Annotated in this window: 98 protein-coding genes (2 of these 98 cut by a window edge); 45 read left to right on the top strand and 53 right to left on the bottom strand. The window is 58.6% G+C overall.

Annotated features, from left to right (window positions below; genetic code table 11):
• Positions 1-1,026, top strand: partial view of an MATE family efflux transporter gene (locus B2590_RS18055; RefSeq protein WP_286810095.1) — the 3' portion only. 357 nt of this gene lie to the left of the window's left edge; only the last 1,026 of its 1,383 coding nucleotides appear in the window; its start codon lies beyond the left edge, outside the window; its stop codon occupies positions 1,024-1,026.
• A gap of 39 nt (positions 1,027-1,065) precedes the next feature.
• On the opposite strand, the gene B2590_RS18050 is transcribed toward B2590_RS18055, so the two are convergent.
• The 3 genes from B2590_RS18050 to B2590_RS18040 all read right to left on the bottom strand — a co-directional run bounded on the left by B2590_RS18050 (position 1,066) and on the right by B2590_RS18040 (position 4,017).
• A complete protein-coding gene (locus tag B2590_RS18050; protein ID WP_075195513.1) occupies positions 1,066-1,602 on the bottom strand; it encodes a response regulator transcription factor in 537 nt (178 codons plus the stop codon).
• Positions 1,599-2,867 carry a sensor histidine kinase gene (locus B2590_RS18045; protein ID WP_136633427.1) on the bottom strand — a complete coding sequence of 423 codons (1,269 nt, stop codon included), beginning with the start codon at positions 2,865-2,867 and terminating at the stop codon, positions 1,599-1,601. Before B2590_RS18045 ends, B2590_RS18050 begins: the two co-directional genes overlap by 4 nt.
• 70 nt (positions 2,868-2,937) lie before the next feature.
• Positions 2,938-4,017 (bottom strand): GGDEF domain-containing protein, encoded by a 1,080-nt coding sequence (locus tag B2590_RS18040; RefSeq protein ID WP_286810093.1) that lies wholly within the window; start codon positions 4,015-4,017, stop codon positions 2,938-2,940.
• 241 nt (positions 4,018-4,258) lie between these two features.
• On the opposite strand from B2590_RS18040, the gene B2590_RS18035 reads away from it, so the two are divergent.
• The 3 genes from B2590_RS18035 to B2590_RS18025 are packed head-to-tail and all read left to right on the top strand — an operon-like array spanning position 4,259 to position 8,292.
• Positions 4,259-4,924 (top strand): ABC transporter ATP-binding protein, encoded by a 666-nt coding sequence (locus B2590_RS18035; RefSeq protein ID WP_286810092.1) that lies wholly within the window; start codon positions 4,259-4,261, stop codon positions 4,922-4,924.
• A gap of 3 nt (positions 4,925-4,927) precedes the next feature.
• Positions 4,928-7,195, top strand: coding sequence for an FtsX-like permease family protein (locus B2590_RS18030; protein WP_349677104.1), 2,268 nt, complete (start codon positions 4,928-4,930; stop codon positions 7,193-7,195).
• Positions 7,192-8,292, top strand: coding sequence for a lipocalin-like domain-containing protein (locus tag B2590_RS18025; protein ID WP_286848034.1), 1,101 nt, complete (start codon positions 7,192-7,194; stop codon positions 8,290-8,292). The genes B2590_RS18030 and B2590_RS18025 overlap by 4 nt, the downstream gene beginning before the upstream one ends.
• A gap of 1 nt (position 8,293) precedes the next feature.
• On the opposite strand, the gene B2590_RS18020 is transcribed toward B2590_RS18025, so the two are convergent.
• The 8 genes from B2590_RS18020 to B2590_RS17985 form a co-directional block, all read right to left on the bottom strand.
• Positions 8,294-9,019, bottom strand: coding sequence for a proteasome-type protease (locus tag B2590_RS18020; protein WP_036202227.1), 726 nt, complete (start codon positions 9,017-9,019; stop codon positions 8,294-8,296).
• Between the two features lie 92 nt (positions 9,020-9,111).
• Positions 9,112-9,897 carry a transglutaminase family protein gene (locus tag B2590_RS18015; RefSeq protein WP_036202229.1) on the bottom strand — a complete coding sequence of 262 codons (786 nt, stop codon included), beginning with the start codon at positions 9,895-9,897 and terminating at the stop codon, positions 9,112-9,114.
• Positions 9,894-10,832, bottom strand: coding sequence for an alpha-E domain-containing protein (locus tag B2590_RS18010; RefSeq protein WP_036202232.1), 939 nt, complete (start codon positions 10,830-10,832; stop codon positions 9,894-9,896). Before B2590_RS18010 ends, B2590_RS18015 begins: the two co-directional genes overlap by 4 nt.
• On the bottom strand, positions 10,826-12,259 hold the full coding sequence (locus tag B2590_RS18005; protein ID WP_091641618.1) for a circularly permuted type 2 ATP-grasp protein: 1,434 nt from the start codon (positions 12,257-12,259) through the stop codon (positions 10,826-10,828). The genes B2590_RS18010 and B2590_RS18005 overlap by 7 nt, the downstream gene beginning before the upstream one ends.
• A 214-nt stretch (positions 12,260-12,473) precedes the next feature.
• Entirely contained in the window at positions 12,474-13,682 is a 1,209-nt protein-coding gene (locus tag B2590_RS18000; RefSeq protein WP_075195508.1) for an ammonium transporter, read from the bottom strand.
• Between the two features lie 223 nt (positions 13,683-13,905).
• The gene (locus tag B2590_RS17995) at positions 13,906-14,823 is read right to left on the bottom strand and encodes a MotB family protein (RefSeq protein WP_041333542.1); all 918 of its coding nucleotides are present in this window, start codon (positions 14,821-14,823) and stop codon (positions 13,906-13,908) included.
• A gap of 2 nt (positions 14,824-14,825) precedes the next feature.
• Positions 14,826-15,602 (bottom strand): flagellar motor protein PomA, encoded by a 777-nt coding sequence (pomA, locus tag B2590_RS17990; RefSeq protein ID WP_075195506.1) that lies wholly within the window; start codon positions 15,600-15,602, stop codon positions 14,826-14,828.
• Between the two features lie 64 nt (positions 15,603-15,666).
• Complete coding sequence (locus B2590_RS17985; protein WP_075195505.1) at positions 15,667-16,086, bottom strand: YkvA family protein; 420 nt, start codon at positions 16,084-16,086, stop codon at positions 15,667-15,669.
• Positions 16,087-16,121: 35 nt separating this feature from the next.
• On the opposite strand from B2590_RS17985, the gene B2590_RS17980 reads away from it, so the two are divergent.
• Complete coding sequence (locus B2590_RS17980) at positions 16,122-16,949, top strand: fructosamine kinase family protein (RefSeq protein ID WP_127402341.1); 828 nt, start codon at positions 16,122-16,124, stop codon at positions 16,947-16,949.
• Between the two features lie 9 nt (positions 16,950-16,958).
• On the opposite strand, the gene B2590_RS17975 is transcribed toward B2590_RS17980, so the two are convergent.
• The 4 genes from B2590_RS17975 to B2590_RS17960 form a co-directional block, all read right to left on the bottom strand.
• Complete coding sequence (locus B2590_RS17975) at positions 16,959-17,438, bottom strand: DUF6231 family protein (protein WP_127402340.1); 480 nt, start codon at positions 17,436-17,438, stop codon at positions 16,959-16,961.
• A 98-nt stretch (positions 17,439-17,536) separates the two neighbouring features.
• On the bottom strand, positions 17,537-18,286 hold the full coding sequence (locus B2590_RS17970) for an SDR family oxidoreductase (RefSeq protein WP_041333548.1): 750 nt from the start codon (positions 18,284-18,286) through the stop codon (positions 17,537-17,539).
• Positions 18,287-18,318: 32 nt separating this feature from the next.
• Positions 18,319-19,440 (bottom strand): alkene reductase, encoded by a 1,122-nt coding sequence (locus B2590_RS17965; protein WP_091641572.1) that lies wholly within the window; start codon positions 19,438-19,440, stop codon positions 18,319-18,321.
• Positions 19,441-19,515: 75 nt separating this feature from the next.
• Entirely contained in the window at positions 19,516-20,103 is a 588-nt protein-coding gene (locus B2590_RS17960) for a TetR/AcrR family transcriptional regulator (protein ID WP_091641575.1), read from the bottom strand.
• Between the two features lie 89 nt (positions 20,104-20,192).
• Between B2590_RS17960 and B2590_RS17955 the strand changes: the two genes are divergently transcribed.
• Positions 20,193-21,305, top strand: a complete 1,113-nt coding sequence (locus tag B2590_RS17955; RefSeq protein WP_286810088.1) for an S-(hydroxymethyl)glutathione dehydrogenase/class III alcohol dehydrogenase — start codon at positions 20,193-20,195, stop codon at positions 21,303-21,305.
• 67 nt (positions 21,306-21,372) lie between these two features.
• Here the strand turns inward: B2590_RS17955 and B2590_RS17950 are convergent, their stop codons facing one another.
• The 6 genes from B2590_RS17950 to B2590_RS17925 all read right to left on the bottom strand — a co-directional run bounded on the left by B2590_RS17950 (position 21,373) and on the right by B2590_RS17925 (position 31,729).
• Complete coding sequence (locus B2590_RS17950; RefSeq protein ID WP_286848032.1) at positions 21,373-22,944, bottom strand: methyl-accepting chemotaxis protein; 1,572 nt, start codon at positions 22,942-22,944, stop codon at positions 21,373-21,375.
• A 64-nt stretch (positions 22,945-23,008) separates the two neighbouring features.
• On the bottom strand, positions 23,009-24,337 hold the full coding sequence (locus B2590_RS17945) for a DUF1329 domain-containing protein (protein WP_286810085.1): 1,329 nt from the start codon (positions 24,335-24,337) through the stop codon (positions 23,009-23,011).
• Between the two features lie 15 nt (positions 24,338-24,352).
• Positions 24,353-26,254: a DUF1302 family protein gene (locus tag B2590_RS17940; RefSeq protein ID WP_007152874.1), complete on the bottom strand. Its 1,902-nt coding sequence runs from the start codon at positions 26,252-26,254 to the stop codon at positions 24,353-24,355.
• A 43-nt stretch (positions 26,255-26,297) separates the two neighbouring features.
• Positions 26,298-28,763 carry an efflux RND transporter permease subunit gene (locus B2590_RS17935; RefSeq protein WP_286810084.1) on the bottom strand — a complete coding sequence of 822 codons (2,466 nt, stop codon included), beginning with the start codon at positions 28,761-28,763 and terminating at the stop codon, positions 26,298-26,300.
• Between the two features lie 11 nt (positions 28,764-28,774).
• Complete coding sequence (locus B2590_RS17930) at positions 28,775-29,764, bottom strand: WD40/YVTN/BNR-like repeat-containing protein (protein ID WP_286810083.1); 990 nt, start codon at positions 29,762-29,764, stop codon at positions 28,775-28,777.
• 258 nt (positions 29,765-30,022) lie between these two features.
• Positions 30,023-31,729 (bottom strand): sigma-54-dependent Fis family transcriptional regulator, encoded by a 1,707-nt coding sequence (locus B2590_RS17925; protein WP_228210236.1) that lies wholly within the window; start codon positions 31,727-31,729, stop codon positions 30,023-30,025.
• A 381-nt stretch (positions 31,730-32,110) separates the two neighbouring features.
• On the opposite strand from B2590_RS17925, the gene B2590_RS17920 reads away from it, so the two are divergent.
• The 20 genes from B2590_RS17920 (at position 32,111) to B2590_RS17825 (ending at position 48,278) form a co-directional block, all read left to right on the top strand.
• Positions 32,111-32,362 carry a phenol hydroxylase subunit gene (locus tag B2590_RS17920; RefSeq protein WP_041333555.1) on the top strand — a complete coding sequence of 84 codons (252 nt, stop codon included), beginning with the start codon at positions 32,111-32,113 and terminating at the stop codon, positions 32,360-32,362.
• Between the two features lie 48 nt (positions 32,363-32,410).
• Complete coding sequence (locus tag B2590_RS17915) at positions 32,411-33,412, top strand: aromatic/alkene monooxygenase hydroxylase subunit beta (protein ID WP_041333558.1); 1,002 nt, start codon at positions 32,411-32,413, stop codon at positions 33,410-33,412.
• Positions 33,409-33,678: an MmoB/DmpM family protein gene (locus tag B2590_RS17910; protein WP_041333559.1), complete on the top strand. Its 270-nt coding sequence runs from the start codon at positions 33,409-33,411 to the stop codon at positions 33,676-33,678. The genes B2590_RS17915 and B2590_RS17910 overlap by 4 nt, the downstream gene beginning before the upstream one ends.
• Before the next feature lie 14 nt (positions 33,679-33,692).
• Positions 33,693-35,240, top strand: coding sequence for an aromatic/alkene/methane monooxygenase hydroxylase/oxygenase subunit alpha (locus B2590_RS17905; RefSeq protein ID WP_286810082.1), 1,548 nt, complete (start codon positions 33,693-33,695; stop codon positions 35,238-35,240).
• A gap of 66 nt (positions 35,241-35,306) precedes the next feature.
• Positions 35,307-35,666 carry a phenol hydroxylase subunit P4 gene (locus B2590_RS17900; protein ID WP_041336570.1) on the top strand — a complete coding sequence of 120 codons (360 nt, stop codon included), beginning with the start codon at positions 35,307-35,309 and terminating at the stop codon, positions 35,664-35,666.
• A gap of 10 nt (positions 35,667-35,676) precedes the next feature.
• A complete protein-coding gene (locus B2590_RS17895) occupies positions 35,677-36,738 on the top strand; it encodes an NADH:ubiquinone reductase (Na(+)-transporting) subunit F (protein WP_286810081.1) in 1,062 nt (353 codons plus the stop codon).
• A 13-nt stretch (positions 36,739-36,751) separates the two neighbouring features.
• A complete protein-coding gene (locus tag B2590_RS17890; protein WP_286810080.1) occupies positions 36,752-37,087 on the top strand; it encodes a 2Fe-2S iron-sulfur cluster-binding protein in 336 nt (111 codons plus the stop codon).
• Positions 37,088-37,092: 5 nt separating this feature from the next.
• Positions 37,093-38,016, top strand: coding sequence for a catechol 2,3-dioxygenase (locus tag B2590_RS17885; protein WP_075195487.1), 924 nt, complete (start codon positions 37,093-37,095; stop codon positions 38,014-38,016).
• 44 nt (positions 38,017-38,060) lie between these two features.
• Positions 38,061-39,521 carry a 2-hydroxymuconic semialdehyde dehydrogenase gene (locus tag B2590_RS17880; protein ID WP_041333567.1) on the top strand — a complete coding sequence of 487 codons (1,461 nt, stop codon included), beginning with the start codon at positions 38,061-38,063 and terminating at the stop codon, positions 39,519-39,521.
• Between the two features lie 7 nt (positions 39,522-39,528).
• A complete protein-coding gene (locus B2590_RS17875) occupies positions 39,529-40,389 on the top strand; it encodes an alpha/beta fold hydrolase (RefSeq protein WP_041333570.1) in 861 nt (286 codons plus the stop codon).
• A complete protein-coding gene (gene dmpE, locus B2590_RS17870; protein WP_286810079.1) occupies positions 40,389-41,174 on the top strand; it encodes a 2-oxopent-4-enoate hydratase in 786 nt (261 codons plus the stop codon). Before B2590_RS17875 ends, dmpE begins: the two co-directional genes overlap by 1 nt.
• 23 nt (positions 41,175-41,197) lie before the next feature.
• Positions 41,198-42,133: an acetaldehyde dehydrogenase (acetylating) gene (locus B2590_RS17865; protein ID WP_286810078.1), complete on the top strand. Its 936-nt coding sequence runs from the start codon at positions 41,198-41,200 to the stop codon at positions 42,131-42,133.
• A gap of 13 nt (positions 42,134-42,146) precedes the next feature.
• Entirely contained in the window at positions 42,147-43,184 is a 1,038-nt protein-coding gene (dmpG, locus tag B2590_RS17860) for a 4-hydroxy-2-oxovalerate aldolase (RefSeq protein ID WP_286810077.1), read from the top strand.
• Positions 43,181-43,975, top strand: a complete 795-nt coding sequence (gene dmpH / locus B2590_RS17855) for a 2-oxo-3-hexenedioate decarboxylase (RefSeq protein ID WP_036202330.1) — start codon at positions 43,181-43,183, stop codon at positions 43,973-43,975. The genes dmpG and dmpH overlap by 4 nt, the downstream gene beginning before the upstream one ends.
• A gap of 33 nt (positions 43,976-44,008) precedes the next feature.
• Positions 44,009-44,602, top strand: coding sequence for a 2-hydroxychromene-2-carboxylate isomerase (locus tag B2590_RS17850; RefSeq protein WP_036202333.1), 594 nt, complete (start codon positions 44,009-44,011; stop codon positions 44,600-44,602).
• The gene (locus B2590_RS17845) at positions 44,599-45,234 is read left to right on the top strand and encodes a glutathione S-transferase family protein (RefSeq protein ID WP_286810076.1); all 636 of its coding nucleotides are present in this window, start codon (positions 44,599-44,601) and stop codon (positions 45,232-45,234) included. Before B2590_RS17850 ends, B2590_RS17845 begins: the two co-directional genes overlap by 4 nt.
• Before the next feature lie 9 nt (positions 45,235-45,243).
• A complete protein-coding gene (locus B2590_RS17840) occupies positions 45,244-45,435 on the top strand; it encodes a 2-hydroxymuconate tautomerase (protein ID WP_007152856.1) in 192 nt (63 codons plus the stop codon).
• A gap of 38 nt (positions 45,436-45,473) precedes the next feature.
• On the top strand, positions 45,474-46,172 hold the full coding sequence (locus B2590_RS17835; RefSeq protein ID WP_286810075.1) for a hypothetical protein: 699 nt from the start codon (positions 45,474-45,476) through the stop codon (positions 46,170-46,172).
• A 28-nt stretch (positions 46,173-46,200) separates the two neighbouring features.
• Positions 46,201-47,145 carry a ketopantoate reductase family protein gene (locus tag B2590_RS17830; protein WP_199447649.1) on the top strand — a complete coding sequence of 315 codons (945 nt, stop codon included), beginning with the start codon at positions 46,201-46,203 and terminating at the stop codon, positions 47,143-47,145.
• Positions 47,146-47,321: 176 nt separating this feature from the next.
• Positions 47,322-48,278, top strand: coding sequence for an AraC family transcriptional regulator (locus B2590_RS17825; protein ID WP_199447648.1), 957 nt, complete (start codon positions 47,322-47,324; stop codon positions 48,276-48,278).
• Here B2590_RS17825 and B2590_RS17820 read toward each other — a convergent pair.
• The 4 genes from B2590_RS17820 to B2590_RS17805 all read right to left on the bottom strand — a co-directional run bounded on the left by B2590_RS17820 (position 48,275) and on the right by B2590_RS17805 (position 52,340).
• Positions 48,275-49,084, bottom strand: coding sequence for an IclR family transcriptional regulator (locus B2590_RS17820; protein WP_199447647.1), 810 nt, complete (start codon positions 49,082-49,084; stop codon positions 48,275-48,277). The genes B2590_RS17825 and B2590_RS17820 overlap by 4 nt on opposite strands.
• 120 nt (positions 49,085-49,204) lie before the next feature.
• Positions 49,205-50,209 (bottom strand): porin, encoded by a 1,005-nt coding sequence (locus tag B2590_RS17815; protein ID WP_199447646.1) that lies wholly within the window; start codon positions 50,207-50,209, stop codon positions 49,205-49,207.
• A 120-nt stretch (positions 50,210-50,329) separates the two neighbouring features.
• Complete coding sequence (gene fghA, locus B2590_RS17810; RefSeq protein WP_227663890.1) at positions 50,330-51,169, bottom strand: S-formylglutathione hydrolase; 840 nt, start codon at positions 51,167-51,169, stop codon at positions 50,330-50,332.
• Between the two features lie 52 nt (positions 51,170-51,221).
• Complete coding sequence (locus B2590_RS17805; protein WP_227664798.1) at positions 51,222-52,340, bottom strand: S-(hydroxymethyl)glutathione dehydrogenase/class III alcohol dehydrogenase; 1,119 nt, start codon at positions 52,338-52,340, stop codon at positions 51,222-51,224.
• A gap of 165 nt (positions 52,341-52,505) precedes the next feature.
• Here B2590_RS17805 and B2590_RS17800 point away from each other — a divergent pair, with 165 nt between their 5' ends.
• Positions 52,506-53,387 (top strand): LysR substrate-binding domain-containing protein, encoded by an 882-nt coding sequence (locus B2590_RS17800; protein ID WP_286810074.1) that lies wholly within the window; start codon positions 52,506-52,508, stop codon positions 53,385-53,387.
• An 84-nt stretch (positions 53,388-53,471) separates the two neighbouring features.
• Entirely contained in the window at positions 53,472-53,939 is a 468-nt protein-coding gene (locus B2590_RS17795) for an acyl-CoA thioesterase (protein ID WP_041333586.1), read from the top strand.
• Here B2590_RS17795 and B2590_RS17790 read toward each other — a convergent pair whose 3' ends face one another.
• Positions 53,940-54,623, bottom strand: a complete 684-nt coding sequence (locus B2590_RS17790; protein ID WP_036202368.1) for a type 1 glutamine amidotransferase domain-containing protein — start codon at positions 54,621-54,623, stop codon at positions 53,940-53,942.
• Between the two features lie 25 nt (positions 54,624-54,648).
• Here B2590_RS17790 and B2590_RS17785 point away from each other — a divergent pair, with 25 nt between their 5' ends.
• Together B2590_RS17785 and B2590_RS17780 are read left to right on the top strand one after the other, a co-directional pair.
• A complete protein-coding gene (locus B2590_RS17785) occupies positions 54,649-55,569 on the top strand; it encodes a substrate-binding periplasmic protein (protein ID WP_052479444.1) in 921 nt (306 codons plus the stop codon).
• Positions 55,570-55,930: 361 nt separating this feature from the next.
• Entirely contained in the window at positions 55,931-56,359 is a 429-nt protein-coding gene (locus B2590_RS17780) for a hotdog fold thioesterase (protein WP_036202370.1), read from the top strand.
• On the opposite strand, the gene B2590_RS17775 is transcribed toward B2590_RS17780, so the two are convergent.
• The 8 genes from B2590_RS17775 to B2590_RS17740 all read right to left on the bottom strand — a co-directional run bounded on the left by B2590_RS17775 (position 56,324) and on the right by B2590_RS17740 (position 69,736).
• The gene (locus tag B2590_RS17775; RefSeq protein ID WP_286810073.1) at positions 56,324-57,661 is read right to left on the bottom strand and encodes an HD-GYP domain-containing protein; all 1,338 of its coding nucleotides are present in this window, start codon (positions 57,659-57,661) and stop codon (positions 56,324-56,326) included. The two genes, B2590_RS17780 and B2590_RS17775, sit on opposite strands and share 36 nt — an antisense overlap.
• A gap of 171 nt (positions 57,662-57,832) precedes the next feature.
• Positions 57,833-59,209, bottom strand: coding sequence for an exopolysaccharide Pel transporter PelG (pelG, locus tag B2590_RS17770; RefSeq protein WP_036202374.1), 1,377 nt, complete (start codon positions 59,207-59,209; stop codon positions 57,833-57,835).
• Entirely contained in the window at positions 59,209-60,729 is a 1,521-nt protein-coding gene (gene pelF / locus B2590_RS17765) for a GT4 family glycosyltransferase PelF (RefSeq protein WP_036205546.1), read from the bottom strand. The genes pelG and pelF overlap by 1 nt, the downstream gene beginning before the upstream one ends.
• Complete coding sequence (locus tag B2590_RS17760) at positions 60,726-61,712, bottom strand: HEAT repeat domain-containing protein (protein ID WP_036202376.1); 987 nt, start codon at positions 61,710-61,712, stop codon at positions 60,726-60,728. The genes pelF and B2590_RS17760 overlap by 4 nt, the downstream gene beginning before the upstream one ends.
• Positions 61,702-63,066: a PelD GGDEF domain-containing protein gene (locus B2590_RS17755; protein ID WP_127402323.1), complete on the bottom strand. Its 1,365-nt coding sequence runs from the start codon at positions 63,064-63,066 to the stop codon at positions 61,702-61,704. Before B2590_RS17755 ends, B2590_RS17760 begins: the two co-directional genes overlap by 11 nt.
• Before the next feature lie 25 nt (positions 63,067-63,091).
• Positions 63,092-63,616, bottom strand: coding sequence for a hypothetical protein (locus B2590_RS17750; RefSeq protein WP_036202378.1), 525 nt, complete (start codon positions 63,614-63,616; stop codon positions 63,092-63,094).
• A gap of 11 nt (positions 63,617-63,627) precedes the next feature.
• Positions 63,628-67,095, bottom strand: coding sequence for a tetratricopeptide repeat protein (locus tag B2590_RS17745; protein ID WP_127402322.1), 3,468 nt, complete (start codon positions 67,093-67,095; stop codon positions 63,628-63,630).
• 4 nt (positions 67,096-67,099) lie between these two features.
• Positions 67,100-69,736 (bottom strand): endo alpha-1,4 polygalactosaminidase, encoded by a 2,637-nt coding sequence (locus B2590_RS17740; RefSeq protein WP_286848031.1) that lies wholly within the window; start codon positions 69,734-69,736, stop codon positions 67,100-67,102.
• A gap of 273 nt (positions 69,737-70,009) precedes the next feature.
• Here B2590_RS17740 and B2590_RS17735 point away from each other — a divergent pair, with 273 nt between their 5' ends.
• Positions 70,010-70,687 (top strand): hypothetical protein, encoded by a 678-nt coding sequence (locus tag B2590_RS17735; protein ID WP_127402320.1) that lies wholly within the window; start codon positions 70,010-70,012, stop codon positions 70,685-70,687.
• An 11-nt stretch (positions 70,688-70,698) separates the two neighbouring features.
• On the opposite strand, the gene B2590_RS17730 is transcribed toward B2590_RS17735, so the two are convergent.
• The gene (locus B2590_RS17730) at positions 70,699-71,430 is read right to left on the bottom strand and encodes a sulfite exporter TauE/SafE family protein (protein ID WP_036202386.1); all 732 of its coding nucleotides are present in this window, start codon (positions 71,428-71,430) and stop codon (positions 70,699-70,701) included.
• A 140-nt stretch (positions 71,431-71,570) separates the two neighbouring features.
• On the opposite strand from B2590_RS17730, the gene B2590_RS17725 reads away from it, so the two are divergent.
• Both B2590_RS17725 and rarD read left to right on the top strand, forming a co-directional pair.
• Positions 71,571-72,029, top strand: coding sequence for a YchJ family protein (locus B2590_RS17725; protein WP_227662323.1), 459 nt, complete (start codon positions 71,571-71,573; stop codon positions 72,027-72,029).
• Positions 72,026-72,925, top strand: coding sequence for an EamA family transporter RarD (rarD, locus tag B2590_RS17720; protein WP_127402319.1), 900 nt, complete (start codon positions 72,026-72,028; stop codon positions 72,923-72,925). Before B2590_RS17725 ends, rarD begins: the two co-directional genes overlap by 4 nt.
• A gap of 19 nt (positions 72,926-72,944) precedes the next feature.
• On the opposite strand, the gene B2590_RS17715 is transcribed toward rarD, so the two are convergent.
• Positions 72,945-74,306 (bottom strand): CHAD domain-containing protein, encoded by a 1,362-nt coding sequence (locus B2590_RS17715; RefSeq protein WP_127402318.1) that lies wholly within the window; start codon positions 74,304-74,306, stop codon positions 72,945-72,947.
• Positions 74,307-74,573: 267 nt separating this feature from the next.
• Between B2590_RS17715 and B2590_RS17710 the strand changes: the two genes are divergently transcribed.
• The 6 genes from B2590_RS17710 (at position 74,574) to B2590_RS17685 (ending at position 81,211) form a co-directional block, all read left to right on the top strand.
• A complete protein-coding gene (locus tag B2590_RS17710) occupies positions 74,574-76,250 on the top strand; it encodes a methyl-accepting chemotaxis protein (RefSeq protein ID WP_127402317.1) in 1,677 nt (558 codons plus the stop codon).
• A 103-nt stretch (positions 76,251-76,353) separates the two neighbouring features.
• Complete coding sequence (locus B2590_RS17705) at positions 76,354-77,424, top strand: TRAP transporter substrate-binding protein (RefSeq protein ID WP_075195438.1); 1,071 nt, start codon at positions 76,354-76,356, stop codon at positions 77,422-77,424.
• Entirely contained in the window at positions 77,421-78,551 is a 1,131-nt protein-coding gene (gene potA / locus B2590_RS17700) for a spermidine/putrescine ABC transporter ATP-binding protein PotA (protein WP_041333602.1), read from the top strand. Before B2590_RS17705 ends, potA begins: the two co-directional genes overlap by 4 nt.
• Entirely contained in the window at positions 78,544-79,404 is an 861-nt protein-coding gene (gene potB / locus B2590_RS17695; protein ID WP_075195436.1) for a spermidine/putrescine ABC transporter permease PotB, read from the top strand. The genes potA and potB overlap by 8 nt, the downstream gene beginning before the upstream one ends.
• Positions 79,401-80,171 (top strand): spermidine/putrescine ABC transporter permease PotC, encoded by a 771-nt coding sequence (gene potC, locus B2590_RS17690; RefSeq protein WP_041333605.1) that lies wholly within the window; start codon positions 79,401-79,403, stop codon positions 80,169-80,171. Before potB ends, potC begins: the two co-directional genes overlap by 4 nt.
• Complete coding sequence (locus B2590_RS17685) at positions 80,168-81,211, top strand: extracellular solute-binding protein (RefSeq protein WP_127402316.1); 1,044 nt, start codon at positions 80,168-80,170, stop codon at positions 81,209-81,211. The genes potC and B2590_RS17685 overlap by 4 nt, the downstream gene beginning before the upstream one ends.
• Positions 81,212-81,241: 30 nt before the next feature.
• Here B2590_RS17685 and B2590_RS17680 read toward each other — a convergent pair whose 3' ends face one another.
• Entirely contained in the window at positions 81,242-82,198 is a 957-nt protein-coding gene (locus tag B2590_RS17680; RefSeq protein ID WP_127402315.1) for an HAD-IIA family hydrolase, read from the bottom strand.
• Positions 82,199-82,405: 207 nt separating this feature from the next.
• On the opposite strand from B2590_RS17680, the gene B2590_RS17675 reads away from it, so the two are divergent.
• A complete protein-coding gene (locus tag B2590_RS17675) occupies positions 82,406-84,679 on the top strand; it encodes a sensor domain-containing diguanylate cyclase (protein ID WP_127402314.1) in 2,274 nt (757 codons plus the stop codon).
• 15 nt (positions 84,680-84,694) lie between these two features.
• Here the strand turns inward: B2590_RS17675 and B2590_RS17670 are convergent, their stop codons facing one another.
• From B2590_RS17670 to dctP, 5 genes are all read right to left on the bottom strand, one after another.
• A complete protein-coding gene (locus B2590_RS17670) occupies positions 84,695-86,107 on the bottom strand; it encodes an alanine/glycine:cation symporter family protein (protein ID WP_075195428.1) in 1,413 nt (470 codons plus the stop codon).
• A gap of 23 nt (positions 86,108-86,130) precedes the next feature.
• On the bottom strand, positions 86,131-86,571 hold the full coding sequence (locus B2590_RS17665) for a universal stress protein (protein WP_041333611.1): 441 nt from the start codon (positions 86,569-86,571) through the stop codon (positions 86,131-86,133).
• Positions 86,572-86,604: 33 nt separating this feature from the next.
• Positions 86,605-87,888 (bottom strand): TRAP transporter large permease, encoded by a 1,284-nt coding sequence (locus tag B2590_RS17660; protein ID WP_075195427.1) that lies wholly within the window; start codon positions 87,886-87,888, stop codon positions 86,605-86,607.
• 33 nt (positions 87,889-87,921) lie between these two features.
• Positions 87,922-88,515 carry a TRAP transporter small permease gene (locus tag B2590_RS17655; RefSeq protein WP_036202413.1) on the bottom strand — a complete coding sequence of 198 codons (594 nt, stop codon included), beginning with the start codon at positions 88,513-88,515 and terminating at the stop codon, positions 87,922-87,924.
• 109 nt (positions 88,516-88,624) lie between these two features.
• A complete protein-coding gene (dctP, locus tag B2590_RS17650; protein WP_075195426.1) occupies positions 88,625-89,653 on the bottom strand; it encodes a TRAP transporter substrate-binding protein DctP in 1,029 nt (342 codons plus the stop codon).
• A gap of 182 nt (positions 89,654-89,835) precedes the next feature.
• On the opposite strand from dctP, the gene recC reads away from it, so the two are divergent.
• The 4 genes from recC to B2590_RS17630 are packed head-to-tail and all read left to right on the top strand — an operon-like array spanning position 89,836 to position 99,801.
• Complete coding sequence (gene recC / locus B2590_RS17645) at positions 89,836-93,435, top strand: exodeoxyribonuclease V subunit gamma (protein ID WP_127402313.1); 3,600 nt, start codon at positions 89,836-89,838, stop codon at positions 93,433-93,435.
• On the top strand, positions 93,432-97,139 hold the full coding sequence (gene recB, locus B2590_RS17640) for an exodeoxyribonuclease V subunit beta (protein WP_127402312.1): 3,708 nt from the start codon (positions 93,432-93,434) through the stop codon (positions 97,137-97,139). The genes recC and recB overlap by 4 nt, the downstream gene beginning before the upstream one ends.
• Positions 97,136-99,307: an exodeoxyribonuclease V subunit alpha gene (gene recD / locus B2590_RS17635; protein ID WP_127402311.1), complete on the top strand. Its 2,172-nt coding sequence runs from the start codon at positions 97,136-97,138 to the stop codon at positions 99,305-99,307. The genes recB and recD overlap by 4 nt, the downstream gene beginning before the upstream one ends.
• A gap of 35 nt (positions 99,308-99,342) precedes the next feature.
• The gene (locus B2590_RS17630; protein ID WP_075195423.1) at positions 99,343-99,801 is read left to right on the top strand and encodes an META domain-containing protein; all 459 of its coding nucleotides are present in this window, start codon (positions 99,343-99,345) and stop codon (positions 99,799-99,801) included.
• 11 nt (positions 99,802-99,812) lie between these two features.
• Here B2590_RS17630 and B2590_RS17625 read toward each other — a convergent pair whose 3' ends face one another.
• The 4 genes from B2590_RS17625 to B2590_RS17610 form a co-directional block, all read right to left on the bottom strand.
• Complete coding sequence (locus tag B2590_RS17625) at positions 99,813-100,343, bottom strand: alpha/beta fold hydrolase (RefSeq protein WP_127402310.1); 531 nt, start codon at positions 100,341-100,343, stop codon at positions 99,813-99,815.
• Positions 100,344-100,362: 19 nt separating this feature from the next.
• Positions 100,363-101,367 (bottom strand): LLM class flavin-dependent oxidoreductase, encoded by a 1,005-nt coding sequence (locus B2590_RS17620; protein WP_286810071.1) that lies wholly within the window; start codon positions 101,365-101,367, stop codon positions 100,363-100,365.
• A 78-nt stretch (positions 101,368-101,445) separates the two neighbouring features.
• Positions 101,446-103,281, bottom strand: coding sequence for an NAD nucleotidase (nadN, locus tag B2590_RS17615; RefSeq protein ID WP_127402308.1), 1,836 nt, complete (start codon positions 103,279-103,281; stop codon positions 101,446-101,448).
• Between the two features lie 127 nt (positions 103,282-103,408).
• On the bottom strand, positions 103,409-105,400 hold the full coding sequence (locus B2590_RS17610; protein ID WP_127402307.1) for an ExeM/NucH family extracellular endonuclease: 1,992 nt from the start codon (positions 105,398-105,400) through the stop codon (positions 103,409-103,411).
• Between the two features lie 189 nt (positions 105,401-105,589).
• Between B2590_RS17610 and B2590_RS17605 the strand changes: the two genes are divergently transcribed.
• Positions 105,590-106,786, top strand: a complete 1,197-nt coding sequence (locus B2590_RS17605) for an MFS transporter (RefSeq protein ID WP_127402306.1) — start codon at positions 105,590-105,592, stop codon at positions 106,784-106,786.
• On the opposite strand, the gene B2590_RS17600 is transcribed toward B2590_RS17605, so the two are convergent.
• The 7 genes from B2590_RS17600 to B2590_RS17570 all read right to left on the bottom strand — a co-directional run.
• Positions 106,783-109,035, bottom strand: coding sequence for an ATP-dependent DNA helicase (locus tag B2590_RS17600; protein WP_127402305.1), 2,253 nt, complete (start codon positions 109,033-109,035; stop codon positions 106,783-106,785). The two genes, B2590_RS17605 and B2590_RS17600, sit on opposite strands and share 4 nt — an antisense overlap.
• Positions 109,032-110,732 carry a VRR-NUC domain-containing protein gene (locus tag B2590_RS17595; RefSeq protein WP_041333623.1) on the bottom strand — a complete coding sequence of 567 codons (1,701 nt, stop codon included), beginning with the start codon at positions 110,730-110,732 and terminating at the stop codon, positions 109,032-109,034. The genes B2590_RS17600 and B2590_RS17595 overlap by 4 nt, the downstream gene beginning before the upstream one ends.
• A 9-nt stretch (positions 110,733-110,741) precedes the next feature.
• On the bottom strand, positions 110,742-111,362 hold the full coding sequence (locus B2590_RS17590) for a metallophosphatase domain-containing protein (RefSeq protein WP_041333624.1): 621 nt from the start codon (positions 111,360-111,362) through the stop codon (positions 110,742-110,744).
• Entirely contained in the window at positions 111,359-112,180 is an 822-nt protein-coding gene (locus tag B2590_RS17585) for a crotonase/enoyl-CoA hydratase family protein (RefSeq protein ID WP_286810070.1), read from the bottom strand. The genes B2590_RS17590 and B2590_RS17585 overlap by 4 nt, the downstream gene beginning before the upstream one ends.
• Positions 112,181-112,214: 34 nt before the next feature.
• Positions 112,215-113,408 carry a GGDEF domain-containing protein gene (locus B2590_RS17580; protein WP_075195415.1) on the bottom strand — a complete coding sequence of 398 codons (1,194 nt, stop codon included), beginning with the start codon at positions 113,406-113,408 and terminating at the stop codon, positions 112,215-112,217.
• 158 nt (positions 113,409-113,566) lie between these two features.
• Positions 113,567-114,622: an NAD(P)-dependent alcohol dehydrogenase gene (locus tag B2590_RS17575; protein WP_075195414.1), complete on the bottom strand. Its 1,056-nt coding sequence runs from the start codon at positions 114,620-114,622 to the stop codon at positions 113,567-113,569.
• A gap of 111 nt (positions 114,623-114,733) precedes the next feature.
• Positions 114,734-115,343, bottom strand: partial view of an AraC family transcriptional regulator gene (locus B2590_RS17570; protein ID WP_041333627.1) — the 3' portion only. 266 nt of this gene lie beyond the right edge of the window; 610 of the gene's 876 nt are visible here — the last part of the coding sequence; its start codon lies off the right edge, out of view; the stop codon is at positions 114,734-114,736.

Here is a 115,343-nt window from a genome sequence, read left to right as displayed (position 1 = left end):
ACGGACCTGTTCCGTGCTCCGGCGGAGCGCTCCGGGCTGCCGGGCATTGGCTATGGCTACCTGTGGATCATCGGGCTGGGGTTGCCTGCGCTGGTGATTGCCCATGTGGCCATGTATGTGCTCCAGTCCCTGGGCAACACCCGCACCCCCATGCGACTGGCCCTGTATGGCAATGTACTTAACGCCCTGGGTAACTACCTGTTGCTGTTTGGCGGTGCCATTCAGGGCGTAACCGAGCCCCTGTTTCCGCCTCTTGGGCTTCCCGGTGTTGCGATCGCCACTGTGCTGGCGTGGTTGTTTCAGGCGGTGTTCATGCTACGCGCCGTTCTCCGCCATCCGGCGGTCAATGCCCGGGTAAGGGATGTCTCCGGGCTGGCGTGGCAACGGCTCAGGCGAATCCTGTACCTGGGGTATCCGCTGTCCGTAGATGGTTTTCTGTGGCAGGGGTCGGCGTTCATTTACACCATGATGTTTAACCGGGTGGGTGCGGAAGCTTACGCGGCCTTTTTGGTGGCGTCGATTATTCGTGGGTTTTCGCTGGCTCCGGGTGTCGGGTTACAGCAGGCCGTTAGCATTGCCCTGGGGGAATCGCTGGGTGGCCGGCATCCTCAGCGGGCACGAGCGTACACCGCCATGGGTATCCGCATGGTGTTGCTGGTGCTGCCGTTGCTGACCTTGATTGTGGCATTGCTTACCCCCTTGTTCCTGCAGTTCTACGAAATCAGCGAGTTAACCCGGGAGCGGGTGATTTGGATGGTGGCTCTGAGCGTTCTTTACAGCGGTGCCACGGCGTTAACCATGATTATTCCGGGCATTCTGAGGGCCGGTGGCGATACCCGCGCACCGATGGTGATCACCCTGATTGGCTTTGCCGGTGTCGGGGTGCCCGTGGCCTGGTATTTTGGGCTCTATCTCGGGTTTGGCCTTTGGGGTGTGTTTGCCGGCTTTGTTGCGGATGAAGTGGTGAAAGCCGTTATGATGGTGATCTACCTGCGGCGTGAAACCTGGCTACGGCGCCTGGCCTGACGCCGTTTAACCCGCGCCCAACGCTGCGTGTTCATAGCATCACTGATTCCGCCAGCGGGAATGCTTCTGAAGCTTCCGTTGCAGGGTTCGCCGGTGCATGTTCAGCGCCCGGGCCGTTGAGGACACATTGCCGTCGTGCTCGTTCAGCACCCGTTGAATGTGTTCCCACTCCATTTCCTCCACCGTTGGGGGTTCTTCACGGGTTGCCGGTGGGCCGTCCAGTGGGCTGAAACCGGCCGTCAGTTGGCTCAGTGTGACCGGTTTGCACAGGTAGTTGACGGCACCCCGGCGCATGGCTTCCACGGCGGTGGCGATGCTGCCATACCCCGTCAGTACCAGCACCTCCAGTTCGGGTTGAAGGGCCAGCAGCTCCGGCAGTAATTGCAGGCCGCTTTCGCCGGCCAGGTTGAGATCCAGCACGCAGCGATGAAAGGTCTGTGATTCCAGTGCTGCTATGGCCTCCAGACGGTTGAGGGCACACGTGGCCTCGATGTTCTGGCGCTTCAGGGAACGCTGTAGCACCTGCACGAAGGCTTCGTCATCGTCGATCAGCAACCAGGTCGGCTGGCCGTTCATTCCGCCTCCTTGTCGCCCTGGGTATGGGCTTGCGCTTGTGGCAGGTCGATGATCATGGTGGTGCCCGTGCGGTCGGCCCTGGCTTTGAGGGTGCCGCCGTGGCGCTGGATGGTGGCGTTGGAGAGGAACAGCCCTACGCCCAGGCCATGTTCGGAGTCTACAACGCCATCGCCGGCGGTGTTCTGCAGTGAGAGTTCCAGACCCTTGCCATGATCCTCAACCACGATTGCGACCCGTCCCTCGTCGCTGTCCCCCGCGCTGACCGTGACCCACGATGGGCTGGCCGTCAGGGCGTTGGCCAGAAGGTTCAGTATGGCCTGGTCCAGGGTGGCATCCACGGCGACGGGCTGGTCGGGGAATGGCGCCTGCCAGTGGATGGGCGACGCCGGCCACAACAGCGTGGCTGACTCCCGCAGCCGCATCATCCAGAAGTGCAGCGGAAGGATTTCCTGCTGCGCGGCCTTGGCCTGCATGGCGGCAGTAGACAGTTGGTGCAGGTGGTTGCTGCAAAGGCCCAGTTGCTTCTCCATCAACCCAAGGTCGTCTGCAAGCGAAGGGTCGGTGTGCACGGATTTCATTTCGTCCACCAGCAGGGCCATGGTGTTCAGCGGCGTACCCAGCCGATGCGCCACCGCCGCGGCGGACAGGCCCAGGGCAATCACCTGTTCATCCCTGAGCCGGTTCTCCCGGAATTCGGCCAGTTGTCCCTGTTTCTGTCGCAACCGACGGGCCAGTGAGCCAACCACCAGCAACAGCATGGTGGCAGTGATGGCAAAGGTGGCCCACATGCCCATCAGGTGCAGTTGGGTCAGGTTGGCGTTGTGATGTTCGTGGGTAAGCGGCGTGTGCCACAGCACCATGGCGGTGTAGAAGCCAAAACCGATGACCGTCAGAGCAATGCTTTCGCGCAAGGGGACCAGGATGATGGCAACGGCAATGGGAAGCAGCAGCAGCGAGACAAGCGGATTGGTATAGCCTCCTGTGAGGAATAGCCAGGCGCTGATCAGGAAAAGATCCAGGGCGAGCCCGAGGCTGACCGTAACCGTCAAACGGGGAGGCCGGCGGGTAAACCAGAGCCAGCCAAGGGTTGCCAGTACGGTGTAGAGCAGGCAGATCAACAGGGCTTCTGGCCGATGGGCCAGGGTGACCATGGTGTCGGCGATGGCAACGGCGACCAACTGAATGACCACGATGGCCAGACGCATGGTGAGAAGGTAGCGCGCCGCCTGTTGAAAACCGGTTTGTGAGTGAGTCAGCCATTCCATGGCATGCATTCTAGCGGGTTTTCGACGGTGCTACTGCGGGAATGTCTTCAGTCGGATGCGGCATTCTGTCTCATGCGCGGTGGGTGTCTGACTCCAGCGGTTCCAGAAGGCTGGCGGTTGTCTCCGCCGGGATGATCAGATTGCGGCCCCGGTCCTTTGCTTCGTACAGACGTTTGTCGGCTTCTCTTACCAACTGGCGCAGGGTCTCGCCGTCTGGCCCGAACTCCGCGACGCCACCACTGAGAGTCAGACGGATAACGTCGTTGTTGACGGTCAATGGGGTAGAGGCGACCGCAATACGGATTTTTTCAGCCACCTCCAGGCCTTGCTGGCCATTGGTATTGGTCAGCAGTATGCCAAACTCTTCCCCTCCCAGGCGTGCCGCCAGATCGGTTGCACGCAGGCATTCCCGGAAAATACGGGCAACGTGTTGCAGGGCCAGATCGCCGGTGTCGTGGCCATAGCGGTCGTTGACCTCTTTGAAATGATCGAGGTCGAGCGCGAGCAGGGTCATCGGCGTGTTATAGCGTCGGGTGCGCTGTTGCTCCCGTTTGAAGATGTCACTGAGCCTGGCCCGGTTGGCAAGGCCGGTGAGGGTGTCGGTCTGGGCAATCTTGAGCAGTTGGCGCTGTGACTGTTCCCGGGTCACTTCGTAGACGTGGGAGAACACCAGGATGCACAGGGAGATGACGGCAATGTTGGCGATCGGCAGCGCTTGCATCATGGCCGGCTCATCGTGATATCTGAGCAGGAAAATAATGCCGGCGATACTCATGTAGAACACGGATATAGCCAGGCCGAGTCGACGCCCCATCAGCAGGTGAGAGACGATCGGAATCAGGAGCACCCAGGCGTGTACGGTGGCCGAGGCTCTGGGGATGGTCATGGCGAACATCATGGCGGTGAAAAACGGGATGGCGTAAGCAATGATCCAGCGCTCAAGATGCTGTGTGTTGCGTACCGCCCTGTAAACGAGAATGGCGTATGCACCCATTGCGAGTTCGACGATGGCTAACGGATAACTGCCTGTTAGCAGGTTGAGCATGGCAAACAGGGCGCCCCCGAGCATGGTGAGAACCAGCAACGCCTTTAATACCGCCTTGCGATAGGGGCGAGCCAGGGCTTTCAGGGGTTCTTTGTAGCTATCCATGAGGCGAGATCTTTGGTGGCCCGGTAACTCAATGTATCCAGGCGGTAAAAATATGTAGGTAATGTAAGCACAAGTAAAGAGGGGCGAATTAGATCAGATTTTCAACAAAAAAGTGAGGGGATGTAAGACTAAAGTCGTAGTATTTTTATCTCTAAATCCAAATTCACCAACGTCCCGGCCCGGATCCATAAGGGCATTCGGGCTGTATAGTACTTAAAGATACTGTCCAGCGGAGCGCATGATGGGAAGTCCGGTATTGGCCGTTGAAGGGTTAAGCAAAGGTTATATCAGCGGTCGCCAGCGGGTGTCCGTGCTGGCGGATCTGTCCCTGTCGGTTTGTTCGGGGGAGTCCCTGGCGGTTGTGGGACGATCAGGTTCCGGTAAGAGCACTCTGTTGAACCTGTTGTGTGGCCTGCAGACACTGGATGACGGACGCATCGCCGTCGCGGGTGAGTCCTTTGCAGCAGCTGGTGCAGGCGCCGAAGGGCGCTGGGCAGAACTCCGCCGGCGCACCATTGGCGTGGTGTTCCAGGACGTTAATCTGATGCCCGCGCTCTCGCTGCTGGACAACGTTCGCCTGCGCTCCCATCTGGCCGGCCACGATGCTGGCGGCGAGCGTGAGTGGCTGGAGCGCCTGGGTGTGGGGGCCGAAGCTGACCGTTACCCGGATCAGGTGTCGGGTGGCCAGGCCCAGCGAGCGGCACTGGCCATGGTATTCGCCATGGCTCCGGCGTTGATTCTGGCGGACGAGCCCACCGGCAGCCTTGATCGTCACACCGCTGATGAGGTGGCGGACTGCCTGTTCACTGTGCAACAGCAAACCGGTTGTGCACTGGTCCTTGCTACCCACGACAGGAATCTGGCGTCCCGCTGCGACCATTTGCTTGATCTCAGCACGACTGTTTGACCAATGATGCTAGCGCGCGCCTTCGTCAGCCACTACTGCCGCCACCCCATCCAGCTGTTGGCTCTGGCGTTGATGATTGTGCTGGCAACCATGCTTTGGACCGGGGTGACGGTACTGACAGACCAGGCCCGCAATAGCCTGTTGCAGAGCGAGAATGCGGTGGCGGCTCGGGCTCATGTGATTCGCTCGGATGGGCGACCGGTGGGTGTGGATGACTTTGCGGCCCTGCGTATGGCTGGCGTGTGTGTGGCGCCCTGGCTGGAGCTGCGGCGACCGCCGCCGGAAGGGCGGGTGATCGGCATCGACCCGCTGGCGATGGGGTGTTTCGGTGACACTGGCCTCGGCAGTGGTGCCGACACGTTGGATGGTGCGCCTTTCCTCGATATCAGCGAGGCCGCAGAACTTTCGAAAGAAGGGTACGGCAGCCGGCTTTACCTGCTGGCGCGGGATGAGAACCGTGATTTGCCAACCGGTTATATCCTGCGTGAGTTTTCCATGGGCCCACCCACCGGTGAACTGGCGGACAGTTTCCTGCTGAATCTGGATGCCCTGAGCCTCCTGGTGCTTCTGATTACGGGCCTTCTGGTGCGCAGCGTACATCGATTGGGGATTGCTCAACGGCACGGCAGCTTTGCCCTGCTGCACCGGATCGGAGTGCCTCGCCAACGGATAACGCAGTGGCTGACCTTGGAGCTGTTGGTGCTGACCGGTATTTGCGTTGTGCCGGGGTTATGGTTGGGGACAAGGCTTGCCGGGATGCTGGGTAGCGGTTTCGGCCAGGCCCTCGACAGTCTGTTTGATGTGGCCGTCTATGCCGGCGCTGAAGAAGCGCTGCCCTGGAGGGCCGCCGCCATCGTGGTCTTTCTGGTGCTGGCGGCCTGTCTGGTGGACTGGGTGGTCCCGGCGCATTGGCGGGCGATGGCTGGCCAGGGCCGGGGGCGAACGATTGCCTTCCTGATGTTTCTGGTCGGGTTGGTGGGGGTTGCCCTGGCCCCGGCCCTGGCCTGGGTCTTTGTCGCGACGGCGATGGTGTTCGCGGGCGCCGGTTGGCTGACACCTGGATGGTTGTCGCTGCTTGCCCAACGGCTTTCCAATCGCACTGGCTCACGAAGAGAAGACCCACTTGCCCGCTGGCGGCAACGGGAACTGGCGGTGATGTTCCGGCACCTGGCGTTGCCGGTGGTGGCGCTGCAATTTGCCATGGCCACGGTGCTGGCGGTGCAGGCGTTGGTGACGACCTTTGAGGGCACCTTCGAAACCTGGCTGGCCCAGCGCCTGGAAGCGGAGTTCTATGTGGAGGTGCCTGCGAATGCAGACGCCGACATGGCGGCTGCGCAATTGCAGAGCCTGGACGGCATCGGGCCGTGGCATCGGGTGATCCGTGGCCAGGCACACATTGCGAGGGCGGATTCCGGGAGCCAACGCGGCCTTGGCGATGAGCGCATTGCGGTGGACCTGTTTGCCCTGATGCCAATCAGTGATCTGGTGACAAAATGGTCTCTGTTGGAAAGTGTTGAGGCGCCCTGGCAAAAGCTTGAGACCGATGGCGTAATGATCAATGAGCAGTTGGCCCGGCGCTACCGGCTTGAGGTGGGCGACACCCTCGACATCAGATTAGCGGATACCAATCGCAATGCAGAAGTGGTGGCTATCTACGCCGACTACGGGCGGCCTGCGGGGGAAATTCTGATGGCCGGTTCTGCGCTGCCGGCGGCATTAAAGCCCCACTTCCAAAGCTTTTCGGTGACGCCCGGCAGCGTGGCGATGTCCGACATCCGCGGGCGCCTGTCGGACACCTGGCAGACGTCGGAACTCACCATCAGGGACAACGACAGCATCCGGGCCCTGGCGTCGAAGGTATTCAGTCAGACGTTCCTGCTTACCCGCGCCATCAGCCTGTTGACCTTGTTGCTGGCGGCGATGGCCCTGCTGATTATGGGATGGGTCTTTTTCACTACCCGGGTGAAATACTTTCAACTGCTGGGCGTTTGGGGACTGCCTGCATCGAAGGTCAGGCGTCAGCTCCGGCGCCTGTCGGTGGCGCTGACCCTCACGGTGACCATTGCTGCGCTACCGCTGGGCGTGTGGCTGACCTGGGTGCTGGTCAGTCGCATCAACCCGCTGGCTTTTGGGTGGTCATTGCCGATGGACCTGTACCCGTTGTTCTGGATTGAACTGGGTTTGGTGGCCGTGGCGACAGGGCTGATAATCGCCCATCTGATGCGCCGGCAGCTTGGCCACATGGACAGCATTAAACAGGTGGAGCCATGAATATCCAAACCGGCGTTGTTGCCGGCCTACTGGCGGTCGTCCTTGCGGGCTGTACGGATTCGGAGAACGACACCGGATTCGCCGGGCTTGCGCAGCAGACAGGCGAGGTGGAGCAATCGCAATTCCAGCAGCCGGAGCCAGGCGACACCCTGATCTTTCCCGAGGACTGGGGGCCCCATCCGCAACACCGTATTGAATGGTGGTACCTGACCGCTAACCTGGAAACCCAGGACGGCAGACCGCTGGGGCTGCAGTGGACACAGTTCCATCAGGCTTTGAAACCGCGACCCGCCAATGCAGAACCACCAGAGGCCAGTGCCTGGCCCCTGGACGCGGCGTGGATGGCACACGCCGCCGTGTCATTTGAGGGTGAACACTGGTTTGAAGAAAAGCTGGCCCGGGGTGATTTGGGGCATGCCGGGGCCAGGGCGGACCCGTTACAGGTATGGCTGGATGACTGGCGGCTGGTATCGCAACCGGATTCCGAACAGTGGCATCTGCAGGTTGAGGGCGGTAACTGGCGCTACGATCTGCGCCTGAGCAACACCGGCAAACCGGTGCCCCATGGAAAAAACGGGTTCAGTGCCAAATCCGCCAGTGGCGAGGGCTCAATGTATTTCAGCCTGGTGGATCTGCACATTGAGGGTAGGGTGACCCTTGGCGATGAAACCCTGGCCGTTTCCGGCAAGGGCTGGTTTGATCGCGAGTGGAGCAGCCAGTTTCTGAAAGCTGGCCAGCAGGGCTGGGACTGGTTCGCCCTGCATCTGGATGACGGCCATAAACTGATGGCGTTTCGCCTGCGGGAAGACCAAGGCGCCTTCGTGTCTGGCAGCTGGGTAAACGCCAATGGGGAGGTTGAAACGTTGAACGGAAACGACATCAGCCTGAGCCCGCTCAACTGGCAATCCTCGCCGCAGGGCAGGGTTCCTGTGGAGTGGCGCCTGCGGATGCCAACGCAAGACGTGGATATACAGGTTGCCGCGCCGCCCGGCGACTACTGGAATGCCGGGCTCTACCCGTATTGGGAAAGCCCGGTGACGGTGACAGGTTCCCACGATGGTGTGGGGTATATGGAACTGACCGGTTACCGCAACTGAGCTAGCGGATCGCCGGCGGCTGCAGACCGCTGATCAGTTCCTGGATGCCCCGGTGCCACTGTTGGCGGAGTTGGTGGAAGTAATCGTTGTGTTCGTCCACCCGGTCGACGAAGCAGGGCTTCAGTTCGTTGTTGCGGTAAATGGCCACATCCAGCGGCATCCCCACCGACAGGTTGCTTTTCATGGTGGAGTCGAAGGAAATCAGGGCGCACTGGTAGGCCCGGTCCAGCGAGGAATTGTAGTTCACGACGCGGTCGAGGATGGGCTTGCCGTATTTCGACTCGCCAATCTGGAAATAAGGCGTTTCTTCAGTGGCTTCAATGAAGTTGCCTTCGGGGTAGATGTTGAACAGGCGTACCTGTTCGCCCCGGATCTGGCCGCCCAGTATCAGTGAACAGCTGAAGTCCACATGGTTCACTTTGCCCTCGGGGTTGTCGCGGTGAATAACCTCGCGGATGGTTCTGCCGACAACCTCTGCCGTCTCGAACATGGAGGCGGTGGAGAACACATTGGGGTCTTCGGAGCCGGCGCGTTTTTCCAGCAGGCTGATCACGCTCTGGCTGGTGGCCAGGTTGCCCGCCGATAGAATCACCAGTTCCCGTTCCCCCGGCTGTTCGAAGACATGCATTTTGCGGAAGGTCGAAATCTGGTCAAAGCCCGCGTTGGTGCGGGAGTCGGATGCGAAAACCAGGCCGTCGGCCAGGCGCATCGCCACACAATAGGTCATGGGGCTACCCTCGGGTCGTACTGAATGCGCTCAGTTTACCCGTTTCTGCGCAGAAAGCATGGAGCGGCGTGTGGAATTTGCACAGCTTTTTGTTACTGGCTTTCCCCGGCCATGGTGACCCAGGCACGGGTCTGCAGGTGCTCCATACCGCCGCCGCTGCGAATGCCCCGCACGGGTGCTGCATCCCGGTAATCCAGCCCGGTTGCCAGCTTGATATGGCTTTCAGCAACATTGAGCAGGTTCACCACATCAAAGGTATGCCAGTTGTGGCCCAGCCAGGCCTCGGCCCAGGCGTGGGTGGCCAGGTGGTCATCGCTGAACGTGTGGATGTAACCGCTGACATACCGCACCGGCACCCCAATGTGGCGGCAGCAGGAGATGAATACATGGGTATGGTCCTGGCACACCCCCGCCTTCTGCTGGAAGGCTTCGGCGGCTGTGTGGGTCACCGTGGTGACGCCGGGCGTGAATTCGATGTGCTCGAGGATACGGTTCATCATTCGCACCAGGCTGCGCTTGTTGGCGGAGAACTGGCTTGCGAAGGCCTTGATGGCTTTGTCGGCGTCGGTTAACGGAGTGTGGCGCAGGAACACCTCGGGCGGAAACGGTGAGTCGTCCTTGGTTAATGGTTTGCCCGTGAGATCAACCACGCCCTCCGCCGTCAGGGTGATCTCCCTGGTCGCTTTGTCCATGGTCATGACGGTGACAATATTGCCGAAGCCGTCCGTCATCTGGCTGGTTTCGCCGGGGGCACTCAGGTGCCACTCCAGTATCTTCTGCTGGGGTGTGTTACGGGGTGTCAGGCGTAGATACTGGATGCCTTTGTGCATGGGTTCGTCGTAGCTATAGGTGGTGTCATGGCGGATATTCAGCTTCATTGTTTCCACCCCATGTAGTCTTTCTGGATCTGGCCGGCGATGCGTTGGATGCGTTGCAGGAAGTCGGTCAGATACTCATTCAGGCCGCGCTCGGCAATGTACTCGCGGTCGCCGTAGCGGATGTTGGCATACAGGCTTGTGGCCAGGCGCCGGGCCCGGCGGGCCTCGCCGCTTTCGATCTGCTCCAGCAGATCCGCGATTTCCTCCAGGCAGGCGTGGAGCGAACGGGGAACATCCGGTTTGAGAATCAGCAGTTCGGCCACATTCATCGGTTCGATATTGTGGCCGTAGGTGTTCTGGTAGGCCTCAAAGGCGGCCAACGAGTGCAGCAGCGCCGTCCATTCGAAGAACGACTGGGTGGGGTGCCCTTCCAGGGATTTGGTGGCCATGTGGTGGCGGATGTTCAGCACGCGGGCGGTGGCGTCTGCACGCTCGATAAACGTACCCAGGAGCAGGAAATGGAAGGCGTCATTGCGCAGCAGGGTGCCATAGGCTGCACCACGGAACACGTTTGAGCGTTCGCGGGTCCAGTCAAACACCCGGCTGGCGTTGGATTCGGTCACCCCTTTATGGCGTAGTTCCTTCAGCTCCATCCAGGCCAGGTTAATACTCTCCCAGACATCTGCGGAGAGATTGCCTCGCACGTGCAGGGCGTTATCCCGGGCGCTGCGGATTACACTGAACACACTGGCAGGGTGGCGGTCGTCCAGAAGCAGGAAATCAATCAGGTTCTGGGGGGTGATTTCCGGGTAGAGCTCGTGAAAGGTTTCGCGGCTACCGGTCACCAGCAATGGCACGGATAGCTGTTCCTCGCGGTCTTCGGGAACGTCGATCAACGCCATGGTGAGGCTGACGTCCAGCAGACGGGCCTGGGTTTCCGCCCGCTCAAGATAGCGGGCCATCCAGAACAGACTTGATGCAGCTCGGCTCAGCATTCCTCGCCCTCCAGTACCCAGGTGTCCTTGGTGCCACCGCCCTGGGACGAATTCACCACCAGCGACCCTTCTTTCAGGGCCACCCTGGTCAATCCACCAGGTACCATCTGCACTTTCTTACCCGAAAGCACAAAAGGCCGCAGGTCGAGGTGTCGGGGCGCTACGCCTTCGTTTACAAACGTCGGGCAGGTAGACAGGCTCAGTGTGGGCTGGGCAATGTAGTTGTCTGGCCTGGCCCGCAACAGCGAGCGGAAATGGCTCAGCTCTTTTTTGCTGGCCTTGGGGCCGATCAGCATGCCGTAGCCACCAGCGCCCTGGGTTTCCTTGACCACCAGGTCCGGCAGGTTGTCGAGGATGTACTTGAGGTCTTTTGGCTTGCGGCCCTGCCAGGTGGGGACATTTTTCAGGATCGGTTCTTCCCCCAGGTAGAAGCGGATCATCTCGGGTACGAAGGGGTAAATGGCCTTGTCGTCGGCGACGCCGGTACCCATGGCGTTGGCAAGCACCACATTGCCGGTGCGGTAGGCTGCATAGAGCCCGGGGACACCCAGCATGGAATCCGGGTTGCCAGCCAGCGGATCGAGGAAGTCGTCGTCGACCCGCCGGTAAATCACGTCCACCTGCTGGGGGCCGACGGTGGTCTTCATGTAGACCTTATTGCGACGTACAAACAGGTCCGCCCCTTCCACCAGTTCGATACCCATCTGCCGGGCCAGGAAGGCGTGTTCAAAATAGGCACTGTTGAAACGACCGGGGGTTAGCACCACCACGGTGGGGTTGGGATTTAGCGACGCTGCGCGCAGTGTTTCGCCCAACAGGGCCGGGTAATGTTCAACCGGTGCTACCGGGGCCTTGGCAAACAGTTCTGGAAACAGGCGCATCATCATGCGCCGGTTTTCCAGCATGTAGGAGACACCGCTGGGGCAGCGGAGATTGTCTTCCAGCACGTAGAAATCGCCGTCGTTGTGGCGGATCAAATCGATGCCGGCTATGTGGGAATACAGATTACGTGGCAGCTTGAGGTTTTGCATGCCGGGCTGGTACTGGGGGTTGGCGAATACCTGTTCAGCACTGATGACACCGGCGCGAATAATCTCGAACTCGTGATAGATATCGAACAGGAAGCGGTTCAACGCCTGCACCCGCTGGCGCAAACCAGCTTGCAGACGTTGCCAGTCGCTGGCGGAGATTACTCGTGGGATCAGATCAAACGGGATAAGCCGTTCGGCCCCCTGGTCTTCGCCATAGACGTTAAAGGTGATGCCCAGGCGTTGGAACAGCACGTCTGCCTCGCGGCGCTTCTCGGCCAACAGGGCTTCGTCGGATCGGATCAGCCAGTCCTCCAGCATCCTGCAGCTGGGTCGTACCCGATTATTCTGGTCGAACAGTTCGTCGTAGATACCCTCGGGTGGGGTTTGTATCAACATAACCATGACCCTCTCCTGAACACGCCGTCCACCGGATGTGGGCGGTCGGTATTCAGCCATTCCCATGATGTAAAGGAACAGCAAAAGGCAGGCCACTCTGGCGGCAAACCGTGGGTTTATCACCGGAACGGGTTATTTAAGCAAAGGCCAGACGGAGGGAAGTGTCAATAAAAAGCATTGCCAGCCGCCGGGAAAGGCGGCTGGCGGGCAAGGGTTATTCCAGGGACGTAGCGCCAATGCGGTGAATACTGACATCCGCACCGTTGAATTCCTCTTCTTCTGTGAGACGCAGGCCGGAGATGGCGTTAACAATGCCGTAGACGATCAGGCCGCCGACAAAAGCCACCACAACACCGGCAACCGCACCGATGATCTGCGACATCAGGCTGACCCCGCCCAGGCCCCCGAACGCTTCCTGGCCAAAGATGCCGGCGGCAATGGCACCCCATACACCGCACACACCGTGCAGGGGCCATACACCCAGTACATCGTCCAGGCGCTCAATCTTGTCCTGGGCCCACTCAAACATGTACACGAAGATGGCGCCGGCGATGCCACCGGTAATCAGCGCACCGACCGGGTGCATCAGGTCCGAACCGGCGCACACCGCCACCAGGCCGGCGAGCGGTCCGTTGTGGATGAAGCCCGGGTCCTTGCGGCCGACCAGCATGGCCACCAGAACGCCACCCACCATGGCCATGAGGCTGTTCACCGCCACCAGGCCGCTGATGCCATCCAGGGTCTGGGCGGACATCACGTTAAAGCCGAACCAGCCGACGGTGAGAATCCAGGCGCCCAGCGCCAGGAATGGAATGTTGGAGGGGGCAAACGCCACCACGCGGCCATTGCGGTAACGGCCTTTACGTGCGCCCAGCAGGAGCACGGCGGCCAGGGCGATCCAGCCGCCCACGGCGTGCACCACGACCGAGCCGGCAAAGTCGTGGAAGGCTGCACCAAACTGGTTCTCCAGCCAGGCCTGGAAGCCGTAGTTGCCGTTCCAGATCATGCCCTCGAAGAAGGGATATACAAATGCCACGATCAGCCCGGAGGCGATAAGCATGGGGTAGAACTTCGCACGCTCGGCGATACCGCCGGAGACGATGGCGGGAATGGCGGCGGCGAAGGTCATCAGGAAGAAGAACTTGACCAGGTCATAGCCATTTGCGGCCGTTAGCTCTGAAGCGCCGGCCATAAAGTGGCTGCCGTAGGCGATGTAGTAGCCAATGAAAAAATAGGCCACGGCGGAGATGCCGAAGTCGGTCATGATTTTTACCAGGGCATTCACCTGGTTTTTGTGGCGCACGGTGCCGACTTCCAGGAAGGCGAAGCCAGCATGCATGGCCAGTACCATGATGGCACCGATCAGAATGAACAGTGTGTTGGCGCTTTCGGTCAGGGTATGTACTGCACTCGTGATGTCCACGGGTTGGTTGCTCCTGATTTTTTGGTTTTATCCACCTGTCACGGGCGGGTTGTGCATTGATAGCGTGCACACCAAGCAAGGAGTGTTCCATTTTGAGGCAAATTCAGAGCGGGTAGTCGATTAGGTGATTTTCCGCTCTGAAATTGGGCGGGGTTGAGTTGAAGACGGGGTGTTTGCGCTCTTTAATGGTGCATTAATGGGCCGAGCGCACCAATATGGCCGTCTACCACAGTAATTCGTCCTGGTCGGAGTCGTCGGAACTGCGGGAATCCGGTGCAGCAGACACATCGGCTTCGGGGTTCATGAGTTCCCTTAACCGCATCTCCTGTTCCTCGATCGGTCCGGACAGATCGATAATGATTTCCACCCGGCGATTTTTGGCGCGGTTCTCCGAAGAGGTGTTTGGTACTCGTGGCTCGGTATAAGCGAGACCGGTGACCGCCAGCCGGGCAGGCTTCAGATTACCCTCGGCGAGGAGCGCATTGGCAACCGCTGCCGCCCGGGCGGCGGATAGATCCCAGTTGCTGTAGAACCGCTGCGTACGGATGGGAACATCGTCGGTATGGCCTTCGATGGTCAGCTTGCCGGGGATCTGCACCAGTATGTCGGCCATTTCCAGCAACAGACCTTCAAACTCCCAGGTCAGGTCCGCCGAACCGGAGGGGAACGCCCCCTTCTCCTCAACGCGAACAATGATTCTATGATTGTCCTGGATGAGGTTGACCCGGCCGTCTTCGATGGCTGTCTCAAGAACCGATCGAACCTGTTCCAGGGTCTTCTCGAGCTCTTCCTGGATGGCGGATTCCACAGCCACATCCGTAGGGCTTTTCAGGGTTTCCAGTTCGGGCTGCTCGTCGGTGGTTGTCTGTTTGACTTCGTTGACGACGGTGGGCTCGGGCGGTGCCGGAGAAAACTGATCGAAAATCGGGCTGGTGCCCATGGGTACCTCAAGGACGGGCACCTCGCGCTGCACACCAAACGCTTTCGACAGTTCACCAGCGATCTGTTTGAACTTCTGTGCGTCGATCTCGGAGAACGACAACAGCAGGACGAAAAAGCACATCAGCAGCGACATCAGGTCCGCGAATGTCACTACCCAGGCGGGAATGCCCGCTTTTTCCTCTTCTGGTAATTCGTCCATGGCTAAACGCCTGCGGTCTCGGCTTCTGAGTTTTTCTCACGTTCTTTCGGGGTCAGGTAACTCGACAGCATCTGTTCGATAATCCGCGGATTGGTGCCTTCCTTGATAGCAACCAGCGCATCAATATAGAGCGATTGCAGACGCGCTTCCTCAGTCATTCGCAGCGAGAGTTTGTCCGCGATGGGGGTGGCGATCATGGTGGCAATCATTGCGCCGTAGAGTGTGGTTAGCAGGGCAACCGCCATGGCAGGACCGATGGATTTCGGGTCTTCCATGTTGGACAGCATCTGCACCAGCCCGATCAGGGTTCCGATCATCCCCATGGCAGGGGCCACATCGGCCATTGCCGTAAAGACTTTTGCGCCAGACCGGTTGTGATCCAGCGTCAGTAGGCGCTCCTTGGACAGCAGGTGTTTGATGGTTTCAGCATCCTGGCCATCGACCAGCATCTGTATTCCCTGGCCGAGAAACGGCGAGCCAACTTCGCGCTCTTCCAGGCCGAGCATGCCTTGCTTGCGGGCAACATTGGCTACTTCAATCAGTTCATCAATGCTTTCACGGGTGTCCGGCAAGCGGAATTTGAACGCTCGAGCGGCCACTTTGAAGGCGCTGAAAAACTGGTTGAAGCTGAATTTCGCCAGCACAACCAGCATGGTGCCACCGACCACAATCAGTATGGAGGGGGGATTGATAAAAACATCCGGCGACACGCCAAGAATGACGGCTGAGGCTATAAGCAGGATGGCCCCAACAAGGCCGATCAGGGTGGCAAAATCCACATTAGCTCCAAAGGGTTTTGTGATTCAGAGGGCTTTCGAAGATTAACGGTAGTCCACTATTGAATCAATCGCTATCCGTAAGCGTTTGTGTTTCTATTTTAAGATCTTTCCACGCTGCGTAACGAAGCAGGTCGGATTCCACCAGGGCCAGGCATGCGGCCACCACACCGGCGTCGTCCAGCAGGCCGAATCCCAGCAGCAGGTCCGGAATCAAATCCAGGGGATTGAGTACGTAAACAAGGGCACCGGCGATCGCCGCAATGCTTTTCCAGGGTACTTCGCGATAGTTGCCCTGCCAGTAGTCCCTGAGCATGGAAAACATCAGCCGGATGTCAGTGCTGAACCGGCTCAGTTTGCCACTGTTCCTGACTTTGTCCTCGATGGCCTGCTGGCGGTCGAGCAGGGCGCCCACATCTCTGCGGTGAACCTTGTCCGCCTCTTGATTCAACTGTTCGTTTGCCGTGCGCTTGCTAAAACCTGTCATCGGGCTATTCCTGTGTGGGATGGCCTTGCAGCTCCATGATCCATGAAGCCTGTGACAAAGCCAAGGATGTTTGCGAGGCGATTTCCGATCATGGTTATACTGGTGGCATGACCGATTACGTGAAACAGAATCCTTCGTCCTTTCCCGATGCGCTGTTGTGCGAAGCCCGCGGCCTTGAGGTTTTGGCAGACACTCTCAAGGCGGCTGGTGTCAGCAGAGTGCATGTGCCGGAGGTGAAAGCCGTATCAGCCCGCGAGCTGGTGATTCCGAAGATCCATCCTGGCCCGGCGGGCGAGGAAGCCATGGCCGCACTTGGTGAGGGCCTGGCGCAAATGCATGCGGTACGTCAGCCCGAGTACGGGTTTGACGCCGATAACATGATTGGGATGTCACCACAGAAGAACCGCCTGACGGACGATTGGGGGGCGTTTTTCCTGAGAGATCGACTGGGTGTGCAGGTAGGCATGATCCGCAACGACCATGTCCGGAGAGAGTTTGAAACGGTGCTTGAGCGTCAGGGCGACAAGCTTGCCCGGTTTCTGAATGCGCATTGCGAACACCCAAGCCTGCTCCACGGCGACCTATGGTCCGGGAATGTCCTGTTCGACAGCACCGGGCCATGGCTCATTGATCCCGCGGTTTATTACGGTGACCGGGAGGCGGACATTGCCATGACAGAGCTGTTTGGTGGCTTCTCCTCGGCTTTTTATCGTGCCTATGACCGGGTCTACCCCAGAACGGATGTCTACGACACCAAGCGGGCCATCTACAATCTGTACCACACCCTCAATCACTACAACCTTTTCGGGGCATCCTATCTGAGCGCCTGTCGCCACAACCTTGACGTGGTGGCCTCGCTGTAAGCGTGGTCGCTACCACCAGGCCTTGTCCCACATTTCCGGATTGGCCCAGTTGTCGGGATTGTTCCAGGCGCGTTTGTGGTTGTAGCTGTCGATGTTGTAGGTGTAGAGCGTGAGAGGGCTCTCTTCGTCACCAAGCTCAGCCTGCCGGCGGAATCCCAGCCCGATGAAATCCGTAAACGACCAACCGGGGCAGTCTTTCACCACAACGGCAATCTGGTGGGTGCCGTAGTTGCGCAGTTGGCCCAGCAGTACTTGGCCCTCGTCGTGGTTCAGGTGTTCGAGCGTGTTGGTCACCAGGGCCAGGTCCTGGGTCTCGGGCAGAGGGAAGGCATCGTTGGGGGCGCTGGTATCCAGGGTGGTCATGGCCGACTCGCTGTGGTGCCGGCACCAGTGATCCCCAACCTCACCAGCGATCTCGCCGCAAACCACCAGTGTGGCCGGTTGGCAGGTATCGATAATGCGGGCCAGGGCCTGCTGCACAGTGGTCATGTTTGGTGTGTCCGTCTGGAATGGAACAACCAGTATCACACCCGCCTGTCGGCGGCATCAACCAGATGCACGCCGACAGCGTTCAGCAAGCAACAGCCTTAGAGCTCCTGAGCCGTTGGCCGCAGGATAATTTCGTTGATATCCACGTCCGCAGGCTGTTCGATGGCATAGACGATGGCCCGCGCCACCGCATCGGAATCAATCGCCACCTTGTAGAGTTCATCCGCTGCCTGTTTGGCGTTCGGGTCAGTGATGGTGCTGGTCAGCTCGGTGTCGATGGCGCCCGGTGAGATATTGGTGCTGCGGATCTCGTCGCCGGCTTCCATGCGCAAGCCTTCAGACAGCGCTTTCACCGCGTATTTCGTGGCGCAGTACACAGCGGCACCGGGGAACAGTTTGTGTCCGGCAACGGACGACAGGTTGATCACATGCCCGCTGTGTTGCTCCCGCATGGTCGGCAGCACAGCCGCGATGCCATACATCACGCCTTTAATGTTGACGTCCACCATCTGGTCCCACTCATCAACCTTCAAAGCGTCCAGCGGTGCCAGTGGCATCAGGCCGGCGTTGTTGATCAGTACGTCGATCCGGCCGAAGGTTTCTTTCGCGGTGGCAGCCAGTGACTCGACCTGGTTTCGGTCAGTCACATCGGTCACCTTCCAGGTGACTTCAGCACCCTCGGCTTTCAGGTCTTCTGCCAGTTTGGACAGGCGGTCTTCGCGACGGGCCGCAAGCACCAGCCGGGCTCCTCGCGCTGCCAGGCGGCGGGCAGTTGCCTCACCCAGGCCACTGCTGGCGCCGGTGATAATCACGACTTTGCTATTGATTGGGTCGTTGGTATTGCTCATGGTTTGACTCCTTACTCGTGTGAAAGTGATGTTCAGACGCTGGGTTCAAGTTCCTTCAGCGTCGGGTAATCGGTGTAGCCGCGCTCATCGCCGCCGTAGAAAGTGCTGTCATCCCATTTGTTCAGTTCCGCATGCTGGCGGAAACGCTCGGGCAAATCGGGATTGGCAATGAACGGACGGCCAAAGGTCACCAGATCACAACGGTCATTGCCGATCCGTTTGCGAGCTTCCTCAGCGGTGTAGGCGCCGTTGGCGATGTAAGTGCCGTGGAATCCAGCCTGGATGGCATCGATCACCGATTCCGGGCGGCCGTTCGCATGGTTGCCCTGGAACGAGTCTTCCACGACCTCGATGTAGCTGATGCCCAGGTCGTTCAGCCGCTTCGCGAATTCACCAAAGGTTTCGACCGGGTCCTCGTCGTACATGGCGTTGAAGCTGCCGGTCGGGCTGACCCGAACGCCGACATTGTCCTTGCCCCAGACGTCGATCACGGCCTCGATCACCATCAGTGGCAGGCGCATCCGGTTTTCAACGGAGCCGCCAAACTCATCACTGCGGTGGTTGCTGCCGCTCTTGAGAAACTGGTCCAGCAGGTATCCGTTGGCGGCGTGTACTTCAACGCCATCAAACCCGGCCGCTTTGGCGTTCAGCGCGCCCTGGCGATACTGCTCCACGATGTCCGCCATTTCGCCGGCTTCAAGAGCTCTGGGCTCGGGCACGTCCACCATGCCGGAGTCGGCGCTGATGAAGGTCTTGGCGCCCTCGGGTTTGATCGCCGATGGTGCTACAGGCTTGTTGCCATCCGGCTGCAGCGCCGTATGGGAAATTCGGCCAACGTGCCAGAGCTGCATGTGAATGCGTCCGCCCGCCATGTGCACCGCACTGGTGACCTTGCGCCAGCCCTCAATCTGCTCCTCCGAGTGGATGCCTGGCGTGAATGCATAGCCCTTACCCTGAGGTGACACCTGGGTTGCTTCGCTGATGATCAGTCCTGCACCGGCACGCTGCTGATAGTACTGCGCGTTCATGTCGTTCGGTACGTCTCCAGGTTGGCTGGAGCGCGAACGGGTCAGGGGAGACATCAGAACGCGGTTGGGCAGCGTCAGGGTGCCGAGATCGTGCGGTTGAAACAGTGCGTCGTTTACGTTGTTCATTGATCACTCTCCTTGAGGATTAACTGAGTGTAATTAGACCAGTCTACTAGTAATGACTGAAAAAAATGTGGGCGTTCAGTGAAGGCCAAGACATTGGCGGAAAAAGACCCGCACAAACCGCTCCATGGGCTCGGTAGACTTCAGAACCTTGGCTCTGAGAATGGCGCCTTCCCAGCCGGAAAGCAGAAAGCTGGCGACGTCGGCAGGGTCGATGGATGCATCGATATCGCCGGCCTGACGAGCCTCTTCAACACAACGCTCAAAGCGTTTTTCCCAACCCTGAAAGACGGTGTCGAGGCGTCTGCGGAAGGTTTCGTTTTGCCCGGCCAGCTCCTGGCCAAGATTGCCAATCAGGCAGCCCCGGGTGAATTCGCAGCTGGTCATGGTTTCCAGACCAGTGTCGAAGTAGGCCCTAAGGCGGTCCACCGCCGAGCGGGTGTGGTCGTTCAGAATCCGATCCAGCTTGGTGTCGTATTCCTGCGCAAAGGTGTCGATGACAGCCAACCCGAAATCGTTCTTGCTGCTAAAGTAATGGTAGAACGACCCTTTGGGTACACCGGCGGCGGTCAGCACGGCATTGATGCCCGTCGCGCCGAAGCCTTTTTGACCAATCAGGTCGGCGCCGGTGTGGATAATGTGATTGCGGGTGTCGTTCGATGTCATGGCTGGTATATTAGACCGGTCGTCTAGTAAGCGTCAAACCCGTAAAACCCGAGACATTTTATTCCGAACCACGTTCAAGGAGTCTGCCAGTGATCAAATCCCGTGCTGCGGTGGCGTTTGCCCCCAACAAACCGCTGGAAATTGTGGAAGTGGATGTTGCTCCGCCCCAGAAAGGGGAGGTGCTGGTGCGTATCGTTGCCACCGGCGTCTGCCACACGGACGCCTACACGCTGTCCGGCGCCGATTCCGAAGGGAATTTTCCGGCCATCCTCGGCCACGAAGGCGGCGGCATTGTTGAGGCGGTTGGAGAAGGTGTCACCTCCGTCGAAGTGGGTGATCACGTGATCCCTCTTTATACCGCCGAATGTGGAACATGTAAGTTCTGTACGTCCGGCAAAACCAACCTGTGTGGTTCCGTGCGCGAAACCCAGGGCAAGGGAGTGATGCCGGACGGTACCTCCCGTTTCTCCTACAAGGGTGAGCCTGTCTATCACTACATGGGGTGCTCCACCTTCTCTGAATACACGGTATTGCCGGAAGTTTCCCTGGCGAAGATACCCAAGGATGCACCACTGGACAAAGTCTGCCTTCTGGGCTGTGGCGTCACTACCGGTATCGGCGCGGTGCTGAACACAGCGAAGGTGGAAGAAGGCGCGACGGTCGCTATCTTCGGTCTCGGCGGAATCGGCCTGGCGGCGATTATTGGCGCCACCATGGCCAAGGCCAGCCGCATCATCGCCATCGACATCAACCCCGGCAAGTTCGATATCGCCAGACAGCTGGGTGCCACGGACGTAGTGAACCCCAAGGACTACGACAAGCCGATTCAGGAAGTCATCGTTGAAATGACAGACGGCGGTGTGGACTACTCCTTTGAGTGTATCGGCAACGTCAACGTGATGCGCTCAGCCCTGGAGTGCTGTCATAAAGGCTGGGGTGAATCCATCATCATCGGCGTGGCCGGTGCCGGTGAGGAAATCAGCACCCGGCCGTTCCAGCTGGTTACCGGCCGGGTCTGGAAAGGTTCTGCGTTTGGTGGCGTGAAGGGCCGGACGGAACTGCCCGGCTATGTCGAAAAGGCCGAGAAAGGAGACATTCCACTGGACGTGTTTATCACCCACAACATGCCTCTTGAGGACATCAACGAGGCGTTTGAGTTGATGCATGAAGGGAAGAGTATTCGGTCGGTGATTCATTTCTGATAGGGCACAAAACCATTCTTAAAGTCCGGGCAGGGACGCCCGCATTCCAGATTTCTAAGCATTTCGGTTAGCCCCTCCGCCCAGGTACCAGGTGTCGTACTAACAGCTGCTGGCGCCCCACATGGTAGCCAACCGCCTGGCCTGCTTCGACGGTATCCTGAAGCTGTTCGCTTGTCTTGATGGCCAGTTGATGGATGTCGTGAATTTCCTCGTTCAGTTGTGAAACGGTCTGGCTCTGTTGCTCACTGGCAGCCGCAATCTGCTGGTTCAGGCCGTCGCTTTCGGCAATGCCCGCCACAATATTACGGATTGCCTCTGCGGTGGCGGATACCTGCTCCACGCTCCTCTCGGACTGCTGTTTTCCCTGTGCGATGGATTCGACCACCCGGCGGGAGCCTTCCTGCAAGGCAGTGATCATTTGCTGGATTTCATTGGTGGATTCCTGGGTGCGCTTTGCCAGGGAACGAACTTCATCGGCAACCACCGCAAAACCGCGCCCACTTTCGCCGGCCCGGGCGGCCTCAATGGCGGCATTCAGGGCCAGCAAATTGGTCTGTTCAGCGATCGCGACGATCACATCCAGAATCCGGCCAATCGATTGGCTGTTCCGATCAAGTTCCTCCACGGTTTGGCTGGTTTCCTCGAGCTCACTCGCCAGGGCAAGAATACTGTCGCGCGCGGCGGCTGCAGAACGGGCGCTGTTTTCCCCGGAATCACGGTTTCGCGCACTGAGACCAGCAGCCTGCTGGGTATTCTCCGAAACTTCGCGAATGGTAGCGGTGAATTCCTCGATGGAGGTCGCCACGGAGGAGAGTGCTGATTGCTGCTGACCGCAGGCCTCGGAACCGCCTTGTAGCAGAGAGTTGGCCCGCAGGACATTGTCTTCGATCTGTCCGCCGCTGTCGCTGATACGTGCCACCATGACCTTCAGCCGGACTTCCACCAGCCGCATGGCCAGCTCAATCTGGCCCGCGACGCCGGCGTTTCCGGTGTAGACCAGTTGCTTGATGGGATGGCTGACAACAGAACGACAACGCATGAACAGCTGGGCTAGCGGGCGATTGAGTTGGTAGAAGAGGCCAAGGGACAGTGTGCTGCCAAGGACGAACAAGAGGGCCGCCAGCGTTGGCATGCCGAACATCCCAGCTATCGTGGCGGGGGCAAAACAGAGGCTGGCGACCAGCCACTGCAGGATAGCAGGGGGCAGCCGTGGAATCCTGAGGGCAAGGGGCTGCCGGCCTTGGCTGCGGGCATGGTAAACCTGTTCGGTTCTCCGAATGGTGGCTTCATCGGGTAACCGGTAAATGGCCTGGTATTCCAACAGTGTTCCGTCCGTGTCGGTAATCGGGCTAACGAAGGCATCCAGCCACCAGTTGGTCCCATCTGCCTTACGGTTGCGGATCATGCCCATCCAGGATTCTCCGCGGCCAATGGTTTCCCACAGGTCGTTCAGCGGCCCTCCGGGCATGTCGGGGTGCCGCAGTTTGCTGAAAGACATGGCTTTCAGTTCCTGTTCCGAGAAGCCGCAGGTTCTGCAAAAGGCGTTGCTGGCGTAGGTAATGGCACCCTTGCTGTCAGTGAGTACCAGCAGTTGGTCGTCTTCGTGGAGGGCGTCGGGTAGGGGCTCATATCGGGACATAAATCTTATCCTCCGAAACCAAAAAAGGGGCCCGCCAAAGCGGGCCCAAGGGCTAGCACCAGGCTTAGGTGCCGGTTGCGCGGAGATGCTGCACGTTGAACATATTGGGGGGGGACAGCTCGGGGTCGACCTGGCCCTTGAACTGGCCGGTGGTGCAGTGGCTGGCCTGCACGTCGATCATGCTGAAGCTGTCGTCAATGGATACACCGGTACCCTCGTTCTTGGGCAGGTGGTGGTCTGGATGGGCCTGTCCGATGGTGAAGGTTTTCCACAGGCTGCCCTTACGGTCATAGGCGACGGTGCGGGGAATGGTGAACGTCTGGGCGTCCATGTAGTGGATACGTTTCGACAGCGGATGGCTTTCATCCACCGGTTTCGCCTCCACTTCGTACACCTTTCTGAGCTGCCAGGTGATGTCCGGGAAACAGCCACCCTTGCCACTGAAAGCCACAACCTGGTAACCATCGCTGTCGCTGTGGGTTTCTTCGTCCAGCTTCAGCTCGTTGTGATTGTAGAACGGCATCAGCATGTAACGGGTGCCCTTATAGGTCCAGTCCATGTCGGAAATGCGGCCGTTGTAGCCCTCGAAGTCTTCGATCATTAGGTCCGAACCGAGAAAGGCATCGGTAACCTGGCCTGTGGCCAGGCGGCGCACGCGGCGCTGGAAGCCCAAATAGAGCCAGGAGTTATCACGTTTGAGGTCGTCGGCGGCCCGGTGAATCAGAAGTTGCGTATTGCGGACGTCCGCTGGGTCGAGTACCTGTACATAGATGGCGCGGAACAGGTCAGACGGGTTGGGCGTGATTTCCGGGGTGGGTTCCTGTATCACTCGGCCCTTGTAATTCAGGAAGTGGAAGTTGAATTTGATGGTCCGCTCCACCTTGGCTGATTCCATGTCCCGGTACTTCCAGTAGAACGGCATGATGGCGGCGCTGTCGCCCCAGTTGTAGCCGTACTTGTAGTTCCAGGCCAGTTTTTCGCCGGCGCGGGGGTCATCCGCATCCGGCTCCTGCGGGAACGGGCGACCGGCTTTCCAGCCGTTAATTTCCCCGACCTGCTCACCCAGGGAAACCTCACCCAGGGCGTTGCGGGTTGCGTCCACATAGGCAGGGTGCAGGTCGAAGGACGTGGTCTTTCCCACGGCAATGGATGTCCAGCCGTTCTCGATGAAGGTATAGAAGGCCGGATCGATCACGTCCTTGAACTGTGCCACGTTGGATTCGTCGATGGTCATGCCGGCGCTAAGCCCTTCGTGGCTTGGCATTTGATCCTTGTATGGATGGAACGATTCGTTGATGACCTTGTCACTGGCAAAGGCGCCAGCGGAGAAGGCGCCCGCCGTAAGACCGATCACCAGGCCATTAAACACGGATTTTCGGAATGCTCGTTTCATGATGTTTCCTCTATATCAGAAGCTGTAACGCATGGTCAGTTGAAGCTCGTCTTCTTCCTGAGCCATTCCAATGGGGCCAGATTGGAAGCGGCCCAGCGGCTCGTATCCACCCAGGCCGGCAGACTCCCCGGCCGGTTGCCCCGGATAGGTGGCGGTGAACGGATCCCAGGGGTTGCAGCTACGGCAGTCATCGAATTTGCGCGCGCCGGTACCCACCTTGATGTTTGCACCGGCCGTGACACGGAAGTTGTCACTGACCAGCCACTCAACAGACGGCGCGATCGCGGTTGCCCCGGCTCGGAAATCATGTGCGGTGATGATCTGCGGGCTGAGGCGGCCATTCATGTAGAAGCCTTTGATCAGCAGGGTGCCTGTCCAGTTTTCTTTCCAGTCGGGAATACCGGCTTCACCAAACCGACGCTGCTCGCGCTCGTGATCCAGGATGTGCTGACCGAATACCTGGCCGGAGAACAGGAATGCCTGGTGTTCGTTCAGGAAGGGAATGAAGATGTTCTTGTCAGCGCCGACCACGTAGCGAACCACGTCGCTCTCGGAGTAGAGATCTTCCTCCAGCGTATTGGCGAATTCCTCGCCGGTGGTATAGGCCGCTTCAAGCCTGAGGACGGTATCAACACTCTGGGCGTAGTAATCCAGGGAGCCACCGAACAGGTTGACCCTCGGGAAGTGGATATCGAAGGCAATCAGGCTTGGCCATATACCGGTTTCACCGGTAAAGCCGTTTTGTGCGGGAATACCGCCCCGAAGAGAGGGCAGTTGGGAGCGATAGGTCAGGGCGTTGAGCGAGAAGCCCAGATCACCATAAACGCCTTCCATCTTGAGGCCGACCTGGGTATTCGCCAGGCTCCAGCTTGGCATGTGCGCTTCGCGGATACCGATCTGGCCGGGGCCGAAATCCGTTGCCGCTTCGCCGCCTGCGAAGTTGGCCACTGTGCCACCATTTTCCCAGAGGCTGTTCATGCCGCGGAAGAAGCAGCCGGCATCGAGAATAACGTTGGGCTGACCGCACTGGCCGATATCGTGCGGGCGGAACTTGTCGAAGTTCCATACCAGCTGGAAATTAAGGTCGTCGAAGGCGAGGCCATCGAACACCTCGGTTGGCCCCATGCGGTAGTCGGTCCGGAGTATCCACATGGGAATCCGGATGTCTTCCAGTTCGTCGTAGATATTGTTGCGGGAGTAATCCACCGGGTTGATCACATCCAACACCCGAAAAAGGTCGGTACGTCCCCAGATGACTTGCTGCTTGCCCAATCGGGTGCTGAGGATATTACCGTTCGAGAAGTTGTAATCGAAATCCACGTAGAGTTCGCGGATGAAATCGGCGCGGTCGTTGAACTCCTGGAATCGCATGTCGTTGGTGTCTTTGTCCAAATAACCGTCGATACACCCTCGTTCGTCCTCGTCACAGGGGCGAACCGGCACGCCGAAGGCTACACCGCCGTCGGTATCATGCAGGTTTTCACCCAACACGATCATGCCTTCGTTGGGGTTGTTCGCTTCACTGAAGGAGTTCGGCAGCTTCAGGCCGCCACCGTGGGGCACGGTGGCGTTGGGTCCCGCTGCCCGGTTTTCCAGGCGGACCGGTCCACCGGCATTGCGGCCGTATTCGTCATCATTAAGGTCGTAAACACCGTCATAGCTACCACGGAGCGTGGCGTTGACGGAGACATTACTGAAAATGCCGACATCTCCAGCCCGTTTCTCTGCTTCCAGCTGTAGTGTGTTGCGGAATTTTGAAAGCCCTACGCCATCCCGGCCGTAGGTTGCATTCTCGTAGAAGCCGTTTACCCGGGTATCTTCCTGGGCGACGGCGGAGTTGATTGGTAACAGCGCCAGGCCGGCACTTCCCGCAAGGGTATAGCACCAGAGCCTCAGGCCTTTTATTGTTGTTTGCATGGCATGTCCTCGTTACAGGTTTTAGTGGAGTGTCCTACCGGGCTCAGGCCCGGTACGGCTCTCCCGGCACGAACCCATCCTCTTGTTCCCGTGGGGAACCGGACGATGGAGATGGTGTTGGTGGATGACGATCAGCATGGAGAATGCCGTCTTCGTCGGCGTAAACATCGGTAACAAAGCGAGGCTTGAAGACCAGTACCCAAGAAGGCACCAGAAGCATGGCCGCGATGCCGTTGATCACGATCATGACGCACAGCAGCAATGCTGCATCAGACTGGAATCGGAGGTCTGAGAAAATGACCCACATGATGATGCCCGCCATCAACGTCAGCGCGGTGAAACTGATGGCCATGCCGGTGGTGGATATGGCTCGCCTGACGGCGTCCCGCAGATTGCCAAGCCGGGCCATTTCTTCCCGTATCCGGTCCATCATGTAGATGGAATAATCGATGCCGACGCCGATACCCACGGCAATCACCGGCACGGTATTGATGTCGATATTGAGCGCATTAAAGCCCATATAGGCGTAGGTGAGAGTGGTTGCGAAAATCATCGCCAACAGCATCATCAGCCCGGCGTGCAATGAGGTGTAGAACAGCATGACAAAGGCAAAGATCAGCAGGAAAACCAGTGGTAGAACAATGACATTGGTCTCGAAGGCCGATTCGTTCATTGCGGCGGCAACACCAAGGGTTCCCCCCGCCAGTTTGATGGTCAGGCCCTCAACGCTGTCACCGTTCTCCGCGATCCAATCCTTGGCCATGTGAATGGCACGGCGGATGGTCTCGCCCTGGCGGTCCTTGTAATAGAACACCAAGTTGGCAACGCGGTCGTCGGTGTCGTTGAATTCATCAAGGGCCCCGGGAATCGGGCTGGAGGCCATGTAGGTAAACATCAGCCCGCCGACATAGCCCGCATCGTGAGGAATCTGGTACCAGCGGGGGTCGTCGTTGTGCATCAGGCGGTTAACTTGCTTGACGAGGTCGGGCAGGCCTTTGCTGCCGCCTACTTCCGGGTCCTTCAGCATGTGGGATTGCAGATCAGAAAGGGCAGCCAGTACCTCTGGACGTTTCAGGCCCCCTTTCTCTTCGGTTTCCGCCACGATGTAGAGCTCCTCGGAGCCCGGGAAGCGCTCATTTACCACGCGGGAAGAAACGTTGTAGTCGTGGTCGGGATACAGGATGGGAGAGCCTGGCTCCGAGTCGCCAATCTGCACGTTGGACGCCGCTAATAGTCCTGCGGCCATCGCCAGTGCCGCGACACTCAACACCACTTTCGCCGCACCTGGCCGTGCAACCGTGCGTGAGCAACTGGCGCCGATATGGCGCAGGGCGGTTTCGCGCAGGTTCGGGTCTTTGGGCGTTGGCAGAATGGATAACAGCAGAGGCACGCCGATCAGCACCGTGAACACAACAGTGATCGCCCAAAGGGAAGCATAGATGCCCAGATGGGTATTCAACGGAATGGACCCGATGGCAATGAGCGACAGGCCAATAGCATCCGACACAACACCCAGGGAACCAGGGCGGAACAGACTGTCAAAGGTCGCTTTTGCGGCTTTGGGGCCACTACCCAGTTCGCGGGTTTCCGCATAGTAGCGTTCAACAAGTTGCACGCCATGGCTCATCGCCCTGGCTGCAATCAAAAAGGGGATCACCAGCCCGAGCGGGTCCAGGTTGTAACCGAGCAGACTGATGATCCCAAGCCCCCAGATCGTGGAGACCAAAACGCCACCAAGGGGGATCAGCACACCGTAGGCTTTGCGGAAATGGAAAACGAGCAAGGCCAGCATGGTGATTACGGTGAAAATGAATATCTGGAGGATCTGTTCCATATACGTGTAGGCCCACCCCACCAGGACTGGCTGTCCCGTGGCGTAGATCTTGACTCCTGCACTTTCCTCCGCTTCACGCAGCTGTTGTAACTGTGCAAACGTCTTTTCGTAATCCAGCTTGCCTTCAATCAGTTGCGCCTTGACCAGGGCCATTTTCATATCTGGAGACACAAGGGGGCCGTACACCCGTGGGTTGGCCGCCACATCGGCTTTCATGGCAACCAGTGCTTCCCGTGAGTACTCGCCAGAGGTGGAGTCGTAGTAGGGTTCCGAGTTGATGCTGCCGACTTCCGTCAGCCAGATCTTGCGGGAATTCCGGTGAGTCACGCTGGACACAAGGTTGTGGTTCACCCCTGGTAGGTTGTCGACGGCCTGGGTGATTCGGTCGATCTTGGCGAGATTCTCGTTGGTAAAGATGTCGCCGTCTTCGAATTCGATGCCCACCGTAAGGACATTGGCGCCGCCGAAGCTGTCCTTGATGCTGTTGTGCAGTTCGATATAGGAATGTTGCTGCGGCAACAGGTCGGCGAAGTCGGTGTAGATTTTCAGCCCGGGGATACGCAGGGCGAACGCCAGTGTGAGGATGGCGATCACGCTCAATACCTTGCGCGGGTTGTTGAAGATCCATAGCTCCAGCGAATGCAGGAGATGGGTGAATCGATGCAATCCAGGCATGGCGGATTTCCTCAGTCAGTGCTGGCCGAGTGGGCCACGGGAGTTTCAAGGTTCAGCAGCAGGCCACGGCCACCAGCGGCGAGTAGTCGGTGGTTGGGGAGAATCAGGCCGGTACGCAGATACAGGGGTTGGTCGGACGCAGAGATCTTCTGCCAGGATTGACCTGTCTGCTGCATTACGGTGGCGTTATCCGCCAGGGCGTATAACCCTGAAGGGCCGGCAACGAAACCGAAAATTGGAGCGTTGATGCCGGTGGGGGATTTCTCCCAGTTCTCTCCGCCGTCGGTGGTGTGGTAGATGAAACCGTTCAGTCCGCCAACCCAACCTTCATTGTCTGAACGGAAGTAGCTGGAATGGGCGTAGAATTCGTCTGGAAGGTAGCCGGCATAGTCCCAGTTTTCGCCGCCGTCTGTGGTTTTGAGTACGAGGCCATATTCGCCGGTGATGAAAGCATGGTCGGCGTTGATGAACTGAAGGTTGTTGAGGATAGCGTCTTCGTTGAGTGAGGTCTCGGTCCAGGTCTCACCCTGGTCGGTGCTGCCCTGAATAGTGGTGAAGGCACCTGCTGCCCACCAGTTGCCGTCCGGAGCGCAAGCGGCGGTCATCATCTGTTCCTGGCTGGGCAGGGAGTGGGCTGTCCAGTTGTCTCCGTTGGTGTCGCCATGCCAGATTTCGTTGTCAAACGTCAGCGCAATGAAGCTGTTGTCCGGGCAAACATCTAACGCCAGGAAGCTTTCCGACGTTGGCGTCTGCCGTTTCCAGCTTTCTCCGTTGTCTGAGCTGACCAACACAACACCGTTGTTGCCAGTCAGCACGATAACCTCGTCATTGCGAGCAATGGCTTGATAGAAATCGGTCCGTTTAACGGCCTGTCCCGACTGATCTCGAACCGCGTCAAGATCCAGGGGCGCTTCGCAACCCGTTAACAGAACCGAAAACAATCCGACCAGCGATACGGCTGCGCCGGTAGTGCGCCATGTGCGCAGGGGGGCATTTCGCATTTTATGTCACCGTCTTTGTTTTTGTGGATAACGCGACTGACGGTGATTTAGCAACGCGTGTGCCATGCACGACTTGTATGCTCTAACTATATGTATTTATATATAAAATGGGTATTTTAAGAAGTGTGAGGGAAGCTGGGTGGGGCAATTAAGAGGATTGTTTTTTATCAAATGATGAAATGAGTGATGTACTTATTGATATCGTCAAACCGCAAAGCGAACCGTGGACGTCCCTGTCCTAACTGCGCCGGTTGTTGTTCAGCTTTCGGCTAGAATACCGGACTTTTTGAGCCGGTAGGCGAGAGCGGGACGGGTCAGGCCAAGGATACGCGCTGCGCCGGAAACGTTCTGGTTAGCCTCTTCCATGGCACGCCGCATTAATGTTTCCTCGACATCGTCAAGGCCGATACCACTGCCCAGTATCTGACTGGCCCAGTCGCCTCTGGAGGTCTCAGAGGTTTTTTCGACAAGTTGTCCGTGACTGTCGACAATACCCTGTGGCTGACTAGGTTGCGGCTCGGGAATACCTGCAAAAAGGGATTCGCGGCTGATGGACTCATTGTTGTCAGTCAGGATGACGCCACGCTCGATAACGTTTTCAAGCTCCCGGATATTTCCCGGCCAATGATAGTGCAGGCAGAGTTCAAGGGCCTTGTCGGAGAGCCCGAGCGTGCGCTTGTTATACTCAGAGTGGAATTTATTGAGGAAATGTTCGGCCAGCAGCGGCAGGTCTTCCAGCCGTTCCCTGAGCGGCGGAATTTTCACGGGGAAGACATTGAGGCGATAAAACAGATCAGAGCGGAAACGACCCTCTTCCACGGCTTTTTCCAGGCTTTCATTAGTGGCCGCAATAACCCTGACATCGACAGCCCGTGTGCGGTTATCACCCACGCGCTCCAGTTCCCCTTCCTGCAGCACCCTCAGCAGCGTGGCCTGAGCCCGGGGGGTGAGCTCAACCACCTCGTCGAGAAAAATGGTGCCGGTGTTGGCCCGCTCAAACCGGCCCGGCCGGGACTGGTTGGCACCGGTGTAGGCACCTTTTTCCACGCCAAACAGTTCCGCTTCGATCAAGTCCGGGGGAATAGCGGCGCAGTTGACCGCGATAAAGGGTTGTTCGGCTCTTTCACTGCGAAGGTGAACGCTGCGGGCAATCACTTCCTTACCTACGCCGGTTTCGCCGAGCAATAGGACCGACACTTTACCCAGAGCGGCCTTGTCGATCATCTTGCAAACCTTGTTGTAAGAGGCGGACTGGCCTATGCCGTAATACTGCCCCTCCTGCTTTTCGAGGCTGCTGCGTAAAGAACTGACCTGGCTCTGGAGGTCATACAGTTCTTCCATGATGGTGTCTGCCTTGAAGTACTGGGCAAATTCGGCGGCGTCTTCCCATTCCTCAGCAGGCTTGCCCACGATCATGCATTTTTCGTCACCACAGCCACGGCAGCTGACCTCGCGAAAGATGATTTCCCGGCCCATAAACGAGGAGGTATAGGCGCAGGCGTATCCAAGCAGTGACCAACAGACCGGTTCATCCATCTGCCCAAGTTCTGTCTGGCAGATATCCACTTCAAACGAATCGACCCATTCCAGCTCGCCATAAAAGTCGCCGGAGTCGTGATCAATGTCGATCTCCATGGGAACGACTTTGACCATGCCCTTTAGCGAATGCAGTTGGGGGCCGGCAAGAAAGATGTCGAGTTCACTGCAGTGCGGGCGAAGCTTCCGGGCCAGTTCGGCGTCTTTCAGTCCGGACTGGTATCCCAGGCGCAGGAGAAAGCCCTTCGCGCGCTCAATACCCATGGTATTCACCATTTCGCGACGAAAGGCGGCCATGGCACTGACTTGCATCAGTAGCATGCGTTGCTCGCCAAACCAGATTTTGCCTTCCGTGCTCTGGAACCGGATCTGCTCCGTAAGATCCTGAAAATCCACATACTGCAATTGTGGTTTGTAGGTAATAGCCATACTCAGGAGCCCCGTTTGTAATTGTATGGGGTCGCGTCCTGGAAAGGTCGTCCAGCGCGAAGGCAGCCGAACGCCGCCTTTTTCATATAACACCCTATCCTTGTCACAAATCAATCAAATGATGAAATTTCAGGCGAAAGTCACGGTTGGCTGCTGATCTGAGCATTTGCTCAGATCACGATTTCATGTTGATCAAATGATGAAAAATTCGTCTGGCTTCCTGATCTCACCCTTCGATAATCCACTCTGTATCAGCGCCCGCCTTTCTATATAAAGCCTTTTAAAACAGAAGTCTGGGTTTTTATTGACGGCAGGTTTCGATGCTTGGCACAGCGGTTGCTCCAGCTGTGGCAACCCATAACAAACACAAGGGTGTCAACGATGACTGAGCATGCAAAAAGCTTCGACGAGCTGACCCGCTACATCCGGGTCCGAAGTGGGCCAGAGGACAGATTCGTAGAGTTCGATTTTGCCATCGGACATCCCGAACTGTTTGTTGAGCTTGTCCTTCCCCGCGAAGCGTTCGAAATCTTCTGCAAGCACAACAATGTCGTTCACATGGATTCCGACATGATCCGCGAGATTGATGCGGACATGGTCAAGTGGCGCTTCGGCGAGAAGGGTCACCGCTGAACGTCACCAAATCGATCATCCACTCAAAACAACAAACGGTAAGTTGATATGAGCATTGAGATCAAAACCAATTCGGTGGAACCCATCCGCCAGACATACGGGCACATCGCCCGTCGCTTCGGCGACAAGCCGGCCTCCCGCTACCAGGAAGCCAGCTATGACCTGGAGGCCAAAACCAACTTTCACTACCGCCCGCTGTGGGATTCAAAGCATACGCTGAACGACCCCACACGCACGTCGATCCGCATGGAAGACTGGTACGCCGTCACCGATCCCCGCCAGTTCTACTACGGCGCCTATGTTGGTAACCGGGCCAAGATGCAGGAGGCCGCGGAGACCAGCTTCGGGTTCTGCGAAAAGCGCAATCTGCTGACCCGACTTCCCGAAGCCACTCAGAAGCAGATCCTGAGGTTGCTGGTGCCTCTGCGCCACGTGGAGCTGGGTGCCAACATGAACAACAGCAAGATCGCGGGCGATGTTAACGCCACGACGGTCTCGCAGATGCACATATATACCGCCATGGATCGCCTGGGCATTGGCCAGTACCTGTCTCGAATTGCCCTGATGCTGGATGGCAGTACCGGTGCAGCACTGGACGAATCCAAGTGCTACTGGATGGATGACGAGCTGTGGCAGCCAATGCGCAAGCTGGTGGAAGACACCCTGGTGGTGGATGACTGGTTCGAGTTGACGCTGGTCCAGAACGTGCTGGTGGATGGCCTGCTGTTTCCCCTGGTGTACGAGAGGATGGACCAGTGGCTGGGCGAGCAGGATGCCGAAGATGTTTCCATGCTCACCGAATTCATGCGGGACTGGTACAAGGAATCCCTGCGCTGGACCAACGCCATGATCAAGGTTGTGGCAGCGGAAAGCGATGCCAACCGCGAACAGCTCCAGGCCTGGATCGATCAGTGGGAACCTCAGGTGTACAGCGCACTCAAGCCCCTGGCTGAGGCCAGCACCGGCATTGAGGCCCTGGATGAAACCCGCGCTCAACTCTCCACCCGACTCAAGAAATTCCAGCTGCAGAGCCAGGGAGTATCCGCATGAGCCAGCTCGTATTTATTGCCTTTCAGGACAACGACAACGCCCGCTACCTGGTGGAAGCCATCGCCGAAGACAATCCGGAAGCGGAAGTTCAGCACCAGCCGGCAATGATCCGGATCCAGGCCGAGAAGCGCCTGGTGATCAACCGGGAAACGATGGAAGAGAAGCTCGGTCGCGAATGGGATGTTCAGGAAATGCTCATCGACGTGATCAGTATCGGCGGCAATGTCGACGAAGACGACGACCACTTCATTCTTCAGTGGACCTAATTGGGAGACTTATCATGGCTGTTAAAAACAAGAAGCTGAATCTCAAGGACAAGTACCAGTACCTGACCCGGGACATGGCCTGGGAACCAACCTATCAAAAGAAGAAGGACATTTTCCCGGACGAGGACTTTGAAGGTATCAAGATTACCGACTGGTCCCAATGGGAAGATCCATTCCGTCTGACCATGGACGCCTACTGGAAGTACCAGGCTGAAAAAGAGAAAAAGCTGTACGCCATTTTCGATGCCTTTGCTCAGAACAACGGCCACCAGAACATTTCGGACGGCCGTTATGTGAATGCGCTGAAACTGTTCCTGACCGGTGTGTCGCCCCTGGAACACGCGGCTTTCCAGGGCTACGCCAAGGTGGGGCGCCAGTTCAGTGGCGCCGGAGCCAGGGTGGCGTGCCAGATGCAGTCCATTGACGAGCTGCGCCATTCACAGACCCAGCAGCATGCGATGAGCCATTACAACAAGCATTTTAATGGCCTGCACGATGCGGCTTACATGCACGACCGGGTGTGGTTTCTGTCCGTACCCAAGTCGTTCTTCGATGATGCCCGTTCGGCCGGTCCGTTCGAGTTTCTGACTGCAATTTCGTTCTCGTTCGAGTATGTGCTGACTAACCTTTTGTTCGTTCCGTTCATGTCCGGTGCTGCTTATAACGGCGACATGGCCACCGTCACCTTTGGTTTCTCGGCGCAGTCCGACGAAGCACGGCACATGACCCTGGGCCTTGAAGTGATCAAGTTCATCCTCGAACAGCATGAGGACAACGTGCCCATCGTCCAGCGCTGGATCGACAAATGGTTCTGGCGCGGTTTCCGCCTGCTGAGCCTGGTCAGCATGATGATGGACTACATGCTGCCGAACAAGGTCATGTCCTGGTCGGAAGCCTGGGAAGTGTATTACGAGCAAAACGGCGGCGCCCTGTTCAAAGACCTTGAGCGCTACGGCATCCGCCCGCCCAAATATCAGGATGTGGCCAACGATGCCAAGCACCACATCAGCCATCAGTTATGGGGCACGTTCTACCAGTACAGCCAGGCCACCAACTTCCATACCTGGATTCCCGGTAAGGAAGAAATGGACTGGATGTCCGAGAAGTATCCGGAGACTTTCGACAAGTACTACCGCCCGCGCTACGAGCATTGGGCCAAAGAGCATGCTGAAGGCCGCCGCTTCTACAACAACACCCTGCCGCAACTGTGCCAGGTATGCCAGGTACCGACGCTGTTTACCGAGATGGGCGAGCCCACCAAGCTCAGCCACCGCCAGATGAACTACGAAGGTGAGCGTTACCACTTCTGCTCGGAAGCCTGCTGCGACATCTTCAAGCACGAGCCGGAGAAGTACGTTCAGGCGTGGTTGCCGGTACACCAGATCTACCAGGGCAACTGTGAAGGCGGCGACGTCGAGACGGTGGTTCAGAAGTACTACCACATCAACATTGGCGAGGACAATTTCGAGTATGTCGGCTCGCCGGACCACAAACGCTGGTTGTCCATCAAGGGCAAGTCGTCTGATGACAAGGCTGAAGGGTCCAAGCAGGACGCGGCCTGATACGGAGATTACCCGGTGTCATCTGACGCCGGGTGATTCACCCGCAAAAACAACAAGGTGACCACCATGAGTGTTAACGCTTTATACGACTACAAGTTTGAACCACGGGATAAGGTCGAGAACTTCAACGGCATGCAGTTGCTGTATGTGCTCTGGCCGAATCATCTGATGTTCTGTGCTCCGTTTGCCCTGCTGGTGCAACCGGACATGACCTTCGGAGCCATGGTTGAAGAGATCCTGAAACCGGCCACGGCATCCCATCCGGATGCAGCGAACGCTGACTTCCTGGCGGCGCAGTGGCTGCTGAATGATGAACCGTTTACGCCGGATGCAGATGCCAGCCTTATAGACAACGGCATCGATCACAAGAGCATGCTGACGGTAACCACGCCGGGCCTTAACGGCCTTGCCGGCGCCGGATTCTGAGGGTAGCGCTATGAGTCACACCGTTACTATCGAACCCATTGGTGAGCAGATCGAGGTCGAGGATGGCCAGACCATCCTTGCCGCCGCCCTGCGCCAGGGTGTCTGGCTGCCTTTTGCCTGCGGCCATGGCACCTGTGCCACCTGCAAGGTCCAGGTCATCGAGGGCGATGTTGAAATCGGCGATGCCTCGCCCTTTGCCCTGATGGATGTGGAACGGGACGAAGGCAAGGTGCTGGCCTGCTGTGCCACCGTTGAAAGCGACGTCACCATCGAGGCTGATATCGATGTCGACGAAGACTTCGAGGGCTATCCGGTGGAGGACTACACCGCAACCGTCACAGACATCGTCGAGTTGTCTCCGACCATCAAGGGCATCCGCCTGAAGCTCGACCGCCCGATGACCTTCCAGGCCGGCCAGTACATCAATATCGAACTGCCGGGCGTTGATGGCCCGAGGGCCTTCTCCCTGGCCAATCCGCCGAGCAAGGCGGATGAGGTAGAGCTTCATGTGCGACTGGTCGAGGGCGGTGCCGCAACCACCTACATTCACCAGCAACTGAACGTGGGTGAGCAACTGCATCTGTCAGGTCCATACGGCCAGTTTTTCGTGCGCAGTTCGCAGCCCGGCAACCTGATTTTCATTGCCGGCGGCTCCGGTCTCTCCAGCCCGCAATCCATGATCATCGACCTGCTGGAGCAGGGCGATGACCGCCAGATCACCCTGTTCCAGGGTGCCCGTAACCGTGCCGAGCTCTACAACCGTGAGCTGTTCGAGGCCCTTGCCAGGGACAACGACAACTTCACCTACGTGCCGGCGTTGAGCCAGGCGGACGAAGACGGTGAGTGGTCTGGCTTCCGGGGCTATGTGCACGATGCGGCCAGGGAACACTTCGATGGTCGTTTTGCTGAGCACAAAGCCTATCTGTGCGGACCACCGCCGATGATCGATGCGGCGATTACCGCATTGATGCAGGGCCGGCTGTTTGAGCGGGACATCTTCATGGAAAAGTTCCTGACAGCGGCAGACGGCGCGGAAGAAACCCAGCGTTCAGCCCTGTTTAAGAAGATCTGACCGGAGGTGCGATATGGCTCAGGTCTATCGGATAACCGAGCAGTGCAGCGGCAAGTCTTTTGAATGCGAGGCCGGCCAGAGTGTGCTCAAGGCGATGGAACAACGGGGCATGAAGTGCGTGCCCGTGGGCTGCCGGGGCGGTGGCTGCGGCTACTGCAAGATCCAGGTTCTGGCAGGAGAGTTCGAGTGCGGAAAGATGAGCAAGGTCCATGTTCCGCCGGAAGCCTTGGAGAAAAGGGAAGTCCTGGCCTGCCGGGTGTATCCCCTGACTGATTTGACCATCGAGTGCCGGCCGCCATCGCAGCCCGGTCTCACAAGCAAGCAGACAAAAACAACAGCGTTGAGGTAACTGTCATGAAAAAAGGTGTAATGCGTCCCGGCCATGTCCAGATCCGTGTTCTCGATATGGATGAAGCCGTCAAACACTACACGGACCTGATGGGTCTTATCGAAACCGACCGCGACGACCAGGGCCGTGTGTATCTCAAAGCCTGGACCGAAGTGGACAAGTTTTCCGTGGTACTTCGCGAGGCGGACGAGCCTGGCTGTGACTTTATGGGCTTTAAGGTTGTGGACGAAGCCGCTCTGGTTCAATTGGAGAAAGACCTGGTGGACTTCGGCGTTGATGTTGAGCAGGTTCCCGAAGGTGATCTGAAAGACTGTGGCCGCCGGGTTCGTTTTACCGTGCCTTCCGGTCACGCCTTCGAACTCTATGCCGACAAGCTCTACACCGGCAAATGGGGCATCAATAACGTTAACCCTGAAGCATGGCCCCGTGGCCTGGACGGTATGAAGGCCGTTCGGTTTGATCACTGTCTGTTTTACGGGCCTGAACTGGCGGCGGTGTACGACATCTTCGTGAACGTGCTCGGGTTCCATCTCGCAGAGCAGGTTCTGGATGGCGACGGCACTCGTATTGCCCAGTTCCTGACCGTGTCCATGAAGGAGCACGACATTGCCTTCATTCACCACGAGGAGAAGGGCAAGTTCCACCACGCCTCTTTCTTCCTGGAGACTTGGGAAGACGTACTGCGCGCCGCGGACCTGATCTCCATGACTGATACCTCCATCGATATCGGCCCGACTCGTCACGGCCTGACCCACGGCAAGACTATCTACTTCTTCGACCCGTCCGGTAACCGTAATGAGGTGTTCTGTGGTGGTGACTACATCTACCCGGATCACAAACCGGTGACTTGGCAGGCCGAGCAGTTGGGTAAGGCCATCTTCTACCACGACCGGGTACTGAACGAACGGTTCCTGACGGTTCTGACCTGATTGATACCCGACTCAACAGGGCTAATTTAACAGGATAGGTAGCAATGAAAGACATCAAGCACTACATCAATGGGCAGTATGTTGGCTCGGCCAGCGGCAAGTTGTTCGACAACGTCAACCCGGCCAACGGCAAGGTGATCAGCAAAGTTCACGAAGCCGGACGTGACGAGGTGGACGCCGCAGTCAAAGCCGCGAAAGCGGCCCTGCGCGGCCCCTGGGGCAAGATGACACTGGAGGAACGCACCGGCATCCTGCACAAGGTGGCTGACGGTATCAACGCACGGTTTGACGAGTTCCTGGAAGCGGAATGCCTGGATACCGGCAAGCCCAAATCCCTGGCGAGCCACATCGACATTCCCCGGGGCGCGGCCAACTTCAAGGTGTTCGCGGACATGATCAAGAACGTGCCCACGGAATCCTTCGAAATGCCCACGCCGGACGGTACCGGCGCGCTGAACTACGCCGTACGCCGCCCCAAGGGCGTGATCGGGGTGATCAGCCCGTGGAACCTGCCATTGCTGCTGATGACCTGGAAAGTCGGGCCTGCTCTGGCCTGTGGCAACACCGTGGTGGTCAAACCCTCCGAGGAAACCCCCACCACCACCGCCCTGCTGGGCGAAGTGATGAAAGACGCCGGCGTACCGGACGGGGTGTTCAACGTGGTTCACGGCTTCGGTGGGGATTCAGCCGGGGCTTTCCTCACCGAGCATCCGCTAGTGGATGGTTTCACCTTTACCGGCGAAACCGGCACCGGCGAAGTCATCATGAAGGCAGCCGCGAAGGGCATCCGGGATATCTCCCTGGAGCTGGGTGGCAAGAACGCCGGCCTGGTGTTCGCCGACTGCGACATGGACAAGGCCATCGAGGGCACCATGCGCTCAGCCTTCGCCAACTGTGGCCAGGTTTGCCTGGGCACTGAGCGGGTTTATGTAGAACGTTCCATCTTCGACGAGTTCGTTGGCCGACTGAAAGAAGCCGCGGAAGGCATGAAGATTGGTCCGCCGGATGATGCCGAGGCGGATATGGGTCCGCTGGTCAGCCTCAAACACCGGGAGAAGGTTCTGTCCTATTACCAGAAAGCCGTTGATGACGGTGCCACGGTGGTGACCGGTGGTGGTGTTCCCGATATGCCGGCCGAGCTGGCCGGTGGTGCCTGGGTTCAGCCCACCATCTGGACCGGATTGCCGGAAAGTTCGACGGTGATTACCGATGAAATCTTCGGCCCCTGTGTCCACCTGTGCCCATTCGACACCGAAGAGGAAGCCATCGAACTGGCCAACAGCCTTCCCTACGGACTGGCATCAGCAATCTGGAGCGAGAACATTACCCGCGCCCACCGGGTCGCGGGCCAGATCGAAGCTGGCATCATCTGGGTCAACAGCTGGTTCCTGCGGGATCTGCGCACACCCTTCGGTGGCAGCAAACAGTCCGGCATTGGCCGCGAGGGTGGTGTGCACTCCCTGGAGTTCTACACCGAGATGAAAAACATCTGTGTGAAATTGTGAGCTAACCATGACCGCACCTGAAAACAGCCCGGAAATCGGGCGTGAGATATCCGCCGCCGGCTACCGCACCAACGTCCATGACCATGGTAAGGGCGGTGTTCCTGTCATGATGATCCACGGCTCCGGCCCCGGCGTGACCGCCTGGGCCAACTGGCGCCTGGTGATTCCGGAGCTGGCTAAGAATCGCCGTGTGGTGGCGCCGGATATGCTCGGCTTCGGGTATACCCAACGCCCGGAAGACAACACCTACAACCGGGAGCGCTGGGTGGCCCATGCCATCGGCGTTATGGATGCACTGGATCTGCAACAGGTGGATCTGGTCGGCAACTCCTTCGGTGGCGGCCTGGCGCTGGCGCTGGCGATCGAGTACCCGGAGCGGGTTCGTCGTCTGGTGCTGATGGGCTCCGCCGGCGTCAGCTTTCCGATCACCGAGGGCCTGGATGACGTCTGGGGCTACCAGCCTTCCCTTGAAAACATGCGTCGCCTGATGGATGTGTTTGCCTTCAACAAAGGCTTGCTCACCGACGAACTGGCGGAGATGCGCTATCAGGCCAGTATCCGCCCCGGTTTCCAGGAATCCTTTGCCGCCATGTTCCCGGCACCGCGTCAGCGTTGGGTCGACAACCTGGCCAGCGAGGAGAAGGACATCCGGGCGCTGCCCCACGAAACCCTGGTTCTTCATGGCCGCGAAGATGAGGTGATACCCCTGGCCGCCTCACTGAAACTGGCTGAACTGATCGACCGAGCCCAGTTGCATGTATTCGGCCGTTGCGGCCACTGGACCCAGATTGAACATGCCAACCGGTTTGCCCGGCTGGTGAACGATTTCCTGACCGAGGCCGATCAAGTGGCTTCAGGAGCAGAGTAATGGAACAGACACGCATCCAGGCCTTCGGTGACGAGCTTTACCAGGCCATGCTGAACCGGGAGGCGGTCGCACCGCTGACCGGCCGTGGCGAAGACATCACCATTAACGACGCCTACCACGTTTCCCTGCGCATGCTGGAACGCCGGTTGGCGGATGGTGCCTCCATCATCGGCAAGAAGATCGGTGTCACCAGCAAGGCAGTGCAAAACATGCTGAACGTGCACCAGCCGGATTTTGGCTACCTGACCGATGACATGGTGTTCAACAGTGGCGAAGTCATGCCCATCAGCGACCGGCTGATTGCACCTCGCGCCGAGGGCGAAATTGCCTTCATCCTGAAAAAAGACCTGAGCGGCCCCGGTGTAACCAATGCCGATGTACTCGCCGCCACTGAGTGTGTGATGCCCTGTTTCGAGATTGTCGACTCGCGCATCCAGGACTGGAAGATCGCCATCCAGGACACCGTGGCGGATAACGCCTCCTGCGGCCTTTTTGTGTTGGGCGACCAGGCGGTGTCTCCCCGCAAGGTGGACCTGGTGACCTGCGGCATGGTGGTGGAAAAGAATGGCAGTGTGCTGAGCGCCGGGGCCGGTGCCGCGGCCCTGGGTTCCCCGGTGAACTGCGTCACCTGGCTGGCTAACACCCTGGGCGAGTTCGGCATCACCCTGAAAGCCGGTGAAGTCATCTTGTCCGGTTCCCTGGTCCCGCTGGAGCCGGTCAAGGCTGGTGATTACATGCGTGTGGATATCGGTGGTATCGGCAGTGCCTCCGTGCGCTTCGCCTGACCCGGATTGAAGAGGACAACATCATGAGCAACAAAATCAAAGCGGTGATCATCGGCTCGGGCAACATCGGCACCGACCTGATGATCAAGATCCTGCGCACCGCCGAGCACATCGAGATGGGGGTGATGGTCGGGATTGACCCCGAGTCCGATGGTCTGGCCCGTGCCAAACGTATGGGCGTGGCCACCACCGCCGAGGGTGTGGAAGGGCTGGTGAAGATGCCCGAGTTCGCCGACATCGGCATTGTGTTTGATGCCACGTCGGCCGGCGCCCACGTTCACAATGACAAACTGCTGCGTGAACACAAACCCGACATCCGCGTGGTCGACCTGACCCCGGCGGCCATCGGCCCCTACTGCGTGCCAGTGGTTAACCTGGAGGAACATCTGGGGGAGGGCAACGTCAACATGGTCACCTGCGGTGGCCAGGCCACCATTCCCATGGTGGCGGCGGTGTCCCGTGTTGCCAGGGCCCACTACGCCGAGATCGTCGCCTCGATTTCCAGTAAATCTGCCGGCCCAGGCACCCGCGCCAACATCGACGAGTTTACCGAAACCACCTCGAAGGCGATTGAAGTGGTGGGCGGCGCCGGCAAGGGCAAGGCCATCATTGTCCTGAACCCGGCCGAACCACCTTTGCTGATGCGGGACACGGTGTACGTGCTTTCGGATGCCGCCGATGAGGCAGCAGTGGAAGCCTCGGTGGAAGAAATGGTCAAGGCCGTTAACCGCTATGTGCCCGGCTATCGCCTCAAGCAGAAAGTGCAGTTTGATGTGATTCCCGAAGACCAGCCCATGAACGTTCCGGGTCTGGGTAAGTTCAGCGGCCTGAAGACCTCCATCTTCCTGGAAGTGGAAGGCGCCGCCCATTACCTGCCGGCGTACGCCGGCAACCTGGACATCATGACCTCAGCGGCCCTCGGCACCGCCGAGCGCATTGCCGAATCGCTGGTCAACTGAGGAGGAACGAACCATGACCTTTAATCCCGGTAAAAAGCTCTACATCTCCGACGTGACCCTGCGTGACGGCAGCCACGCGATTCGCCACCAGTACTCCATCCAGAACGTGCAGGACATCGCACGGGCGTTGGACAAGGCGAAAGTCGACAGTATAGAAGTGGCCCACGGCGACGGCTTACAGGGCTCCAGCTTCAACTACGGCTTCGGCGCCCACACTGACCTGGAGTGGATCGAAGCGGTGGCAGACGTGGTCACCCACTCGAAGATCGCCACCTTGTTACTGCCCGGTATCGGAACCGTCCACGACCTGGACAATGCCTACAGCGCTGGCGCAAGAATCGTCAGAGTGGCCACCCACTGCACCGAAGCAGATGTGTCAAAGCAGCACATTGAACACGCTCGCAAGCTCGGCATGGACACCGTCGGCTTTCTGATGATGAGCCACATGCAGACCCCGCAGGGGCTCGCCGAACAGGCCAAGCTGATGGAAGACTACGGTGCCACCTGCCTGTACGTGGTGGACTCCGGCGGCGCCATGAACATGAACGACATCCGGGACCGCTTCCGGGCGCTCAAGGATGTTCTCAAGCCGGAAACCGAAACCGGCATTCATGCCCACCACAACCTGGCGCTGGGTGTGGCCAACTCCATCGTGGCAGTGGAAGAGGGCTGTGACCGGGTTGATGCTTCCCTGGCGGGTATGGGCGCCGGCGCGGGCAATGCCCCGCTGGAAGTGTGCATCGCCGCCTTCGACAAGATGGGGTGGGAGCACGGTACCGACGTGTATGCGCTGATGGACGCGGCGGACGACATCGTCCGGCCGCTTCAGGACCGCCCGGTCAGGGTGGATCGTGAAACTCTGGCCCTGGGCTACGCCGGCGTTTACTCAAGCTTCCTGCGCCACTCCGAAGTGGCGGCGAAGAAGTATGGCCTTAAGACCGTAGACATTCTGGTGGAGCTGGGCAAGCGCCGCATGGTGGGTGGCCAGGAAGACATGATTGTGGATGTGGCGCTGGATCTGCTGGCGGCACAAAAGGAGCAGAACGCATGAGCAAGACATTAAGCCGAGAGCAGGTGCTGGCACTGGCCGAGCACGTGGAAAACGCCGAACTTCAGGCCCAGGACATCACCAAGGTTACCAATGACTATCCCGACATGACCTTCGAGGATGCCTACGATGTGCAGTGGGAAATCCGTCGTCGCAAGGAAGAGCGAGGCAACAAGATCGTGGGCATGAAAATGGGCCTCACATCCTGGGCAAAGATGGCCCAGATGGGTGTCGAAACCCCCATTTACGGCTTCCTGGCGGACTATTTCAGCGTGCCGGATGGCGGTGTGGTCGACACCAAGGAGCTGATCCACCCGAAAATTGAAGCAGAGATTGCCTTCGTTACCAAGGCGCCCCTGAAAGGCCCCGGCTGCCATATCGGTCAGGTGCTGGCCGCAACGGACTTCGTGATTCCCGCCGTGGAAGTCATCGATTCCCGCTATGAGAACTTCAAGTTCGACCTGGTGAGTGTCGTGGCGGACAACGCCTCATCAACCCGGTTTATCACCGGCGGCCAGATGGCCGATGTGGCGGATGTGGATTTGAAAACCCTGGGTGTGGTGGTCGAGAAGAACGGTGAAGTTGTCGATGTAGGTGCGGGCGCTGCCGTGCTTGGTCATCCGGCGTCCAGCGTGGCGATGCTGGCCAACCTGCTGGCAGAACGGGGTGAACATATCCCAGCGGGCACCTTCATCATGACGGGCGGGATTACCGCAGCGATCGCCGTGGAGCCTGGTGACAATATCACCGTACGTTACCAGGGGCTGGGGACCGTAACCGGAAGGTTTATCTAAGCCTCAAAGACACTGCCAACGGAGCAGCGAATTATGAGCGACACCATTGATCTGCGTTTATATTTCAACTTCCGCAGCCCGTACTGCTATCTGGCCAGCGAGCGCATGTTCGAGCTTTTTGACCAGTACCGCGTCAATCTGCTCTGGAGGCCTTTGGGGGGATGGCACGGTCGCTCGGATCCGGACCGGGCAAAGGTCAAGATGCCGATCGCCCGGCAGGACGTGGCACGCTGGGCATGTCGGTTTGGCATGCCTCTGACCCCACCTCCGAAGAGTACGGACCCGACCCGTGCCGGGGCTGGCTCACTGTTGGCAGAAAAGGAAGGGCTGCTCAAACCCTATGTGGTGGCGATGATGCGCGCCGAATGGTCGGACGGCCTGGACATCGGGGATGCAGAGGTTCTGGTCTCGGTTGCCGAAAGCGTCGGGCTGGACAGGGAGGCGTTTGCCAAGGCGATCGATGATCCCGAACTCCATGCCCAACTTGACCGGAACTGGCTGGAAGCACAGGAAAAGGGTGCCCTGGGTGTTCCCACGTTTGTTATCGGCGACCAGATTTTCTGGGGCCAGGACAGGCTGGATTTTGTGGGGGAGCATCTGCTGGATCTGGGAGCAGCACGTCAATGATCAGGATACGACTGATTGATAAGCCTGAATGTCCGTTTTGCTGGCGAGTCCGAATTGCCGCAGCTATGCAGGGGCGGGCGATGCACAGTATGGACAGGTCAGATCCGGATGTTCTCGCCGAGTGGCAGCGATTATCGCCGAGTCAAACGGTGCCGGTGTTGATTGAGGATGACCTGGTACTGACGGACTCTGGCCCGATGCTTGAGTACCTGGCCGAAACCGGGCCGGCCTTGCTGCCGGATTCTCCACGCCGAAGGGCGGAAGCACGAAGCTGGGTCGTGTACGGGGATAGAATTTTGGGGCAATCCCTGCGGGAAGTGGTCTTTGAGAAACGCGATAAACCGGAGAACGAATGGGATCAAGACAGGATTCGTAAGGGTACACACGGATTTCTGGGCGGGCTAGCCGCACTCGAGATGGCGTTGCAAGACGAAAGCTTCCTTCTCGGGAACCAGCCAACCCTGGCCGAGTGCGCCTTGTTTCCAAGGTTTGCTCTGGCCCTGCTCTACGGCGTGGATATCCCTGCCGATTTTCCCCGAACTCGCCAATGGTTTGGTCGCCTGGCCACCTACCCGGCCTTCTTGTCGTCGAGCCCGGAGCGTGTCAGGAACGTTCTTGTTGATTTTGCGTGAGGAACCGTCATGCCAATAGCCCAACTGTATATCCTTGAAGGTCGCACGGACGAACAGAAAGAGCGACTTATTCGTGAGGTGTCGGAAGCCATGTCACGCTCAATTGATTCGCCGATTGAACGCGTACGGGTAATCATTACCGAAATGCCTAAAAGCCATTTCGGGATAGCAGGGGAGCCGGCCAGTAAAGTCCGTCCTTAAAGTTGTCTTCAAACCAACGTGTCTTGCGGGTGAGTAATGTGACCAAGCTGCCTGTGCTGTATTTGTCCTGTGAAACCGAAGCGCTGATAGGGCCCAAAGGGCAGGCAAGCCTGCGCCGCTTGATACGGCCGGATCTCGTGATTGCCAACGTAGCATTTATTACCTCGGCAAAAGGGGGCGTACAGCCGGAAATTTTTTACCAGTGTGGCGAGGGAGTTCTTGCCAGGCGTCTGCAGTCTGAAATGGCGGAACGGGGGTTTGATGCCGCCGTTCGCGGATCTCGGGAACAGGGTTTGAAGGAATTGGCTGAGAGCATGACGCACCTCGCGCCTGATGAGGTGATTGAATTGAAGCTCAACACGGGCATGACCAGTGAACACTACAGGGCCATTGGTCATTGCCTGGAAGCCTTGAGAAACCAGGGCGTGTTGCTGATATGTCTGGACCGGCTGGAAAACGTCGGCAACAATGTGGATCATCCTCAGCCAATTGACAGTTATATCCGTAACCTGATTCGTCAGTGGGAAGATGAACACCGATGGGCAAAAGCCATGTCGAAATCTGACCTTGGTGCCTCTAATTCCAGTCCGGGAGCCAAAGCCCCCATTGCCGACCCGACGTTATGTGTGCTCAATACCGCCTTCAGTCTGGGTGGAATGCAGGCACCTCAGCGCCTGTTTGGCTTTTCGCTGAACGAGACCAGTCAATCCCTCGCAGGTTATGGATGGATGCAATAATCTGTTGGAAATACAGAGGGTCCCATAAATGCTGAAACTATTGATGGTTGGGGCCGGTGGTATTGGAGGTTACTATGCTGCCAGGCTTCTGGAGTCGGGGCACCGGGTGATACTCACTGCTCGAGGGGACCATCTGCATGCCCTTGCCAGCAATGGCCTGAAAGTTTACTACGAGGGGCGGGAGCTGATTCATCGTCCAAAGGCGCTCAGCCACCAGCAACTGGCGGCCGGATTCCACCCTGACGACTTTGACGTAATCATCATTGCCCTGAAGTCGACAGCCACCGTATTGGTTACGGAAGAGCTCGGAACCTGGCTCAGACAGGGCCGGGTTCCCGTGTTGTCCTTACAGAATGGCGTTGACAATGAGCCGTTGCTGGCCGATGTCATAGGTACGGAGCGAATAATTGGCGGGCTTGCGGTGCGGATCGGTGGGCATATTGCCCGGCCAGGGGTTGTTGAAGCAGAAGGCGTTGCCGAGATCGTCATGGGCGAATGGCCTGCGGTGGGTAAACCCGGAAGCGCGCGCTCGTTGCTGCTGAAGAAACTCGCGGCGGTATTCGACGACTCGGGTATTCCGACCACGCTTTCCGACAACATTCGCTACGAGCTATGGCGTAAGCTGGTGATCAACAATGGTGTAAACCCGCTCTCGGCACTGACAGGACTAGACACCCGCAGCCTTACTCATCATCCTGAGCTCAGCAGGATTGTGTATGGCATGATGGCGGAAACCGTTGAAGCATCAAGGGCCGATGATGTAAATCTCACGAAGGCGGACCTCCACGAAATGTTCGAGCTGATCAGTTCTTTCAATGCCATAAAAACGTCCATGTTGATAGACAGAGAGAAAGGGCGCCCTCTTGAGCTGGACAGTATTGCGGGCGCCGTGCTCAAACGTTGCACCAGTCTTGGCATCGATGCCCCATACACCTCGACCATCGCCACTTTGTTGAAGCAACAGACCTCCTGACTTCCCACTATGAGTTGGCGCTCTTGCCGCTCTCGTATACCTCGTTAAACCTCATACTCGCGTTCTTCCTTAATCAATGAACGTATGCTGATTAAGTGGTGTCTTCATTGGTTGTTGATTGACCATCTAGATTTATATAAAGTGAACTAATTAACAATAAGTAAATGAGGCGAGAGATGTTTGGTCAATCACTTGCGGGCGCTACCGTCCTTCAGGGGGCACATCCGGAAGAGGTGTCTGCGTTTGTTAATCAGCATATCGGGCAGCATCGCCTGGAAATGCTGGGCGAGCAGAAACGGAAGTCCAGTCTCAGCTTCAGGGAGTTTGCCGGGTTCGGGATGTCCCAGCTTAGCTACGGCAACCATGTTCGGGTAAAAAGTCCCGAACTCGATTCCATCTACCACTTCCAGATTGTGACCCGGGGTGAATGCGTGTGGCACCAGGCGGGCGAACGCATGAAGGTTCGCAGTGGCCAGGCCGTGATGGTGAACCCCTATGAGAGCATTGACCCGGAGTATTCCGACGACTGTGAAAAACTGATTATCAAGGTCCCGGAACACGTACTGAATAACGCCCGCGAGTTGGCCCATGGCCGTTTGCCGGAAAACGGCATTCGTTTTACCCGGGCGCCTGTGGAGCTTCGGCTATGCCCGGCCCTGATCAATATCATGGAGGCGGTGCTGTCCGAACTTGACGATGCGGAAGACGAAGATATTAATCCGGTATGCGCTCCCTATCGGGAGATTATCCTCAAGAAACTGCTGAAAGTATTTCCCAGTAACTGGTCCAGCCAGGAGAGTGGTGTGGCCTGTACACCCATGCTGGGGAAGATGCTGCACTACATTGAACAGAACCTGCACCGCAACATTGATATTGAAGAGCTGTCCGGCGTTTCCAATATGAGTGTTCGATCCATCTATAATGCCTTTTCCAAGGCCTTCGCGACGACCCCAAAGTGTTATATCAAGCAGTTGAAGCTACAGAAGTTGCGGGAAGACCTTTTGCAGGGCAAATGCCGGAATGTCACCGAGATCGCCCTGGATTACGGCTTCAGCCACCTCGGCCGGTTTTCATCGGACTATCGAAAGTCCTTTGGCGAGTTGCCCTCTGAAACCCTGCGAATGGCCGGTTAACCCCGGCCATTGCCTTCCCGTTGTTCCCCGCAGATCTGTCGGGTAACCCGGTCGCTGCATTCCCGGACCTGTTCGAACAGGAATGAGCCTTCGCTGATGTCGGTGTCCCGATCAAGACCCAACAGGGTGATGACGGTGACGATGCTGCCGTTGATATCAAATACGGGGCGGCTGAGCACATTGATTTCGGGCAGGTAATCACTGAAAAACGCGCAGTAGTTATCCCGTTTGATGGTCTCCAGATGGGGTTGCAGCTCCTCCCGGGTGATGGGTTTGCCCTGGTGCTTGGGCAGTGACTTGGAGTTCTTGTAGTACTGGTCCACCAGTTCCTTGCGCCGTTTCGCCGGCAGGTGGGCCAGGTAAATCCTTCCTGACGCAGAGTTCAGTGGCGACAGTTCTGCGCCCAGCCTCACGTTGACCGAGATCGGCTGGCTCGAATCCAGCCATTTGATGACCAGCGGGCCGTTGCCGTTCCAGACGGTGACGGAGACGGTTCTGTCGGTTTCCTCATTGAGCCGGTCAACGGCCTCATAACTCAACTGGATTGGGTTGATTCGCCGGAGCGCGGAAATGCCCAGAGTCAGGCTGGAATTGCCCAGGGTGTACTGGGTGTGATTCACCTGGTTGATGTAGCCTTCTCTCAGCAAACTGACCAGGTACTTGTGGGCGCGGCTGGGTGAGAGATCTAGTGCGCCCGACAGCTCCTTGAGAGTAGGTGGCCTTGATGCCGCTGAAATGTAGTTGAGGATATGCAATCCGATTTCCAGCGACCCGATTCCCTGCCGCTTGGGGCTTTCTTCTGCCATGGATGTTCCCGTTTGCAAATGACTGGTGCTGCCGTGTACCAGCGGAAAACAGGCGCCCTGGAGACGGCGGGCGCCTGTTTTTCGGGTTGTTGGCAAGGATACCAATTCTGAAGGTCCGGATCAGAATTTGTATTTCGCCATGACTTCAACGTGCTGGCCTTCCGGCAGCAGTGGGCCGAAGGCGAGGTTGTATTTGCGCCACTCTACCCCGGCTTCCAGATCCTGGGTGATGTTGTGGATCAGGTTGACGCGATGGGCTTCGTAGTTGGTGTCGGCATTGTCATCCACCTCAACGGCGGTGTAGGCCACATTGGCCCGCCACTCATTGTTGATGACATAGCGGAAGCCAACGTCAAACCCTGCCTGGCTTACGGCATCGCCGTTCTCAACGTCCGGGGATGCCAGGCTGTTGTTCACGCCAACGCCGGTGAACGCGCCAAGGCCCTCACCGTAGTGAGCGTTCAGATTGAAGCTGTGCGGCCCGATCATGAATTTCGAGCCAATGGCGCCGCCGCCGACGAAATCACCGTTTTCAATTTCGCGACCGGACGCGGTGAGGATAACACGGTGACCGCCGTCGAGATTCAGGTTGTAGTTAATGGCAAGATCGGGGGTGTCCGCGTCGTTGTTGACCGGGTCCTGGGCGGTAAAGCGGAAGCCGGCCACCTCGTGGCTGATCAGGTTGGTGCGGAAGTTGAACCCGCCCAGGGTGCCACGTGGCCCACCCAGGAAGTCCAGGTAATCGTGATAGGCAACCGCCCAGAACTGGCCGGTCCAGGTTTGACCAACGGTGGTCTGGTCCACCTTGATGAACGCGTGGCGAAGCCGAAGGTCGTTGTTCTCGCCAGGAAAGGTGCCGCCGTAGAAGTCACCTTCCACAAAACCAACAATCGTATGGCCTTCCTTCTGGGTCACGGTTTTGAGGTTAACGCGGGACTGGTTGGAACGGCCGAAGATGCGGGAATCCCCATCATCGACTTTTTCATAGATGGCTTCGGCTTTGAAATAACCACCGATGCTGAATTTGGTGTCGTTGAACTCGCCGAGTTCGAGAGCGTGAACGGTGGGGGCCGCGCCGAGACCGGATGCAATCGCGAGCGCTAGTAATGAATGTCGATAGTTCATTTGCCTTCTCCTTGTTGTTTGGCATTTGAACTATCGGCTATTCAGGCGTGGGCAAATATCCGGTTAGTGAACATTCCTATCCGTTTTTTGTACTTATCTCCGTCGCGGTGAAGGGCTCCGTCACCGTTCCAGATGCCGACCATGAAATCGCAGATGGTCCTCAATGAAGCTGGCAATGAAGTAGTAGCTGTGGTCGTAGCCCTCGCGCAGATTCAGTTCCAGCGGGTAACCGCTGATATGGGCTGACGCCTCAAGGGCTTCGGGACGAAGCTGTTCGGCCAGGAAGTTGTCAGCGTCACCCTGATCCACCAGGGCGGGCACGAATTGCTGTGCCTTGCGCATTAACAGGCTGGCATCGTAGGCAGCCCAGCGCCCGGTGTCGTTGCCGAGATAGGCAGCTAAGGCTTTTTTGCCCCAGGGGCAACTGACCGGATTGCTGATCGGGCTGAAGGCAGACACCGACTGGTACGTCTGTGGATTGCGCAATGCCAGCACCAGGGCGCCATGCCCGCCCATGGAATGTCCCGCGACAGAGCGTTGGCCGGTCACTGGGAACACCGACTCCACCAGTGCCGGTAGTTCATTCAGCACGTAATCGTACATGCGGTAATGCGTGTTCCAGGGGCTCTCGGTAGCATTCACATAGAACCCCGCCCCCTGGCCAAGATCGTAACCGTCATCGTTGGCGACGTCGTCGCCTCTGGGGCTTGTGTCCGGGGCCACAATGGCAATGCCCAGTTCGGCGGCCACCCGATGGGCGCCTGCTTTCTGCATGAAGTTTTCGTCGGTGCAGGTCAGGCCCGATAGCCAGTAAACGACGGGTACCTTTTGCCCACTAGCCACCTGTGGTGGCAGGTAAATCGCGAAACGCATGACACAACCAAGGGTGTCGGACTGATGGCTGTACTGCTTGTGCCAGCCACCGAAACTTTTGTTGCTGCTCAGGTTTTCGATGCTCATCAAGAACTCCGTGGGTGAGTCGCCTGCCATGGGTGGCAGGCGACCGCGCCGGTCACTTATCGAAATGGATCACGCTACGAATGCTCTTTCCTTCGTGCATCAGTTCGAACGCCTCATTGATGTCTTCAAGCCCCATGGTGTGGGTGATGAAATCGTTGAGTTTGAACTCGCCCTGCAGATACCGCTCGACAATTCCAGGGAGCTCGGAGCGGCCTTTGACGCCGCCGAACGCGGAGCCTTTCCAGACTCGACCGGTCACCAGTTGGAATGGACGGGTGGAAATCTCCTGGCCAGCACCTGCGACACCGATGACGACGGATTCGCCCCAGCCCTTGTGGCAGCATTCCAGGGCAGAACGCATCACGTCGACGTTGCCAATGCACTCAAAGGAGTAGTCCACGCCGCCATCTGTCAGTTCGACAATGACTTCCTGAATGGGTTTGTCATAGGCTTTTGGGTTGATGCAATCGGTTGCACCAAGTTGCTTCGCGAGGTCGAACTTGCTCTCATTGATATCGACGGCAATGATGCGGCTGGCCTTGGCCATGGTAGCGCCAATAATGGCAGACAGGCCGATGCCGCCCAGACCGAAGATCGCCACGGTGGCACCTTCTTCCACCTTGGCAGTGTTCATGACGGCTCCCATGCCGGTGGTTACTCCGCAGCCCAGCAGGCACACTTCTTCCAGTGGCGCTTCTTTGTTCACTTTGGCCAGAGAGATTTCCGGCAGCACGGTGTACTCGGAGAAGGTGGAGCAGCCCATGTAGTGATAGATTGGCTGGCCATCCTTGTAGAAACGGCTGGTGCCATCGGGCATCAGGCCCTTGCCCTGGGTTTCCCGGATCTTCCCGCACAGGTTGGTTTTACCGGAGAGGCAGAATTTACATTCCCCACACTCTGGCGTGTACAGGGGAATAACGTGATCTCCAATCTCGACACTCGTGACACCTTCGCCGATGGCCTCAACGATGCCGCCGCCTTCATGGCCCAGAATCGCGGGGAAATTACCTTCGGGATCGTCTCCGGAAAGCGTAAACGCATCGGTGTGACATACGCCGGTAGCGATCACCCGCACCAGAACTTCACCAGCTTTCGGCGGCATTACATCCACTTCTTCAATGGAGAGTGGTTGCCCCGGTCCCCAGGCAATGGCTGCTTTTGATTTGATCATCTCGCTCATAATTCTCTCCGTTTGTGATGCATCTGTATTTGGATACTGCCCGAATGATCTGGTCATTATATTTGATGCACAGATGTTGATAATGACCGTATTCGTGAAATCACTTTTACTCATGTGTAATAATCAGGATTGCTGAAGCAAAAATAGGGTGGTGACATGCAGCGCTGGGAAGGTGTAAACGAATTCGTGGCGGTGGCTGAAACGGAGAGCTTCACCCGGGCGGCAAAACGCCTGGACGTCTCGACCGCTCACGTCAGCCGACAGATCAGCGCGCTCGAAGACAGGTTATCCACCCATCTGTTCTATCGAACGACCCGGCGCGTCTCCACTACCGAGGCCGGGCAGATCTACTATCAGCATTGTCGCCAGATACTGGACGCCCTTGAACAGGCGGAGCGCTCTATGACCAATATGCAGCTGGTGCCCCAGGGCCGGCTGCGACTGACGGCGCCGGTAACCTACGGAGAGAAGTCGATCGCACCGCTGGTCAACGATTTTGTACTGCGGTATCCCGAACTCGACGTTGAAATGAAACTGACCAACCAGCAACTGGACCTGGTGGCGGAAGGTTACGACCTTGCGGTACGGCTTGGTAAACTGGACGATTCCAGCCTGATGGCCAGGCGTCTTGCCTCCCGGACTCTGTATGTATGCGCCTCGCCAGCTTATCTCGCTGTCCATGGCACCCCGCACTCTCTGTCTGAGCTGGAACACCATAATTGCCTTCAGGGGAATCTGGGTTACTGGCGATTTCAGGATGCGGGTCATCCCCGCAATGTCCGGATTCGTGGAAATGTGCGTTGTGACAGCGGCAGAGCCTTGTTGGATGCAGCGCTGAAGGGGGTTGGTATTGTCCAGCTGCCGGATTATTACGTTGGGCCGGCACTCGACGCGGGTACGCTGATACCGCTTCTGACTCATTACCAGGAAGACGATGACGGTATCTGGGCGGTGTATCCCCATAACCGTCACCTGTCGCCAAAGGTGAGAATGCTGCTGGACTACTTTGTGGACTCACTGGGCGTGCCAAACGCCTGATTGGGGCTAAGCCTGTATGCCGGCAGAAAATGATTTCTGGATGGGGTAGGCTGGGGGCTTCTCGGGTTTTGGGGCTGAGTGACCATGACTGAATTGACCGACCTGCCATTCCGGTTTCGGTTTCGCGTCCGCTACGGTGAATGCGATGCCCAGAGTGTGGTGTTCAACGCACGTTACGCGGATTACGTGGACATTTCCGTTAACGAATATATCCGCGTTCTGTTCGGGGATTACCAGAATCTGCTGGATCAGGATCTGGACATTCAGGTAGTGAGTCTCACTGTGAACTATCGGGCACCTGCGCGATTTGATGATGTGTTGGAAGCCAGGATACGAGCTGGCCGTATCGGTAACACCTCATTCACAGTGCACCTTGAATTCTATCGGTACGGGGATGGATTGCTGGTGGCAGAGGCTGATATCACTTACGTGTTGATCCAGCCGTCGACAATGACGAAGACGCCAGTGCCGGATGCGATCCGGAAAACGCTGGAGGAAGGCGCTCCCGGCGTGTTGATCAGTCACGCCGGGGAGCAGGTTCAGGATCGCTGATCAGCCCTGCTGCAAGGCCTGCATCACCGCCTTGGCGGTGCCTTCCGAGGAGGGCGGGTTTTGCCCGGTAATCAGCTTGCCGTCCACCACGATGTGCGGTGTGAAGTCATCCCCGCAGGTGTAGGTGGCGGTTTTCTCCTTCAGCATGTCTTCCAGCAGGAATGGCACAACGTTGGTCAGGCCAACGGTCTCTTCCTCACTGTTGCTGAAGCCGGTCACGTTGCGACCGCCGACCAGGTTCTGCCCTGGTTTGATCTCGACGTCTCTGAAGACCGCCGGGGCATGGCATACGGCGCCAATGACCTTGTCCTGTTCGTAGGCTGCCTTGATCAGAGCGACGGACTTGTCATCGTTGACCAGGTCCCACAATGGGCCATGGCCTCCGGGGTAAAACAGAGCGTCGTAGTCGTTCATATCCACATCCGCCAGTTTCTTCGTGCTGGCGAGCGCTTCCTTGGCATGGGCGTCCTGCTGGAAGCGACGGGTGGTTTCCGTCAGTGCATCCTCAGTTTCACTGTTGGGGTCGATGGGTGGCTGCCCGCCCTTGGGAGAGGCAATGGTGATGTCTGCGCCGGCATCCCTGAAAACGTAATAGGGGGCGGTGAACTCTTCCAGCCAAAAGCCGGTCTTGTGGCCGGTATCTCCCATCTGATCGTGCGAGGTGAGAACCATCAGTACTTTCATGTAACCTGTCCTTTTTGATCAAGGGATGTATTCTGACAACTGCCTTATAACCTTCTTTGTTGCGGTGATCCGGCTGGAATTCAACCGTGTGGACGAGCGATCGCACCAGAACACTCATGGCGGAATGATGTTGAAAAACCTGTTTGAACCAACGTTGCGACTGTTCTGTGCGCTGTGTGTCTTGACTGCGGTGCTGACCGTGCCAGTTGCTGTCCAGGCGTCTGAGGACACCGACTGCAAGACGCTGACGGTGAGTGGTAACCCCGAATACCCACCCCTGCTGTGGCGAAGCACAGAGAAGGAGGGCGTTCTGGTTGGTGCCGTACCGGCGCTGTTGCGGGAAATCGTCGAGCCCATGGGGCTGGAGGTTGTGGTCCGGGACCTTGGGTCCTGGGCCCGGGTTCAGCATGTAGCCCGCAAGGGTGATATCGATATGGTCGCGGGCGCGTTCATTACCTCAGAGCGTATCGGCTACATGGATTACCTGCTCCCCCCGATCACACATCTCCCCACGGCTGTCTGGGTTCCCAAGGGTGGTGAATTCATCTACCGCCACTGGCCGGACTTGCTAGGGAAGCGCGGCAGCACGCTGATCAACAACAGCTTTGGGCAGAACTTTGATCGTTACGCAGACAACAACCTTCAAATCGAAGGGGTGAGAAGCATCGAGCAATCTTTTAAAATGGCACTTGCCGGCAGGGTGGATTATGTTCTCTACGAAGTGCTGCAGGGGCAGGTGAAGCTGGACAGCCTGGGCGTTGCGGACCGGTTTGAGGCACTGGAGCCTCCTGTCAGCAGGGAGGGTCTTTTCTTTACGTTTTCAAAGGCCTCACCGTGTAACACGTTTGAAATGCGGGAAGCGATCGCTGATCGTCTTTATGAACTGGTGAATGCTGGCCGGGCGAGTCAGTTGATTCGTGAGTACACCCGGTTGTACACCAGGTAGGAGTGAATTGGGCGCTCCCAGGCATTCCCTGCCCGGGGGTGGCATCATTTCGTACGCTGCGCTCGGACTGCTGTTTCAGATCCAGCCACGCCTGAAAAATGCTGCTGGCGTTGCCGGCCAGTTGAGTTGCTGCTCGGCTCATCACACCGTCTCCTGTTTGCATCGACTCACTGAAAGACTAGCAGTAATAATCTTTAATGCAAACGATTATCAATAACAATTTGGGGTGTGGTTGATCTTGCCTGATGGCATACGTTTATTGGATACCCACCCTATGGTCGTTCGCTACCTATCTGTATACACTAAAGAGCTTTGGGGCCCCTCAGCTTACAGGGCCCACAACACTAGGAGGTAGCAGTCGATGGCAATCTGGACCCGCAGTATCCCCACCCTCGAACAAATGGCCGAAGCCAGTAAAAACACCGCTGTCGAGACCATGGGTATTGAATACGTGGAGATTGGTGATGACTACGTGATTGGCCGGATTCCGGTCGATGAACGCACGGTTCAGCCGTTTGGCATTCTCCATGGTGGATCGTCAGTGGTGTTGGCGGAGACCCTGGGGAGCATGGCGGCCAATTATTGCTTGCGCAAGGAGAACCAGATTGCTGTGGGGCTGGACATCAACGCCAACCACATCCGCTCCGTTACCAAGGGCTGGGTATACGGAACCGCACGCCCGGTTCATATCGGCGGCACAACGCAGGTCTGGGAAATAAAGCTGGAAAACGAGGAAGGCAAGCTGACCTGTATCTCAAGACTCACCATGGCCGTCATCGACCGAAGCTGACACGTCCGGTGCTTTACGGTTGAGAATGCCCTGTTCGATGAAGTCCTTCATTACGATGCCGAAGCTCTCGTCCGGCACTTCCCGGGCAATCTTGTAGGGTTGTCCGGAGCTGTCCTGCGTTTCTTTTAACAGGTTTGCTTCGCGAAAGATGGCCAGCGGCTGCTTGTTTGCGTCTCGCACAAGCAGCACCCGCGGTTTGAGTTTACTGGTGGGATGGGTGGCCACTACGATGCCTACCTCACCGTTGGTCATTTCCACGATGGAACCGGGCGGGTAAACGCCAACCATGCGGATAAACTCCACCGCCAGCTCCGCATCGAACTGGGCGCCCTTGTTGCGGTGGATAATCTGCAACGCTTCCATGGACGCCCGCCCCTTGTCGTAAACCCGGGAGCTGGTGATGGCGTCGTAGGTGTCGACCAGCCCCACGATTTTCGCGAACAGTGGAATCTGCTGCCCGGACAGGCCTCGTGGATAGCCCTTGCCATCCATTCGTTCGTGATGGGAATAAGCAACATCAACGGCCGCGTGTGCCAGTCGGGGGAGTGCCGCAAGCACATCGCGACCAAAAGTGGTGTGGTTTTTCATCACCGCGAACTCTTCGGGCGTGAGGGCCCCGGGCTTGTTCAGGATCTCGTCATCAATGCGCATCTTGCCGACATCGTGAAGCAGGCCACACAGTGCCACAGTGCGAATCTCGCCTTCCAGCAGCCCCAGGTGCTTGGCAAACGCAGCTGACAGGATTGATACGTTGATGCAGTGTTCGGCCGTGTATTCGTCCTTGTTCTTGATCTTGGTGAGCAGTAGCAGAGCATTGTCGTTGCGCAGTACGCTATCCACGCAATCATCCACCACCTGGTGGATCTGGTTCATTTCCAGGGTCCGCCCGAGCCGCAGGCTGGACATGATGTTTTTAGCCGTGGCTTTGGCATCGGCATAGTTCATCCGTGCCGTTGCCATTTCCCGGCTCGCGTCCACTTTATTGACGTAGGTGACTTTCCGCTTGGGGATGGCCGAAGGCTGTTGAGAAACGTTGGGCTTGCTGGTTTTAGCCGATGTTTTACGTCGGCTCACCGGCGCGTGTCTCTCGGCAGTTGGAGCGACTTGTACACGTCCTTCCACGATGACCGTTTCGCACTGTTGCTGCACGGCAAGCACATCTTCCTCAGTCTGAAGAATGAAGCCCTGCAGCAGGAAATCGGTATCTTCCCACGGCCGGTCCAGACGAATCACATGCATCCCTATTGCCAGTTGGGATACCGGGATTTCAGTCTCTATGATGTCTTCGCGGCCCATTGGCATAGTAGATTTTCTCGAAGCCAGGATTGGCGCGATCGCCCGATCAAACTCCGGGTTTGTGCGCCCCAACCAAAGTATGAGTGAACGCTACGCCCGTGTATCGCTTGAATCCTAAAATAGTGTCAAATGCTGTAACCAAAAGAAAACGTGCCGGTCATTTCAGCCTAGCATGCGCTACCGTCCCTGCAACATGAAGGTTTCGTACTCCAGCTTGTCGAACTTGCGCGACAGCAGCCACAGGCCGGTCAGCGCTGCGAGCAGGGCGGCGGCGGCAAAACCATAGCCGTAGAAAGACGCTCCCAGTTCGATGGTGATGAACGTAAACGCAATATTGCCGAAGAAAAACAGTGCACAAAGAGTGACGTTAATGCCTCGTGCGTCGAGGTAGAACAGCACGTTCTGGATCGCCAGCAACAGTAACTGGATGCCAACGGCGACCAGGTCAATGTGGAATAGCGGCAGGTACAGAGGAGATATTCCGATGGCCGCCAGGATTTCCTCGCTCCAGAGGAAGATTACGATGACCGTCAGCCCCTGCACCTTGAAGATCTCGTAGATGCCGTTGCGGGCCACGATGACCATCTGGTCCCGGAAGCGATTGATCCGTTCCAGGGTGTCGCCCTCCCGTACCGCGTTGTAGAAACGCTCGTAGGCCTCGGCAAAGTCGGTTTCCATGCGAACCAGAAAGACCGCCATACCGGGAATAATTGAGAGGTAAGCCAGGAAGATGGGCAAGTCGTAGATCACCGACGCGCGCAGGCTGGCGATAATAGGCTGTGAGGTGTCCGGGTGAAACCAGAAGATGAATTTGTCGGCCCACACCGCCGCATTGAACAGCAGGCCGGTGAGGATCAGTGCCGGAAAAATCTGCCGCCGCCGGGTAAAATCAAATCGGATGAAGTGGTCACCCGGATACTGCCGGATAATGGTGTAGAAGAAGCTGAAGAAAAGCAGGCTGTGGCCCAGAAGAAGGCCGGCCAGCAACCCCTCAAGGCCAAATTGTGACAGCACCATGGAGCTGACTACGGCGGTGGCGTAACCCAGCGCAAACACCACCACAATGCGACGATAGGACTTCATGCTGGACAGGAAGATTGTCACCGGCCACAGGTTACACAGCACGACAAAGTTGGCCAGCATCAGCAGGCGGTACAGCACCGAAGTGTCGCTGAAGAACAGCACCATGGCCATCAACCCCAGCCCCAATGACAGTACCGTAGTGACCCAGATCAGCCCCATCAAATTGGGCAGGATCAGGTCATTGCGCTTGGCGTACAGCCGGTCTGCCACCCAGCGGGTGAAGACGTGCTGGAACAGGCCCGACAGGGTCAGGGAGACGGCCATCAGGTAGGTCACCGATACCAGGAACTGAACCACCTCGGTATCAGATACCGCCAGTGTGAAACTGATCACCCCGATCATCATGACGCCGAGCACCGACAGCACCCAGGGGCCGGAGCTGATGATACCGGCCAGGCCGTAGGCCTCGAACAGGTTCAGGAAACTGTCGCGCTTGAGGATGCGGCGTATCTCGAAACCGATGCCTGCCATTAGCCGTTCAGCCCCTTGTTGTAAATGGAGCGGTAGGCCCCGAACATGCTTTCCAGGGTATAGAACTTCTGTACCCGCTCCAGCCCCGCTTTCTGAGCCTGTTGCCATTGCTCGGGGTTCGACAGCAGCCGCACCGCTTCCCGCGCCGTCGCTTCAGGATCTGCGATGGGCACCACAGCACCGCTGGCGCCCAGTGCACGGTCTTCGTCGCTGGCGCCTTCCAGTAATTCGCGGCAAGCGCCCACATCGGTAGCCAGGCAGGGCAGGCCCGCAGCGTGGGCCTCCAGGATTACCAGCGGCAACGCTTCGGAAATGGACGTCAGTACCATCAGCCCAAGCTGAGGAAGAATGTCGTTGACGTTCTGGAATCCCAGGAATTTCACTCGTTGGTTGAGGCCCAGGCTATCCACCAGTTCCTTGCACTCGCGTACGTAGGTTTCGTCCTCGTCTTCCGGACCGACGATCCAGCCCTCCACGTCGGGAATGGTTTCGCTGACCGAGCGCATGGCACGGATAAAGGTTTTTATATCCTTGATGGGAACGACCCGCCCGACCAGTCCCAGCACTTTCGGGATGTGGTCGGGGCGGGCCTTCCTTGCGGCGTCGAAGCGGGTGGGCTCAATGCCGTTGGGAATGATACAGGTACGTTCAGGCGGTGCACCGTCCTGAAACTGCCGTTGCTGATTGCCCTGGTATAGCGACACGATCGGGTCCGCCTGCTGGTAGGCCAGTCGTCCAAGGGCCTCGAAAAAACGGATCCAGAGCCGGCGAATGTATCCCAACTGCTCATTCAGCGTACCGCTGACCTGGTCCGTGGGGTCGTGAATCCACTGGGCCTGGGAGAGGTCAATCTTGCGTTCCTTGGTGTAGATGCCGTGTTCACTGAGCGCGAAGGGAATGCCCCGCTGCTCGCTGGCGATGGCGCCGAGCAAGCCCGCGTAACCGGTGGAAATGGAATGCAGCATGCGCACGGCCGGCATCTTTCGCGCCACTTCGGCGAGCTGGAACAATGGCGCGTGCATGATACGGATCGACCAGAAATAGTCGACAAAGGACGGCTCCGTACAGTATTTACGGTAGTTCTCGTCAATCATCTCCCAGCTTTCTTCACTGTAGAGGAAGTCGTCACGGCTGATACCCTGCTTCTGGCCCAGGTCGGCAAACACCTTGTGGAGGATGTCTGGCGGTACTGACTTTTCGGACTTGAACTGCTCGTGCAGGCACTTCTGGGCCTCGAAGGCGGCCTTGTTACCCCGACGTGGCCGGGGTTTGCCAGCAGCTTCGGTGTCCATCAGGTAGTGGCATTCCAGGTGAGTGACATTGTCTGGCAGGACATACTGTTGCTCGCCGTAATGTGCGCGGTCGCCGCCCAGAAAGATCAGGGCGAAGGTGTATTCCGGCAAGCCGGTAATGACCTGGTGCACCCAGGAGGATACCCCGCCCCGGATGAACGGATAGGTGCCTTCCAGCAACAGGGCGATGTCAGCTTTGGGCGTTACGCTGGTTTTGGGTAATGTCATAACCATGACTCGATAACCGGTCGGTTGGCGGGGTGGAAACGCTCAAGAGGGCAGGCCGAAAGATGTTGGCGCACCTGAGCAAAGTCCCGGCGCAGGTACGCGACTTCCCCCAGGTAGGGCATGATCAATTCCGGTGACGAGCCGCCGGCAAGCGCCGAACGGAAGGCCTCTTCCGCGTTATCGATGTTACCCAGGGCGAGTTCCACACGGCCGAGCAGGCGCCAGTCGTTGTGTTGGGAGCGTCGGGCCACCAGTCGTCGTAGCAGTTTCCCCGCACTGTCCAGGTAGTAGTGTCGCAGGCCGCCCTGGGCCAGGCCCAGATAAGCCATTTCCCACCAAACCTGTGCCAGCCTCCGCTGAAGGGAAACACTGGTCAGGTCGTCGGCGTTCTGCAGTGACTGCTGGAGAGTGCCGGCCCGTTGGGCCAGGGTTTTCTCTTTTTGCTCAAGCATGGAATAGGCCAGCAATCGCACATCGTCAGACGGGTCTTTCAGAGCTTCACGCAGAATTTCAATGGCGTCCCGGTCGTTCATCTGGCGAGTGGCCATCAGTGCTTTCAGGCGTTTGTCGGTGCTAATGGCTTCGCGCAGCACCTGGCGAAGGCCGCCCTGGCTGTAAACCACCTGTAGATCCATATCGATCGGCTGGAATGGCAGTTCGGGGATGTCCACTTCCTGCCAGGGTATGTCGCGACTGGACCGCGGTAGATACAGTGCCAGCAACATGCCCAGTACCAGGCCCACGCTGCCAATGAAAGGGATGGCAAACTGCAGGGTGAACAGGAAGACACCTGTGGTAATGGGCTGCCCGCGATAGCGCGACGGCATCAATGGCAGCAGGATCAGGGTGAGCAGCGCACAGGCCATGGCATGGGCGATCAGGTAAGCGGCCAGCTCAAGGTTGCCGGCGGTGGGTGATAGCAGTCCGGTGACGCCGCCGGTTTCCAGCGCCAGGGCGAGCAGTGCAAACCAGCTATTGGCCATGGCTGTTCTTTCCCTGGTTGTGCTCTCCCTGGTTGTCGAACAGGAAGGCCTGCACCCACTCATCGGCCTGGGCTCGATTACGGACTTGCAGGGTTTGCGGTGTCACCAGGTCACTGGCATGCAACCCCAGCTGTTCCCTCAGTCCGTCGTCCAGCCGTTGTAGATAGCCGGCCAGGCCCAGTTCATCGGTGAGCGGCATCAAAACAACGATGTAGCGCTGATTGCCGGCCCGATGCTCGGCAATCACATCAAGGCCCCGGCGGACTTTTTGAATATGGTCGGCAATCAACTGGCCATTGCGGCTGTCGGCCAGCGGCAAGCCCACCATCGCTGCGGGTAGGTTGAAGAATTCCGCGTCGCGGCCTGCACGGGCCAGATGGCGCCGGAAGTAACGCCATTCCGGTGATCCGCCGGCCTGTATTTCCGAGTGTTCATGGGCGATGTCTGCCATGTGCCCGGCCAGGATCGCCAGCAGTCGCAACGAGCGAGCCTCGAAGCTGAAAAAGGGCATGGCCTCGATAACACACAGGCCGATAAAGCGATCTTCGGAGTCAATCAGGGGAATGGCTGCCAGCAGATCGGTGTCGAGGTCGCCCATACGCTGGCGGAACTCAGTCTGCACCGACACCAGTTTCCGTTCCGCCAGTGCGTGCAGCAGCAGTGGATCTTTCAGGTCCACCTTGCGGAAGCGACCGACCGTTGCCAGTGGTTCCGGTTCGGGTACGCCATTATTGACGGCGTAGATGCCGGCAATCTGCAGTTGTCCGTAACGCCCCAGTAGCTGGAGCATCAATGAGGCCGTCTCCTGATTCAGGCCGGCCTGATCGGCTTCGCCAATCTGTGCGTACAGGCGTCTAAGCGCCTCTCTCAGGCTGCTGGAACTGCCGGCCAGTTGTTGCTCGAGTCGGTCATGGGACACCTTGAGCAGATAGTAGTTGCGGGTGAACTCTTCCAGGCGGGAACCGCGGTAGTCGTTGCTCGCTTCCAGTTTTTGCTGCTGGCGGCCCCAGTAGTCCCGAAACTCACCCGCCAACAGGCTGATGCCGAGTACCCCGGTGGTCCACACGTAGGGAAAATCACGGGTGCCGCTGGTGATCTCAAACCGCAAGTGAAAACCCAGGGCGGCGATGATGATCAGGGCTGAAATCAGCGCCATGAAAAAGCCGTACCTCAGGCCTACCAGTAGCGGTCCCAGCACGGGCCAGGGAAAGTTTCCCGTCAGATAGAACGGATCATCCGGCCGGTGCCAAACGCTAAAGGCCAGGAAAAACGCGGTAATCAGCAGGGTTTCCAGCCACTTCAGTGCAATGGGTACCCGTACCTTCTCGCCCGTTATCTGCTCTGCTTCGTCCATAGTGAACCCTGTTGCTCAGGCGGTATTATTGGCTTTCGATCAGTGGCATGGCGTTGGCCAGCTCGTCCAGAACCTTATGGGCCGCCACGCTCAGGCTTTCACGACCCCATCCCGTGCGGGCCGAGGTGCCGGACCACACTACGCGATTGTCGTCTGCGTTGCGTATTTCCAGGGTAATGCCTACGGCGGGCTCGCCATCCAGCCCACTTTTGTAGCGCCATTCTTCCACGGTGCCCGTGAACAGGTAGTCCGCGCCATCGTTGCGGGCCGTGGCGAGAGCTGTTTGCTGTCGTTCACTGCTTTCGTACAGCAGGGGGTTGCGGTCATCGGGCAGGTAGAGGGTCACGTTTTCGCTGCCCTTGGCTCTCAGGATCGCGGACAGCACACTGGCGGCCTGGTCTCCGGCCTGGGGTGTCTGTGACAGGTTGATCAGCGGCAGCACCGCAAACTGTCCATCCTCCGGAATCGGCGAGCCCTCCTGGCTCTGGATAACCGAACAGCCAGCCAGAAGTAACAGGGTGAGCCAGAGGCTATGGCGTAGTGTTTTCATAACGGTCTCCTTCAGCGACCAGGGTAAATCGTGTACGTAAGATTGAATTCGGTTCGGCCGTTGCCGTCCAGCCCTTCCGACGACCAGCGTCCAGACAGGGCCAGTTCATCATCCCCCAGCACCCGCCAACCCAGGCCCACTTCCACACCGATTTCCGCCGTTGAAGTGGATAATACATAACCGGCGTCCAAACCGAGAAATGCGCGGGGTGAGGGTGTCGAGCGATACAGAGCGTGGGGTGAGCCATGGAACCAACGTGTGCCCACACCGATACGTTCATACTCCTCGGTCAGCAGGCTGGCGGTTTCCAGTGGCTGATCCAGTGCCGCAAGGGTGGATGAGGGCAGGGTTTCGGCCAGGGATAGCTGCTGGTTTCGATAACCGGCGCTGATAATCCAGGCCGGGTCATTGCGAAAAATGGTGTAGGTGGCATTCAGGTCCAGCCCGTAGCCGTCCGCCAGTTGATCGTTCTCCAGGCTGTTGACCGTCAGTTGCTCAAGTTGGGCATTCAGGTTAAGCCGGGAGAAAGGGGTGTAGCTGGCGCTGGCGTAGGCGCGGTCGCGGCGGGTCAGCCACCAGGCTTCGGCGCTGTCCGGTGTGCGTTCCTGGAAATGGTAGCCGGCGCCGAAGGCGATGCGGTCAGACCATTGCTGGTCGAAGGCAGCGCTGATGGCCAGGTCATCCTGCTGGTAGCGTGGCAACTGGCTGACCGATAGCGACCAGGCGCTATTGCCTGAGCGCCTGTCCACCTCGAAAGAAGTCTCGCTGCTGCGACCGGGGGTGCTTATCAGTCGCCCGGAATCGCTCGCCTTGAGAGTGCTGGCAGACAATTTCCAGCGAAACTCGTCTTCGCTGAACTGCCCGGTTATCCCGCTGCGCTGAACGGTAAAGTTACCCAGGTTCTGCCAGCGGCTGCCCACTTGAATGGCACGGTTGAACGTCTGGTGTAGATTTACCGTGTCCTGCATCGTCACCCTCTGTTGTTCCGCCGTCATCGGACTGTTGAGTCGATCAAGCTGCCGAACATAGCGGCCTGTCTGTTGTTCGCGGTTTTCCGGCGCAGACCGTAGGGTTTGTCCGATGCGTTGGCGCACCGCTGCGTTTCGGCCGTCCGGTGCCGGTAGCAGGGCCTCCGCGACCAGCGTGTCACCCTGGTTGGACGCGAAGTACGCCAGGGTTTCGCGTAATCCCCTCTGGTCAGGGTCGTTGCCTTCGCCGCTGCGGGGAAAGGTCGCCAAGGTTTGCCAGGCCAGTTTGAGCAACCCTTCCTCACTGTACACCGCAAAGCGGCTGGAGCGGGTGGATGGGTCTTCCTGTAATCTTTTCGCAGCCTTTTGGCGAAGATCGGTTGCGGTGCCGGGTGCACCGGTCTGATCCAGCAGTCTTGCCGTCGCCAGAAGCCACTCAATGTCATCACTGCGGGTATCCATACCCTGACGAAACCAGTTCAGAGCCCGTCTCGGCTGGCCCAGGGCACTGTAGCCGTAGGCCAGGACCGGGTAGGCAGCGGGAGAAGGTGTATCACCGATTCGGGCCAGCAGGGCCTGAAGGGTGTCGGCGAACTGTTCCGCATTGGCAAGTTGCAGCCAGGCCCAACTGATCATCAGGTTCTCATCGTCGGGTGCCAGCTCCCACGCGGCGCGGTAGGCATCGTTTGCTGCCAGGACCTCGTCGTTGCGTTGGTGAATCAATGCCCGAAGTGACCAGTAGCGCGGGTTGTTGCGGGCAGTGGGTACTTCCGCTTGCCAGCGCTCGAGGGTTTGCTCCAGCTCCTGCCATTGCCCGAGAGCCAACTGGTATTCAGCGATAGCAGCCAGGAACCTCGGTTCCCCGGTTTCGAGGAAAAGACGTTCACTCAATGACAGGGCCCTCGGGTAGTCCTCGAAAAGGGCTGCCAGGTTGAGCAGGCGCTCCTTCAAATTCGGCGTAAGCTCAGTGTCGCTTCTGGCCAGGAGACTTTCATAATCCCGCTCCAGGATGTCGGTTCTACCCAGGCTGCTAGCCAGGTCCATTCGCATGATTTGAACAGTCTCGGCCAGTTGCCGGTCTTGCGGCTCGAAATTCAGCAGGGCCAGGGCGCGTTCAGGTTGCCGTGTGCGCCAGTAGAGAGAGGCCAGTTGTATGCGGTCGGCGTCGGATAACCGTGGCTCGTTTTCCAGCAGTTCAATGGCTGCGGGGAAGTCACGCAGGTTCACCAGCAGCGTCAGTAGTCGTTCCCTTAGCGTGTCGGACCGGGGAAACCGTGATCGGCCGTCCGTTAGCCATTCCCTTGCATCATCAAAGCGTCCGGAACCCACCAATGCGTCGGCCAGGGTGATATAGCCGTCCGGTTGCAAGCGCTTCTGCCTGGCCCCCTCGGTTAACAGCATTCGCAGTGTGTCCCACTGGAAAAGCCCGCGTGCCAGGTCCACCGATCGTTGGAAGGCTTGCGCGGAACCGGTTTGTCGATAGAGGGACACCCAGACAGGCAGTGCTTCCTGCGGCAGGCCGTTCCATTCCAGCACTTGAGCAATGGTTTGCTGATCTTCGCGAGTGAGCCTGTCCGGTGTCTTCTGCAGCCTCCGGATAGTATTGAGCGCTGCTTTCAGATTCCCGGCGGCGAGTTGGAAGGTCAGCAATTCTCGCTGGTACGCGGTGTTGCCGGGATGCCGGTCCGCCCGTTGCCGAATCCAGGTGGCTTCGTCCGAAGCCGAACCGGCCAGTCTTGCCAGCCGGATACCTTCGGTCAGTGCTGGTTCTGACATCCGGGTATCCGGGAGTTTTTGCTTGAAGAGTGCCAGCGCCGCTTTCGGATTGCCGCCGGCCAGCTCCAGGCGAATGATGTTGTCGATGAACTCATCGCGGGCCTCGGGGCGGACGGTATCAATATAAGGGCGCAAGGTGGCTGCAGCCATGCCAGGCCGGGACTGTGCTTCCTCCAGCCGAGCGATTTCACGGGCCAGTTGAAGCCGCTGGCCGGGGCTGGTCATCCGGTCCTCGACGCCTTGCAGCAATGTCAGGTAACGGGGCTGGCTCAGCCAGCTGGAGGCTGGCCTTAAGAGCTCCAGAATGCGTTCCGGTTCATAGGATTGGCGGACCAGCGCCTGGGCGTCGGCAAAGAGTTGGTCTTTCCGGGCCTCCCTCCGGGGGCCTTCTGGGATTGCAAACAGGCGTTGAGCCTGCAGTTCCAGGTAAAACTCAAAGGCCTCCTCCGGCACCGTCTGTTGTGCCATCAAGGGGGCCAGTACCTGGTCTGCGCGTTCCAGTTGGCCGGTTGTGCTCAGGGCCCGGGCCAGGCTGAGGCGTAAGGGAACGTTGTCTGAATCCGAACGCAGTAGCACTTCCAGATAGGCGATGGAAAGGGCGTCTGGCGTTTCAAGGTACTCCGGGTTCTCGAACACTGCCTGTCGCGGAAACAGCAGATACAACGCCAGCGCGATAAGCGCTCCCATAAGGACCAGCGCGGGCAAGCTGAAAAAGGACTCCCTGTTCCGACGCATAACGCTATTGGCACTCCAGCATCAGGGATTCTGTTTGCCGGCTGCTGAGAACAATCCGCACCTGTTCACCCGACCGTGACATCCGTGCCGAACCGCCGCTGGTTGTACATCGGCGGGTTCCGGCAAGGGTGAATTCCACGTTCCGATGGCTTTGCAAACCCAGCGTTATCCGCCATTTCCCGGCTACCTGCTCGCGCTGCCATTGGGTAAGTACCCCATTGGCGTGGGCCAGCCAGGGGCCTTTCGGGGCGGAGTCGGTCAGGAGCAGGCGGGGCGAATCACCGGTCAGATGCACGTAGCGGTGGCCGGCAGCATCGTGGAAACCGGCGACGCCAGTGCTTCTCTCCAGGTCGGGAAACCGGTCCTGCTCAATGGTGACGGTGTGGGGTTGGCCAATACCGCGCCAGTGCCAGCCACCGTTATCGTCCCTGAGCAACGCCGAGTAATAGAGGGTTTGCACGCGCTTGGCGTAGTCGCTGAGATAGAGCGGTGTGACGGGTTGATCTAGGGCGTATTTGTAGACCTCATGTAAGGCTCCGAGGGCCTCGGGTTTGGTGCCCGAATAGAAGTGGTAGTAAATGCCCATGGGTTTCAGCCGGCCTTTGTCCTCAAGGATTCGGAAAGTGTCCGTCACATTGCGAAACCCGTAATAGGGGCCTGTCCAGTTGTTGGTATAGACGTTTTCGTTCATCACCGGTGCGTACACTTGCAACTCATCGCCTACCGGCCTGGCATCGGGCCAGGTATCCGCCAGTTCGGAAGCGTAAGGCAATGGCTTGGTGTTGCCGCCATTGACGTTGACCAGACCGGCTTCCCGAACCCGTTTCAGGGCATTGGCGCCGGGCCGGGCGTCGCCTGTCCAGAGGAACACCGATACGGGCTTGTTCGCCGGGGCCAAGCGTTGATTAATGTATCCCACCGAGCCTTCGATTTCGCGTTCAAGGGAAGCCTGGTAATCCGGGATGTTCATGAAATAGCCATACAGCGTGTTTTCAAGCCTCGGGGCGGGGCCACCTTCTATCGACTGCCAGAAGAACGGATGACTGTAGGTATGAGATGCAACTTCCACCGAATTTAATCTGAATATGGCCCTGGCGATGCGTTCCGCCTCTTTACTGGCGCGCGGGTATAGGCCCTCGGGTGAAACTTCCGCTTCGATGACCGAAACGGTATGGGGCACCTCATACCGTGACAGAATCTCATCCTGGATGACCTGGGCGCCCAACGGGCTACCGGGGAATTCCCCCCGCGAGACGAAGCCATCGCCGTCAATGTGGGCGGTGAGTATGCGGCGGCCATTCTCCGTGGTGGTATCAATTACCGGCATGGCAGGTGCACTGAAGGCCTGCTGGATAAACTCGAAGGGATTGAACAGCCAGTAGGCTTCGTCGTCGGGGCCGGTTTCGAACAGGAAGGGCGCTGAGGCCACGCCGCCTTTGTCATGGGTGTAGATGGCCGAAAATTGCTGGCCCTGCGCGTCGGTGATGGTCAGCCAGGGCGTGTGTCCTTCTACTTTCGGCATGGCCTGTGTGGTCAGGGAAGGAAGCCGCCTACCTTCGTAGTTGGCCACCGATGGGTGTACGCGCTCATGACTCAGAGGCGCAGCGGGCACAGTGGTGCTGCTGGCGGCCATCACGCCGCTGCACGCCGGGTTGCCGGGAATCAGTCCCATCAGCACCACGGGTACGCCCTTGTCCTGCTGCCGGGCAAGCCATGAACAAAGGCCGTTGTGGCGATCCCCTGTTTCCCACCACACCAGGATGCCCGCGTACCGGTCTTCGGTGGGCTCGGTTGGCAGGGGCTCTAGCGCGGAATGGTACTGTGGGATGAATCCGGAACGCTCCAGGACAATGCCACCAAAATGATGGGCGTCGCTTAGGTCCATGTTGAATTCCGGCAAATCATGAATCACCAGGACGTGGCGTTTCACCTGTTCTGGTTGGGGCGGGCTGAGGCGATCGAGAGCCGGGTTGGCCACCCAGGGCACGAAACCGTCGCGACGTAGCTGGTCCGCAAGTTCCCCTGCCTGGTTGGCGTCCGCGACGTAATCGATGGCAATCATGGGCATGTCCGGTCGTGCCTTACGCCAGCGCTGTAGCTGTTGGTCCAGCCACTGCCGGTCTGTTTCAGAGACTTTGTAATAACGCTTATCCTTGGCGTTGTAGCCATTGCGCCAGGACTCCAGGGCGAGCCCGTCGACCTTGCCGATAATGCTGTCTGGCAGATGGAAGCCGCGGTTGAGGATAATCTTGCCGTTCGGGTGCCTGGCGCGGATGTCTGAAATCAGTTTTGTCTGGGCTTCTGCGAAGGCTTGCATTTGCGCTTCGCCACTGGCGGCAAGCGTGAAGCTGTCCAGAGTATCGAGAAACACCCCCTGAAAGCCGCGTTCGAAGGCCGGGTCAATGAGGTTGTCCAGCAGAAAGGCGCGGACTTCGGGGTTGCGCAGGTCCAGCACTGCGCTCGACCAGGCCGGGTTTTTGCCGATCAGCCAGCTGTTCTGCAGGCTTGCGAACAGGCGGTGGCTGCGGGCCATCTCTCCGACACTGACGTAGGCAATGGGCGTTGTGCTGGCTTCGGTCAGCAGGTCGATACGTGCGTCGCTGGCCTGATCCTGTTGCTGTACCACCCAGTCGTAGGCCATCAAGCTGCCTATTGGGGCTTCGTTACCGTAATAGAACGCGATGTTAGGCGGATGACCCACAGCATTGGCAAAACCGAAGGGTAAAAGTAGGGCGACTGCAAGCAGTTGAAGCAGAGGGTGTCGTCTTATCATGTGGAACCGAAATCAGGTAGAGAAGCGACTGAATGATGCGCACAAAGTCATCGCGAATGAGTAATACGTTGCTAATCTATTATAGATGACAGTCTGCAAGCACTCGATTTTCCAACTATTTTGTAATGAGAGAATAACGTTATGACCTCCGTGAGGAATGGCATCCCCCTGTGGTGGCTGGCGCTGGCCGCCACGCTGACGCCGCTGGTCACCATTCACGCAACCTTCGCGGTGTCGGTGCTGGAGGGGCATATTTCCTGGTGTATTCCCTATTGGGACAGTTGCACGAGCATTAGCCGCACCGGCCGATACGGTACCAGCTATTTCATTTTCAAGGGCACCATGTTGCCGGCGGCGATTCTCGGCATTCTGTTCTGGGCTCTCAACGGTCGTTGGCTACAGCAGTTGGGTGCCACCAGCCGCGGTCGGCCCTGGATTCCCTGGCTAGGCTTCGTCGCGTGTACGTCGCTGGCTGCATACACACTGGCTTTGGGGCACGAAGGAGACGGTTTCAATCTGATTCGCCGGATAGGTGTCGTGCTGTATTTTTCGCTGACGTTCATTGCACAGTTGCTGATCAGCTCGGCCCTGAAGGGACACCCGCGATGGTATGCCAATGGCCGGCGACTGTTGTGGCTGTGTGAGCTGATACTGGCGGTGGGTATTCTATCGGTTATCCTCACGGCCGTTGTGCCAGGGGTGTACAGCCAGATAGACGACGCCTTCGAGTGGATTTTGGCGTTTTTGATCAATCTTCACGCGATATGGGTCGCGGTATTGTGGAAACAGAGCCATTTCCGGGCGAGACTGTGGGCCTAGTAGTCCCGGGGTCAGAGCGACATCAGCCCGCGAACCAGTGCCGCCACACCCGCAACGGCGGCGATGCCAAGAATGACCGGCCTCAGTCCGTCAAAAGGCATGCGGTTGACCAGCTTGCCGGAAAGCCAGAAGCCGATGAGAACCCCTGGAAAGGTGACCGCAAACAACTGTAGCTCTCGCTGCCCCAGGTAGCCGGAAACCACCAGGGCGGCAATACTGAAAAAACTCGCCACCAGGAAGAAGGCCGACATATTGGCCCGCACCAGCGGCCCCTTTTGATTCTGGTAGATCAGTGCAATCGGTGGGCCGCCAACGGCGGTAATGGTTCCCATGTAGGTCGAGGCAGCGCCGGCCAGGATACTGTTGCGAGCGTTCAGGGCAGGTCGCAAACCCCCTGCGCTCAGTAATACGCCAATCAGGATCAGAACGCCGAACGCCAGCTCGAACCCCGTGGGTGAAATCAGCATCAGCGTGATCCCGGCCAGGATCATGCCGCCAACGCCCCCGCCAATGGCAAAACGCACCTCGCGGACCTGTAACGCGCCCCGGTTCCTCAGTAGCATGAGAATCGTCAGCACCACGGCGTTCAGAACCAGCGGCGCCGGTATCAGTATGGGGCTGATCAGGAACAGCAATGGTGCCGCCAGCGTACCGATGCCATAACCTGCCACGCCTTGCAAACAGGCGCCGGCCAGCAAAGCCAGGTTAGCAAGGAGTATCTGCAGCAGGGAGAGGTCAGTCACAATCGGGCTACTCGATCAGGTCAGTTGATGATTGTTGATAGCACAGCCGCAGGGCAACTAAAACTGTTAAAATGAATCATTTACGTGTCCTGGGTCTGCCGGGTCCGTGAACAGCACTAACCGGCGATAAGGACGACCCGATGGCGCCAGAGATTACCCCGGACGACTGCCCCTGTGGCAGCCGCCAACCGTACAGTACTTGTTGCGAGCCATGCCATCAGGGCAAACCGGCATCCTCACCGGAAGCCCTTATGCGATCTCGCTACAGCGCGTTTGTACTGAATCTGACGGACTATCTGAAAGCCACATGGCACACCAGCACCCGGCCTCAAGACCTTGATTTGACCGAGGCGCCGAAGTGGGTGTCGCTGCAGGTACTGTCGTCAGAGGAAGGTGAACACGAAGGCACGGTGCACTTTCGCGCCCTTTACCGGGCAGGCGGCGGCTGGGGGTATCTGGAAGAGAACTCCCGCTTTGTCCGCGATGATGAGCGCTGGTACTACGTGTCGGGCGATACCCGCGAAGGGACCCTCAAGCCTGGCCGGAACGAATCCTGCCCCTGCGGAAGTGGCAGAAAATACAAGGCCTGTTGTCTGTGAAACATGCTACGCCTGATGCAGCAAAAGGCGTGGGTTTCGGCCTGGCCGCCTATACCTTGTGGGGCTGTTTCCCCATTTACTTCGCGCTTTTCGAGGGTGTGCCCTCTTACGAGGTGCTGGTTCACCGGATCGTCTGGTCCTGTGTTTTTCTCGCCATCGTGGTGAGTTTCCTGGGGCGCTGGAAACCCATCACTGCTGCGTTGGCACGCCCTAAAAAGCTTGGTTTCGTATTCGGCTGTGCGGTATTCATTGCGCTGAACTGGGGGGTCTATATCTATGCCGTGGAAACCCGTCATGTGCTCCAGGCGAGCCTGGGGTATTTCCTCACGCCCCTGGTGAACGTCGGTCTGGGCATGCTGGTGCTGCGGGAGAGCATTACCCGACTGCAAATTGTGGCGGTTGCATTGGCGACCATCGCCATCCTTTATCAGCTTTTTCTGTTGGGCGTGGTGCCCTGGATCACCCTGGTACTTGCGTTCAGTTTCGGAACCTATGGCCTGCTTCGAAAGCAGGTGGAGCTGGATGGTCTTTCGGGCCTGTTTGTTGAGACGCTGCTTCTGCTACCGGTCGGCCTGCTGGCTCTCGGGGTTCTGGGCTCGGCCGGAGAATCCCACTTCAATGACAACATCACCATTGCCTTGCTTTTGATGTCCAGCGGTATCGTCACCGCCATCCCCCTGTTGTTCTTCGCCGGTGCGGCCCGCCGGCTGCGCCTGGCAACCGTGGGCTTTTTGATGTACATCAACCCCACGCTGCAGTTCTTCATCGCGCTGTTTGTGTTTGATGAACCCATGAGTGGGGAGAAGCTGGCGAGCTTCGTGATGATCTGGGTGGCGCTGGGGCTTTATTCCTGGTCGGCCTGGATGGGGCGTGGGATGAGTCCCACGCCCAAATAGTGGGTTGCCTAGTGGGTTGTCAGGCAATACCGCCGAGGGTCAGTATGTCAGCCCGTACGCGATGTTTCTCCACGGCAAGGTCTGAAATCAGCGTGTTCAGGCCCGCCACGGGCGCCAGCATGTCCGGCTCCGTGGCAATGCTGTTGCGAAAGGCCAGCAGCGTGTCAATCTGCACGTGCAGGTCCTGAAAGTCTCCGAACCGTTGTTGTCGATGTTTTAATGGCCTGAGCCTGTCGTGAAACGCCGGTTTGTTCAACTCGGCCAGGTAGCGTATACGTTTCAGCCGTTTGCGCAGATCGTGAAAGTGATCGTCCGGGGACTGTTCGTTCAGTTGCCGCGCCACGGCGTCGTGCTTGTGTATGTGCTTTTTCAGGGCTTTGTGGATGTCTTCGATAGCCAGTTTCCGGGTTATCTTCTTCAAGTGGCGGGAGGTGATAAGCTGGTACCACTCATCCATGTCTTTGCGGTATTGGCCGCTGCTCAGGCGTTTGGTCAGCTCCTGGTGTTCAATGTCTGCCAGGTTGGCAAAATAGCTGCGGGCGCCGGAGCTCACCAGGGCCAACCGGGTATCTTCCTCCAGTGGCCATTGCGCCAGGTCACCCAGTAACACGTGAAGGTCTCTGAGCCGGCTGGTGGCTTGGCCATGCCGTTTCAGACTCTTGACGGCCTTGCGTAAATCGCTGTCACCACTGATGTCGACAACTGCTTCGGCGATGGCCCGGCTGCGGCGAATGGCAATATGGTACTGATGCAGAAACTCGTCGTCGTACCCCTGCAATACGCCCGGTTCCAGATCCCTGATGCGTTGATACTGGTGTAACAGCGATTCCGGGATGTGCCATGCCAGCGGAGAGTGCTCGTCGATACGGATTTTCGTCCGTTTGCGATGAAACTGCTCATAGCTGACGTCTTTGGGCGTCAGGAACCGTTCAAGCCGGCCCCTGTTCTTGCCGATCTCGCACCAGTGCTCTATGGGCAGGGTGATGTGCATGTAGCTGCACGTGGGGAAGGTGTCGGGTGCGTGCTTCAGCAGTAAGCCTGCCAGATCCTCCAGCGCAGGGTTGTGGCCAATCAGGGTAATGCTGTCTTCGTTCCGGTCGCGCAGCCAGTCGAGCACGACCTCATGGTTAAACGTGTATAGAACAGGCGCCAGTTTGACTGCGTGTTGATGGTTGCTCGGGATCAGGCCTTCCAGGGTTTGTTGTGCGCGGGTGGCATTGCTGCAGTAGACCGTTCCATCGAACGCCCCATCCGCACGGATTGCCCTGCTCATGGGGGCAAGCTGTTTCAGGCCCCGGTTGTTGAGGGGGCGCTGGTGATCACGAAGGCCATCATCGGCCCAGCTGGATTTGGCGTGGCGAATCAGATAGAGGTGTTTCATCCGTGCCCCTGAAACTGGTTTTATTGGGCCAGGTTTGATGAATCGGACGTTTGGGGCTAGACCTTTAGTCTAACGCTGGTTCAAGTCCATCCGCTACCGGCCGTTAAGACTTTTAACAATAAAAGCAAATGCATGAATGAGTTGTGGCAGTGTCGCAGCTTTACACCCCGAAGTCGCACACACCGGTATTACAAACTGGAACACACCCTGGGTGCCCGGTTGTGGATAATTACGCTGAACATTTGATCTCATACGGAGAACTTCTTGATGACATTGCTGAGCCGGTTACGCATACGTTCTCGTCTTCTGCTGGGCGTTCTGGTCCCGGTGGTCATTACGGCGGCAACCCTTGCCTGGATTACGGTCGCCCAGATCAAAAGCGGTGGTGAGGCCGAGCTTGAGCGCCTGGAAGCAAGTTTGCTCAGTGCCCGCAAGGAAGGGTTGAAGAATCTGGTGGATACCGCCCGTTCCGTGGTGCTGGACGCGAAGAACGATCCGGACCTTTCGGATGCCGAGGCCCGTGAAGCGGCAAGGGATCGTCTACGCTCCATCCGATTTGGGGGCGGCAACTATATTTTTGCGTATGCCAAAGATCTGGAAAACCTGGCCTACGCGCCGGATCCTTCCCGGGAAGGACCTACGACCAATCCAGATGTTCAGAAGCTGATACGATCACTGTTCGAAGCGGCACGGAAGGATGGCTTTTTTGGTTATGACTGGCCCAACCCCGCCTCCGGCGAGGTTGAACCCAAGGTGTCATTTACCACAATTGTTCCCGATTGGGGCTGGATGATCGGGACCGGTGTGTATGTCACCGATATCGCGGAAGTGGTTTCTGCCGCACGCGCGGATATTGAAGCGGAGATAGCCGAAACCCTCGGTTTTATCGTTCTGGTTACTGTGATTGTGGTCGTCATCGCATTGCTCATCGGTGTGTTTGTCGGTCGTACGGTGACGAAACCGTTGAACACCGTTACTGCCATGATGAAGGACATCGCCGAGGGTGAGGGCGACCTCCGCCACCGTCTGCCGGACGAAGGAAACGACGAACTCGCCGAGCTTGGGCGTCGCTTCAACGCCTTCGTGGTGAAAATCCAGGACACCATCCGCGATGTCGGCGCGACCACTGACCAGGTTGCCTCGGCCGCGGAAGAGCTCAGCCGTGTTGCCAATGAAACCCGTGCGTCGGTACAGGAGCAGGGTTCGGAAACCGATCAGATTGCCTCCGCCATTAATGAGATGGCGGCCACGATCCAGCAGATTTCCGGCAATGCCAACTCGGTGGAAAGTGCCGCCTCTGACGCCGACAGGCTTGCACGGGATGGTGGCGAGACCATTGCCAACGCACAGGCGTCCGTCAATCAGTTGTCGGAGGAGATTGAGTCCAGCTCTGGCCGTATCAGTAATCTGGCTGAGAAAACCGACGAGATTACCCAGGTGCTGGACGTCATCCACGCCGTCACTGACCAAACCAACCTGCTGGCCCTCAACGCAGCCATTGAGGCCGCCCGGGCCGGTGAGCATGGCCGTGGTTTCTCGGTGGTTGCCGATGAAGTCCGCCAGCTGGCCAAACGCAGTGCGGAATCCGCTGATCAGATTCGCGGTATGATTGACGGCTTCGTGACCGAGTCCCGCGCGGCGGTCGAGCGGATGGACGCGTCCCGCCAACGCTCCAGTGAAACGGTTGAGCGCATTAATCACGCCACTGACGCCCTGCGCACCATTGAGAAGTCTGTGGGCCATATTCATGATCAGGTGACCCAGATTGCCACCGCGGCGGAACAGCAAAGCCAGGTGGCCGAGGAAATCAACCAGAACGTGGTGCGCATCGTGGACGCGGCGCAGCGTAGCGATACGGGTGTGAACCAGACCAACGAGGCAAGCCACGAGTTGGCGCGGCTTGGTGAGAGTCTGCGTGAGCTGGTAGGCCAGTTCAAGGTATAGAACCGTTGCTTCTGGTCGGTCGACGATTGGCGTCAGCCGGCCAGCAAGCTATGATGTGGGCGATCTGATCCGACCACTACAAAAAACGGAACCTGACCTCGCTATGACTATTCGCAAATCTTTCATGACCGTCCTGGCATTGGTGTTCGCGCTGGCAAGCGCGTCGCTGTCGGCCCAGGAAACCTATACGCTTCGCCTCGCAGAAACCTGGGGGCCCAACTCTCCGATTCTGGGTGAAACAACGCGCCACATGGCCTCGATGGCTGAGAAGATGTCGGGCGGCCGCCTGCAGTTTCGCATTGACTCATCCAACAAGCACAAGGCGCCATTCGGTATTTTCGATATGGTGAAGGCGGGCCAGTACGATATGGGGCATACCGCCTCGTATTACTACAAAGGCTCGATTCCCAATGCCATGTATTTCACCACCGTTCCCTTCGGGATGATTGCACCTGAGCAATACGCCTGGTTTTACTACGGTGGCGGCATGGAATTGATGGAAAAGGTATATCGTCCCCATGGCTTGCTGTCGTTCCCCGGTGGCAATACCGGCAACCAGATGGGTGGCTGGTTCCGCGAGGAAATCAACAGTGTTGAGGACCTCCAGGGTTTGAAAATGCGCACACCCGGGTTCGCCGGCGAAGTGATGTCCGAAGTGGGCGTTGCGGTGACCAACATCCCTCCCGGGGAGCTCTACAGCGCGCTGGAGCGAGGCACGATTGACGCTCTGGAGTGGGTCGGCCCGGCACTGGATTTTCAGATGGGCTTCCATCAGATCGCAAAGTACTACTACTCCGGCTGGCAGGAGCCTGGCGCTGAAGTTCAGTTCCTGATTAACGAGAAAACCTGGAACAAGCTTCCCGAAGAGCTCCAGGAAGTACTGCGGGTGGCTATGCGGACCGCCGCCTACGACATGTACATCCAGAGCATGCATGAAAGTGGCGTGGCCTGGGATCGTATGAAGGAAGACTATCCGGATGTCACCCATAAAACCTTCCCGCCAGAGGTCATTGAAGCGCTTCGTGATGCCACAGAGAAGCTGTTGGCCGAAGAGGCGGAGAAGGATGAACTGGCACGGGAAATCATCACTTCCCAGCAGGATTATCTGAAGCAGGTTCGTCAGTGGACCAACATTTCCGATAAGGCCTATCTGAACAGCGTTTCGGGTGAATGAAAGAGACGCTTCTCTCGTTGAAAAACGTCTCCAAGGCGTTTGACGACAAAACCGTGTTGAACTCGCTGGACCTGGACATCCTGGACGGCGAGTTCATCACTCTTCTGGGGCCGTCGGGTTGCGGCAAAACCACCCTGCTGCGCCTGATGGCGGGTTTTGAGCAGCCAGACACCGGGGCAGTCAGCCTGTCTGGCCATGACATTACCCATGCCGCCCCCGAACACCGCCCCCTGAATACCGTGTTCCAGAACTACGCGTTGTTTCCCCATATGTCGGTGTACGACAACGTCGCCTATGGCCTGAAGATGGAGAAACGGCCCAGGGACGAAATTCGCCAGCGCGTGGATGAAGTGCTTGCCATGGTGCAACTGCAGGATTTCGCCCGCCGCAAACCGCATCAGCTCTCTGGTGGACAGCAGCAACGGGTGGCCATTGCCCGTGCCGTGGTCAAGCGTCCGCAACTTCTGTTGCTGGATGAGCCTCTGTCTGCGCTTGACTACAAGTTACGCCGGACCATGCAGGTGGAGTTGAAGCGACTGCAACGGGAACTGGGCATCACGTTTGTATTCGTGACCCACGATCAGGAAGAAGCCCTGTCGATGTCGGATCGGGTGGTGGTCCTGAAAGACGGCGCGATTCAACAGCTGGGTACGCCCCGGGAAATCTATGAGCGGCCCGCCAATCTCTTTACAGCGCGCTTCGTTGGGGAGACCAACCTCTTTCCGGGATATCTGACCTCGGTTGAAGATACTGGCATTACCCTGGATATCCTGGGCCTGAGCCGTACCCTTCAGAAGCCCGGGTTTACGCTGCGCAAAGGTGAGCAGGTGAATGTCCTGCTGCGTCCGGAGGATATTCGTGTGCTGGCTCCTGAAGACGAAAAGGGTCTGGCCGGCAGGATTGTGGAGCGAAACTACAAGGGCAGCACGCTGGACTCAGTGATTCATCTTGAGGACGGTACTGAAGTGCTGGCCAGTGAGTTTTTTGATGAGGACGATCCTGCCTTTGACTATAAACTGGGCGAGCCCGTGCGGGTCAGTTGGGTCGACGGCTGGGAATGGTTATTGCCGGTTGAACTGGAGCCCGTCAACAACGACGCAGAAGAAGGGCTGAGTACGAATGCATAGGGTGTTACAGCAGCCCTTCAAAACCGCAGTGCTGATTCTGGTCTGGGGCTGGTTGTTGCTTCTTGTGCTCACCCCGAACCTACTGGTGGTGGGGGCCAGTGTGATGACACGAGACCCCGGCACCTTCCTCTCGTTGCCGCTGAACCTGGACAGTTACCGGCAGTTGTTCGACCCGCTGTACCTGGACGTGTTCCTGAACTCCCTCTACATGGCCGGCATGACGACCGTCTTCTGCCTGCTGATAGGATATCCCTTTGCCTGGGCATTATCGGGCCTGGGCAAACAGCGCCAGATGCTGCTGATTTTCCTGTTGATTGTGCCTTTCTGGACCAATTCCCTGGTGCGCACCTACGCCCTGAAACTGCTGCTGGCCACCAACGGCCTGATCAACAATGCACTCATGGGGTTGGGGCTGATCGACGAGCCGCTGAGAATGCTCTACACCGAAGGTGCTGTGATCATCGGGCTGGTATACCTGCTGCTGCCGTTCATGATCCTGCCTCTGTACTCCGTGTTCGATGACCTGAGGAAAGAGCTGCTGATGGCCTCGCACGACCTGGGAGCGGGCAAGCTTTCGACGTTCCTGCACGTGACGATACCCCTGACCTTGCCGGGCGTGCTGGCGGGCGTGATGCTGGTGCTGTTGCCCGCCATGGGCCTGTTCTTCGTGGCGGACATACTGGGTGGTTCCCGCAATCTGCTGGTCGGCAATGTCATCAAGAACCAGTTCCTGGACGCCCGTGACTGGCCCTTCGGTGCCGCCGCCAGCATTCTGTTGACGGTTGCCATGGCTGTCCTGCTGTTTGCGCACCGGCTCAGCCAGCGGCGGCTCGGTGAGGAGGCCAGGGCATGAATCGCTGGCTGCCGAAAACCTATCTCACCCTGGTGTATGTGTTGCTCTACCTGCCGATCCTGGTGCTGGTGGTGTTTTCGTTTAACAGTTCCCGCACCGGTTACCGCTGGGGCGGGCTCAGTCTGCAATGGTACGAGTCGCTGTTCAATAACCACGCCATGGTCCAGGCCATGTGGAATTCCCTCTGGCTGGCACTGGCGGCGGCCACGGTATCGACCATTATTGGCGCGCTGACAGCGTTGGCTCTTCACCGGTATCGCTTTCGTGGCAAGCGTGTGCTGCGCGGGATGCTGTTTGTGGTGATGATGTCGCCCGAGATTGTATTGGCCATCTCTTTGCTGGCGTTGTTCCTGTTGGTGGGCCTGCAACTGGGGTTTGTCTCTCTTCTGCTGGCCCACGTTACCTTCTGCCTGCCATTTGTGGTGATCACCGTAATGGCACGATTGAGCGGGTTCGATGAAAGCCTGCCCGAAGCGGCGCGGGATTTGGGCGCCAATGATTTCACCATGACCCGCACGGTACTGATTCCGGTAATCATGCCAGCATTGCTGGCTGGATGGCTGTTGGGCTTCACCCTGTCACTGGACGATGTGGTGGTGAGCACCTTTGTGAGTGGTCCCAGCTATGAAATTCTGCCACTTCGCATCTACTCTATGGTGCGTGTGGGCCTTAAGCCGGAAGTGAATGCCCTGGGCACCCTGCTGCTGGTGTTTTCCCTGGCAATGTTGATGCTGTCCCAATGGATACTGACAAGGAGCAAACGATGAAGAAACTGGCGTTGGCGGGCCTGATGGCTGCAACCCTGACCGGATGCAGCTCGCAGGAAGAGCCGCAGGTACTGAACCTCTACAACTGGTCTGAGTACATGCCCCAGGAGGTATTGGACCGCTTTGAGGAGGAAACCGGTATCCAGGTGGTCTACACCACCTATGACAGCAATGAGGCTATGTATGCGCGGCTGAAACTTCTGGATGACAGCGGCCAGTACGATCTGGCGCTGCCCTCCACCTATTACGTCAACAAAATGCGTAAGGAAGGGCTGCTGGAAAAGATCAACCACGAGAAACTGGAAGGCTTCGAAAAGCTCGACCCCGAGCTGACGAACCTGGATATCGACCCTGAAAACCAATACAGCGTTCCCTACCTCTGGGGCACCACAGGGCTGGCCTACGATGCCAATGATGTTGAGGGCGAAGAGGTAACGGCCTGGTCGGATCTGTGGGACGAGAAATACGAAGGCCGCGTGATGCTCACCAACGACATGCGCGAGGTGTTCCACATCGGGCTGAGAGTGCTCGGATACTCTGGCAACAGCACCGATCCCGAAGAGATCGAGGCGGCTTATGACAAGCTGACCGAACTGATGCCTGCGGTGCGTACCTTCAACTCGGATGCACCGCGAATGCCCTATCTTGAAGGCGAGACCGACATCGGCATGATCTGGAATGGTGAAGCCGTGATGGGTGAGGAGGACATGCCGTCCCTTGAATACGTCTATCCGGAAGAGGGCATCATTGTCTGGCTCGACAGCTTTGTGATTCCCAAGAACGCCGAGAATGCAGACGCTGCCCATCAATTCATCAGTTTTGTCATGCGGCCGGAAATCTCCGCGCTGATCAGTGAAGACATCGGCTATGTCACGCCCAACCTTGCGGCCCGCGAATTGTTGAGCGATGAAGTGGCCAACGACCGCACCAGCTACCCGACACCGGAAGACCTGACCAACGCCGAGTTCCAGAAGGACGTGGGTGACGATGCCATGCAGGTCTATACCAAATACTGGGAAATGCTGAAGTCCGGGCAGTAAACCCGCAAACGGCTTGATCCGCCCCGGAAATCAGATCTCCGGGGCGATAAAGTCAGGCGCGATACCAGACTGCGCGATGCAGCGCGGTATATCCATATCCTGCAGGGAGCCCTCGGTCGTCACCAGCAGGGTTTTCATGCCGGCGTTCTGCCCGCCCAGGATGTCCGTATGAAGGGTGTCGCCCACCATGAGTATCTGCCCCGGCGGCACGTCCGCGAAGCGCTCAAGCACGGCCTGGAAAGCAGGTGCATAGGGCTTGCCGTAGAACTGCGGTTGGACACCGCTGGCCTCACGGGCCCGGTGGGCGAAGAATCCGGGTTCCAGCGTCAGGCAGTCGCCGCGGGGGGCCACCAGATCTGGATTGGCGATTTCCAGTGGCCTCGGCCGTTCTGTCAGTGTGGCCTCCAGTGCCGCCTGCATCTTCTCGTTCCAATCCTCGCTGCTGAGCATGATCAGGCCGTCATAGCTATCCAGTTTTCGTTTCAGTTGCTCCGTGACGGGGGGCCGCACCGGTTGCCAGTCTAGCGGCAGCGTGTCCGGTTCGGAATTCTCCGGGGCAATGACACCCCATAGGCCTTCGCGTCCCCGGTCGGACAGAGACTGCTCCAACAACCAGCGGCTGGAAATCAACTGTTCCGGCGTGATGTCGAACCCCATGCGCCGATACTTCTCCACCAGTTTGGCGTGGCTGGCGGTAGCCGCGTTGGAGAGAATCTGGACGTGTTTGCCCATTCGTTGCAGCTCGCGAAACCGTTGAATGGCTGCGGGGAAGGCCCTGGGTCCGGCATTCAGCACCCCAAAGGCATCGAACACGTATACCTGGAACCGGTCCGCCAGCGGCGCCATATCCTCCAGCGTGACAGGTCGAGGCTGTTCTGAGGTCGGCAGGCCCGCAGGCAGCCAGCGACGGATCTGCTCATACTGGTGGAAAGCCCAGGCTGGAGTGGGTGTTATGCCATTAAACGAGGTGGGGTGGGTATCGATCATTGGCCTAGAGTACCGCTTGGCGTACCTCGGCGGAAACCCATTTCCAGCGCTGGACGGTTTTGTGACAGGGGATAGGCGAACGGCGCTGAAATCGTTGTATAAAGGAGCGGTTAGTACTTGTGTTTATTGCGCGCCTGAGCGAGTTTAACTCCATAGATGTTGTATAATTGCACTACTGTACTATTTGGCGACAGGCAAGCCCACTGTATGCAGATGTTGTACTCCCTAAACGCCGTAAGGCTGATGCTCCTGATCGCTTTGAGCTTTTTGGTGCCTTCGGCGGCGTATGCGGCAGTGGACCTGGACGAGGGATGGGAATATCGGTGGGGCGATTCTCCATTGACCGAGGAGGGGGTGCCGGAGTGGACTCTGGGCCAGGCCCCCTGGCAATGGAACGCTATCAGCTTTCCATCCAACCCGCCTGGTCGCAACGGACAAGAACATGTGTGGTATCGCATCACCCTTCCGGAGGGCGAGTGGCAGGAGCCGGTTCTGTATATCTACAGTGTCGATCTGATTGTCCAGGTCTGGCTCGACGGCGAGAACATCTACCAGTACGGCAGGTTTGATGATCAGGGCCGGGGGCGTTTTGAAGGTTGGCCCTGGCACGCGATTCCGCTGCCTGAAGAGTTTGCGGGTACGCCGATCTACTTTCGCATTTTCTCTGATTACACCGACATTGGTCTGTGGGGTGAAGTCTCCATTATGGAGCAGCCGGCCCTGACCCTGTTTATCGTGAAAAACTCCCTCGAAGCCCTGGTCATTTCCGGCTTTTCAGCCCTGATTGCCCTGCTAGCGATGATCTTTGCCCTGTTGCAAACGGAAAAGAAGAGTTTCGGCAGCATTGCCCTGTTCTCTTTGTCGTCCGCTGTTCTGCTTCTGTCCGACAGCCAGGCCAGTCAGTTGATCTGGAACCTGCCGATGATGTGGGACTATCTGGCCGCTGGTTCCTACTACATGCTGCCGGTGGCCATGGCATTGTTGCTGGAGCAGTGGTTCAGTGATCGCCGGCCCTGGTTGATTAATCTGGTCTGGAAGATTCACCTTGTCTACGCGGTGGTGGCGATAGGGCTGGCATTAATGGGTGTGGTTGACCTGTCATCAACGTACCCGCCGTTTGATGCGCTGCTGTTAGCGTCCCTAGCAACCGTCACGGTCGTTGTCGTAAAGCGGTTCAGACAACTGAAGATTGAACAGCAGATCATCCTCGCCGCTTATGGCGTGTTCTGCAGCCTGTTGGTGGTGGATATGGCCGTTGCCCACGGCGTCCTGCCCTGGGGGCGGGTACCGGTCAGTTGGGGAACGCTGGTCTTCTCGCTGGCCGTAGTGATGATTTCCCTCTGGCATTATGCACGAACCCAACAGGCGCTCCATCGGTTGAACCTGTCGCTGGAGCAGCAGGTAACAGAGCGAACCCAGAAGGCGGAATCGTTGGCTCGCCGTGAGCAGGCCAGGGTGAGGCTGCTCACGTTCGAGAATGAAAAAACCCGTGTTCTGAACGACATCAACGGGGAGCTGCAGGATTGCATCAGCCTCAACCAGACGTTCCATATCCTGGCGCGACGACTTCCTGACCTGTGCAGCCCTCTGCGGGGAAGGCTATATCAGCGTGTGGAAAACGGCAGCGCCTATGAACTGTTGACTCGCTGGGGGTATGCCGGGGAACCGGAATCACCATTGCGCATCGAAACTCCTGAGGGCCCGCCGCCCCATAGCCAGATACCGGCCCGCCATGTTCAGGACCTGGATCAGTCCTGGTCCGGGTGGCAGAAGGGCGAGGATGAGTCATTGTGCCTGTGGATTAACTTGCAATCGGCAACCGAGGGGGCGGTGACAATGGCGCTGTTGTTTGTGGAAGTGCCGGACGAGTTTGCGGCTGACGGCACGGATTACGGCGTGGCCCGCTTGTTCCAGACGTTAAGTCAGGGGGTGCAGAAAATCGGTATCGCGCTCTCAAGCATCAGCTTGCGGGAGGAACTGCAGAAATACTCGTATGAGGATGCGCTCACCGGCCTGAAGAATCGCCGTTATTTTGATCAGCTTCTGGAGCACGAGTCGGCGGTGGCCTTGCGTGGTGACCAGCCGCTGTCACTGCTGATGGTGGATATCGATCATTTCAAACGCTTTAACGACACTCATGGCCACGAAGCCGGCGATTCCGCTCTGAAAGCCGTGGCCGGTGTGTTGGCGCGGCATTTCCGCGACAGCGATGTGGTCTGTCGTTTTGGAGGCGAGGAGTTTGTCATCATCATGGCCGGCTCCACCGCAAAAGCCGCTTACGATAAGGCGCGAGAACTGGCCCATGCCGTCCGTGCCATGCCGGTGGAACATGGTGGCTTTGAGTTGGGCCACGTAACCATATCGGTGGGGGTGTCCAGCTGGCCCGAGTGCAGCGACTCCCCAGACAGCTTGCTGGGACTTGCCGACCGGGCCCTTTACCGCGCCAAGGAGGCGGGCAGGGACCGGGTAGAAATTTCATAGGCGCCGGAACGGGTACTAATGCCAGATGTTGCCGTCGATCTTTTCGTGCAGCTCAGGGTAGTCTTTTGATTTGAAGTGGGGTACCTCGCCCTGTTTGCGCTGGGCAAGATAGTCTTTTGTCAGCTTCACCACCGTACCTGAAAGCATGACAATGGCAATCAGGTTGATGGTTGCCATCAGACCCATGGATGCGTCAGCGGCGTTGAAAACAGTCACCACCGCCTCGTAACTGCCCCATACAACCATCCCCAGGACGGCAGAGCGAAGCAGTGTAATGGCGATGGTACTGTCACCGCCAAGGTGAATCAGGGCATTCTCTGCGTAGGTGTAGTTGGCGACAATGGACGTGAATGCAAAGAACAGGATGGCAATGGCGATGAAATAGGCGCCAGACTCGCCAATGTGGCTTTGCATGGCATCCTGGGTAAGCTGGGTTCCGGTAATGCCGGAGCCCGGTTCCATGACGCCGGAGAGCAAAATCATCACTGCTGTTGCGGTGCAGATAATGATGGTGTCGACAAACACGCCAAACGCCTGCACCAATCCCTGGGATGACGGGTGGTGGGGCGCTGGTGTGGCCGTTGCCGCAATGTTGGGCGCCGAGCCCATGCCGGCCTCGTTGGAGAACAGCCCGCGCTTGATACCATTGAGCATGGCGGCGGTAATGGAACCCGCTGCGCCGCCGGCGGCTTCTTCCAGCCCGAAGGCGCTCTTTACGATGGTCATCAGCACGCCCGGCACTTCAGTGATGTTAATGGCCATAATCACCAGAGCAATAAGCACATAGAGACCCGCCATCAGCGGCACTACCAGTTCTGCGAACCGGACGATGGAGCGCAGGCCACCAAAGATGACAATGCCCGCGAGAACAGCGATCACAATGCCAACCCAAATCTTGGGCACTCCAAAGGCACCCTGCATGGCATCGGCAATGGAATTTGCCTGAACAGCGTTGAAGACCAGTCCGAAGGACAGGATCAGGCAGACGGCAAAAATACTGCCCGCCCACGGCGCCTTCAGGCCCTTGGTTATGTAGACCGCAGGCCCACCCCGATACTGGCCTTTGCCATCACGTACCTTGTAGAGCTGTGCCAGCGTGCTCTCCGCGTAGCCGGTTGCCATGCCGACCAGGGCGACCATCCACATCCAGAAGATGGCGCCAGCACCGCCAAGATACAGGGCCACCGCGACACCGGCGAGGTTGCCGGTGCCCACGCGAGAGGCAAGGCTGGTGCATAGGGCCTGGAACGGCGATATACCGTGGACATCGCTGTCACGGGAGCCACGAATGGCGCGGATCATTTCCCCAAAATTGAGGAATTGCAGAAAACCCAGACGGATGGTGAAAAAGACACCAACGCCCAGCAGGCCGTAGACCAGAACGTAGCCCCACAGAATGGAGTTCAGCGAATCTACGATAGTGGTCATAGTTCTTCCTTAAACAGTTGTCGTTAAACTACCAGCACTGGACATTTCGCCTTGGAAGCGACGCGGTGGGACACGCTGCCAAGCAGCATACCCTCTTTATCGCTGTGAGTGCCCCGGGTACCGACCACAATCAGGTCTACTTCCTTGTCCTTGGCAAACTTGACGATCACGCTGGAAGGACGGCCGGCTTTAACAAAGCCCCGAACCTTTACCGCCCCCTTTTCCTTGGCCTTTTCCTTGGCATGGTTGACGATCTCCTTGGCGTATTCCGATAGCACCTTGTCAGGGATATCCATGCTATCCGGCCGGCCAATCGACAGAGATGCCTCAAACAGGCTGTGATGCTTGTAAACACAGATCAGATAGATCTCGGTGTCCATGAGTTTTTGTAGCTCAATGGCCTTGTCCATGGCCTTGAAGGATGACTTGGAACCGTCAACGGCCACCAGAATTTTCTTGAACATTTCACTCTCCCTGAAGTCCGGTCTCTATATCCCTCAGCGGAACGCAACGTCACGAAGGAACAGCGCAATTTGCGGGAAGGCGATGATCAGCCCGGCCGCTGCCACCAGCATAAAGACGAACGGTGGCGTACCACGGATTACTTCCCAGTATGGGCGCTTGAATATGGCGATGGCGGTGAATATGTCACAACCAAAGGGTGGCGTTGCAGAGCCTATGGCGACCTGCAGTGTAATCAGAACCCCGACGAGCACTGGGTCCAGACCGGTGGCTTCGATCGCCGGTGCAAAGATCGGCGTCAGCACCAGTATCACCACGATCGGGTCAACAAACATGCAGGCAACAAAGAAGGCGATACAGATCGCAATCAGGACACCTACCGGGCCGGCTTCATTGACGCCAACTGCTTCCAGTATTGTTTGTGGAATCTGTGCAAACGAGATAATCCAGGAAAAGCCGTTGCCCACGGCAACCAGTATGAAAACCACAGCGGTAATCAGGCCGGTGGACTTGGCAATCCGATAGATATCCGGCAATTTCAGCGAGCGGAACACCACGAATTCGAGTAAGAAGGCGTACAGCACGCACACAGCGGCGGCCTCCGTAGGGCTGAAAATACCGCCGTAGATACCACCAACAATGATGACCGGGAAGAAAAGAGGCCATAGTGCTTCGCGGACGGCGACCCCCCGTTCTCTCCAGCCGGCCCTTTCCTCGGTGGGGACCTTGTTAATGTATGCATAGATCAGGCAGTAGATTGAAAACATCATCAGAATCATGACGCCCGGGCCGATGCCTGCAATGAACAGTTCGGCAATGGAGGTTCCGGAAATAACCCCGTAGATAATGAAGCCGATACTGGGGGGGATCAAAAAGGCAATGTCACTGGAATTGATGATCAGCGCCAGGGAGAACGAGTCGGAATAGCCCGCTTTAAGCAGTTTGGGACGCAAGGGAGAACCAACAGCCACAACCGTCGCCTGGGTGGAGCCGGATACCGCACCAAAGAGGGTACACGAGGTGGCTGTACTGATCGCCAGCCCGCCTTTGATGTGCCCGATAAAGGCCATCACCATATGGATAAGGCGGTCGGCGGACTGCCCGCGAGTCATGATATCAGCCGCCAGAATGAACATGGGCACAGCAATCAAAGAGGCTGGACGGATACCTCCCATCATTTGCTGGACGAACGTGCCCATCTGGCCGAAGCCATCAAACATCATTACAAAACCGACCACCGCACCGGTAATCAGCGGAACCATCATCGGGAAGCCCAGGAGCAGCAGCCCGATCATGATTACCATCATTATAGTCGCCATGAGTTTCTATCCTTTGTTAAAGCAGCTGCAGGTTCAGACTTCCGACTCACTATCAGAGTAGCCGTCGATCACACCAGTGGAGAGATAAACATCCTTGCTGGTGAGATTCTTGATCGCTGTGAGGAAATACTGAATGCCGGTAATCGCAAAGCCCACTGGCGCCCAAACGTAAATCCACCAGATCTCAAAGCCCAACGCAGGGAGAATTCGCCCACGGCTGTAAAGGGTCTCGACGTATCCATAGGAGTGGTAGCAGAGGAAGAACATTACCAAAGAGGTAAACAGGGCGATGAAAATCATCAGTACTTTGCGCCCTTTTGGCGGGATCGCATCATAAACCGCAGACATGCGGATATGGCGGCCATGGCGGGCCGCGTAGCCGATGCCGGCAAACGTAATCAGGATAATAAGAATCCGGTTAATCTCGCCGGAGAAAAACAGGCCTTCTCCAAAGACAAAGCGTGCAATAACGTTGATGCATGTGTTGACGGCCATAAGGATGACGCCAACCGCGAGCATCACGGCCTCAGTTTTAGCAATAACTTCATCAATGGTTCCCAGAAACCCGGGCAGGCCGGACTCGTAGGTGCCGGTATCGTCTTCTAGATCCGGGGAGTTCTCGGACATGGGGGGTTGCTCCAGAACATATCGCTCCCAGCCGGCAGGAGGTCCCCGGCGGGGCGGGGTTAAAACAGATTCCCGCCGGGCAGGGCCGGCGGGAATGGTTCCTTCAGGATCAGTTGCTCTGAACTTCCTTGAGGTCTTCCTTGAACTGGTTCAGCAGTTCTTTACCGCTTTCGCCAGTCATCTCGATGAACTTCTCTTCAACCTGCGGCGCGCGGGCCTTGAAGGCTTCGATCTGTTCGTCGTTCAGGCGAGTGACGGTGACTTCGTCGCTGGCTTTCTGGATCTTCTCAAGGGCTTCTTCAGCGAGACCATCGATGTGAACGATGATTTTCTCGAACGCGTAATCCGCAGCGTCCTCAACAAGCTTCTTGTCTTCGTCGGACAGGCCGTCGTAGAAGTTCTTGTTGGCCATCATGGCAGTGGTGAACCAGCCGTGACTGGTGAAGACCAGGTTCGGGGAAACTTCATAAAGACCGCCGGATTCGATCCAGAAAATCGGGTTCTCCTGACCCTGGATCATGTTGGTCTGCAGGGCACCGTAAACTTCACCCCAGGGCAGCGGCGTGGGGGTTGCACCAAACGCTGAATAGGTTTCCGACAGCAGCGGGTTGGTCATGACACGGATCTTCTTGTTGTTGAAGTCTTCCGGTTTGCTGACGGGCTCGTCCACCGTTACAACCATTTCGCCTTCCGGGTACATCTGCAGAAGCTCCAGACCATTCTGGGCATACAGCTCCGGGAAGTCCTCGTTGATCGCCTCACTTTCACGGAAGAACTTGATCACCGTGTCCATGTCGGTCGGCATCAGGTAAGGAATGAAGAAAATTTGCGCTTCCGGAATCAGCGAGCCGGTGAAGCCGGGAGACTGGTTGACGAAGTTAAGGATGCCAGCCTGGGTCTGCTCCATGATGTCGTCGGATTCGCCGAGCTCACCAAAACGATAAATCTGCAAGGTGTGGTCGGAGTTGTCTTCGATGTATTCCTTGAAGTCGTAAGCGAATACGTCCTGGACATCACCTTCATATTCTTCGTGCGCATAGCGCCAGTTGGCAGCATTCACCGAATTCGCCGCTGTCATTGCGGCAAAGGCAAACGCAGAAAATCCGGCCAGTTTCTTGAACTTGCTCATGGTGCTCATCGCGTTGTCTCCGCTTATTTTTTTGCTGAAATGATCTGTTACATTTATTTAGACTGGCAAAACAATCCCGATTTCGCAAGAAATTGGCGAATTTACCTGGGGCCGAAAGCGACGCGTTCCGGTCGCCCATGCAAGTTGTGGTAGGCTTTTGTTTCTTACCGGAAACAACACACAGGGCAGGTATGCCAGTAACGCCATCCATCGAGCCCGGCTTTCACGCCATCCACGCGAATCATCTGGAAGACCTGCGCCGGGCTGTGGTCTGGATCAGCCGGCAAAGCCCCCTGCCACCGCTGGAAAGTGAAACCTTTCTTGTGCAGAGCAATGGTATTGCCCAATGGCTCAAGCTGGCACTGGCTGAAGACCCGTCCGAGGAGGGTGCTGATGTCGGGGTCGGCGGCCTGGGGATTGCGGCCGGCATGGATTTTCTGTTTCCCGCCCGCTTTATCTGGCAGGCCTACCGTGCGGTACTGACCTCGGAGGGCGTACCGGAACAGTCCCCGTTTGATAAGTCCCGACTGGTCTGGCGCCTGTTCCGACTACTGCCGGAGTTGATCGCGGACGACGACGTGTTTGCGCCGTTGCGACGATTCATGGCCGGAACGGATACTGAAACCCGACGCTACCAGCTCGCCGGCAAGATTGCGGACCTGTTCGACCAGTATCAGGTTTTCCGCGCCGATTGGCTGGCGGATTGGGAAGCCGGCCATGACCGGCTGCGGATGGCGCGCGGCGAATACCGTGAGCTGGGCGATGAGCTGCGCTGGCAGGCGGTACTGTGGCGCAGGCTGGTGGCCGATGTGGGCGAACTCGCGGGTACCAGCCGTTCACGCATTCACACCCGGTTCATGGCGCAAGGGCAGGCACTGACAGCCGCAGACCGGCCTCCAAACCTGCCCCGTCGTATTGTGGTCTTCGGTGTGTCATCCCTGCCGAAGCAGGCGCTGGAAGCCCTGTCCGTTCTCAGCCGGGTCAGCCAGGTGGTGCTCTGTGTCCATAATCCCAGCGAATTTTACTGGGCCGACATCATCAGCGACCGTGACCTGCTGACGGCGGACCGCAAGCGCGGCAAGACCCACCCGGAACTGGCGGCACTGACCGACCCTGATGCCCTCCACCAGCACGCCAACCCCCTGCTGGCGGCCTGGGGCAAACAGGGGCGGGACTACATTCGCCTGCTGGACGAGTTCGACAACCCCGAGGCGTACCAGGGCCGCGTGGCAACTCCGGAGGGCCGGATCGATATTTTCACGCCCCACGGAGATCCGGATAAGCCTGCGCTGTTGCACCAGATCCAGAACGACATTCGTTCGCTCACTTCCCAGGCAGAGATGCTGGGGCAGGCACGGACCCTCGATCCGTTCCAGGACGATTCCGTGGTGTTTCACAATGCCCACAGCCCGCAACGGGAAGTGGAGATTCTTCACGACCAGTTGCTGGCGGCATTCAACAGCAACCCGCAGCTTCGGCCCCGCGACGTGATCGTCATGGTGCCAGACGTCGACACCTACGCACCTCACATCCAGGCGGTGTTTGGCCGTTACCCGTCGTCGTCCCGGCGCTACATCCCGTTCACCATTTCCGACCAGGGCCAGCGGCATCGTCAGCCGGTGCTGATTGCACTGGACACGTTGATGGCGCTGCCCGAAAGCCGTTTTGGCGTCAGCGAGATCATCAGCCTGCTGGAAGTGCCGGCCGTACGCAGCCGGTTCGGTATCGCCGAGGGCGACCTTCCATTGGTACGCCAATGGGTGGACGGCGCCAACATCCGCTGGGGCCTGCACAGCGAACATCGCAGCAGTCTCGACTTGCCTGAGGGACTGGAACGCAACACCTGGCAGGCGGGGCTGCGGCGGATGCTGTTGGGCTATGGCGCTGGCCGCGACGATCCCTGGCAGGGCATCGAACCGTTCGAGGAAATTGGCGGCCTGCAGGCGGGTGTGGCGGGCAATCTCTACCGCTTTGTGGATCGGCTGGAAGAGCTCTGGCACGAACTCAGGTCCACTGCAACGCCTGCCGGCTGGCTCGATCGGCTGCAGTCCATCCTCGAACGCTTCTTCGCTGAACTGTCTGACGACGATCTGCTGCTGGTGAACCGGCTACGCCGACAGGCAGAGCAGTGGCTCCAGGACTGCAACAGTGCCGGCATGGAAGACGTGGAACTGCCTCTGAGCATCGTGCGGGAAATTCTGCTGGAAGGGTTGGAAGAAGGCGGCCTCAATCAGCGCTTCCTGGCCGGCAAGGTCAATTTTGCAACCCTGATGCCCATGCGCGCCATCCCCTTTCGGCGGGTGTGCCTGTTGGGCATGAACGACGGTGACTACCCGCGCTCGCGACCGCCGGTGGATTTTGACCTGATGGCCGTGGATTACCGGCCGGGCGACCGTTCCCGCCGGGAGGACGACCGCTACCTGTTTCTGGAGGCATTGCTCTCCGCGCGGGAGCAGCTTTACATCAGTTGGGTAGGGCGCAGCATCCGTGATGACTCGGAACGGCCACCCTCCGTACTGGTCAGCCAGCTCTGTGACCATCTTGATGCGGTGTGGCAGGTGGAGGAGTCGGACCGAAAAGCCTCTCCGGCCCTGACGATCAAACACCCGCTGCAGCCGTTCAGCCGTGAGTATTTTCCCGCCGGAAATCGCGGAGCCGGGCACAATGGCTCGCCCGACGTGAACGCAGTGCTGGCAACGCGGCGCCTGTTCACCTATGACAGTGAATGGCTCAGTGCGCACCAGCAACGGGAAACCGATGTGGTGGGCGTCGAACTGCCTTTCCTGCCTCCGGCGGAGCCACTGACGATTGCTGATATTGGCGCTTTCCTCAAGCGACCAGTGGACACCTTTTACCAGCGCCGGCTGCAGGTCCGGTTTACCGATGTGGAGAGTCTGGACACCGACAACGAGGCATTCGCCATGGACGGCTTGCACCACTGGCGCCTGGAGGACGAATTGATCCGTCATGCGGTGATGAAATCGGGCACCGAGGACGAACTGCATCAGCGGCTGGAGGCTGCCCTGGCGAGTATGGCCCGGCGAGGTGAGTTGGGCATGGGAGTGACCGAAACCGCCCTGACCCGGCAGTTGGAAAGCCGCATGCCAGACCTGTACCGGCGTTATCAGGAGGCCGTGGCGCTCTGGCCTGAGCCGGTGGAAGATATCTCAGGCTTTGAGTACCGCCATGAGCATGGCGACGCGGCGGTCACTGTTAACGACAGGCTGGGCAACCTGCGTACCCGCCCGGGCGGTGACCTCTGCCGGGTGGTGATCGCCAGTAGCAATTTGCTGGAAGGGGCCGGAAGCGCTCGCCAGCTAAAGTTCCCGGCCCTCTTGGAACACTGGGTGGCACACCTGGCAGGTAATATTCGTTACGACGCTTTCCACACCCTGGTGATCGCCAAAGAGGAAAAGCGTGTCGTCAACCTGTTGCCTCTGGACACCGACCAGGCCAGGGAATACCTGGCCGGCATCCTGGGCTACTGGATTCAGGGTCAGACGCGGCCGCTGCCGATAGAGTCGGGTGCGGCCTTCGGCTATTTGCGGGGCCTTTATCCCGCCAGGGGCGAGGGCAGTGAAGACAAAGCACTGCTGAAGGCGACGGACGCCTACGGCAAGGCTCTGGAGCGCGACAGTGGTTACCTGCGCCGGGCCTATCCGGAGGTAGAACAACTGCTGGCGGATGACGAATTTCCGCTGTTGGTGTCGGCACTGTATGAGCCACTCTGGCACGCCGAACAGGCCGGTCGGGCCAAGCCTGGCGGTGCGGGAAAGGAGTCGACAAAATGACGGAAGAGATCCGCAAGCTCGATCCCCTAACACTGTCGTTGCGTGGCAGCCAGCTGATCGAGGCCAGTGCCGGCACCGGCAAGACCTTTACCCTGGCGCTGCTGTACGTGCGCCTGGTACTGGGCCATCGCACCGTGGAAGAACCCCTCGGTGAGGGCATCATGCCGCCCAACCTGTTGGTGGTGACCTTTACTGAGGCCGCCACCAAGGAACTCCGGGACCGGATTCGCGCCCGCCTGACCGAAGCCGCGGCGTTATTCGCGGCTGAACCGGACACTGTCGACACCGCGGCGATGTCAAAAGACCCACTGGTGAATCTGCGCAATGCCTGCCCAGCGACCGACTGGCCAGCCTGCCGCCGCAAACTGCTGTTGGCCGCGGAATGGATGGACGAGGCTGCCGTGTCCACCATCCACGGCTGGTGCAATCGCATGCTCAGCGAACATGCCTTCGACAGCGGCAGCCTGTTCCGTCAGACCCTGGAGACCAGTCAGACGGACCTGCTGGATGACGTTGTGAGGGATTACTGGCGTACCTTTATCTACCCCATGCCACCGGAGTTGATGGGGGAGGTGCTGGACACCTGGAAAACCCCGGAAAGCCTGCGCCAGTCAGTGCGCAACCTGTTGCCACACGTTGATGCCCTGCCAGTGCCGGAACGTGACCCACTGGCCGCTGCGGAGGAAGCGAAACGCCTGCGGGAGGTGGAACTGCAGGCTCTGAAAGCCCCCTGGCCGGCCTGGTGCGACGAACTGGAAGAGCTGTTGGCGGAAACCACGAAGCGAAAGCCGAAACCGCTGCATGGCACCACCAAAAACTCCCTTCAAAAAGCCGTGGAACACCTTCGAGAATGGGCCACAACCGATGCGGCTGAACCGCATGAGTTCTTGTCGAGCAAGCGCACCAAGGGTTTCGATACCCTGGAGGCGGACGCGTTTGCCGAAAAATGGACCGGCGAGGATGAGCCTCCGCATCATCCTGCCATGGACGCCATCACCGAACTCAAACCGGCATTGAAAACCATGCCGGTGGCGAAAGCGGACATTCTCAACCATGCCGCCTGCTGGATCGCCCGTCGCCTGGACAGCGAAAAACAGCGCCTGGCCAGTATGGGCTTTGACGACCTGCTCACGCGACTGGATGCCGCGTTGGGCGGCCCCCAGGGCGAACGCCTGGCAGGCACTATTCGTCGGCAGTTTCCGGTGGCGATGATCGATGAATTCCAGGATACCGACCCGGTGCAGTACCGGATTTTTGACCGTATATACCGGGTGGCCAGCAACGACCAGGACACCAGCCTGTTGATGATTGGCGACCCCAAACAAGCGATTTACGGTTTCCGTGGCGCTGATATCTACACCTATCTGGATGCCCGTCGGGCGGTCAGCAGCCGAACCTACACGCTGGGGACCAACTACCGCTCAGCTGTCGCCATGGTAGACGGCGTCAACCGGGTATTCGCCCAGGCCGACCAGTCCCTGCCCGAAGGGGCCTTCCTGTTTCGAGCCGGGGACGACAACCCGTTGCCCTTCAGCCCCGTGGAGGCCAAAGGTACCGGCCAGCAATGGCTTGTTAACGGGCAGCCGCGACCACCACTGACGTTCTGGACCCTGACCGATGAGCGCCCTATCGCCAAGGAAACCGGCAGGGAGGCCATGGCCGAGGCCTGTGCGGCGGAGATTGCCCGCCTGTTGAATCTGGGGCAGAGCGGCGAGGCGGGCTTTGGGGCCGAGGGCACGCCGTTTGAGCCCGTGCGACCGGAGCACATTGCTGTGCTGGTCAACAAACGTGACGAGGCGAATGCCGTCCGGCGATCATTGGGCGCCCGGGGCGTTCGCAGTGTGTACCTCTCAGACCGTAATTCCGTGCTGCAGTCGGTCCAGTCGGTGGAGATGTTGCAGTGGCTGCAGGCCTGCGCCGAACCGGGCCAGCTTCCGCTGATTCGCGCGGCACTCGCCACGCCCACCATGGGCCTGGCTTATCAGGAGCTGGACCGTCTGTTCAGTGACGAAAATGCGCTGGACCGCGAGATCAACCGCTTTCAGGGCTACCGTGAACTCTGGCAGCAACAGGGCGTACTGCCGATGCTGCGGCGCCTGCTGATGGACTATGACGTGCCGGCGAAGCTGCTGTCCGGGCCTGACGGCGAACGCGGCCTGACCGACATTCTGCATATTGCCGAACTGCTTCAGCAGGACAGCCAGCAGCTGGACGGCGAACATGCGCTCATTCACCACTACACCGAGATGTTGCAGGATTCCGACGATGAGGACGAACACCGCACCATGCGCCTGGAAAGTGATGCCGGGCTGGTCAAGGTGGTTACTGTCCACAAGTCCAAAGGCCTGGAGTACCCGTTGGTGTTCCTGCCGTTTGCCACCGAATTCCGCGAGGAAAAGCCGAACCAGTCGTTTATCAAGTACCACGACGACGAGGGCCGGCTGCAGATTTCCCTGGAGCCGGATGAAGACACCCTGGCAAGGGCCGACCGCGAACGACTGGGTGAGGATATTCGCAAACTCTACGTTGCCCTGACCCGATCCCGTCACGCCACCTGGGTTGGCGCCAGCGGCATCAAAGGCTGGCGGCAGAGTGGTCTGGGGCACCTGATTGGCCGCTCTGCCAGCGATGAAGACACGGACCTGATGCCCTTCCTGCAGTCCGTGGCCACCGGCGAGCCCGCAATCGATGTGGCGCCCATGCCTGAGCCAGGAGACGACGTTTACGCGGGCGACGAGGAGCCGGAGCTTGGCAACGCCCTGGAGCCAGTGCGGGAAGCCCGGGAAAACTGGTGGATCGCAAGCTATTCCGCGATCACCTATGGCGCCCGCGGTGGCTACGGGAACGACTTCGCACCGGCCAGTGAGGATGCGGAGCAGGAGAACCTGCGTGACGAGGACGAGCCCGTTGTGGCCGATACCCTGGCCGCAATGATTCCCGACTGGCAAGGGCCGCAACCGGTCAACCAGCATGCTTTCCCGAAAGGCTCCGGCCCCGGCACCTTCCTGCATGATATTCTGGAGTGGTGCGCTGGAGAGGGGTTCCATAAGGTGGCTGATGCGCCGGAGGATCTCCACGAGCTGCTGGAGCGACGCTGCCAGTTACGCAACTGGAGTGATTGGACTGACACCCTGAAAACCTGGATCTACACCCTGATCACCATGGACATCCCGCTTCCGGGCAGCAGCAGGACATGCTCCCTGGCGGGCCTTGAAACCTTTCGGCCGGAACTGGAGTTCTGGTTTGAAAGCCATGAGGTGAACACCCTCGCCATGGACAGACTGGTCCGCCGGCATACGCTGGGTGGTGATCCGCGTCCCGAGGCTCAGCAAGCCACCTTCAATGGCATGCTGAAAGGGTTTATCGACCTGGTGTTTGAACACGAAGGCCGCTACTACGTGCTGGACTACAAGTCGAACTTCCTGGGGGAGGACGATCAGGCCTATATCCCTGACGTGATGAAAGACAAAATCCTTGAGAAACGGTATGACCTGCAGTACGTCATCTACCTGCTGGCGTTGCACCGCCTGTTGAAAGCGCGCCTGCCGGACTACGATTACGACAGCCACATGGGAGGTGCCGTCTACCTGTTCCTGCGTGGCTGCGATGCACCGGGCGCCGGCGCTTTTACCGAACGACCGGACAGGGCCCTGATTGAGGAACTGGACCGGCTGTTCAGCGGCCAGGGGGAGAAAGCAGCATGACCGGAGAAAGCGGAACCATTGCGGACCTGTTCGACGCCGTTGAGCCCGAACCGGCACCACGGTTGCCCCAAACCGCTGCCGACGCTCTGGCCCTGCTGGATGAGTGGGTGGAGCGCGACTGGATTCGTGCCCTCGATCATGCCTTCGCGACGTTTGTTTGCACGATGGTCCGTGAACAGGGAGAGCAGCCGGTGGCCATGCTTGCGCTGCTGTCAGCGATGGTGTCACACCAGGTGGGGCGGGGGCACGTTTGCCTGGATGTGCGTCATCTCTGTCGTGCCACGGAACCCACGCTGGTGCTGCCGCCGGAAGGCGTCGGTTCTCTACCTGAAAACAGCCCTAGGCCGTCGGATCTGTTTGCCAGTGTCGACGCTGACCAACTGATTGGGATGCTGGGGCAAAGCTGCGCTGTAAGCAACGGCGAGCAGGCAGCACCGCTGGTATTGGATGGCTCGCGGCTGTACCTGCGTCGATTCTGGCGCTATGAGCAGGCTATTGCCGCCGGTATTCGGACACGTCTCGACAACCGTGTGGCGTTGACGGATACCGCGCCGTTGAAAACGGCACTGGATACCCTGTTCGGCACGGAAAACGATTCCGATGGCCCGCCGGATTATCAAAAAGTGGCCTGTGCCCTGGCAGCACGGAACCGCTTCAGTGTCATTACCGGCGGTCCCGGCACCGGTAAAACCACCACGGTAGTCAACCTGCTGGCGGCTTTGCAGTCGATGGCCTGTGAATCGGCTGAGACCGCCGGTGCCAACCCTTACCTGCGCATCCGCCTGTCGGCGCCAACAGGAAAAGCGGCCGCAAGGCTCAGTGAGTCCATCGGGGGTGCCGTTGACCGTCTGCCGCTGGAAAGCCTGCCGGGTGCACCGGATAAATCCGCCATTCCAACTCAGGTCACTACATTACACCGGCTGTTGGGCAGTCGCCCGGGTTCACGGAGTTTTCGTCACAACGAGGACAATCCGTTGCCATTGGATATCCTGGTGATTGATGAAGCGTCCATGGTGGATGTGGACCTGATGGCGTCGGTCTTTGCCGCCCTGCCCGACAAGGCCAGGCTGATTATGCTGGGGGACAAGGATCAACTGGCGTCGGTGGACGCTGGTGCGGTGTTGGGGGAGCTCTGCCAGCGCGCCGAAGGCGCACACTACCTGCCGCAAACGGCGCAATGGCTGCAAGCGGTGACCGGATGTCAATTGCCATCAGAGCTGCTGGACTCCGAAGGCCTGGCCCTGGACCAGGCGGTTGCCATGCTGCGAAAGAGCTATAGGTTTGACGAACACAGCGGTATCGGCGTGCTGGCATCGGCCACCAATGCGGGCCAGCTCGGCCGGGAATTGATCGGCCAATGCCGCAACCAGGGCTTTGAGGATGTGGCCTGGCTGACTGGAGAGAACGACATGGGGTGGTTGGCAAATCACGCCCTGACGGGCAGCCCGGAACGCTTCCACAACCAGGGCATGCAGCGCGTGGTTGGCACTGCGCCGGTTGATCCTCCGGTTGGCTACGGCCACTATCTAAAGCTGATTCGTGACCGCAAACCTGTCATCGACGTCGAGGCGGATGGGCGTGAATCATGGGACGCCTGGGCAACCGAGGTGCTCGCGGCGTTCAATCGCTTCAAGGTGCTTTGCGCGTTGCGTCAGGGGCCGTTTGGAGTAGAAGGGCTGAACCATGACATTGCCGGGCGTTTACATAGTGCCGGTTTGATCGAGCGCACCGACGGCTGGTACGCCGGTCGTCCGGTACTGATCACCGGAAACGACTATAATCTGGGCCTGATGAATGGCGATATCGGTATCACCCTCAGCGTGCCCTGGGATCGTAACGACGCGGGTGAGCCGGTTGAGACCCTGAGGGTCGCCTTTCCGTCCAGTGACGGTAGCGGAGGTGTCCGATGGATATCGCCCAGCCGTTTGCAATCGATGGAAACGGTCTACGCCATGACCGTGCACAAGTCCCAGGGCTCGGAATTTACCCACGCCTGCCTGGTGATTCCGGACCGCCTGACCCCGGTGTTGACCCGGGAGCTGGTATACACCGGCATCACCCGGGCACGCCACTGGCTCAGCCTGGCGGTATGCCAGGACGGTGTGCTGAAAGAGGCAGTGGGGCGTAGCGTGATCAGGGCGTCAGGGCTGGCTGGGTTGTTGGCTTGAAGCGTCTATTGTTAACCCTTATAGGGAGAAAGCACATGAGAGGAGTCGTGTCGGTACCCGGGCATGTGGCAATTCTGTTTGCTCTGCTTTTCCTGGCCGGTTGCGTCGGGTCACCTGCTACCAGCCGTTCAGCCGATGACATCGTGGCGATGCCGTTGACCAACACCTATTGGCAGCTGTTGAGCATCGGGGGTGAACCGGTGTCAGAAACCAACGCCGACCAGAAACCCCACATTCTGTTTCTGGACGACGGCCGGGTAAGTGGCTTCAGTGGCTGCAATCAATACATGGGTAACTATCAGGTCACGGGTGAGAACCTGCTGTTTGATTCCATGAGCAGCACTCGCAGGGCCTGCCCGGATAATCAGACGGAACAGTTGCTGTTCGCGGCCCTGGCGAAGACCGTTGGTGTCAATCTCGAAGGCATCGAGCTTCGGTTGTTGGGTGAAGCCGGCGAAGAGTTGGCAGTGTTCGAAGCCTCACGGATGAAATAAGGCGCCGGTCGTCAGGCGTCAGACAGACAGTCGGTCATGAAGCCCCTGAATTCGATCACCAGCCGCGCCAGGCTGTTTTCCAGGCGGTGTCCGTCCGGAAGTGCCAGCAACGGCAACTTCTGCTCCCGTGCCAGCTCAATCACCGGCATCGGCAGCACCACATCGTCGTCCCAGCCGTGAATGATCTGGGTGTGCCGGGCCTGAATCCGGGGGCTGGATTGCGGATAGGCCGACATCGCCAAAGCCGGCGCCAGAAGGAAGCACCCCAGTACCGGTGTTTCTGCACTGGTGCGAGCACACACCCAGCCTCCCATGCTGGACCCGGCCAGGATGGTTCTTTCCGGGGCGGCACCCGCCTCGGTGATGGCTTCTCTCATCTGTGTGAGGCGTTCGGCGGGATCTTTCGTGCTGCGATGATCCACGGCAATCGCGGTTACACCGGGAAAGGTTTCCGCTTCGGCTTTCAGCGCCTGTACTTTGGTGCCTCCAGGGCCACTTTCCAGGCCGTGGGACAGGAAAACATGAAATTCGGGCGTGGCCATGGTTGTCTCCGGTAAGAGGTCAGTGTCGGGTGGCGGCCAGGATATCCAGCGCGTGCCGCCGTTTCTCGGGGTCGTACAGATCCACGGTAAACATCAGTTCGTCCACGTCCACAGTCTGCAATAACCGATCTAGCTGCTCCCGGAGAGTGTCCTCACTGCCCAGCAACTGCAGCGACAGGAAGTCCTTCACGCCTGCCTGCTCACCGCTGTTCCATAAACCTTCCATGGACTTGACCGGGGGGCGCATCCACAGTGGTTGTCCTCGGAACAGGGAAAGAATGCGCTGGTAACTGGTGGTAGCCAGGAACTGGGCCTCCTCGTCGGTGTCCGCTGGCACGGCCGGAACGGCCAGAATCACATAGGGTTTGTCCAGTTGATCCGAAGGCTGGAAGTTGTCCCGGTAAGTCTGGATCGCCTCGCGGTAAAGCCGGGGCGCGAAGTGGCCGGCAAAGGCGTAGGGTAGCCCCCGCATCGCGGCAAGCTGAGCGCTGTAAAGGCTGGAACCCAGCAGCCAGATGGGCACATTGGTGCCGGCGCCGGGAATGGCCTTGACCGGCTGCCCCGGCTGGAGTGGCCCCAGCAAAGACTGCAGACGCGCGACATCCTCGGGGAACTGTTCTGCCCCGAGGCCGTCCCGGCGCAGCGCCCGGCTGGTTATGGGGTCGGTGCCCGGAGCTCGGCCCAGGCCAAGGTCAATTCGGCCGGGATAGAGGCTTTCCAGGGTGCCGAACTGCTCGGCGATTACCAGCGGCGGATGGTTGGGCAGCATGATACCCCCGGACCCTACCCGGAGAGTGCCGGTAGCACCGGCAATGTGCCCGACCAGTACGGCCGTTGCGGAACTGCTGATGCCTTCCATGTTGTGATGCTCGGCCAGCCAGAAGCGGTTAAAGCCCAGGCTTTCCGCATGGCGGGCGTAGGCCACGCTGTTGGCCAGGGTCTGCCCCACGGAATCGCCTTCGCGAACGGAGGCCAGCTCAAGAAGGGAATAGACAGGGAATTGGGCGCTGGAATTCTGCGACATTGAATGCTCCGGGTTTGAACTATCCGGCAGCATAACAAAAACCGGCCCGCTATGAAGCGGGCCAGGGGATGGTTGCCGTTACGGTGCTGGTGGCGTGTAGGACTGGGTCGAGTAGTCATCCATCGCGGGTTTGCTGATGGTGCCCTGCTCGCTGACGTAGTCCACGAAGGACTGGGCGTAGTCGAGGAAGGTGTCCTCCGAGCGGCCGTCGTCGGTGACGGTGCCGAAGGTCACATAACCGTCCCGTCCGCCACCGGTGAAACTGTTGGTGACCACGTTCAGGGTTTCACCATCGGTGAGGGCGCGCCATTGGGTCTCGTCGCGGCCTTTCACTTCGATGTTGTACAGTTGGTCACCCTCGGCGCGGTTCATGTCCACGTTCCAGCGTAAGCCGGCGGCGTAAGGGTAGGCACCGGTGGAGCCATCGGGCGCATGGGCAAAGGCGACAGCTTCGTTCAGCACCTGGCGGATTTCGGCGCCTGTCATGGTCAGATCGACCAGGGTATTGGCAAACGGCAACAGCGTGTAGCTGTCGCCAATGGTGATGTCACCGGCCTCAATGTCGGTGCGCACTCCGCCGGCGTTCTGGATCGACACATCGGCATTCTTGCTCTGGAACAGGAAAGCCTGGGCCACCACATTGGGGATGTCACCTCCGCGCGCTCCTGTCGTGCCTGCGCAGCTGGGCAGGCTGCTGGTGCCCTGGCCGGGAATGCGCTCCAGGCAGAGGTCTTCGGTTGCGGTACCCACCACCTCATTGCGGAAGGTGTCCAGTTGCTGGGTGTAATTGGCCAGGGCGTTTGCCACGGTGGCGTCTTCGGTGACGATGCTCAACTGCGGAGCAGATTCGACGGCGTCCATGATCGCCTGCAATTCCGCACCTTCGGGTGTGTATTCGTTACCACCGCCGTCTTCACGGACAATGTCGTCGCCCAATAGCAGGTGAGGCACACCGACACAGGATTCCACCACGCCGTCTGCGTTCCATTGAACATTGAGTTCACCCACCACCTGGGAATACTGCCAGGCCTGCGCGACACAAACCTTGTCACCGTCGGCGTTGGTCAACTCGGTGGGATAGGCTCCGGAGGACGTCAGGCCGAAGTCGTCGAAGTCACCCAGCAGGGAGTGGGAATCGCCGCCAATGATCACGTCCACACCGGACAGGGCTCCGGCCAGTACCAGATCATTTTCGTACTGGTAGTGAGTTAGCAGGATGATCTTGTTGACGCCATCGGCCTCCAATTCGTTAATGGCTTCCTGGGCGCTCTCGGTTTCGTCCAGGAATTGTGTGGTGTCCAGCGGGCTGGAGCTGTTCCGGGTCTTGTTGGCGATGTCGATGCCGACAATACCCACTTTCTGGCCGGCGACCTCCTTCACCACATAGGGTTTGATGTAATCGTCAACAGCGGTCGGGGCCAGGGGAGTGCCAACCTGGGGCACTACGTTGGCTGCCAGAACCGGCGTCTGGCAACTGCCGCTGGCGAGGAAATCCAGGAACTTCTTCAGGCCTTCATCGCCACGGTCGAACTCGTGGTTGCCCAGCGCAAAGGCGTCGAAACACACCAGGTTCATCAGCTCGGCATCGGCTTCACCTTCGTAGGAGGTGAAGTACAAAGTGCCGGTGATGGCATCGCCGGCGTGCAGTTTCAGCACATTATCCAGGGCCATCTCACGCTCGGCGATCTTGGCGGCAACTCGGGGGAAGCCCCCGGCGGAGAACTCGGTTTCCTGCCCGGCGATGGTCAGGGACTGCGAGCCGCTTTCAAGGTGTGAGTGGTGATCGTTGATGTGGAGAACGTTCAGGCTCAGCGGGCTGGCGGTGTTATCGTTGCTGCTGTTGTCGTCATCGTCGCTGTCACAACCGACCAGTGCGACGAGAGGGAGTACTACCCAGGCTGACTTACGGATCATTTCCTTGCTCCTGTGTTTGATTTATCCCCCGCATGTTCCGCTTCCCGGATGTCAGTGATGTGATGCTTTTGTTGCCGAAATAAGAAACGCCCGCTCGGAGGCGGGCGTTAACGGGTACAGCTCGTTGTCAGCGCGTGCGAGCTGCTTCCAGAATGGCCTTCAAATCCTGAAAGTTAACCTGCCCATCCATGTTGACGTCATAGTGCTCAACGGAGGCCTTGCCGAACAAGCGTGCCAGGATGAACCGGGCAACGTCGCGGCCGTTGATGCGGCCATCGCCGTTAAGGTCGGCTCGGTCGAACAACGAAGCGGAGTCCATGTTCAGGGCGATAATCACCGGGTCATGATCGGAGGCGCGATAACTGTCTGGGGCGTAGAAGCTGGCCTGCTGTTCCGGCGACTTGAAGTCGGTGTTGTAGTCGAGGGCTCGGGGCTCATCCGCGTTAATGTGCCACACCGCGGTGTCGGCCACTTTCGGCGCCAGTGAGGTGTTGGCAAGGCTGTGGTCGAGGTAACCGGCCTGGCCGAAGAACACGTAGGAATATGCGCTTTCCCCATCCGCCTGAGCGACCAGATCGGTATAGCCGTTGTTGGCGAGTGCGCGGATCGGGTCTTCTTTGGCGTAGGCATTCAGGTCACCGATGATCAGTACGTCTTCCTCGCCAGTACCGGTGGGGTCTGAGGCCAGCCAGCTTACCAGTGCGTTTGAGGCCTGGGTGCGAGCCGGGTTCCAGCACCCCTGTCCGTCACCCTGATCAGCGTTGGCACCGTCGGCGCTGCCACAGCCCTTGGACTTGAAGTGGTTAACGGCAATGACCACCGCATCGTTGCTGTCGGTAGCGCGGAAAGTCTGGGCCAGCGGCTGGCGGTTCAGATCGTCAAACGGCGCGGTGGCGAGTGTTGCTGCGTCACCAACGGTTTCCACCCGGTCGGCGTTGTAGAGGAAGCCCACCGCGATGGCGTCTCCGCCCAGCTTTGGCAGGCCCGGGTCAACGTAGGACCAGTTGCCGCCGAGGCTGTCTGCCAGTTGCGCAATCGCGCTGTTGTCGCCGTAGCCGTCGTTTTCAATTTCCATCACGCCCACGATGTCGGCGTTCAGCGCGTTGATGGCACTAACCAGCTTGGCTGTCTGACGGCTCAGCTCTTCAGCATCATCGGCGCCGCGTGCGGTGGGGAAGCCACCGCCCATGCCGTCACCATTGAAATAGTTCAGTACGTTGAAGGAGGCGACCACGAGGTTGCCGCTGGCTTCCAGTTCGGGGCTGGATGTGCGCGGGTTGCTCTGTGCGAAGCTGGGAGCTGACAGCGGCTGCAGGCGCCACTCGGAAAACCGATAGTCGAGCACCCCGATCAGGTCGTTCACGGTGTCACCGGCGCGAACGGTGGCGGTTGCACTCAGTTCTGGTGATGGATAGGGCACCATTGCCGGGTTCTGGCGATTGCTGCCGTCATCCAGGATCAGCCGGTCCAGGGCATTGAGCTCTTCGACAGTCGCGGCGTCTTCCCCAGGCTCTGCGACGCTGGTTGGAATGAAGTGCCGGCCACTTCCCAGGGTCAGGCTGCCAAAACGGCCCAGGTCGTAGTTGTCGTTGACGGTTAGCGGCTCGTTGAAGCGGACGCGCATGGACTCAAAGGCTTCCGGGGCATTGGCGGAGGCCCAGGGCAGTGTGATGTTGATGGGGGCTGGAAGTGGCGCCGTGCCACAGTCGGCAAGGTTCGTCACATTGGTGAGTTCGGTCAGGTTGCCGAATTCGGTGACCTCGCCGGCGATCCTCAGACGCTGGCCGACCGTGACGCTCTCGCCCGGCGCATAGACAAACAGACCTTCTGACGTGCTGGGGTTGCTATCGCGCTGGTCCGCCGCGGCTTCAATGTAAAAACCACCCAGACCGTCATCGCCGTTGAACGCGGCGGTTACGATGGCCTCCACAACCAGATTTTCATCGTCAAGCGGGCTGACGTCACCGGCGCCCTGAATGTCGGAGATCAGGCTTGCGGGATTACCACAGGCCATATCCGGCAAGCCGGGGTTGCCTGGTTCCGCACTGGCCACCGGCCCGGCATAGGTGGCGATGGCACTGGCAATGGCGGTAGCAAATGCACACTGTTTTATCGTCATGGTTCTTTCCCTGATTGGTCATTGAAGTTGTCGGGGGCGATCGGCGCCGCCTGTTCCAGTCTGGGAAAGGACTGTGACGAGGGGATGTTGGTTTTATGAATCAGTCATTAATGATATCGATATCCATTTGCATTTGAGGCACAATTATCCGCTTTCGAAAAGGCTTCTTCGCATCATCAAGGAACATATGTGACGACATCCACGCTTGCCAAACGCCAGCTACCCACGGGCATCTGGATCCTCGGCTTTGTCAGCCTGCTGATGGATATTTCATCGGAGATTATTCACAGTCTGTTGCCGATCTATCTGGTTTCCGTTCTCGGCGCCAGTGCTCTGATGGTGGGGCTGATCGAAGGCGCGGCGGAAGCGACAGCGCCTATCATCAAGGTGTTCTCGGGCGCGCTGAGTGACTACCTCGGTAAGCGCAAGGGGTTGGCTGTTATAGGGTATGGTCTGGGCGCACTGACCAAGCCAGTATTTGCCCTCGCACCAGGGCTGGGATGGATTCTGGCGGCCCGGCTTACTGATCGTGTGGGAAAGGGGATCAGGGGTGCGCCTCGAGACGCCTTGGTGGCCGATCTCGCACCCCCTGAAATACGAGGGGCGGCCTATGGCCTGCGTCAATCCCTGGACACTGTGGGGGCGTTTCTCGGCCCCCTGCTGGCGATCGGCCTGATGCTGCTTTGGCAAAACGACTATCAGGCGGTGTTCTGGGTGGCAGTGATACCCGCCGCGTTGGCAGTGTTGTTGTTGGTGGTTGGTATTCGCGAACCGGAAAAGCCCATCACCGAAAGGCGTACCAATCCCATAAGCCGTGCGAGCCTGAAGCAGCTGAGCCGTGCCTACTGGGCGGTGGTGGCAATTGGTGCCGTGTTTACCCTGGCGCGGTTCAGCGAGGCCTTCCTGCTGTTGCGGGCGGAAGACGGTGGCCTGGACGTTGCCTGGCTGCCCGTCGTTCTGGTGGTCATGAACATTGCCTATTCTTTGTCGGCTTACCCGTTTGGCAAACTTTCTGACCGCATGGACCATCGCCAGCTACTGATCATGGGGCTGGTGGTATTGTTCGTAGCGGACCTGGTGTTGGCACTGGGTAACCACTGGCTTTGGACGCTTGTCGGCTCTGTTATCTGGGGTCTGCACATGGGGATGACACAGGGGCTGCTCGCGACGATGGTTGCTCACACTGCACCGAAAGCGCTGCGAGGCACAGCGTTTGGCTTTTTCAATCTGGTTGGCGGTGTTGCCCTGTTTCTGGCCAGTGCGGTTGCGGGACTGCTATGGACCTGGGCTGGCCCCGCGCTTACGTTTTACGCTGGCGCCGCCTTTTGCCTGCTGACCATTGGCTTGATGATGTGCCAGGGGAAGCCTGCCGTGGAACCGACCTAGGCCCACCAGGCTGGCAGCAGGTTGCGGATCTGCGGTTGCAGGAAGCGGTCATCGATCAGCCAGATCACGCCGGTGTCCTCCGGCGTTCGGATAACCCGGCCGGCGGCCTGGGCGACTTTCTGCAGGCCGGGAATCAGGTAGGTATAGGCGTGGCCGGCACCGAAGCGTTGCTCGAGCCGCTGGCGCAGGATTTCATGCCAATTGTCGAAGGGCGGCAGGCCGAGCGTTGCCACGAAAGCGCCGATGAGGCGGTCGCCGGGCAGGTCGATGCCCTCACTGAACACGCCCCCGAGTACGGCCAGGGCGACGCCGGTATTGTCCTCATGGAAGGCCTTGAGAAACGCCGTGCGCTCCTCTGCGGACATGCCGGGGCGCTGGGCTCGAAGCGGCAGGTCGGGCGCCTGTTGCAGAAGAGTCTCTTGTACCCGGTTGAGATAGGAAAAGCTGCTGAAAAACGCCAGGTAGTTGCCGGGCCGCTGCTGGTATTGCCGGTGGATCAGTTCCGCGATGGGCGTCAGCGAGCGTTCCCGGTCCGGCCGCCGGGTGCTGATGTCCGGGGTGAAATTCACCTCAAGCTGGTCGCGGGTAAAGGGGCCCGGCAGGGAGCGGAAGCAGGTGTCCTCCGGCATGCCCAGCAGGTCCCGGTAATAGACACCAGGCGACAGGGTCGCGGAAAACATCAGCGTGCTGTCGGCGGCTTCGAAGCGCGGGGCCAGGAAGTCCGCCGGGATCAGGTTCTGGATGGTGAGTCTGGCCTTTCCCCTCGCCGGCCTGATCAGCTCGCACAGGGAATGATCGCCAAACACCTCCGCCAGTTTGGTGAAGGCCAGGCTTTCGAACAACAGTTCCTGCAGGACAAGGTCCGGCGGATGGTCCGCCAGGTAGTCGGTAATGGCGGAGACCAGTCGATTCAGAGCGCCGGTCAGTGAACCCGGAAGATTGTCCAGTATCACCGGCTCACGGCTGATGTCGGGGCAATGGTCGCGGATCACCGATTGCCACGCCCGAGACACGCCATCGAGTTTTGATTTCAAAGCCTTGGGCGACTGTTTCCGAACCCGCAGCAGATGTGCCTGGCTCAGCTCCACGGAGTACATGCCGCGGGCGCGGTCCACCAGGTTGTGAGCCTCGTCGACCAGCAGGCTGGCTTTCCAGTCGTTCTGCCGAACCAGGGCATGGAGCAGGGCGGACTGGTCGAACATCCGGTTTACATCGGCCACCACCACATCGCACCAGCGGGCCATTTCCTGCGCCAGAAAATAGGGGCAGATACCGTGCTGGCGGGCAATGTCCGCCAGTACCATCTGGGTCAGGGCGCCGCTGTGATTGGCGGCGTCCTTACGGGCCGCCGGCAACCGGTCGAAGAAGCCCTTCGCCAGCGGGCAGGCGTCCCCATGGCACGCCTTGTCCGGGTGCTCGCAGGCATGATCCTTGGCCACCAGTTCCAGGGTTCGCAGGGGCAACGGGCCGGGTTGCTTTTCCCGCAACAGGTGAACGGCATCGACGGCCAGTTGCCGGGCGGTATTGCGGCTGGTCAGGTAGAACAGGCGGTCCTGTCTGGCCGTGGGCATCGCCATCAGGGCCGGGAAAAGGGTGCCAAGCGTCTTGCCTAGGCCGGTGGGTGCTTCCAGCAACAATGTCTGTTGACGGACGCTGTTCCTGTAGACGGTTTCCGCCAGGGCGCGCTGCTGAGGTCGGAAGTCCGGGAAGGGAAAGGCCAGGTTTTTTAGCGCCAGATCCCTTTCATGCCGGTGATTGGCTTCCTGTTCAGCCCAATCGCTGTAGTGTTCACAGAGCTGTTCCAGCTCCTGCCACAGTTCCTCTGCGAGGGCGGTTTCGGTGATGGGGGTTTCCTTGTCCTTGCCGACATCGTAGTAGATCAGGGCGAGATCGATCTGGCTCAACTTTTCCTGTCGGCACAGTAGTGCTCCATAGGCCCGCAATTGTGCACGGTGTAGATTGCGCTGGGCTTCCCGTACCCGGGACAGGTCACCGCGGTGGGTCTTGATTTCCTCCAGGCGGCCGGCGATCGGGTCATAACCGTCGGCCCGCCCGCTGACCATCAGTTTGCCGCATTGGCCGGCCAGCGCCACTTCGCTTTGATACCTCGGCCCGCGACGGGCCTGCACCGCACCGTGGCCGGCAATGCCTTCTTCCGACGTGGGCGCCGGGGTGTAGCGCAGGTCCAGATCGCCCTTGCGGGCGGCGAATTCACACAGCGTTCGTACCGCGACGTTGAGGTCGGTCATCGGTCGGTCCAGCGCACATAGCAGACGGAGACGGGAATGCCGTGGTCAACGCAGAACTCAAGCCATCGGGTCTGATGATCCTGCAGGCGGTCGCCAGGGCCTTTGACCTCGATCATTTCATAGCGCCGGTTTGGGTCGTTGTGGTCGGGCCGAAAGCGGATCAGGTCAGGAAAGCCGCTGCGGTGTTCGCGCAGGTTGCCCAGCAGGCGCCGGAACATCCGCTCCAGGTGTTGGGCCGGGATGCACGTCAGCGCCATTTCAAGCAATTCCTCCGAGAGTATTGGCCAGATCACAAACGGCGACGCGATGCCCTGTTTTTCCTGCCAGGTATCGCGGATTCGGGTTTTGTAATTGTCAGAGGCCAGCGTGCCGAGGCAGTCGTCAAACAGTGCCTGACGACGTTCTACAAAATCCTCCCGGTACAGGTCCACCGGCCCGGTGTGAAAGGGATGGAAGAATGCGCCGGGCAATGGTTCGAACAGGGCGGGCCAGCAGAGCAGGCCAAACAGGCCATTGATGAGGGTGTTTTCCACATAGGCAACGGGGGTGTCGGGTTCGCTCAGGTGTTGCATGGCCGCCCACTCCACCGATTGGCCGTCCGGATTGTCCAGTTCCAGGGTGAACGCCGTCAGTTGCGGGCGTTCGCTTTGCTGGGGTAGCGCCTCTCCCAGTTTCTTCGCCAACCGCGTCAGGATGCGTTCGAGTCCGCGTTCCTCGGCGCCAAACCTGGGTTCGTCGGTGGCGGCCTGGGCAATCTTCCAGGCCTCGTGGTGTTGCTTCAGCCGTTCCAGAAGGCGTAGCTGGCGCAGCCGTGATTCGCGGTGCCCACTGAGGCGATAGGCCTTCAACGCCAGCTCGGTGTTACCGCCGCGCTCCGCCAGCTTGCCCAGTTCGAACAGCAAGCGGCCGCGCCGGCTTTCCAACCAGGCATTCTCATCGGCCGTGGGGATGTCCTGCCATACCGTTTCTGGCGCCTCGCCCTGATCCAGGCGTTCCCGGCAGTGGTGCATCACCAGATAACGATCCACGTCGTCACGTTCGTCAAAAGCCCGGGACTCGGCAGAAAGCGGTACCTGTTCATACTGCTGGTGGCCCAGCTCCACCAGTACGAAATCGGACCAGCTCTGGCGCAGGTTGCCGAAAAACATCAGCCGCAGTCGGTCAAACAGGGCCATGTGGTTCAGGCGGATTACCTGTGTGGAGACGTCTGGTAGCCAGAGGTCCACAGGAGCGATGTCGGGATGCAGTGGAATCAGGGTGTCTTTCAGAAGACCCTTGGCGGCCGTCGCTGGCAGGCCGGCCGCTGAGATCTGGTTAGCGAGGGCAGTGCGAAGCTCGCCGAGCGTGAACAGGCGAAACAGCTCGGCAAGGGGAACGCTCGGATTGTCCTCAATCCAGCCTTTGGTGGCGAGCGCGCTCACGGCGTCATTCACCGGTACACCGATCTCCGGGTAGTTGAACTTCTCCACCCGGAACAGGTCGCCGGTGCGCATGACCATACGAGCCAGCAGTGCCCTTGCCGGCTGATCCAAGCTCAGCAGGCCATCTACCTTTCCGATTTCATCGGCGGTCAGCAGATCGCTGTGAAAACGCCGGACCCAGCGCACCACTGTCTCGAAGTTCTCAAGATAGTACAGCGGATTGTCCAGGTCCGCGGTGCCGGGAATGTGAGTCTGCTGGTCTGATGCGAGGGGCATGGCTGGGCGTCAGATATCCACGACAATCGGTGGGTTCAGCGGCTTGAACTGGCCGGTGCAGGTGCTGGCGTTGACATGCAGGCAGTCATTCAGCATTTGCTGGCCATAGCTTTCGTGGATATGCCCGAAGATGTGGAGTTTGAGCGTAAGCCGTTCCAGCTCCCTGGCCAGATCGCTACAGCCTACCGCCAGTGACTCGTTCACCTTATCGAGGATGCCTGCTGGCGGACCATGGGTGATAAGAACGTCAGTGTCTGACGGTATCTGTGCCCAGCGCTCCGCAATGGGCGCTCCACGCTCGAGGTTGAATGCCCAGTCGAAAAAGATCGGTGTCCAGGGGCTGCCCCAGAATTTCAGTCCTTCGATGTCGATACTTCTGTCCCGAAGGTAAACGGCGTTCCTGATCAGTGCTTCGGCGTCCGCAGGCTCATCCTGCAGGCACCAGTCGTGGTTGCCGGCAATCAGGATCTTGTGGCGGTGGGGCTGTTCGGAAAACCAGTTGTCCAGGTCCTCGAGTTCCTCAAGGGTGCCCACTCCCAGGCAGTCGCCGGCGTGGATCAGCACGTCGCCATCGGGCACCACCACCTGGCGGTGCATGCTGTGGGTGTCGGATATGCAGACCAGTCTCATGATGGCTCGCCGGGTTCGTCGGGACTATAGAAAACACCATCGCGGAAAACACCATGGCGTCCGGCACCAGCGGAAAACCGGCCGGCGCCCTCGATGGCTTCCTCGAACACCACAGGATAGCCGCCAGCGCCTTCCGCCGCCAAGGCTTCGGACAGTTCCAGGTCCCACTGGTGAATGGCGGAGTGTCGGTCGGCGCGCAGGCACTTCTGCGGGAACGCTGCAATGTCGGCGGCAAGAGCTTCTGCTGCGTATCGCGCCTGTCCATCAGGCACCACCCGATTTGCAAGCCCCATCGCCTTGGCTTCTTCCGCATTGACCGGTCGACCGGTCAGAATCATATCCATGGCGTTGCCGTGGCCAACAATGCGTGGCAGGCGCACGGTGCCTCCATCGATCAGCGGTACCCCCCAGCGGCGGCAGAACACGCCGAAGGTGGCGGATTCCTCTACGACTCGCAGGTCACACATCAGTGCCAGCTCCAGTCCCCCGGCCACGGCGTAGCCGGATACGGCAGCGATCACCGGCTTCGACAATGACATGCGGGAAGGGCCCATTGGACCGTGGGCTGTTCCGGTTGGCTCGATCTCGTTGCGGCGCTCCGGATCGCCGACGGCTTCCAGATCGGCGCCGGCGCAAAAATTGCCACCCTCGCCCCAGAGCACAGCCACCTTGAGGGTGTCATCAGCCTCAAAGTCGGTGAACGCCTGGCGCAGGGCGTTGGCAGTTTCGCGGTCGACGGCGTTTCGTTTCTCCGGGCGGGCGAGAACAATGGTCAGCACATGACCGCTGGCTTGAGAGTATACGGATGGGGGTGTCACATGGCCTCCAACGAATTATTGTTGTCGGGCCGTTTCAGCTAACGCTTGTCTCCGGCGTCAGTCTTCCGAATTCTGCCCGGTTCCGGCCCTTGTCCTTGGCATTGTATAGCGCCGCGTCGGCTTCGATCATCATATCTGCGAAGGTTTTGTGATGGCCGGCTTTTTCAACACCTCCTATGCTGGCGGAGATGTACAGTGGCAACCCGTCTATTTCCTGGCCGTTGGTGGCGATGGTGTCCAGCAGACGGCGGGTGATGATGCGCACGTCGTCATCACCGGTGATGCGAAGCACCATCGCAAACTCTTCTCCCCCGACACGGCCAATGATGTCGTCATCCCTGAGTTCGTTTTTCAGCGTGCGTGCGACCAGGCGGAGGGCGTCATCTCCGGCTGCATGTCCCCAGCGGTCGTTGACTTGTTTGAAGTGATCCAGGTCCAACATCAGTACGGCCAACTGCGTCTGGGACTGTGTCGCCTGGTCAAAGGCCCGGATGCCTTCCCGGAACAGGGAGCGGCGGTTGTATAGCCCGGTCAGGCCGTCGCGCTCCGCCATCACTCTCAGGCGCTGTTCGGAATGGGTAAAGGCCAGCAATGGCAGTGCCAGGGTCGTCGCGGTAGCCAGCAGAATATGGTTGACGAGGATTAACTGCAGCACGAAACCGGTATTGGCCTGGTTCAGGCCAAGCCAGTCCATGCCGATCACCAGTGCCTGGGACATCATCAGTACCCCATGCATGGTAAACAGCACTTTCAGAATCCTGACGGGCAGTGACGGTGTGGTATCCAGTTTCGACAGGGTGTAGACCGCAAAAATGAAAATGGCGGCCGAGAACAGGGCTGTTAGCAGGCGGGCATTCAGCGGATCGCCTTGGAAGGTGAGCAGCAGGATCAGCAGATAACAGGCCGCGGATAAGCGCAGAGCATGGCGGGAGCGGCGGGTTTTACGCGATGCACTGCCGGAGAAGCGCTGCAGGCCCGCCAATACCAGCAACGGGGAAAGGCCGAGAAACAGGTGAGCCAGGAACACGGTGATCCAGGGCGTATCGATAAAGGCGCGTGTACCTGCGAACAGGGTACCCACCGCGAAGGTCATACACGCCAGTGCCCACAACCGGAAACAATGCTGGCGGGAACGCAGCCGGAAAATGGCCCACAATAACCCACCGATCAATAGATTGATCGCGACAGAAAGCAGCAGCAAAGTCGGCAGGTGAACGGTAAATCCCATAGTCATCCCTGGTGACGGATTTTCGCAGTTTCACAGAGTACGCCCCCAGGGACGTTACGATCAGTAAGCTTTGTGTGTCGTTTCTTAGTGCATAAGCTAACAGGGAGCAGCCGCAGCCGCCAGCGCCGGCAGAGCGTGGCTGGCGGCTGGCCGTTTGGTTATGCGGCTTTCAGTGTCTTCATGTCGATCACGAAACGGTACTTCACATCGCCTTTCTTCATGCGCTCGTAGGCTTCGTTGATGTTTTTGATGTCGAGCATTTCCACGTCACAGGTGATGCCGTGATCGGCGCAGAAATCCAGCACTTCCTGGGTTTCGGGCATACCGCCGATGAGAGAGCCTGCCAGCACGCGGCGCTTGAATACCAGGCCGCCGGCTTCCAGGGGCGGATCGACCGGTTCCAGTAAGCCCACGAGGATGTGGGTGCCGTCGAACGTCAGGCAGTTCAGGTACGGATTCAGGTCATGCTGTACCGGCACGGTATCCAGCATGAAATCGAAGGATTCGGCGGCCGCTTCCATCTGGCTGTCGTCGGTGGAGACGACAACATGGTCGGCGCCCTGTTTCTTCGCCTCGGCCACCTTGCTTTCGGAGCGAGTGAAGATGGTGACCTCCGCGCCCAGGGCCTTGGCGAATTTCACGCCCATATGGCCGAGGCCGCCCATGCCGATAACGCCCACTTTGTCGCCAGGTCGAACGCCGTAGTGGCGTAGTGGGGAGTAGGTGGTAATGCCTGCGCAGAGAATGGGGGCGGCGGAGGCTGGGTCCAGCTTTTCCGGGACTTTCACCACAAAGCGCTCGCTGACCACAACCCGGTCGGAATAACCGCCGTAGGTGATGGAGCCGTCATAACGGTCCTCGCCATTGTAGGTGGCGGTCATGCCTTCCAGGCAATACTGTTCGAGGCCGGATTCGCAGGCGGAACAGCTACGGCAGGAATCCACCATGCAGCCTACGCCGACCGTATCGCCCACCTTATAGTCTGTCACGTCGGAGCCAACAGCAGTGACACGGCCAATGATCTCGTGGCCGGGAATTACCGGAAACTGCGTGACGCCCCAATCGTTCTGGGCGAAGTGGATATCGGTGTGGCAGACCCCGCAGTAGTCAATCTCGATGGAGACATCGTCCGGGCGCGGTTCGCGCCGTTCGAAGCTGATGGGGGCCAGCTTTGAGTCGGCTGATTCAGCTGCGTAGCCTTTTGCAGTCGCCATGGTCCGTGTTCCTTCTTTGTCGGTAAATATTCAAACCTATACGCAGTAACTCCGGGTGTGAGTCAGTTTTTCAACCGCAAGTTCCTTTTATGAAAGGAATATCATCAAGGGTTAATGACGATGGGTGTGGCGGTAGTCGGTGGGGGACTGGCCCATGACCTTCTTGAACAGTCGCGAAAAATAATAGTTGTCGTCATAGCCCAGAAGGCTACTGATCTGGGTAAAGGAGTGGTCCGTGGTGTCCAGTAACTGGCAGGCCTGTTCCACTTTCAGGTGCAGGAAATGCTGGATCGGGGAGACGCCGGTCAGGGCCCGGTAGCGGGTGGCAAAGTGTGCGGGTGAGAGCCCCGTCAGGTCCGCCAGTTGATTGAGCGTGATGCGCTCATCCAGATGCTCGCGCATGAAGTTATGAATGATGTCCAGGTCTGGCTGCTGCGCCTGGCCGGCCTCGCCGACGCTCAGGGGGACGGCCGCCAGCAACTGGCGTAGCCGGTTGGCCACATGGACCAGGCCGGGGGTGCGGAAACCGGTCTGCCGTACCGAAAGCAGGCCGTTGAAGTCCACCAGCAATCGGGGTTGCCGACCGATGTGCTGAACGCGGATGCCGTCGGTAAATCCCATGTGTTCCCGAAAGTGTTCCGCCAATGGGCCTGCATAGTGCACCCAATGAATTGTCCATGGGTTCTCCGGTGCGGCGGTGTATCGGTGGGCGGCGCCGGCC

This window comes from Marinobacter sp. UBA3604, assembly GCF_002375325.1.
Taxonomy (GTDB): Bacteria; Pseudomonadota; Gammaproteobacteria; order Pseudomonadales; family Oleiphilaceae; genus Marinobacter; species Marinobacter salarius.
The sequence above is the reverse complement of the archived record's forward strand: the minus strand, read 5'-3'. Positions and strand labels throughout refer to the sequence as shown.

Coding starts and splice junctions, on each gene's coding strand:
- B2590_RS18050 (WP_075195513.1), bottom strand. CDS start 1,602: ATGAACGGCCAGCCGACCTGGTTGCTGATCGACGATGACGAAGCCTTC.
- B2590_RS18045 (WP_136633427.1), bottom strand. CDS start 2,867: ATGGAATGGCTGACTCACTCACAAACCGGTTTTCAACAGGCGGCGCGC.
- B2590_RS18040 (WP_286810093.1), bottom strand. CDS start 4,017: ATGGATAGCTACAAAGAACCCCTGAAAGCCCTGGCTCGCCCCTATCGC.
- B2590_RS18035 (WP_286810092.1), top strand. CDS start 4,259: ATGGGAAGTCCGGTATTGGCCGTTGAAGGGTTAAGCAAAGGTTATATC.
- B2590_RS18030 (WP_349677104.1), top strand. CDS start 4,928: ATGATGCTAGCGCGCGCCTTCGTCAGCCACTACTGCCGCCACCCCATC.
- B2590_RS18025 (WP_286848034.1), top strand. CDS start 7,192: ATGAATATCCAAACCGGCGTTGTTGCCGGCCTACTGGCGGTCGTCCTT.
- B2590_RS18020 (WP_036202227.1), bottom strand. CDS start 9,019: ATGACCTATTGTGTGGCGATGCGCCTGGCCGACGGCCTGGTTTTCGCA.
- B2590_RS18015 (WP_036202229.1), bottom strand. CDS start 9,897: ATGAAGCTGAATATCCGCCATGACACCACCTATAGCTACGACGAACCC.
- B2590_RS18010 (WP_036202232.1), bottom strand. CDS start 10,832: ATGCTGAGCCGAGCTGCATCAAGTCTGTTCTGGATGGCCCGCTATCTT.
- B2590_RS18005 (WP_091641618.1), bottom strand. CDS start 12,259: ATGTTGATACAAACCCCACCCGAGGGTATCTACGACGAACTGTTCGAC.
- B2590_RS17995 (WP_041333542.1), bottom strand. CDS start 14,823: ATGGACGAATTACCAGAAGAGGAAAAAGCGGGCATTCCCGCCTGGGTA.
- B2590_RS17985 (WP_075195505.1), bottom strand. CDS start 16,086: ATGACAGGTTTTAGCAAGCGCACGGCAAACGAACAGTTGAATCAAGAG.
- B2590_RS17980 (WP_127402341.1), top strand. CDS start 16,122: ATGATCCATGAAGCCTGTGACAAAGCCAAGGATGTTTGCGAGGCGATT.
- B2590_RS17975 (WP_127402340.1), bottom strand. CDS start 17,438: ATGACCACTGTGCAGCAGGCCCTGGCCCGCATTATCGATACCTGCCAA.
- B2590_RS17970 (WP_041333548.1), bottom strand. CDS start 18,286: ATGAGCAATACCAACGACCCAATCAATAGCAAAGTCGTGATTATCACC.
- B2590_RS17965 (WP_091641572.1), bottom strand. CDS start 19,440: ATGAACAACGTAAACGACGCACTGTTTCAACCGCACGATCTCGGCACC.
- B2590_RS17960 (WP_091641575.1), bottom strand. CDS start 20,103: ATGACATCGAACGACACCCGCAATCACATTATCCACACCGGCGCCGAC.
- B2590_RS17950 (WP_286848032.1), bottom strand. CDS start 22,944: ATGTCCCGATATGAGCCCCTACCCGACGCCCTCCACGAAGACGACCAA.
- B2590_RS17945 (WP_286810085.1), bottom strand. CDS start 24,337: ATGAAACGAGCATTCCGAAAATCCGTGTTTAATGGCCTGGTGATCGGT.
- B2590_RS17940 (WP_007152874.1), bottom strand. CDS start 26,254: ATGCAAACAACAATAAAAGGCCTGAGGCTCTGGTGCTATACCCTTGCG.
- B2590_RS17935 (WP_286810084.1), bottom strand. CDS start 28,763: ATGCCTGGATTGCATCGATTCACCCATCTCCTGCATTCGCTGGAGCTA.
- B2590_RS17930 (WP_286810083.1), bottom strand. CDS start 29,764: ATGCGAAATGCCCCCCTGCGCACATGGCGCACTACCGGCGCAGCCGTA.
- B2590_RS17925 (WP_228210236.1), bottom strand. CDS start 31,729: ATGGCTATTACCTACAAACCACAATTGCAGTATGTGGATTTTCAGGAT.
- B2590_RS17920 (WP_041333555.1), top strand. CDS start 32,111: ATGACTGAGCATGCAAAAAGCTTCGACGAGCTGACCCGCTACATCCGG.
- B2590_RS17915 (WP_041333558.1), top strand. CDS start 32,411: ATGAGCATTGAGATCAAAACCAATTCGGTGGAACCCATCCGCCAGACA.
- B2590_RS17910 (WP_041333559.1), top strand. CDS start 33,409: ATGAGCCAGCTCGTATTTATTGCCTTTCAGGACAACGACAACGCCCGC.
- B2590_RS17905 (WP_286810082.1), top strand. CDS start 33,693: ATGGCTGTTAAAAACAAGAAGCTGAATCTCAAGGACAAGTACCAGTAC.
- B2590_RS17900 (WP_041336570.1), top strand. CDS start 35,307: ATGAGTGTTAACGCTTTATACGACTACAAGTTTGAACCACGGGATAAG.
- B2590_RS17895 (WP_286810081.1), top strand. CDS start 35,677: ATGAGTCACACCGTTACTATCGAACCCATTGGTGAGCAGATCGAGGTC.
- B2590_RS17890 (WP_286810080.1), top strand. CDS start 36,752: ATGGCTCAGGTCTATCGGATAACCGAGCAGTGCAGCGGCAAGTCTTTT.
- B2590_RS17885 (WP_075195487.1), top strand. CDS start 37,093: ATGAAAAAAGGTGTAATGCGTCCCGGCCATGTCCAGATCCGTGTTCTC.
- B2590_RS17880 (WP_041333567.1), top strand. CDS start 38,061: ATGAAAGACATCAAGCACTACATCAATGGGCAGTATGTTGGCTCGGCC.
- B2590_RS17875 (WP_041333570.1), top strand. CDS start 39,529: ATGACCGCACCTGAAAACAGCCCGGAAATCGGGCGTGAGATATCCGCC.
- dmpE (WP_286810079.1), top strand. CDS start 40,389: ATGGAACAGACACGCATCCAGGCCTTCGGTGACGAGCTTTACCAGGCC.
- B2590_RS17865 (WP_286810078.1), top strand. CDS start 41,198: ATGAGCAACAAAATCAAAGCGGTGATCATCGGCTCGGGCAACATCGGC.
- dmpG (WP_286810077.1), top strand. CDS start 42,147: ATGACCTTTAATCCCGGTAAAAAGCTCTACATCTCCGACGTGACCCTG.
- dmpH (WP_036202330.1), top strand. CDS start 43,181: ATGAGCAAGACATTAAGCCGAGAGCAGGTGCTGGCACTGGCCGAGCAC.
- B2590_RS17850 (WP_036202333.1), top strand. CDS start 44,009: ATGAGCGACACCATTGATCTGCGTTTATATTTCAACTTCCGCAGCCCG.
- B2590_RS17845 (WP_286810076.1), top strand. CDS start 44,599: ATGATCAGGATACGACTGATTGATAAGCCTGAATGTCCGTTTTGCTGG.
- B2590_RS17840 (WP_007152856.1), top strand. CDS start 45,244: ATGCCAATAGCCCAACTGTATATCCTTGAAGGTCGCACGGACGAACAG.
- B2590_RS17830 (WP_199447649.1), top strand. CDS start 46,201: ATGCTGAAACTATTGATGGTTGGGGCCGGTGGTATTGGAGGTTACTAT.
- B2590_RS17825 (WP_199447648.1), top strand. CDS start 47,322: ATGTTTGGTCAATCACTTGCGGGCGCTACCGTCCTTCAGGGGGCACAT.
- B2590_RS17820 (WP_199447647.1), bottom strand. CDS start 49,084: ATGGCAGAAGAAAGCCCCAAGCGGCAGGGAATCGGGTCGCTGGAAATC.
- B2590_RS17815 (WP_199447646.1), bottom strand. CDS start 50,209: ATGAACTATCGACATTCATTACTAGCGCTCGCGATTGCATCCGGTCTC.
- fghA (WP_227663890.1), bottom strand. CDS start 51,169: ATGAGCATCGAAAACCTGAGCAGCAACAAAAGTTTCGGTGGCTGGCAC.
- B2590_RS17805 (WP_227664798.1), bottom strand. CDS start 52,340: ATGATCAAATCAAAAGCAGCCATTGCCTGGGGACCGGGGCAACCACTC.
- B2590_RS17800 (WP_286810074.1), top strand. CDS start 52,506: ATGCAGCGCTGGGAAGGTGTAAACGAATTCGTGGCGGTGGCTGAAACG.
- B2590_RS17795 (WP_041333586.1), top strand. CDS start 53,472: ATGACTGAATTGACCGACCTGCCATTCCGGTTTCGGTTTCGCGTCCGC.
- B2590_RS17790 (WP_036202368.1), bottom strand. CDS start 54,623: ATGAAAGTACTGATGGTTCTCACCTCGCACGATCAGATGGGAGATACC.
- B2590_RS17785 (WP_052479444.1), top strand. CDS start 54,649: ATGTATTCTGACAACTGCCTTATAACCTTCTTTGTTGCGGTGATCCGG.
- B2590_RS17780 (WP_036202370.1), top strand. CDS start 55,931: ATGGCAATCTGGACCCGCAGTATCCCCACCCTCGAACAAATGGCCGAA.
- B2590_RS17775 (WP_286810073.1), bottom strand. CDS start 57,661: ATGCCAATGGGCCGCGAAGACATCATAGAGACTGAAATCCCGGTATCC.
- pelG (WP_036202374.1), bottom strand. CDS start 59,209: ATGGCAGGCATCGGTTTCGAGATACGCCGCATCCTCAAGCGCGACAGT.
- pelF (WP_036205546.1), bottom strand. CDS start 60,729: ATGACATTACCCAAAACCAGCGTAACGCCCAAAGCTGACATCGCCCTG.
- B2590_RS17760 (WP_036202376.1), bottom strand. CDS start 61,712: ATGGCCAATAGCTGGTTTGCACTGCTCGCCCTGGCGCTGGAAACCGGC.
- B2590_RS17755 (WP_127402323.1), bottom strand. CDS start 63,066: ATGGACGAAGCAGAGCAGATAACGGGCGAGAAGGTACGGGTACCCATT.
- B2590_RS17750 (WP_036202378.1), bottom strand. CDS start 63,616: ATGAAAACACTACGCCATAGCCTCTGGCTCACCCTGTTACTTCTGGCT.
- B2590_RS17745 (WP_127402322.1), bottom strand. CDS start 67,095: ATGCGTCGGAACAGGGAGTCCTTTTTCAGCTTGCCCGCGCTGGTCCTT.
- B2590_RS17740 (WP_286848031.1), bottom strand. CDS start 69,736: ATGGCCTACGACTGGGTGGTACAGCAACAGGATCAGGCCAGCGACGCA.
- B2590_RS17735 (WP_127402320.1), top strand. CDS start 70,010: ATGACCTCCGTGAGGAATGGCATCCCCCTGTGGTGGCTGGCGCTGGCC.
- B2590_RS17725 (WP_227662323.1), top strand. CDS start 71,571: ATGGCGCCAGAGATTACCCCGGACGACTGCCCCTGTGGCAGCCGCCAA.
- B2590_RS17715 (WP_127402318.1), bottom strand. CDS start 74,306: ATGAAACACCTCTATCTGATTCGCCACGCCAAATCCAGCTGGGCCGAT.
- B2590_RS17710 (WP_127402317.1), top strand. CDS start 74,574: ATGACATTGCTGAGCCGGTTACGCATACGTTCTCGTCTTCTGCTGGGC.
- B2590_RS17705 (WP_075195438.1), top strand. CDS start 76,354: ATGACTATTCGCAAATCTTTCATGACCGTCCTGGCATTGGTGTTCGCG.
- potA (WP_041333602.1), top strand. CDS start 77,421: ATGAAAGAGACGCTTCTCTCGTTGAAAAACGTCTCCAAGGCGTTTGAC.
- potB (WP_075195436.1), top strand. CDS start 78,544: ATGCATAGGGTGTTACAGCAGCCCTTCAAAACCGCAGTGCTGATTCTG.
- potC (WP_041333605.1), top strand. CDS start 79,401: ATGAATCGCTGGCTGCCGAAAACCTATCTCACCCTGGTGTATGTGTTG.
- B2590_RS17685 (WP_127402316.1), top strand. CDS start 80,168: ATGAAGAAACTGGCGTTGGCGGGCCTGATGGCTGCAACCCTGACCGGA.
- B2590_RS17680 (WP_127402315.1), bottom strand. CDS start 82,198: ATGATCGATACCCACCCCACCTCGTTTAATGGCATAACACCCACTCCA.
- B2590_RS17675 (WP_127402314.1), top strand. CDS start 82,406: ATGCAGATGTTGTACTCCCTAAACGCCGTAAGGCTGATGCTCCTGATC.
- B2590_RS17670 (WP_075195428.1), bottom strand. CDS start 86,107: ATGACCACTATCGTAGATTCGCTGAACTCCATTCTGTGGGGCTACGTT.
- B2590_RS17665 (WP_041333611.1), bottom strand. CDS start 86,571: ATGTTCAAGAAAATTCTGGTGGCCGTTGACGGTTCCAAGTCATCCTTC.
- B2590_RS17660 (WP_075195427.1), bottom strand. CDS start 87,888: ATGGCGACTATAATGATGGTAATCATGATCGGGCTGCTGCTCCTGGGC.
- B2590_RS17655 (WP_036202413.1), bottom strand. CDS start 88,515: ATGTCCGAGAACTCCCCGGATCTAGAAGACGATACCGGCACCTACGAG.
- dctP (WP_075195426.1), bottom strand. CDS start 89,653: ATGAGCACCATGAGCAAGTTCAAGAAACTGGCCGGATTTTCTGCGTTT.
- recC (WP_127402313.1), top strand. CDS start 89,836: ATGCCAGTAACGCCATCCATCGAGCCCGGCTTTCACGCCATCCACGCG.
- recB (WP_127402312.1), top strand. CDS start 93,432: ATGACGGAAGAGATCCGCAAGCTCGATCCCCTAACACTGTCGTTGCGT.
- recD (WP_127402311.1), top strand. CDS start 97,136: ATGACCGGAGAAAGCGGAACCATTGCGGACCTGTTCGACGCCGTTGAG.
- B2590_RS17630 (WP_075195423.1), top strand. CDS start 99,343: ATGAGAGGAGTCGTGTCGGTACCCGGGCATGTGGCAATTCTGTTTGCT.
- B2590_RS17625 (WP_127402310.1), bottom strand. CDS start 100,343: ATGGCCACGCCCGAATTTCATGTTTTCCTGTCCCACGGCCTGGAAAGT.
- B2590_RS17620 (WP_286810071.1), bottom strand. CDS start 101,367: ATGTCGCAGAATTCCAGCGCCCAATTCCCTGTCTATTCCCTTCTTGAG.
- nadN (WP_127402308.1), bottom strand. CDS start 103,281: ATGATCCGTAAGTCAGCCTGGGTAGTACTCCCTCTCGTCGCACTGGTC.
- B2590_RS17610 (WP_127402307.1), bottom strand. CDS start 105,400: ATGACGATAAAACAGTGTGCATTTGCTACCGCCATTGCCAGTGCCATC.
- B2590_RS17600 (WP_127402305.1), bottom strand. CDS start 109,035: ATGACCGACCTCAACGTCGCGGTACGAACGCTGTGTGAATTCGCCGCC.
- B2590_RS17595 (WP_041333623.1), bottom strand. CDS start 110,732: ATGCCCCTCGCATCAGACCAGCAGACTCACATTCCCGGCACCGCGGAC.
- B2590_RS17590 (WP_041333624.1), bottom strand. CDS start 111,362: ATGAGACTGGTCTGCATATCCGACACCCACAGCATGCACCGCCAGGTG.
- B2590_RS17580 (WP_075195415.1), bottom strand. CDS start 113,408: ATGGGATTTACCGTTCACCTGCCGACTTTGCTGCTGCTTTCTGTCGCG.
- B2590_RS17575 (WP_075195414.1), bottom strand. CDS start 114,622: ATGGCGACTGCAAAAGGCTACGCAGCTGAATCAGCCGACTCAAAGCTG.